Here is a 115,343-nt window from a genome sequence, read left to right as displayed (position 1 = left end):
ACATCACCTCGGCTGAATCCGACAAGTCCGAGGCCGACCAGCGCAACCGTCGCGCGCTGTACGAAAACTGGCGTCTGATCAAGTCGCTGTGGACGGACGACCTGACCGAACATCAGGGCGAATTCTGGAATTTCCCGTCGAATGTCGAGTGGGAGTTCAATCCAACCAAACTCTGGGGTGGTGACAGTCCGGTTGATAGCAACAAGATCCTGCGCAAATCGGGCATCGTGCCTCGTCCGCTGCAAAAGCCGCACCCAAAAGTATATGCGCCGTTCTCGTATTCGATGGAAACTGCCAAGTTCTGGGCTTCGGAAGGGGCCAAGATGGTGTCCTTCGTGACCGCCGACAAAGAAGAATTCATGCCGGTGATTCTTGAGAACTGCCTGAAGGCTGCGCATGAAAACGGGCTGCCTCAAACCACCAACAACGACGTCCTGGCTCTGGGTGCGCATCTGATGATGGGCAAGACTCCGGCCAAGACCAAACAGTACCGCGAAATGTTCGACAACCTGTGGTTCTCGGCCTACGACGCGCCGCCCTATCACGTCCCACTGGGCCGCGTCTGGGACGGCTCGCGTCAACAGGTTCTGGACCAGGTCGGTGAACTGGCCGAGCGCTATCAGATCGACGAATTCTTTGTCTGGCACCACGTGAACTACTTTGGCGACGAGATCGAGCAGGAAGCTCTGATCGAATTTGCCGAAGGCGTCATCAAGCCTCTGAACGGATAAGGGGAAGACCGTGTTCGATCTGCATGAAGTTTATCAGCTGTCGCCCATCGAAGAGATCATTACGGATTGCGAACAAGGCCGTATGGTAATTCTTGTCGACGATGAAAACCGCGAGAATGAGGGCGATCTGGTGATCCCCGCCGCCTGCGCGGATGCGGCCGCGGTAAATTTCATGGCACGCTTTGGTCGGGGTTTGATCTGCATGGCCATTCCGCCCGAACGGGCCGAGCAGTTCAGTCTTGGACCGATGACAGCGTTGAACACGGATCCACATCATACGGCGTTCACCATTTCGGTGGATGCGAAAGAAGGCACGACCACCGGCATTTCCGCCAGCGACCGGGCGCGGACCATTGCACTTTTGGCATCCGACAGCGGCTCTTCGGTCGATCTGGTTTCGCCCGGGCATCTGTTTCCATTGGTGGCGAGACCGCACGGTGTGCTGGAACGCGAAGGCCACACCGAAGCCGCAGTTGATCTGGCCCGCCTGTCCGGGCAGGGGGATGCCGGCGTGATCTGCGAAATCATGAATAATGACGGTGAAATGGCGCGCCTGCCGGATCTGCTGGAATTTGGGGCCCGGCACGGCCTTAAGGTCGGCACAATCGAAGACCTCAAACGGTTTCGCCAGGACCTGCTTTCCAACAAGGCCGCCTGACAGCCAATACCACCTGCGTTTCAAGACACTCATGACCGAGGATATCCAATGACCGCATTTGCCGAGATCGAAACCCTGATGCAGGCGTATATCGAAAACCTGCATGACGGAGACATCAGCAAGACCGACCAGATGTTTCTGCCGGAATGTGATCTTTGCTGCGCCAACGAGGATGGCAGTTATATCCAAATGACGCTGGAGAAATACAAAGAGGTCATCGGCGGTCGCGAAAGCCCGAAATCCAAGGGCTATCCTGTCTATGGGCACACAATCTCGATCGATCAATCAGGGCCGAATACAGCCTTTGTCAAGATCGACTGCGCCGTGCAGCCGCGATACTTCATCGACTACCTGTCGCTGATCCGCACCGGCGAGGGCTGGAAGATTGCGGCCAAGGTCTATTACGTCCAGCGCACCGAAGACTGATCCCCTCTATCTGATCGAGCCCCCGAATGACCGCCCCATATTCCCAACTTTCGGCGCGTGCCATGGTGCAGGCCTTTGCTCGGCTGGAGCTGTCTCCGGTCGAGGTCACGCAGGCAGCGCTGGCCCGTATTGAGTCGGTAAATCCTAGTATCAACGCGATTTACCACGTGGACGCCGAGGGCGCGCTTGAAGCGGCCCGGGCGTCTGAGAAACGTTGGCACGACAACATACCAATGGGGCCGCTGGATGGCGTGCCGACAACAGTCAAGGACGCAATGGATTGCATCGGTATGCCCGCTTATCGCGGCTCGGCGGCGGGTGAGGCATCGGTCAGCACAACCGATCATCCCACGGTAGCACGCATGCGTGAGGCCGGTTCCGTGATCCTGGGCAAGAATACCATGTGCGATTACGGCATTCTTGCAGGTGGAGTGAGCTCAAAGCATGGGGTTACCCGCAATCCATGGGATGTATTGCGCACGACAGGCGCATCATCTTCGGGCGCGTCGGCCAGTGTTGCCGCTGGGATCGAGCCGGTTTCGATTGGGACCGACATCGTGGGATCCATCCGTCTGCCAGCCTCGTATTGCGGCCTGGCCGGGCTGAAGCCCAGCCAGGGGCGAGTGCCCTATTACGTCTGCAACAGCCCGGCGATCACGGCGGGGCCGTTGGCCCGCAATTTTGGCGACGTCGCGCTGCATATGAATGTTCTGACCGGAGAGGATACGCGCGATTTCGCGGCATTGGCACGGGACGGCGCGAACTATGTTTCGCGCCTGACGCGCGGCGACCGCAAAGGCATGTCGGTTCTGGTTATCCCCGAGCTGGGCTTGGGCGAACCGGTGGCGGAAGATGTTCAGGCAGCGCTGGAACGGACGGCACAGGTTTTGCGGGATATGGGCGTTCAGGTCACCTATCTTGAAACCGCGCCGTTCAGCCGAACGGACTGGGAACCCGCCGAGGCGTTCTACAAAATACGTACCCTGTCCGAACTGATGCGCCAACCCGAGGCCGAACGGGGGAAAACGCCCTATATTCGCGACTGGACCAACGGTGCACGCGCATTGTCCGCTGTTGAGCATCAGCGGAATTTCGACCACACGCAGGTGTTGCGCGAACGTGCGTTGGCGCTGATTGACGGCCATGATTTTGTCTTGCTGCCATCGACACCGAACACCGCCTTTGCTGCGGACCTGCCGGGGTCTGACCCCGATAAGCCGTTCGAAAGCTGGGCTAATACCTTCCTGTTCAACCTCACTGAGCAACCGGCATCCAGTATTCCGGTCGGACTAGACCGCAACGGGCTGCCGATCGGTATGCAACTGGTCGGACGCCGCTTTGACGATCTGGGCGTTTTGCAAATGTCGTGGCGGATCGAACGGGACATCGGAGAAATGCCGCCTGCGCCTCTGTGACGGACGCAGATGCAGAAAAACACATTGAGAGGCAAAAAATGAGCGCAGAAAAAACGACGATTCCCGGTCAGATCATGACGATGCCACTGACGGTGACCAGCATTTTCCGTCATGGCATGCGTGCGCATCCCGAGGCGGAGATTGTCTGGCGCAACTCGGACATGGCGATTGATCGCTACAGCTTTGCGGATATGGGGCGACGGACCCAACAACTGGCGCACGCTTTGACCGAACTTGGTGTGGGGCCGGGTGACCGCGTCGCGACGCTGGCCTGGAACAACAATCGGCATCTGGAACTCTATTATGCATTGGCTTGCATCGGTGCGATTTGCCACACGATCAATCCGCGCCTGCATCCCGATCAGATCGCGTTTATTATCAACGACGCCGAAGACACGCAAATGTTCTTCGACACGACTTTTGCGCCGCTGATCGATGCTGTCTCGGCCCGCTGCCCCAGCGTTCAGGCCTGGTTCAGCCTGACTGGCCCGGATCAGGTGCCGCAGATGAAGACCCTGGTCCTTGACTACGAATCTCTGATCGCGGGCAAGCCCGAGGTTTATGACTGGCCCGAACTGGATGAGAACGCGGCCATGGCGCTGTGTTACACATCTGGCACTACAGGCAATCCCAAAGGCGTTTTGTATTCCCATCGTGGGACCGTGCTGCACGCCATGGGCGTGTCTGGCGGCGACTGGCTTGCGCTCAGCTCGCGTGATGCCACTTTGCCCGTGGTGCCGATGTTCCACGCCTGTGCCTGGGGTATTCCCTATGCGGCCCTGATGAACGGCACCAAACTGGTTATGCCCGGACCGGGCATGGATCCGGCCCCGCTGCGCGAACTTATGGACGACGAAGAGGTCACGATGATCTCGGGTGTGCCGACTGTCTGGCTGGGCTTGTTCGAATATCTGGATCAGCAGGGCGCCACGCTAAAAACAGTCAAACGCGCGATGATGGGAGGTTCAGCGGCACCTCTGTCACTGATCGAGCAGATCGAAAAAGGCCACGGTATCGACGTGGTGCATGGCTGGGGTATGACCGAGCTGAGCCCCGTCGGCACGCTTTCGGTGCCCAAATGGGGCGAGGATAAACTGCCAATCGACGACCGTCTTGCGCTGAAGACCAAACAGGGCCGTGCGCTTTATGGGGTCGAGATGCGCATCGTTAATGACGAAGGCGAGTTGCTGCCGCATGACGGCGTTGCCTCGGGTATGTTGCAGGTGCGCGGCCACTGGGTTGCCGAAAGCTATTGGGATGGGGCCGGTGCTGATGCCTTTACCGAGGACGGTTGGTTCATCACCGGTGATGTCGCGGCGATCGACCCGAAAGGCTATCTGCGCCTGACCGACCGAACCAAGGACGTGGTCAAATCGGGCGGCGAGTGGATTTCCTCGATCGATCTGGAAAACATCGCCATGAGCCACCCGGAAATTCTGGAGGCCGCCTGTATCGCCGCCAAACACCGAAAATGGGATGAGCGCCCGCTGATCGTTGCTGTCAGGCGTGAGGGCTCGGATGTCAGCCGCGAGGATGTCCTGACGCTCTACGAGGGTCAGATCGCCAAGTGGTGGACGCCCGACGACGTGGTGTTCCAGGCCGAGCTTCCGCACACCGCGACCGGCAAAGTTTCAAAGCTGCATCTGCGTGAGCAATACGCCGACTACAAGCTGCCCACTGACATCTAATACTTCCTTAAAGGATCAATCTAATGCGTTCTGCTGTAATCGTTTCGACCGCCCGTACTGCAATTGGCAAAGCCTTTCGTGGTGCTTTCAACGACACTCACCCCGCCGTTTATGGTGGCCATGCTGTCGCCGAGGCGGTCAAACGCGCCGGTGTTGACCCGTCTGAAATTGAGGACGTGATCATCGGCAATGCCGTTCCCGAAGGTGCAAACGGCGGCAATCTGGGTCGTCAGGTCGCCATGCGCGCCGGTCTACCCGTGACCGCGTCGGGTCAAACCATCAACCGGTTCTGCTCGTCCGGTCTTGAGGCCCTGACGCGCGCCTGTTCTCGGGTCATGGTGGATGGCTGTGACGTTGTTGTTGGCGGCGGAGCGGAAAGCATTTCACTGGTGATGGGCCGCGATAACACCTATCGCCTGAAAGAGGACTGGATCGCGCAGAATATTCGTGGGTTCTACGATCCGATGATCGCGACCGCCGATACTGTGTCCGAACGCTATGGCATCACCCGCGAGGCGCAGGATGCGTTTGCCCTGCAATCTCAGCAGCGCACCGCCGCGGCGCAGGCTGCGGGCAAGTTCGATGACGAGATAGTGCCAATCACGGTCACCAAGGCAAACAAGAACAAGGAAACCGGCGAGATCACCTATGAAGAGGTCACGCTGTCGCGGGACGAGTGCAACCGTCCTTCGACCACGCTGGAAAGCCTGCAGGGTCTTACCCCAGTGATGGGCGAGGACAAGTGGATCACGGCTGGCAACGCCTCGCAATTGTCCGACGGTGGCTCGGCGCAGGTCGTGATGGAAGAGAAGCTGGCTGAAAAGCGCGGGCTCGAGCCGTTGGGTCGCTACATGGGCTATGTCGTCGCGGGTTGTGAGCCCGATGAGATGGGTATCGGTCCGGTGTTTGCAGTGCCGAAATTGCTGGAACGCAATGGCCTCAAGATGGACGATATCGGCCTGTGGGAATTGAATGAGGCCTTTGCATCGCAAGCCCTGTATTGCCGTGACAAGCTGGGCATCCCGAATGAGATCCTGAACGTCGATGGCGGCGCGATTTCCGTGGGCCACCCCTATGGTATGTCGGGCACGCGTATGGTCGGTCACGCGCTGATCGAGGGTAAGAAACGCGGCGCGAAGTACATCGTTGCCACTATGTGCATCGGCGGCGGCATGGGTGCTGCTGGTCTGTTCGAGGTTCTGTAAATGACTGCGATCAAAAAAGTTGCTGTCATCGGCTCGGGCGTGATGGGGGCAGGCATTGCCGCCCATTTCGCCAATGCAGGTGCCGAAGTCGTTTTGCTGGACATCGTCCCAAAGGATGCCGAAGACCGCTCGATGTTGGCCAAAGGTGCCATTGCACGCATGACCAAGGGCCGCGCGCCGCAACTGGCCGACCCGGCCTATGCGGCCCGGCTGACAGCGGGCAATCTGGATGATGATCTGGATCAGCTTTCGACCTGTGATTGGGTGGTTGAGGTCGTTCTGGAAGACCTCGCCATCAAACACGGGCTCTATGCGAAAATTGCGCCTTACCTGCGCGACGATGCACTGCTGAGCTCGAACACCTCGACCATTCCGCTGGCCGATTTGGTCAACCAAATGGATGACAGCCTGCGCAAGCGGTTCATCATCGTGCATTTCTTCAACCCGCCGCGCTATATGCGCCTGATTGAGCTTGTGACCGGACCGGACACAGATCCGGCTGCTGCGGAACGTGCGCGTGCGTTCAGCGATGAACGCCTCGGCAAAACCGTCGTGCCCTGCAACGACCGCCCCGGTTTCATCGCCAACCGTCTGGGCGGGCTGTGGATGAACGCCGCTGCCCGCGAGGCCGTGGCGCGTGGCATCACAGTTGAAGAGGCTGATACAGTGCTGGCCCGTCCCTTCGGCGTGCCCGGAACGGGTGTATTCGCGTTGATGGACCTGATCGGTATCGACCTGATGGGCAAATCGCGCCTGTCTATGCGCAATCTGCTTGAGGCTGATGATCCGCAGCAATTCCATACCGACAGTCTGGAGCTGTTCGATCAGATGGCCGCCAAGGGTTTGGCCGGTCGCAAGGTCGGTGCGGGTTTCTATCGCAGATCCAAGGACGAAAATGGCAAACCAGTCGCCGAAGCCGTTGATCTGGCAACGCTAGAGTATCGTGCGCAGGCCAAGGGTCCGGAGTCGGCCAAAAGCTTTGGTGTCGACTTTATTGATCAGGCCGGTGATCGGTTGGCTGATTTTGCCTGGGCCGTAATGGGGCCGACTTTGTCTTACGCAGCATACTGCGTGCCCGAGATTACCGCCAACCCGGCGGATATCGATGCAGCGATGGATCTGGGATATAATTGGCGTATGGGCCCATTCAAGCTGATCGACAAGATTGGTGCGGACAAGATTGTGGCTCGCTTGAAGGCCGAGGGTCAGGACGTGCCGCCCTTGCTGGCGCTGGCCGCTGAACGCGGCGGGATTTATTCAGGCCAGGGCCGTGACCGTAAGGTGCTGTTGCCTTCGGGCGAACAGGCGGACGTGCCGCGTGGCCCCGGGGTGATCTTTGCATCTGACCTGACGGATGCTCCGGTGTTCCAGACCGAGGCCGTTGTGCTGCGCGATATGGGTGATGGTGTCGCTCTGCTGACGATCACGGCACCTAATGCGGCTTTGGATGATCAGGTGATGACAGGTGTGAGCGAAGCACTGGACGTTGTAGGCCGAGACTTCAAAGCGATGGTCATCGGGTCGGACGGCAACCACTTTTCTGTGGGCGCGAACCTAAAAAAAGCGCTGGATCGTGCTGATGCGGGGGAATTGGATCTGGTCGAAGGGCAACTAGCCATCGGTCAGGCCACGATGCGCAAGATTAAATACGCGCCGTTCCCGGTTGTCTCGGCCGCCTGTGGTCTGGCCCTTGGTGGCGGCTGCGAAATCCTAATGCACTCGGATCGGGTCATGGCCGCTTTGGAAAGCAATATCGGGTTGGTCGAGGCCAATGTTGGCCTGCTGCCCGCGTGGGGCGGAACCACAGCCCTGTTGCTGCTCAAGGCGGCGGAGTTGGGTGATCCGGTCAAAGGGGCCGAGGCTGCGTTCGATGTGATTTCTGTGGCGCTGATGACCGGCTCTGCCCCGATGGCGCAACACGCGGGCTATCTGCGCGCGACGGACGGCGTTGTCATGAACCGCGACCGCCTTCTGGCCGAGGCCAAGGCGGCGGCTCTGGCGCTGGCTGACGGGTACAAACCCGCGCCAAAGGCCGAGATCACGCTGGATGCCGCCGCTATCAATGCCGCGCTGGAGCCCAAACTGGCCGCACTGGCCGAGGCTATGCCAGACGCGCCCTACACGGTCGAGATTGCGCGTGAAACGGCGCACGTACTGGCCGGGGGTGAGGGCGGCGTTCTGGATGAAGAAGCGCTGCACAGGCTGGAAGCCGAAGGCATGATGCGCCTGATCCGAAAGGATAAGACAATCGAACGAATGCGCCACACCATGACGACCGGCAAGCCGCTCAAAAACTGAGGGATCATAGGTATGGACTATCAACTCCCGCAGCGGGACATTACTTTTCTGTTGGACGAGGTTCTTGACCTCGACAAAACGCTGGCACTGCCTGGGTATGAGCATTGCGACAAAGATACGTTCTTTGCGGTCGTTGACGCGATCAACGGCTTTGTGCGCGACAACCTCGCCACTTGCAACGAAGCCGGCGACAGCCCGGGCGCGCGGCTGGAAAACGGTCAGGTCTATGCCGCCCCCGGGTTTAGTGATGCCTATAAGGTATTCTGCGAAGACGGCTGGAACGCGCTGGCGCTGGAAGAAGAATATGGTGGCCAACAACTGCCCTTCGTCCTGCATGCCGCCCTGCGTGAAGGGATGGCCGGAACCAATCTGGCTTTTGCCCTGATCCACGAACTGAACTTTGGCGTTGTCGAAGCGCTGATGGCCTATGGGTCGGACGAACAAAAGGCGGTCTATTGCCCTCAGCTGACGTCCGGCAACTGGGCCGGAACCATGAACCTGACCGAGCCGCATTGCGGCACCGATCTGGGCCTGATCCGCACCAAGGCCGTGCGAAATGATGACGGATCTTATGCCATCACCGGTAACAAGATCTTCATCACCTGGGGCGACCACGACATGTCGGAAAATGTCGCCCATCTGATCCTCGCACGGGTCGAGGGCGCTCAGCCCGGACCGCGTGGACTGTCACTGTTTTTGGCACCAAAATACATGCTGGATGCGGACAACAACACGACGGACCAGCAAAACACGATCACCATTGCCGGGATCGAGAACAAGATGGGTATCCACGGATCACCCACCTGCGCGATTTCGTTTGAAGACACCAAGGCCTGGATCGTCGGTGACGAGGGTAAAGGCCTGGCCGCGATGTTCGTAATGATGAACGCCGCGCGCCTGTCGGTCGGCTTGCAGGGGTTGGGCGTGGCTGAGGCCGCTGTGCAAACCGCGTCGACATATGCCCACGAACGTCTTCAGGGGCGCGCGGACGGGGAACCGTTGAACCCGAACGGTCCTGCGGATCCGCTGATTGCCCATGCGGACGTACGCCGCCGCCTGCTGACCGCCCAGGGCGAAATGGACGCTGCCCGTGCGCTGGCCTATTTCGGAGCGGGCCTGTTGGACGAAGCTCATCGTGCCGCTACGTCCGAGCAGCGCAAAGTGGCAGACGCGCGCCTTTCGCTACTGACGCCGGTCATCAAGTCCTACCTTTCGGACATGGGATCGCGAATGGCGAATGAGGCTGTGCAGATGCATGGCGGGCATGGGTTCATCAAGGATTACGGCGTCGAACAGCTGGTGCGTGATGTGCGGATCACTGAAATCTACGAAGGTACCAATGCCGTTCAGGCCCGTGATCTGGTTATGCGTAAGGTGCGCGGCGACAATGGCGCCGCCATCAAGGGTCTGGTGGCCGATATGCTGGACGAGGCGGGCAAACTGGGCGACGACGTCTCTGACTTAAAGAATAACTTGCGCGATGCGGCATCCCGGCTTGGGCGCTCGACCGATTGGGTGCTGGGCACGGCGCAAGGTGACGTGCTGTCCGGGGCGTGCGACTATCTGGAAATCGTGGCGTTGAGCGTATCGGCCTGGATGTCCGCCCGGATTGCACGGGTGGCCACCGCTGCAGCAGGTTCTCAATCGCCAGAATACTATGCGGATCGGGTGGATGCAGCGCGCGCCTTTATGGCGCGGGCATTGCCCCGGGCTGTCAGCCACGAATTGATCATGCAGGCCGGTGAACCCGGCGTTGTATGTCGGGCTGATCGCTGTCTGTAACTCCTCCTTCTTCACAGACAGCGGTTCTAAAGGGCGTTCTGGAAACAGGGCGCCCTTTTTGCGTTTCTTGACCCAAATCAAGTTCCGCTGAGAGGTCATAGAATAGTATTTAGTTAACGGTCACTAATTTTAGGTAATACCATGAAATCCCATATCCTTGTGCAACCCTACATGCGTTCAAAGGGCGAAGATGTCGTTTTGCCGGGCTCGGACCCGGATCGGTATGAAACGCTGTTGGAGCGGACAACCGAGCAGATGAAGTTTGCCGACAAAAATGGGTATGCCGGGTTTTGCATGACCGAGCATCACTTTCAGGTGGAAGGAATCGAAACCACGACCAATCCGCTTTTGTGGAACATGCACATCGCTGCAAACACCAAGAATCTGATGGTGGGGCAGGTGGGTATGGCGCTGACGGCGCATCACCCGATGCGTCTGGCCGAGGATCTGGCAATGATCGATCACATGTCCGGTGGCCGATTGTTCTGTGGGTTTGTTCGGGGCAACACGCCGCGCTGGCTGAATACATTGGCGCAGCATCTTGATATCACAACAACTCAATCTGACCGATCCAAGGAAGATGCCCGGAACCGTCGATTGATGGAGGAAAGTTGGGCCGTGGTCAAAAAGGCCTGGACCAACGAAACCTTCAGTCATCATGGCGAGTTTTGGAACATCCCTGCCGACAACATCACATGGCCCTTCCCCCCGACCGCAAAGTATGGCGGCGAAGGTGCGGTGGACGATAATGGCACGTTGCGCAAAATGGGTATTGTTCCGCGCCCGCGTAAGCGGACCGACGGGCGGGATTTTCCACCGCTTTACGTGCCGTTTTCGTGGTCGATGGAGACAGCGAAGTTCTGGGCCAAGGAAGGCGCCAAGCTGGTGTCTTTTGTGTCCAAGGATGAGTTCATGGATATGACGATGCCGATCTATCTGGAAGAAGCGCACCACCATGGCCATACCGATCTGACGGTTGGAAACACTCTGGTTTTGGGCGGGCATTTGACAATCGGATCGACCGACGCGCAGGCCGAACGGCACTATCGCGATTTCGAGGAACTGTTCAATTTCGCCTATAACGCCCCGCCATATCATGTGCCGATGGGGCGGGTCTGGAAAGGCACCGTAGACCAGGTGATTGATCAGGTTGGTGCATTGAAAGAGAAATACGGGACCGAAGAATTCGTCGTCTGGCATCACGTCGGATACTTCACGCAGGATGAAGAGCTTGAGATGCTGGACAACTACGCCAAAGTCATCAAAGCGTTTTCCTGAACCGGGGCAAAAGGGGCCAACAACCCCCAAGCCGCGGTACTAAACTGCGGCTTGGGGAATGCAGGTTTCTATCTGACAGGCGAGGATTGGTTGGCTCTGGTCAATCAACCGCTCAAGGGTAGCCATTCCCGGCGTAGCGCCAACTAGAAGGCCTTGACACAGGCCTTTAAATATCGCTTGTATACTAATGAAAATGTCTGAAGGAAGCACGACGGCCGAACGGTTACTTGGCGTGCTTTTTTTGATCCAAATATGAACCAGAAATCACACGCCAAATGGGGGATCAGATGGCTGACGCACCAAAAGACACGCCGGAACAGGGTCGCACACTAATCCGCAACATCGGTTTGCTTCTGACCGGTGATCTGGACTCGCCTATTGCGGACAGCGATTGCCTTCTCATCGAAGACGGAGTGATTGTGGGCCTCGAGGCCGGCGATGCGGATCGCATCATCGATGCCTCTGGTTGTGCGGTCGCACCGGGCCTGATTGATGGCCATTGCCACCCGGTTTTCGGCGATTGGACCCCACGCCAAAGCCAGATCGGCTGGATCGAAATGAATGTTAACGGCGGCGTCACAAGCTTTATTTCCGCGGGCGAAGTCCATCTGCCCGGTCGCCCCAAGGATGCCGAAGGCGTTAAGGCATTGGCGATGGTGGCACAACGTTGCTATTCAAATTTCCGCCCGTCCGGTGCCAAGGTTTTGGCGGGAGCGCCAGTGCCTGAACTTGATTTTGATCGCGATTTCTATGCGGCAATAAAGGCGGCCGGTATCCGGCATATTGGTGAGATCGGCCTTGGGACAGTAGCCAAAGGCCCGGACGCGGCACGCGTCACTGGCTGGTGTCGGGAATTGGGAATTGAAACTATTATGCATACTGGCGGCCCTTCGATTGCGGGCTCTCACGATGTTCGAGCTGCAGATGTGCTAGAGGCGCAACCGGACGTAGTCAGTCATATCAATGGCGGACCAACCTCAATTTCGCAGGATGAAATCCGAGAGCTTTGCCGTCACGCGAAAGGAGCGCTTGAAGCGGTACACAATGGTAACGAGAAATCGGTACTTGTGACACTGGAAGGCGCTCTGGCCGAAGGTCGCCTTGCCGATTTTCTGATTGGAACAGATGCCCCAGCGGGGTCCGGCGTACAGCCGAACGGAATGCTGCGAATGGCAACTCTGCTGGCCAGTATTGGCGGATTGCCTGCCGAACAGGCGTGGTGCTGTGGCACCGGAAACGTGGCGAAGAGACGGGATCTTGCACAAGGGATCGTGGCACCTGGCCGCCCAGCCGATTTGGTGTTCATGGACCGCCCTGAAGGATCGGACGGTAAGAACGTTTTGGAAGGCATGGCCGTCGGTAACATCCCCGGAGTTGGGGCTGTTATGATCGATGGTAAGATGCGTACCGGACGGTCGCGCTCGACCCCTCCTGCAGCGCGCGTACCTGTACTTTAAAGACACGGGAAACGTAGGTTTGAAGCCTAAGCCCGGCCGCCAGATTGGCGGTCGGGCTTAGGGCTTTACCAACAAAACGAACTTGGATTGTCTGCTTCAATCGCTAGATGACCCTTGACGAGGGTACGTCTTCGGCAGGTTCCGTTTTATCGTATTAGCAAAATTTCAAGCTTTGGGGGGCGCATTTGCGCCCCATTTTGATCGCTTAAAGCGCAGCTTCGCTGCCCAGAACGGTCGTAAATTCGTTCGAGAACGTGCCGCCGTTGCCGTGGGCAATCGCGATATTTACATCGTCGATCTGACGATCGCCGCCGTCGCCCCGGATTTGGGTCGCAGCCTCGATCAGACAGAACAGGCCGTACATGCCGGGGTGTACGCAACTTAACCCGCCGCCATTGGTGTTTACCGGCAGCGAGCCACCCGGTCCGATGTTGCCATCGGCGACAAAGGCCCCGGCCTCACCTTTCTTCACAAAGCCCATGTCCTCGAGGAACAGCAGCGTATTGATGGTGAAGGCGTCATAAAGTTCGACCACATCCACGTCTTTGGTGGTGACGCCGGCCATCTCGAACGCGCGTTTCGAGCTTTCGGTGGCACAGGTAGTGGTCAGCGTGGCGGCCTGACTGATCTCGCGGTGGGAAATGGCATTGCCGCCACCCAGGAAATAGGCAGGTTTTTCCTGATAATCCTTTGCGCGGTCGGCTGAGGTCACGATGATCGCCGCACCGCCATCCGACATCAGGCAGCAATCCAGAACCGCCAGTGGATCAGCAACCATGGGCGAGTTCAGATACTCCTCCATCGTCAGGTCATCCTGCATTGTCGCATCGGGGTTCAGCTGAGCCCATTTCCGGGCCGAGATGGCAACATGGCCGAAATGCTCTTTGGGTACGTTGAACTCGTGCATATAGCGTTGTGCGGTGAAGGCATACCCCGGCACCGGCACCATTGGTTCATAGGCGCGTTCCCATTGCGGGGTTTCGATCAACCCGTTGAGATCGCGCGCGGATTTCGCGTTCGAGCCGTAGCAGATCAGAACGTTCTTACACAAGCCCGCCTGAATCGCCATGGTGGCTTCGACCAGATAGGACATGAAGGACGATCCGCCCACCATGTCCGAGTTCGCCCAGGTTGGTTTGACGCCCAGATACTCGGCGATCGAGAGGGTGGGGAAGAAGTGGTAGAATGTTCCGCCACAGACGCCGTCGATCTCGGACAGGTCCATACCTGCATCGGTCAGCGCGTTTTGCGTGGCTTTGGCGATCAGTTCCATTGGTGAGGTGTTGGGCGTTTTGCCCAGGCCCCAATAGCCTTTGCCAACGATTGCGGATTTGCCGCGAAGTGCATGTGCCATGATTGAATTCCTTATTCCGCGGGCTTGAAGAACACGGCGGCTTCGCCGGATTTTGCGTTGGGTCCGAAGTCGGGGGTCATGACAACGGCCTGTACTTTCATACCGATGGTGATCGCTTCGTTGTCCACGTCCACAATGCGGCTGAACATGCGCGGGCCTTCGTCCAGATCAATCAGCACGTTGTTGATGTCACCACCGTATTTTGCCGGACGCCGGATGATGGTAGAGGCAAAGACAGTGCCGCGGCCCGAGGCTTCGACCCATTCCAGATCGTCTGCTCCGGTGATGGGGGACAGGGCGCGTGGGTAGAAGTTGTATTCACCGGTGGTTTTTGAGCGTTGGATCAGAAATTTTCCAGCGGCCAGACCGGCACGGAATGCCGCGTCGGCCTGTGGGCTGGCTTCGGGAAGAGTAAAGTCAGTCATGTGTCGTCCTTGATGTTCACGCGGCAAAGATCGCCGCAGAATGCGTGGGTTCTGGATTAAGGATGCGGTGCCGCAACAAACCGGCTTCCGGCAGGATGCGCGCCCGGACATGGGCCGCAGTGGCGCGCAACAATTCGGGCTCCGGGGCATTGTCCGCGGCGGCCTCGAGATCCGCCCAGGCGCGACCAAAATATACCAGCCCGGTCAGCCGCATATAGTCCGAGACCGACGGTCCGATATCCGTATAGCTTTGCATGACTTGGGTTGCGGATTTCCAGGCGTCGATCGCATCGGCCAGCTCGACCGAGCTGGGGCCCGTTGAGGCCAAATCGGCAAAAGCTTGCGCCGCCGCGCCGCCATTTGCGCGGATCGCGCGGCGGGCAACTCCGGTCGCCAGAACGCCGTTGGTGCCTTCGTAAATCGCCATGATGCGGCTGTCGCGCATGATCTGTTCAACGCGGTATTCCTTGCAGAATCCATAGCCGCCGTGGATTTGTACCGCATGGCTTGAGGCCGCGTTGACTGCGTCGGTCGCAAAGGCCTTGCAGGTCGGAGTAAGGATATCCAGCAACCCCTGATCGGCGCCCAAATCCATATCCACAAAAGTGCGATAGACCATCGCCCGGCATCCCAGCGTATAGGCGTAGATATCCAGCAACATCCGCTGAACGTCACCGTGTTCGGTGATCAGCGCCGTGCCTTCTGATGTCGTTCCCTGGCGCCGACCTGCGGCATGCAAACGCGAACGCTGAAAGGCCACGTCCATCTGGCCCACGGCCTGCAGGGCCACATCCAGGCGCTCGGCATTCATCATGGTGAACATGGCGGCCAGACCTTGGCCTTCATGGCCCAACAATTCGGCCTTTGCGCCGTCGAACGCCATCTGACAAGTGGGTGATGCATGCATCCCCATCTTTTCTTCGATCCGCACGGTCTGAACCCGGTTACGTGTCCCATCGGGTAACACGGCAGGGCAGGCGAACAGGCTGAGACCCCTGACCCCCGGTGCCGCATCCGGGGTGCGCGCGAGCACCAGATGCAAGACGTTGTCGGTATAGTCGTGGTCACCGCCCGAAATGAAGATTTTTGTTCCGCTGAGCACGTAGTCATCACCATCGGGCGTAGCGGTTGTTTTGATCCGACCCAGATCTGACCCCGCATCCGGTTCGGTCAGGCACATCGATGCCATCCATTCACCGGACACCAGCGGCGGCAACAGCCGCGCCTTTTGATCGTCATTGCCCGAGGCATTCAGAGTTCGAATGCAGCCCTGCGCCAGGCTCAGCACCATCTCATAGGAAATACACGCGCCAGCCAGCATGTCCGCCAGAACCGCGCCCAGAATGTGTGGCAGTTCTTGCCCGCCAAATTCTTCAGGCGCACAAAGGCCCGGCCAACCGGCATCGGCATAGCGTTTATAGGCGGCAACCATGCCTGGTGGCATCCGCACCCGGCCATTTTCCAAACGCGCGCCGTGTTCCTCGCCGATCATGTCTAAAGGGGCAATTTCGGTGTTGATGAAGCGGCCTAAGGCTGGGATTACGGCCTCGGCCAGATCGTCGCTCCAATCTGGCAGCCGCTCGGGCCGACCGATATGCTTGAGGACGAATGCAATCTCGGCTTCAGAGGCGGTGTAGTCGATCATGTGGCGGCCTTTCCTGATACGATCACATCCGCGGCTCCATCATACAAGCCAGTGACCGCGTCAGCCCGAAGCTCTAGCGCAAGGCGTTGATTGATATAGCCTTTGTCGGTGATCTCGTTCTTTTCAACTGACGGGGCGTCGTGTTCGATGCGAACGCGCTTCACGCGTGTGGCGCTGCCGGTTTGCCCGGCATTGTATGCAGCCAGCTTTTCAGTGAGAAAGGCGCGTATTGCCGGATCGTCGGCATAGCCAGCCAAAGTGTCGCCCCGTCCGGTCAGGACTTTGCATTCATCTACGTTCAGGAACAGCAGCGCACCAATTTCGGTCCGGTCATGACCGGTAATGACGGCATCCGAGGCAATCGGGCTGAGGGCCTGCAGCAATGCAACGCGTAAGTTGCCGACGGCGACCCAAGTGCCGGTCATCAGTTTGAAATTCTCAGAGATGCGGCCATCGAATACGATGCCCTTTGATGGGTCATCTGGATCTTGCAGGCGTCCCGCGTCGCCAGTCAGGAAGTACCCTTCCTCGTCAAACGCCTCGGCGGTTTTTTCGGCGTTGTTCAGATAACCTGTTGTCACATGCGGTCCGCGGACCCGCATTTCCAGCTTGCCACCATTGGGCAGAAACTTCAGCTCGGATCCCGGACCCGGCACCCCGATGACTCCTGCCTTTTCGATGGGGAAGTGCACACATGTGGCCATCATCGCCTCGGTCAGGCCCCAGGCGCTTACAAACGGGATTTTCTCGCCCCTTTCCTGCAGGCCCAATTGTTCCAGACCTTCCCAAAGATGGTCGGGTAGCCCCGCACCAGAGAAAAAGATCAGGTCAAGCCGCTTGAAAAAAGCGTTGCGAAAGGCTGTGTCCTCGCGCAGGACCGGCAAAAGCATGTCAAAACCGCGCGGGACGTTGAAGAACAGAGTGGGCGATACGTCGCGCACGTTGCGAATTGTCTTTTCGATTTCACCCGGCACGGGTTTGCCATCATCAACATAGAAGCTGCCGCCGTTGCGCAGCATCATGTTGAAATTGAAATTGCCGCCGAACGTATGGTTCCAGGGCAGCCAATCAACCACGACAGGTGGGGCGCTTTCCAGAAACGGCCAAATCTGCACCACGGCTTCTTGAGTGGCCAACATCATGCGCTGCGTTACGATCACGCCCTTGGGCAACCCGGTCGAGCCGGAAGTGAACAGAATCTTGGCCAGCGTGTCATGGTCAATCACGGCCCGCGCTTGGGCAACCGGTTCGTCAGCTGTGGCTTCCAGGGCGTGTTCAAATGTCAGTGCGCCATCGTCCGACAGCTGTTCGATGCCTTCCGAGGCGAGAAACTCAAAAGCATGGGCAAAGCCCTTGGCATCATCGGCATAGGCCATACCGGGATTGGTGGTCCGGACGATATGGCGCAGTTTGGCCAGCGACTCGTCGAACAGAGAGTAAGGGACAGAAACCGGCACTACCGGAATGCCCACATGCATAGCAGCCAGCATCAGCAGACCGTGCCGGACCGAGTTGCCTGACAGAATCAAAAGCGGGCGATCTCTACCCAGTCCCTTGTTCAGAAGAAACGCAGCTAGTGAGCGGGTTTGCGTCAAAGCCTCGGAATAGGTGACGCTGATCCATTCACCGTCTGGCCCACGTTCGGCCAGAAACAGGCGATCGGGTGCTTCTTCCGCCCAGCGTTCCAGATATTCAGAAACGCACTGTACATCCACATTCAGCGGGTATGGGCTGCGCAAAACAAAGGCGCCATCGCTTAGGTCTTCTCGCAACACCTTTGAAGGCGCGAATTTTTGGATAGGCACAACACCGTCTTCACTTTGCCGGGCTGAAATGCTCATCTTTCCTCTCCCTGTCATCTGGTCGTCATGGACACGACATGATGCATATTTTGAAAATCAGGCTATCCAAAAAATTGTTAGTATGCAAATGTATTATTGATCGTTCACTAAGTTCTGACTTAACGGGTATGATGCATCAGGAAATCGCGCAAGACCGAAGCCTGATTTCGTTGCGTCATGGCGTACGGGGCACACAGGGAGACATGGAATGAGAATCGAAAACGCATCCGCAATCGTGACTGGCGGTGCTTCGGGGTTGGGGTTCGCGACGGCCGAATATCTTGCATCATGCGGGGCGAAAGTGGCCCTGTTCGACTTGCCCGGCGACAAACTGGACGAGGCCGCAAAGCAGATGGGGGCAATTGCCGCGCCTTGCGACGTCACCAAAGAGGCCCAGGTTGCTGCGGCGCTGGACACGGCAACTGCCGCCAATGGTTTGCCCCGTGTTGTCGTCAATTGCGCCGGCGTAACGCATGGCGAGCGGATCGTAGGGCGCAACGGCCCGGCGGCGCTGGACGGGTTCGCCAGAACGGTTCAGATCAACCTGATTGGCACCTTTAATGTCATGCGCCTGGCGGCTGAGCGGATCATGCAAAATGAACCGCTTGAGGATAACGAGCGGGGGATTATCATCAACACCGCGTCGGCGGCGGCCTTTGAGGGGCAGATCGGGCAGGCGGCTTATTCTGCCTCGAAAGGTGGGGTGGCCAGTCTGACCTTGCCTGCGGCGCGGGAGTTTGCGCGCTCGGGCGTTCGGGTCATGGCGATTGCACCGGGTATCTTCTCGACCCCGATGATGGATTTGCTGCCGCAAGAGATTCAGGACAGTCTGGGTGCCAAGGTTCCCTTTCCGTCGCGCCTTGGGCAGCCGGCTGAATTTGCGCGCTTGGCAGGGCACATGATCGAAAACACCATGCTGAACGGTGAATGCGTGCGTCTGGACGGCGCGATCCGTCTGGAACCCAAGTAAGGCTTTGCAATGGAATATACACATATCACCCCAGAGACAGACGGCCCGGTTGGTATCCTGACGCTGGACCGACCTGCCAAGTTCAATGCGATCAATCACGGGCTGCTGTTCGAGATCGAGCATTATTTTGACACCCTTCCCGATGAGATCGGCGCAGTTGTGATCCGCAGTTCCGGTCAGCACTTCTGTGCCGGGCTGGACCTGTTGGAACATTCGATGCGCGACGCCGCAGGGGCGATGCATGAATGTCGCCTATGGCACCGGATTTTTGACAAGATCGAATACGGCCGGGTTCCGGTTGTGGCCGCAATGAACGGCGGTGTGCTGGGCGGCGGGATGGAACTGGCCATGACCGCACATATCCGCGTCTCGCAGCAGGACACATTCTATGAGCTGCCCGAAGGACGCCGCGCGATCTTTGTAGGTGGCGGCGCAACGGTACGTGTTGGCCGGATCATCGGGGCCAGCCGGATGATGGAGATGATGCTGACCGGCCGCCGCTATGGCTCGGACGAAGGGTTGCAACTGGGGCTGGCACATTATGTTGAGCCGGACGGAACCGTGTTCGACAAAGCGATGGAGCTGGCCCGGCGCGTGACCGAGAACGCACCGCTGTCAAACTACATGATGATGCAGGCGATCACGCGCATCAATGACATGTCGGCCAGTGATGGCTTCTTTACCGAAAGCCTGGCTGCGGCGATTGCCCAATCCTCACCCGAAGCGCGGGCCGGGATGGAGGCGTTTCTGAACAAGACAGGAAAGCGGGACAATCAGTAAGCCCCGAGACACGCGGGATCTGGTGTGAGAGCGTTTCACCAGATCCCGGTGTAGGGCGGGGCAGAGCCCCGGTTGGTCAATCGACAAAGGCGCGTTCGACCACAAAAGTTGCAGGTTTGTTGTTCGCGCCCTCTTCCAGACCGAACCCTTCCAGCGCGGCCTTGGTATCCTGCAGCATCGCCATCGAGCCGCAGATCATTCCGCGATCGGTTTCAGGTGAGATTGGCGGCAGGTCCAAATCATCGAACACTTTGCCCGATGCCATAAGATCGGTGATCCGACCTTTGAACGGATAGTCCTCACGCGTGAGGGTGCAATAGTGCCGCAAATTCTGTGCCATCTCGCCTACCAACGGATCGGATTTGAGCGCCGCGACAAGTTCTTTTCCATAGTCCAGTTCGCCCTGTTCCCGGCAGGTATGGGTCAGGATCACTTCGCCGAACTTCTCATAGGTTTCGGGGTCGCGGATCAGCGAGGCAAAAGGCGCAATGCCGGTGCCGGTCGAGAACATCCAAAGCCGTTTGCCCGGCAATAGCGCGTCATTGACCAATGTGCCGGTGGGCTTTTTGCGCATCAAAACCGTGTCGCCTTCGCGGATTTTCTGCAGGTGTTCGGTAAGTGGGCCGCCGGGAACCTTGATCGAATAGAACTCGATCTCTTCGTCCCAACTGGGCGAGGCAATGGAATAGGCGCGGAACACGGGTTTTTCCGCATTCGGCAGACCGATCATCACAAACTCACCCGACCGAAACCGGAAGGACGCTGGACGGGTGATGCGGAATTTGAACAACCGGTCGGTGTAGTGCTTCACCTCGGTCACGGTTTGGGCGAACACGCCCGCCGGAATGGGGAAGCCAGTTTTGGTCGTAGAATCCAGCGACATATTAGTCTCCTATTCTGCCGGGGCATCCGACAAGAGCGCAAGCTTGCCTTCTTTGCCGTTCCAGTCGTCCGCGTCGGGCATCGGGTCTTTCTTTTCGGTGATGACGGGCCGCGCCTCAGCGTATTTGCCGTTTAGTTCGACCCACGTCTCCATCCCGTCCTCAGTGTCCGGGCGGATTGCGTCGGCGGGGCATTCCGGTTCACACACACCGCAGTCGATGCATTCGTCGGGATGGATGACCAGCGTATTTTCCCCTTCGTAGAAGCAATCCACTGGGCAAACTTCCACGCAATCGGTGAATTTGCAGTTGATGCAGTTTTCGGTGACGACGTAAGTCATGGAGTGCCTATTCGTTAGTATACGAATGAGTATTGTGAGAAATACGTGCCTGTCAATACGTTTTTGTACGAATGAAAAATTCCTGTGCCGGACTCTTGACCCAAATGTGAAAAAAGTTAGTGTACTAACGAAAATACGGCGCTTCGGCAGGGTAGTATGACTGACAAGTGGTTTGTCGAAACATCGGACTCATGCTGTTGGAAAAGTTGTAGGATTCGATCCCGGACGCTAGTTGGTCGATCGCAGCAGAGTTTTGAAAGGTTCAACCCATGAGCACCCCCTTGCACGGACTGAAAGTGATCGAACTGGCCCGCATTCTGGCCGGGCCCTGGATCGGGCAGACATTGGCTGATCTGGGGGCGGATGTGCTCAAAGTCGAAAGCCCCGAGGGGGATGATACCCGAAAATGGGGCCCTCCGTTTATCGAACGCGATGGCGATAAGACAGCCGCTTATTTCCACGCGGCCAATCGGGGCAAGGACAGTATCGCATTGGATTTCCGGGATGCGGGTGATCGGGCCAAGTTGCTGGATCTGATCCGCGATGCGGATGTGCTGATCGAAAACTTCAAGGTCGGCGGGTTGAAGAAATTCGGCCTGGATTATGATAGCGTCAAACAGATCAACCCCGGACTTGTTTACGCATCCGTCACTGGGTTCGGTCAGGATGGACCCTATGCCCATCGGGCAGGGTACGATTTTCTTATCCAGGGTATGAGCGGGATCATGGACCTGACGGGCGACCCAGAAGGAGAGCCGCAAAAGATCGGCGTTGCCTTTGCAGATATCTTCACGGGTCTCTACGGGGTGATCGGCATTCAGGCTGCACTTGCAGAACGAGAGCGCTCGGGGCAGGGACAGCACGTGGATCTGAGCCTGCTGGATTGCATGACGGGCGTTCTGGCCAATCAGGCGATGAATTATCTGGCCTCGGGTGCCTGCCCAACGCGACTGGGTAACGCCCATCCCAATATCGTGCCTTATCAGGTGTTTCCGGTGGCGGATGGACACATCATCATCGCCTGCGGAAACGACCGGCAATATGCAAGCCTATGCGAAATACTGGGCCTGCCGGGGTTGATCGACGATACACGGTTCATGTCCAATGCGGACCGTGTGGAAAATCGCGCTGCGTTGACTGAATTGCTGACGAACTCCTGTCTGAAATGGACCAAGGCTGATCTGTTGGCGGCCCTTGAACAACATAGCTTGCCCGGTGGCCCGATCAATTCAGTGCACGAGGCACTAAGCGACCCGCAGATTCAGCATCGCGAGATGCAGATTAACCCGGAAGGCGTGCCCGGTCTGCGCACCCCGATTCGGTTTTCCCGGTCTGAATTGCAGTTGGACAAGGCGTCGGCCAAACGGCCTGCCAAATCATGAGATTTTTCGTAGAATACGGATAAGGTTGCGCTGTTCAGCGGCCGTCAGCGGCTTGAGCGTTTCGTTGGTGATCTGCTGACCGACATCTTTCATCCGCGCGACCATGGCCTCGCCTTCGGGGGATAGCGAAATCAATGTGCGTCGCTTGTCGTCCGGATCGGGTTCGACAACCGCAAATCCCTTTTGACGCAGGCGATCAACGACCCCTTTGATTGTCGCAACATCCATTGCCGCCAGCCGCCCCAACCGGTTTTGAGAGCACTTGCCCAAATCTGCAATACGGATCAGCGCAGCAAACTGCGTTGGCGTCAGGCCGTCCAATGTGTGTGACTGGAAAATCGACGCGTGGCGCTGGTTCGCCAGCCGCAAAAGATAGCCGACCTGCTCGTCAAGCGCATAGCTTTCAATCGATTCCGTCATGACGGCTCCTGCCTGATTCAATTGTTTGTACTATAATAAACAAAGCCTAGTCCTTCCCACAAGACCAAGGTATTAGACGGCAAGATAGGTGTTTGAAATTTCTGGGTTTTCGTCGAGGTCAGCAAAGCTGCCTTCAAACCGCATTTCGCCTTTTTCGATGATATAAGCCCTGTCCGACACGATCCGCGCAAAGTGTAGGTTCTGTTCACTGATCAGCACCGACAGCCCCTCTCGTTTCAGTTCCGCAATCACGCGGGCCATCTGTTCAACAATGACCGGCGCAATCCCTTCTGATGGCTCATCCAACAAGACCAGCTTGGGATTGCCCATCAATGTACGGGCGATGGTCAGCATCTGTTGTTCTCCACCCGAAAGTTGCTTGCCCAGGTTCTTGCGACGCTCAGCCAGATTTGGGAACAGATCGAATAAGTGTTCCTGTGTCCATTCGGGTGCATCTGGACGTGGTTCGCGGCGTCCGACTTCGAGGTTTTCTTCAATGGTCAGATCCCCGAAAATCCGACGGTCTTCGGGGACATAACCCATGCCAAGGCGACAGATCGCATGAGGGGTATTCCCCTGAACCTCGCGTTCGGCATAGCGGATGGTGCCATTGATGTGACGCACCAATCCCATGATGGACTTCATGGTGGTCGATTTGCCCGCGCCGTTCCGGCCCATCAGCGCAACCACCTCGTTTTCGCCGACGCTCAGCGAAACACCGTTGAGGATTTGCGCACGGCCGTACCAGGCCCCAAGGTTTTTGACATCAAGCATGGGCGCTCTCCGCTTCAAAGACTGAGCCACCGCCCAGATATACCTCTTGGACCAATGGGTTGGTGCGGATTTCAGACCCTGTGCCTTCGGCGATCAACTCACCCCGGTTCAGCACCAGAATACGATGGGCATGGGCAAAAACGACGTCCATGTCATGTTCGGTGAACACGACACTCACGCCGCCTTTAGCCACGATTTCCGCGGTCAACGCCATCAGGGCTAGCCGTTCGGACGGTGCCATGCCCGCCGTCGGTTCGTCCATCAGCAGTAGGGCGGGTTCATGCGCCAAGGCAATCGCCAGTTCCAGCCTTTTCAGATCGCCATACGCCAGTTCCGAACATGCCCGCCCGGCTTGATCCTGCATCGAAACAAGTTCCAGCAACGCCATTGCCTCATCCACATACATCCGCGTCGCCCGGGAAAACAGGTCGAACACCCGGCGGTGATGCGAGATCAGCGCCATCTGGACGTTTTCCACAACGGTCATCGACAGGAAGGTCGCCGTAATCTGGAACGTTCGACCAACGCCCATACGCCAAATCTTGCGCGGCGGATGGCCGATCAGGGCCTGACCGCGCAAGGATACCGAGCCTGCATCCGGTTTCAGGTAGCCATTCAGCATGTTGAAACATGTGGTTTTGCCCGCGCCGTTGGGACCGATCAGGGCAAGGAATTCCCCTTCCTTCAGATCGAAATTCACACCCTTCACGGCCTGCACGCCGCCAAAGGATTTAGACAGGTTGCGGACTTCGAGAACGTTGGTCATGCGCGGCCTCCTTTCAGGCCGCGCAGCAGGCGCTGGACACCGCCCGCAATTCCGTCAGGTGCCACTAGGACAACGATTAGAATGATGGCCCCGAAGATGAAACGCCAATAGTCTAACCGCGTGACCCAATCTTCGATCAGGACAAAGGCACCGGCCCCAAGGATCGGACCCGCCAGCGCGTGAATGCCACCCAGAAGAACCATGATCAGACCGTCGATGCTCAGCGCGATGCCGAGGCTGTCAGGAAAGACGCTGCCCTTTGAAAATGCAAAGACGACCCCGGCCAAACCGGCAAAGCCACCCGCCAGCACAAAGCCCATCCATTGATGAAACCGGGTATCGATGCCGATCGATTCAGCCCGGGTTTGGCTGTCGCGTATGCCGCGCAGGATATAGCCGAACGGAGAGAAGGCCACACGACGCAGCGCCCATATTCCGCCAATACAAAGGACGAAGGCGATGTAAAAATAAACCTTGTCAGAGCTGGCCCATTTCGCAGGCCATACACCAAGGATGCCATCATCCCCGCCCGTGAATTCCTGCCATTGGAACGTGACACCCCATAGGATCTGGGCTGCGGCCAGGGTCAACATGGCAAGGTAAACGCCCGACAGCCGAACACAGAACCAGCCGAAGAACAGCGCTGCTATGGCCGCGCAAACCGGGCCGAAAAACATAGCCGAGATCATGCCGAACCCAAGGAATTTGACCACCATCGCGGCACCATAGGCACCAACGCCGAAATAGGCGGCATGTCCGAAACTGACCATGCCGCCGACGCCCATCATGAAATGAAGCGATACGGCAAATAGCGTCGCGACCATCACATCGACCATCAGGACCGAGGTGAAATCTGCAGTGAACAAGGGACTAAGGGCCAAAACCAACAGCGCAGCCATCAGCACCATTGCTGATTTCTGATCCATCAGCGCAAGTGGTTGGTCCGGCTCCTCGGGTGCTCCTTTTTCGCTGCCCGGTTTGCCAAACAGACCATGCGGGCGGAAGATCAGGACAATCGCCATGATAATGAAGGGTAAAACGATTGAGATCTGCGGGAAGATCAGGATGGCAAATGCGTTCAGGACCGAGATCAGAACCGCCGCCACAAACGCGCCGGACACGCTGCCCATACCACCGATGACAACCACAACGAAGGCCTCACCAATGATCGACAGATCCATCTGCAGCGATACCGCCTCGCGCGGGATTTGCAGCGCGCCGCCCAATCCAGCCAGGAATGACCCCAATACGAATGCTGCCGAAAACAACCAGGCTTGGTTGACGCCTAGCGCCCCGACCATCTCGCGGTCTTGGGTCGCGGCACGCACCAGAACACCCCAGCGGGTTTTGTGGAACAGCAGCCAGATGGCCAGCAATACGACCGGCCCGATAGCGATCAAGGCGAGGTCATATTCGGGAATTGGTTCTCCCATAATGCGAACGGCACTATCCAACCCCGGCGCGCGCGGACCCAGCAGGTCCTCTGCGCCCCAGATCGCCAGCGTGCCATCCTGAAAGATCAAAACGACGCCAAACGTTGCGACCAGTTGGAACAACTCGGGCGCGTGGTAAATGCGGCGCAGGATAGTGAGTTCGATGATCAGGCCGATCACCCCGACGATTATTGCCGCCAAAATTACGCCGACCCAAAATCCAAGAATGCTGCCGCTCCAGAGAGTGACCAGTGTGTAAGCGAGATAAGCGCCGACCATATAGAACGAGCCATGCGCAAAATTCACGATCCGCGTGACGCCGAAGATGATCGAAAGCCCGGATGCGATCAGGAAAAGCGAAGAAGCGTTCGCCAATCCAGTCAGTAGCTGTGCAAAATAGAACCCCATCGGGCCACCGTCCCTTGTTCGTGTTCTTTTTGTAGGGCGGGGCAGATATTGCCCCGCCACAGCCGGCTTATTCCGCCGGACGCAAGGCCGCTGCGTCGTCTTCGCTGGGCAAGTAATCAGCCCCGTCGGCGTACGACCAATCGACCATCGATGGTTTGCCGTCGACTGTCCCAGTCTTGCCAACATAGGCGCCCATCGTGGACTGATGGTCAGCCGCGCGGAAGGTAAAGGGGCCGGTTGGGCTGCTGTCGACGGTCAGGCCCTCCATCGCGGCCAAAAGGGCGTCGGTATCTGTGGAGCCGGCTGTTTTCAGCGCTGCAGCGATGGCGAGGATCGAGTTGTAGCCGACGATCGAACCGGTTTTTGGCGCTTCGCCGAACTTCTCGATATATGCATCAGCAAACGCTTTGTGCTCATCCGTAGTGATGTCGGTCGAGGGGTATCCGGTGACGATCCAACCCTCAGGAGCCTCAGCCCCCAGCGGGTCGAGGTATTCCGGTTCTCCAGTCAGCAATGATGCCACGTCGCGATCCTCGAACAGGAACCGCAGCGAACCTTCGCGAACAAATTTGGCCAGATCGCCGCCGAAGGTCACGTTGTAAATCGCATCCGGTTTCGAGGCCTCAAGCGCGCGTACGGTGGAACCCGCGTCGATTTTGAACAGCGGTGGCCATTGTTCTTCGACAAATTCCACATCGGGGCGTAATTTGGTCAGTTCGGATTTGAAGGCCTTCACCGCATCCTGCCCATAGGCGTAGTTCGGCGCGACAGTCGCCCATTTCACGGCATCCAACTTGGCGGCCTGTTCGGCCAGCATCGCGGCCTGCATGTGGGTCGAGGGGCGCAGGCGATAAGTGTATTTGTTGCCTTTGGACCAGACAATCGCGTCGGACAGGGGCTCGGAAGCGATGAACAGGACTTCTTTCTGCTTGGCAAAATCGGAAACCGCCAGACCGATATTGGACAGGAAGGTGCCAAAGATCAGAACTGCACCGTCTTTTGAGACCAGTTCCTCGGCGATCCGAATTGCGGTGGCTGGATCACCGGTATCATCCCGGCTGATCACTTCCAGTTGCTTGCCATCGATCCCGCCTGCGGCATTGATCTGTTCGACCGCCAGTTCCCAACCTTTCTTGTAGGGCTCGGTAAAGGCGGGCAGACGGGTATAGCTGTTCACCTCACCCAAAACGATTGTGTCCTGGGCCAGACTGACCCCAGCCGTCAAACCGGCGAAGGGCAGCGCCGCAAGCGCGCCCAGTACCGTGCGTCTGATCAGATTCATTTCAAATTCCTCCCAATGATCATTGTTCACGGCCAGTTATCCCGGCTTCTTAATGTGTTGTCAGCCCTAAAGAGCGCAGCTGCTACATTCAGCGCAGCCCGTCTTTGCCTTCTGCCTCCTCATTCGTCAGCCCGCCTACACGCGGGAGCGGTCGTCCGCTGTCGGTGACCGCGACTGCCACCATGATCTCATTGGCGCGGGGCGCGTCGTTCAACTGCACTTCGATGCCGTCAAAATGGCTGCGCACATAGGCCGCGTCCTTGTGACCGAGCGGTACGTCCAGTACTTGCCCTGGGCTGCCCATCTTCTTGGAAGAAGGCACCAAGGCGGCGCCCTTTTCGACCTCCTTGCGCAGTGGTGCGCCCAGCTTGGGGTGCAGGATGGCGGCGGCATGTTCCAACTCGCCGTTCTCACCGACCATCGCCGACTTTCCATAGCTTTCAGCCTGTTCCGGCGTGATGTTAAGGGCCTCGACGCAACGACGGCCCAGCAGGGCGCCCAACTCAGCCCCGGTTTCCATCAGCGGGGTCAAATCCTCGACATATTGCCCGGCAAAGGGGTTTTCGATCACGGCCACGGCCACCGCCTTGCGCGTGGCGGGCGAGATCGAGCGCCCTGCCTCGATATGGGTTTCTTCAATATTGACGGCGATTTTTCGGATCTTTGTCATCTTAACCCGTCCTCTCCCTTGATGTCCCAGGCCTCAAGCCCACCCGAGCGCGAATGCACCCGCGGCCCGGTTGTCATGACCAGCGAGAAAGCCAGCTCGCCTGCGCGCGGGGCGTCATTGCAACCCACCTCCATGCTGTCGAAATGGCTGCGCACATATGAGGCGTTGATATGCGTGATCGGCACATCCAGCCGCGCACCCACGCCGCCCACTTTTTTCGATGAAGGCACAATCGCGTTGGCTGTACCCAGCAACTGCCGCATCGCGTAACCACCGGGGGCGTGCCACAGCGCGCCGTGTTCCAGCTCGCCGCCTTCGCCAACCAAGGACCCTTTGCCGTAGCCTTGGACGTTTTCCGGACCGCCCAACATGTCGATCAGTGTTTGCGCCATTTCCAAACCTAAAGGTTTGAGGTCTTCCATAAAGCCCTGAATTTTGGGTTCGTAGCGCCCTGCGAAGGGGTTGGCGATCACGGCCGTCGCAGCGACCCGCACCAGCGGCGTGTCGGACAGTGGTCCGCCTTCGTGATAGATTTCTTCAAGCGAAAACAGCTTTTTTCGCAGTTGAACGTCAGGCATATTGTGGAACCTTCTGTGTGGTTGAGATCACCAATCGGGACGCGCCCGTCTGGCAGGAATGAGAGCCAAGAGACAGATGGGCGGCAGAGATCAAACCACGCCCAAGCATGTTCTCGGCAGTATTCAGGCCGTGTGACAGGGCATCTTGAATATCTTGGGCAGAGAGTTGGCCGACAGAAACCGGAACCGGCAGGTCGCCCAAATCGCTGTCATCGCGCAGTTGATTGGCCGGAAGGCGCCGGATGGCCGGATGCCCGGGCAGATTAACCGCGTTGGCGATCAGAGTCGCTGCCACATCGGCCATTGCTGCGTTGCTGGCCAGCACTGTAACGCTGTCGGCGATGCCAAGGCTCAGACTACGTCCGCCGCGACCCGACGTGGCTATGCCACCAATTTTGTCGCTTGCACGGATTGCAATGCGGCCCAGGTCGCACCCGTCAAGCCCACTCATAGCGACGCTATAGTCCTGACCCGAGCACAGATGCACGGCGATGTCTCCGCCATTGTTGACCGACGCGCGATCCAGGGGCGTGGCCTGTAGCATGGCCGCCAGTACTTCGTCTGCAACGGCTCCGGCAACGGCGGCCATGCGTGTAACAAACACGTTGGAATGAGGGCGCGCAGCCTCATCCATACGGCGCGCTACCCGTCCTTGAGGGCGGGCGCATTCAGCTGTCATGGGCGTTTTCAACAAAGCCAGTTCATCCACTAAGCCTTGCAGCAAGGATTGGAAACGTAACTGGGCAGCTTCAAATGCGATATCGCGCGCCCCATCTGCCTCGACGATCAGGTCGATCGGGCCGTGTTGCAGATGCAATCTGCGGCCACACGGCAATATGGCAGAGATGGGTTGCATCTGACCCTATGCTCCTTTCGCCCAGCGGTAATTGTTCGAAGACATGGGGTCGGGCTGGTTTTCGAACTGATCTACCTTGCGGGTTTCGTCCGAGATGACATCTGCAACTGGCTTGATCTCATCCATGTGCCCCCCCAGCGTGCCATAGTCGCTGACACGCATTGTGAACTCGATGGGGGCGACCAGTGCCGGGGTCGGAACATATCCGAACGATCCTGTGGGCATATCCAGAATGTCCACCATCACGGTGATGCCGCCGCCAGGCCAAACGTAAGCTTCGGCCCCGCCGCAGGATACAAAGGTAAGCGAGTCCTTGACCGATTTCGTGAGCCGCACCGGGTTTTCCGTGACGCCTGCCCGCAGGCTGCCGCCTGCGCCGCCCATGAACAGAACCGAGCAGACCGAAGGTTCGCAGTTTTCGGCAATCAGCTCAGCAGACGCCTTCAGCGCCGGGGGAATTTCGACGGGCTGAGGTTTTAGCTCGGCATCCAGCTCAAAATAGCCATATTGCTCACCCGTGGTGGATACCATCAACAGGCTCATACCTTCACGCGCGACTTTCGGATTGAAATCGCCCAGAATTTTCAACGGATCCTCGATATCCGTACCGCCCCAGCCGGTGCCGGGCTCTGCGACCTGAAAATAGCGACCCGGAGTAGAACGACGGCCATTGATTTTGATCCCCGTGGGTTCGACGTCCAGCAGTTTGCCTGCCTGATGCTCGGACAGAACGCCGGTAATGTGGTCGTCGACCACCACCACCTCATCCACATGTTCAATCCACTGCTTGGCGAACATCCCGATTGTGGCCGAGCCGCAGCCCACCCGCATCAGTTTTTCCTCGACCCCATTGATGATAGGCGCCTTGCCGGCCTGTACAACAACCGTGGTCTCATGACCTTCATCGCCGATCACCATTTCGACGGCCTCGCGATTGCACAGCCGAAGCAGGGCATCGCAGGTGATCCGGCCTTCTTTCTTGGTGCCGCCTGTCAGGTGTTCCACACCGCCCAGCGACAACATCTTGGATCCGTATTCCGAGGTCATGACGTGCCCGACCGGCTCACCATTTACGCGGACAACATCGCGTTCGTGGCCGATATGACGGTCGGTGTCGATCTTCACCTTGACGCCGCAATACGAGAATATCCCCTCGGTCACGACAGTGACCATATCCACGCCCGCCACGTTCTGGCTGACGATGAAGGGCGCGGGTTTGTAGTCGGGATAGGTCGTGCCCGCGCCGACGGCCGTCACAAAGGGCCGTTTTCCCTGCACGATGTCGCCGTCCCAATCTTCGGGGTCCTTACCACCCTTCAGGAACGGGACCAGACGAGTGTCTTCTGCACTTTCGATGATGGTCAGCGCATCCAGTCGGACAAGATCGCCGCCATGGTTGGCATAGCGGTCGCAAGCCCCGATTTTGCCATCTGCGATATAGCACATCACCGGGCAGGCGTCGCAGCGGATTTTTTCCGGTATTGTGCGCTCAGTTGCCATCTGTCAATTCCTTGATTGCTGCGCGCATTTTTGCTGGTGTGGCGGGACCTTGGGTCAGCCGAACGCCGCAGGCGCGCTTGATTGCGTTGAATAGGGCCGGGGCCGTAGGGATCAGCACATGCTCTCCCAAGCCTTTGGCGCCATAGGGGCCGTGGGCATCCTTTTCCTCGATTATCAGTGTTTCGATCGGAGGGATGTCACCAATGGTCGGGACCAGATAGTCATGCAGGTTCTCGGTGCGGCCGGGCAGGTATTCTTCCATCAGCGCCATGCCGAGGCCTTGCGCGATACCGCCCTGTACCTGACCTTCGACCAGCATCGGGTTGATCGCCTTGCCAACGTCATGGGCGGCCACGAATTTGATCGGTTTCACCGTGCCCAGCTTTGTGTCCACCTCGACAACCGCCAGATGCGCAGCATAACCAAACTGAGCATAAGGTATCCCCTGACCGTTTCCGTCCAACGGTTTTGTGGGCGGGTCATAGGTTTCTTCGGCGCGCAGGACGTAACCTTCGGCGTCAGGCTCCAGCACGGCCAGGTCGATAGAGTGATGTTGCCCGTTGTCGTCCACCACAATCGTTCCTGCGCTCAGGGTGATCACGGCGTCAGGCCCGGCGTTCACGCGGGACAGAATCTGCGTCCGCATCGATTCACCCGACAGACGTGAAGCGCTGCCAGAGACATAGGTCTGACGTGAGGCCGAAGTTTTGCCCGCGTCTGGCGTGACATCCGTATCGGCCCCGATGATTTCGATCTGCGCAACCGGGACACCAAGTGCCGTGGCAAAGATCTGCGTGATCACGGTGTTTGCCCCCTGGCCGATATCCATCGCCCCTTGGTGCAAAACCAAACTGCCATCTGACCGGATACCCGATTTGATCGTCGACGGGTTGGGCAACGAAGTGTTGCCGCACCCGTACCAGCCTGCCGCCAGCCCAACACCACGCTTCAAGGTATTGTTTTGTGCGTTGAATGCCCGAACTGCTGCATTTTCTTCGGTCCACGCGGGACGCAGCGCTTCGAGGCAGGCGCGAATGCCGACACCTTGATCGAAAATCTGTCCGCAAACGGTGGGTACACCGTTTTCCAGGGCATTGTTGATGCGGAAATCAAGCGCGTCGATGCCTAGCTTGTCCGCCAACTCATCGAACAGGCATTCCTGCGCGATGGCTGATTGCGGAACGCCAAAGCCGCGGAATGCGCCCGACGGCGGGCAATGCGTATGGATGCCTTTGGCTTCGGCGCGGTAGTCGGCAATTCTGTAGGGACCCGAGGCATGCACGGGGACCCGGTTGGCCACCGTCGGACCCCAGCTGGCATAGGCGCCTGTGTTGAACAGCCCATCAAAAGTCATCCCACTGATTCGACCGTCTTTGGTTGCCCCGATCTTGACCCGCAGGTCGGAAGGGTGGCGTTTGGTGGTGGACTGCATCGACTCGGTTCGGGAATAGGTCAGTCGCACCGGCTTGCCGGTTTTGAGCGCGGCAAGTGCCAGATAAGGCTGCACCGAGATATCGAGTTTTGAGCCGAACCCGCCGCCGACCCCGGTCGGGGCAATACGGATCTGATCGCGCGGCATCCCCAGAATGATCTCCAGCGCGTCTAGGTCCATCACCGGAGCTTGCGTGCAGGCATGGACTTCGACCCGCCCGTTCACGATCTCGGCGAACCCGGCCTCAGGCTCAATATACCCATGTTCGACAAAGCCCGAGCGGAAATGGCCTTCGACCACAACATCTGCGTTGGCCAACGCGGTTTCTGGTGTCCCGCATTTCACGAAACCGGCGCACATAACGTTTCCGTCGCGATCTGGGTGCAGCTGCGCGGCTTGGGGCGTCATTGCGTCAAGTGAATCCAGCACGGCGGGGCGCTCTTCCCACGTTACTGGAAAATCTGCTGGATCGAATGTTGCCAGAACCTCGGGCAAGCCAATGATGGCGGCGACGGCCTCGCCACGGAACCGAGCCTCGGTTTCCGCGAAGACAGGTTGGTCGGCAAAGTCGGGAATAACGCCAAAGTTGTTGCGCCCGGGAATGTCGGCCGCAGTCAGGACTGCTTCGATCCCAGGGGTCTTATTGGCCCAAGTGTCCAGATCGCCAAGTGTAAATCCGGCACGGTGATAGGGGGAACGGATGACATAGATTTCCAACGTACCTGCCGGGGCAACATCATCGCCAAAAAGCTCTGTGCCTGTGACCTTATCGTGCCCATCCACGCGCCAGATGGCGTCGCCCGCGTGCCCCAGTGTTGTTTCTGGAAAAGCAGGCGCACCAGCGGCAACAACCGCGTCGATAATCTTGCGATACCCGGTGCAGCGGCACAAAACGCCGCCTAGGGCATCCTGGACCTGCTCATTGTTTGGCTCAGGTGTTTCGCGCAGCAAAGCGACGGCGGCGGTCATCATGCCGGGTGTGCAGATTCCGCACTGCGCCGCACCGTGGTTCTGAAAGCTGTCTGCCAGACTTTTGGCAATCTGGTCATCCTGCGTCAGCCCGGACACCGTTTCGATGGACCGCCCAGCAGCCTGTTGCGCCGGAACCAGACAGGCGCAAACCGGATCACCATCGACCAGAACGGTGCAAGCACCGCAGTCGCCGGCATTGCATCCGATCTTGACGTCGCGTGCTGACAGCCGCTCGCGCAGCATTTCCGATAGGCGCTCACCCACGCGCGGCACCGTGCTGACAGGGTGGCCGTTCAAGGTGAATTCGGTCGTGAATTCATCAGCGCGTTTATCCATGGTGTTGTCCCGCCTCTGCGATTGCCCGGACACATTGTTCTGCCACCGCGTGCAGTCGAAATGCGGCGTCCCCACGGACGTCATCAATGGGGCTGAGCGGTGCCAAATGCTCTGATGAAACTTCAACCGTTTCTGGGGATTTCCCGATCAAATCGGCTTCGAGCTGTTCCAGCCTTTGCGCCACGGTTGATGCGGCCCCCACAGCGACGCGCGCATAGTTGATCCGGCAGGTTTCATCCAGGCCGATGATGACAGAAGTCATCGTGATCGAGATCACAAGGTAACGCCGCGCGCCAAGTTTTTCGAAATGTCCAACAGTCCCTTTGGGCGGATCGGGCAGGTTGATCGCGGTCACAATCTCATCGTCGAACAGCGCTGTTTTGCGCACGCCAGTGATGAACTCTGACAGCGGAACCTCGCGAAAGCCTCGGGCCGAGCCAAGCTCAACGCTGGCCTCCAGCGTCAGCAGCGGCGGCACGCCGTCAGCGGCAGGCGAGGCATTGCACAGGTTCCCTGCAATCGTGCCGCTGTTTTGGATCTGCAGGCTACCGACTTCCCGCGCAGCCATTTGCAGACCCCTAAATGCGACGGGCAGATCGGCCCGGGCAATGTCTGTCCAGTTTGTTGCGGCTCCGATTCTCCAACGGTCATCCACAAGTTGGATGCCCGAAAGACCATTGATGCGTGTGACGTCCAATATGTCGGTGTGCAGCTCATGACGCTGCCGGGATGGGAAAAAGTCAGTGCCGCCAGCGACAACCGTCAGATCATTGCTGATCAGCAAGTCAAATGCATCATCGAGCGTGTTGGGAGAGAGATACCGCAAAGTGTCTATCCTGATGAGAAATTTCTCGTTAGTACACAAATGATATTACGCGAACAAAAAAAATGTCAACGATTTGTTTGGGTCAGTTTTGTTTAACATAAGCGCCGGCGGGAGATTGGATCACGGATATTCAGTCGATTGATCTTTTCCCTTATTTTCAAAGAGAATTGAGGAAAACTCACATTAGTCGCGATAAAATTGAGCGATATGACAGCGCATTGCTCAATTTGTTTCGCGAACGCCTAGAAGTTCAAAAAATTCATCAGTAATTCGTTGACACACTAACAAACAGCCATGAAGATAGTGATCGATCACTCACCCATGTGTGGATCTTACAACAGGCTGAAACCTACCGCCTGGTGTCAACAGGGAGGAATAAATGAACAAGTTCAATTTGATGATGGCGACCGCACTTGCTGCTGGTCTTGTTGCAGGGGCCGCTGCGGCACAGGAAAAAGTACGAATCGCTTTCATTGATCCGCTATCCGGGCCATTTGCGACGACGGGCACACAAGGCCTGGCGATCTATCGCCACAGCGTCAAAGAGCTGGTGAACGAACCTGGCGGGCTGTTGGATGGGAATGCCGAATTCGAGATGGTGCCTTTCGACAATAAGATCAGCGCAAAGGAATCGCTCATCCAGTTGCAGGTTGCCATGGATCAGGGCATTCGCATCATCGCTCAGGGCGCATCATCCGGTGTGGCGAACGCGCTGACCGAAGCGGTTGCCAAGCACAATCGTCGCAACCCTGATGATCCGGTTATCTTCCTCAACCACTCGGCCGTTGACCCTGCGTTGACCAATGACAAGTGCCAGTTCTGGCATTTCCGCTTTGACGCCAATGCCGACATCAAAATGGACGCTTTGACCGATGACATTGCAGCCAACCCGGATATCAAAAAAGTCTATGTGATCGGTCAGGACTATTCGTTCGGTAAGGCTGTTGCTGCGGCCGCTCAGCGGTTCCTTCAGGAAAAGCGCCCCGATATTGAGATTGTCGGGAACGAGTTGCACCCGATCGGCAAAGTCAAAGACTTCACGCCCTACGCGCGCAAGATTGTTGGTTCGGGCGCAGATGCCGTGATCACCGGTAACTGGGGTGGCGATATGGTCGGCCTGGGCAAGGCGGTCATGGGTGCCGGTTTCGACAAGCCGATCTACACCTACTATGGCGCGACCTCGGGCATCACCGCGGCCTTTGGTGAAGAAGGCGACGGTATCGTCAAGCTGGTCGGAGCAGGTCAGGTCAATCCGGCCCCAACTCCTGAAGCGCAGGAGTTCATCGAAGCCTTCTATGTAAGCTTCCCGGATCTGGACTTCGGTCAGCCTCAGATGGCGAATGTCGCACCGATGCTGGCAGCCGCGATCAACGAAGTTGGCAGCGCCACGGACATCAAGGCGATCGCCTACGCGCTGGAAGGTATGGAATACGACAGTATTGTCACTGGCAAGACCGTGATGCGTGAAAGCGATCACCAGACGATCCAGACTGTGACCGTGCAAGGGCAGACACCTGAGGCTGCGTTCGACTATGACAATTCTGGCCGTGGTATGGTTGCAGAAACGGTTGTCGAACTGGCGTCCAATGACTCGCCCACCACGTGCGAGATGAAACGCCCATAACCCTCTAACCACTCTGGTGGTCCGTCCGAAATCCGGGCGGGCCGTCAGGCTACCACTCAATAAAATGCAGGGAGACACGTAATGGCGCTGTTCCTCGTGAACGTGTTGGATGGATTTGTGACTGGTTTGTTGCTGTTCATGCTATGCAGCGGTCTGACACTGATCTTTTCCATGATGGGCGTTCTGAACTTTGCTCATGCCAGTTTTTACATGCTGGGTGCCTATTTCGCCTATCAGATCAGCCTCGTCACCGGGTTCTGGGTCGGCTTGCTTGTCGCGCCATTGATTGTCGGTTTGATCGGAGCTCTGATCGAGCGATACGGGTTAAGACGCGTTCACAAGTACGGGCATGTGCCGGAGCTTATCTTTACCTTTGGTCTTGCGCTGCTGATTGAAGAAACGATTCAATTCTTCTGGGGCAAGAGCCAGCTTCCCTTCTCGGAACCTGCCGCGCTGGATTTTGCAGCTTTCGCCATCGCTGGAAATGCCTTTCCTGCCTACAAGGTTTTCATGATCGCCGTTGCGATGGGGATATTCCTGACGCTGCTATACATTCTGACCAAGACCCGTATAGGCATGACCATTCAGGCCGCGCTCAGCTATCCCGAAACCGTCCAGAACCTGGGTCATAACGTACCGTTGGTCTTTATGTGCGTGTTTGGCGTAGGAACCGCGATGGCCGGGCTGGCCGGCGTCATCGCTGGTCCGGTTCTGGGCGTATTCCCTGGCATGGCGGTACAGCTTGGTTCAATCGTTTTCGTGACCATTGTGATCGGCGGTTTGGGCTCGCTTTGGGGCGCCTTGGTTGCATCCCTGATTATCGGCTGGCTTCAGACCTTTGCCACTGCCTATGACGTCACGGCCGAGCAGGTGCTGACCGCGATCGGCTTTACCAAGCCGGAGATGATCTGGGATCATCCACTGCAGGATCTGTGGACACTGACGCTGCCTCAGCTTGGTCCGATCTTACCGTACTTGTTGATGATCATCGTTCTTGTTCTGCGCCCGCAAGGTCTTATGGGGAACCGTGAATCATGAGTATCGCTAGTAAGACGCCTTTAACTGCGGGCACTACGCGGCTGATATCGCTATCGAACGTGATGCCCTGGGCCTTTGCCGCTTTGTTCCTGTTGTGCCTGCCGTTTGTGTTCCAGTCCAGTTCGGCGCTGACGATCATGAACCAGATGGCAATCACCATCGTCTTCGCGCTGAGCTACAACATGTTGCTGGGGCAGGGCGGCATGCTGTCCTTTGGTCATGCGGTCTATATGGGTCTTGGCGGGTTCTTCGCCATGCACGTGATGAACATGGTCGAGGACGGGCTGTGGTTGCCATTGCCGTTTCTGCCGATTGTCGGGGGTTTGTTCGGCATGGTCTTCGCCTTCCTGATCGGTAGTTTTTCGACCCGCCGGGCAGGCACTGTATTCGCCATGATCTCGCTTGGTGTCGGAGAGCTGATCGCCGCCTGTTCCGTCATCATCGTCGTGTTCTTTGGCGGCGAAGAAGGCATCTCGGGCGACCGGACCATGGGTCCGCCAGTGTTCGGTTATGAATTCCTTACACAGCAAGAGGTTTATTACCTTACGGTCGTGTGGCTTTTGGTGGCAGCGCTGCTGATGTATCTGTTCTCGCGCACGCCGATCGGGCGGATCGCCAACGCAGTGCGCGACAACGAAGAACGCGCCGAGTTTTTGGGGTATTCTCAGCGCAACGTTCGCTGGATTTCCTTCTGTGCTTCGGGTTTTTTTGCCGGTGTTGCCGGGTCGTTGTTCGCGATCAACTTTGAGATTTTGACCGAGGAAAACCTGAACCTTGCAACGTCAGGCTCAATCCTGCTGATCACCTTCATTGGTGGTGCAGGCTTCTTTGTCGGGCCGATCATCGGGGCGGTCGTGTTCACCCTGCTTCAAACGGTTCTTGGCCTGCATACCGAATTGTGGGCGCTGTATCTGGGCATATTATTCGTGGCCTGTGTGATGTTCTTCCCGTCGGGATTTGCCGGGTTGATCGCGATGCATCGACGCCCACTTGCCCTGGGTAAACTGAATTTGCTGATCAAGCCGTATCTCAAGGTGGCAATCCCTGCGATCACGAGTGTCTTGTCCCTGGCCGCCATTTTGGAAATCCTTTTCCACAAGCGCCACGGATACGGTGGCGATCACGAGATGCACCTCTATGGCATTGCCTTTGTCAGTGGTGGCTATCAGGCCGTAGCGTTCGCAGTAATCATCGCCGCGATCTCGCTATTCCTTGTGTCCCGCGTTTTGCCAGAAATCCGTGAAGCCTGGGACAATGCCAACCATGCGGAGGATCGGGCATGAGCGCTCCTGCTATTGAGCTGAAAAACCTCGAAAAAAGCTTTGGTCTGGCCAAGATCATTCAGGGTGTGAACCTGCAGATCGCCAGGGGTGAACGCCACGCGGTTATTGGGCCAAACGGGGCCGGGAAATCGACCCTGTTCAACCTGATCACCGGGCGGTTCGCGCCGACCTCGGGTGGGGTGTTTCTGCACGGCGAAGATGTCACCGGATTGAAGCCCTTCGAGATCAACCGCCGTGGCCTCAGCCGATCTTTCCAGATCACCAACATATTTCCCAACATGACCGTGTTTGAAAACATTCGGTGTGGGTTGTTGTGGACAATGGGGTATCGCTATTCTTTTTGGCACATGATTGGCCGCCAACAGGACGTGACCGAAAAGGCTGAGGGTATTCTGGCGCAGATCAATCTGAGTTCGCGCCGGAATGAACTGGCTGGCACGCTGGCATATGCCGAACAGCGCGCGCTTGAGATCGGGATCACGATCGCAGGCGGGGCGGATATCATACTGCTGGACGAACCCTGCGCCGGGATGAGCCATTCGGAAACCGACCTGATCGTCGACCTGATCCGCAACGTGACCGAGGATAAGACGCTATTGATTGTTGAACACGACATGGGCGTGATTTTCGATTTGGCGGACAAGATCTCGGTCCTTGTATATGGCGAAGTGATCGAATCCGACACGCCGGACGTAGTGCGCGCATCGGCGAAAGTGAAAGAAGCCTATCTGGGCGCAAGTTTGGAAGAGGAGGCGGTGTAATGCTTCAGGTCACCGACTTGCACGCATATTACGGAAAAAGTCACATTCTTCAGGGGGTGAACCTTGAAGTGGGCGAGGGCGAAATCGTCTCGCTGCTAGGACGCAACGGGGTTGGGCGATCAACCACCTGCAAGGCGATCATGGGCGAGGTCGCGCCTCATGGGTCGATCAAGTTCCGCGGCCAGGAGATCGCTGGCCGCAAGAGCTTTGAAATTGCCAAGGCGGGGATTGGCTACGTACCCGAAAACCGGGATATCTTTCCCGGTCTCACAACGCGCCAAAACCTGATACTGGGGCTGAAGCCGGGCCAAAAGGACGGCGATGGCCGCTGGTGTATCGAGGACATGTTCGAGATGTTTCCCAACCTGCGAAATCGTGCGGATGTGGATGCCTCAGTCATGTCGGGCGGCGAAAAGCAGATGCTGACCATCTGTCGCGCTTTGATGGGCAACCCCGATTTCATTATGATCGATGAGCCGACCGAAGGTCTGGCCCCGAAGATTGTTGAGCAAGTGGGGGATCTGCTGCTGCAGATTGCTGAGCGTGGCGTCTCGATCCTGTTGGTCGAGCAAAAGCTGACCATCGCTTTGCGTGTGACCAACCGGGTTTACGTCATGGGTCACGGGCACATGGTTTACGAAGGCACCCCGCAGGCATTGCGCGAAAATGACGAAATCCGGAAGGAATGGCTGGAGGTCTGAGGCAGTGCCACAGGCACCTTGCCCATAGTAAGCTGCGCTGTCAGCAATACCGCAAAAAGATTGAAGGGAACTTCGTAAATGCGGAGTTCCCTTCTTTTTTGGTGCACCAGATTATTTTTTCAGGAACGGTGCCATTGTCTTAAAGAATTTCTCGCCATAGGGCGGGCGAAGAGCCTTGAAGACACCATCCATGTTGATCTGCTTGAAGATAGCCTTTGCGTGGCTGAACCGTTTGAAACCATGCAGGCCGTGATAAGCGCCCATGCCACTGTTTCCGACACCGCCAAAGGGCAGGGTGTTCTGCGTCGAATGCATGATGGTCTCGTTGATGCACGCTCCGCCGGAAATGGTACTTTCCATCACCTGCTCCTGCTCGGCCGCGTCCTTGGCAAATACGTAAGCCGCCAGAGGGCGCGGACGGGTGTTGGCAAAGCTAATGGCCTGATCCAGCGAGTCGTAAGGCAGGATTGGCAGGATCGGCCCAAAGATTTCATCCTGCATGACGTCCAGCGCCGGATCGGCGTCGACGATCAGTGTCGGAGGCAGAATTTTCTCATTTGTGGCTGAGAGATCTTCATTGGCGGGATTGACCTGAACGACCCTCGCCCCTGCCGAGCGTGCTTGCTCCACAAGGCCCTTGAGCCGATCGAATTGGCGGTCGGTCACAATATGGGTGACATCCGGGTTGCCGGACAGAGTCGGGAAGGCCTCGGCAAGTTTTGCTGCAAGCTGGGTGGCGAATTCTTCCATCTTTGCGCGTGGAACCAAGACATAGTCCGGTGCCAGGCAAACCTGACCCGCATTGAACCCTTTGCCCGCCGCAATCCGGGCGACCGCAAGGTTCATGTCTGCGCTGGGGGCGATGATGGCCGGGTTCTTGCCACCAAGTTCCAGTGTTGTCGGCACCATATGTTCAGCTGCTGCACGAAGGACGTGCGGACCAATGGTGCTGGCGCCGGTAAACAGCAGGTGGTCAAAGGGAAGGGCAGTGAACGCCTGTGCGACGTCGACGCCACCGGTCACAACCACGGCTTCGTGCGGGGCGAAGTCTGCTTCTATCAGCGACTTCAAAAGGTCGGATGTGCGGGGTGTGAACTCTGACGGCTTCAGCATAACCGAGTTGCCTGCCGCAAAGGCTTCGGCCATTGGGCCGATGGCCAGATAGATCGGAAAGTTCCAGGGGCTGACAATTCCAATGACACCCAGGGGTTGATAATGGATGCGACCGCGCGCGCCCAGCAATCCAAGGGGGAACTCGACTTTTGCCTTCTCAGGGCGCATCCAGCGATCAAGGTTGTCCCGCGCGAATTTTAACTGTTTTACCGTGCCAACGATGTCGGCCGCGATCGTTTCATGTTGTGACCGATTGCCAAAATCGGCCGAGATCGCGTCAATCATGGCATCGCGATTATCCAGTACCAGGTCGATTAACCGCGTGATGCGATCCTTGCGTTCAGCCGCGTTTGGCGCGTCATATTCGGCCTGGTGGGCTTTTTGTGTCTCCAAAAGCGTCGCGAGGCTCTCGGCGGGGTTGGGGCTATGCTGGTTCAATACGCGTCTCCTGCGGTTGGTTTTGCGGTGCGCAACCGCCTTCCTGTTGGTCTGTGTGCCCGTTCTGTCCCCTTGGTCACAAGGGTCGGGTTTCGTTTCTTTGCCGCCGGGCTGCGAAGTCTGCGTTGACATTTATCCGGCGATGTGGAAGGTAAGTGATCGTTCACTAATTAGCAAGAGCGCAGTATGACCCTGACCACAGAAGACAGGTTCAAGACCGGCATGCAGTTGCTGGCGGCCTCAACGACCATCATCACTTCAGAATTCGAAGATTCGCGCGCTGGAATGGCGGCGACGGCGGTATGTTCGCTAACGGCCGATCCGCCAGCTTTGTTGGTTTGCATCAACCGAACAGCGCGAACATATGGCGTCGTGATGGACAGCCGAAAGTTTGCCGTAAACCTCATACCTGATGACATGACCGAGGTTGTCGGTGCCTTTTCGTCGAAAATGGACAAGGAACAACAGTTCCAGGCAGCCGGGACATGGATCAAAGGAGATCTGGGTCTGCCTGTTTTGAAAGAGTCCGTCGTGTCCTTTGAATGCGTGGTCGACAACTGGGCAAATACGAAGACACATGCGGTGTTCTTCGGTATGGTGAAAGAAGTTCACCTGAACCCGGAAAAGTCGGCGCTTATTTATGGGCGCAAGGGATTTCACAAACTCACACCGCTGGAAGGCTGATGTAGGGTCAAAGTGAATTTTCAACTGACTTCGCACGCCCCACACCACCAAAAAAACGACAATCACGTAACTTAAGAATTGCCGTGATGATGCCCGGGAGGAGACACCAATGCCGACGCTTGGACAACTGATCGACCGAAACGCAGACCGCTTTGGGGATCAGGATGCTTATGTGGAACTGGATCGCCGTCGCAGTTGGCGCGAGTTGGGCCAGCGAACGGATGCGCTGGCGCATGCGTTGCGGTCGCTGGATGTCCGCAAAGGTGATCGGGTCGGGGTGATCCTGCCTGACTGCATAGAGGTTGCGGAAACCATAGGCGCTTGCGCCAAGGCCGGTGCGATTCGAGTGGGTCTGAACTATCGCCTCGCCCCGCGCGAAATCGGCGCGCTGATTGACGACGCGGGCTTGGATGTTCTGATCGTGCAGGACACGAAAGTTGCAATTGCCCAAGAGGCGTTGACCTTCAGCAAGCGTCAACCGGTGCTGGTGGGTGTCGGTGCCCAGCATGCGCTGGAGCAGGATTATGAAACCTTTATCGCAGCAGCATCTGATCGCGGGGCCTTCACCCATACATCGCATGAGCAATTGATGATCTGCTACACAACCGGTTCAACCGGTTTGCCGAAAGGTGCGATCTATCCTCACGCGTTGATGATCGAGTCGATGGGTGTAATCGCTCTGACGGAAGGAGCGGGTCCGGACGATGTCTGGTTGCACGCGATGCCGGCATCGGGCGTTCCGATCATTCACCTGTTGCGTAACATGTTCCACGGCACCAAATGCGCTATTGTCGGCGAGTGGAATGCTGAAACGGCGCTTAAGCTTATTGACCGTGAGCAGGCGACGATCTGCGTTCTGGTGCCGACAATGCTGAACGACCTGCTGTCTTCCGGCCTGATTACGCAATACAATTGCTCGTCGATCCGGCAGCTGGGGTATGGGTCTGCGCCAATTCCACCCGCGACAGTGCGCGATGCGCTCAAGGCTTTCGGGTGCAAGTTCTTGCAGATGTTTGGCACAACCGAGCTGATGGGCATGGGCATGATGTTGACCGCAACGGATCATGAGCGCGCGTTGAAAGACGGGCACAATTGTCTCGAAAGCGCGGGCCGGCCACTTTTCTACGTGGACGTCCGTGTCGTTGACGAGCAGGGCAATGACCTTCCCAGCGGAGAGGCAGGTGAGCTGCTGATTCACTCGCCTTACGTGATCCCGGGCTATTGGAATCAGGCGGTGGAGTATTCGGAAACCGTCCGCGATGGTTGGCTGCATACCGGGGATATCGCTGTTATCGATGCAGAGGGCTACGTCCATCTCAAGGACCGGGCAAAGTTCCGCATCAAGTCCGGCGGCTATAACGTGTTCCCGGTCGAGGTCGAAAACTGTCTGGCTGAACATGATGCAGTCGACGAAGTCAGTGTGTTCGGCCTGCCGGATCCGAAATGGGGGGATCGGATTCATGCCGTTGTCACCCTGAACTCTGATACGGCTGTTAGTGGCGCAGAACTGCGTGAGTACTGCCGGGGTAAGATTGGCAACTTCAAAATCCCGAAAGATATCGAGATTTGGGACGCATTGCCCAAAGGACCGACCGGCAAAATTCAAAAGCGCGAAATCATCGAGATTTGCAGCCGCGACGATCAAAGCGGTGCGGCTTAAGCACCGTTCCTGACTGAATGCTCATGGTCAGGGGATGAAAGTTCGAAAAACAGTGTGAGGCTTGATCGTTGAAATGCGATCAAGCCTCTTCGTTTCAATGGCCCAACTCAAATGATGCAGGCCATTCGGTTGGGCAAGCGACCCGGTGAAATCTCTGTCGCTTGCCGCGTGTACCTACGCCTCTATGTGCCGCAGAACCGATCTCTGAAAGTAGGTCAGCGGAGATTCCGCCCCAGGACCAGAGGCCATTTTGCCGACCGTGTATTTGGGCGACATCATCGCACGCTGCATTTTCTCGACGACATATACATCTTCAGTCTGGAAGTCTTGCGTTTCCAGCGGATGCACTTTCCAGTGCGAGCTTTTGATCATGCCGGATACTTTGTCATAGCCTGGGATATCCTTGACGGATCCGCGGCTCGACATCCATGATTTTGCGGCCCAGACATAAGCATGCAACCGTGTCACACCGGCGCTTACAGGTTCCATCACAGATATCGAAAAAGACCAGGGGCTTGCCACGATCAGGGTCGTCGGGAACAACATGTAGACGCCGCCATAGCCTTCTTTCTCTGCATGCGGGATCTTCTTCGCGTTCCATTTGTCCATGCGCGTACACACGAAATTCGGAACACGCGAACGCACGGTTTCATTCTCGGTCGAGTACCAAACCTGATTGTCGCCATAGGGGTCCCAGATGTTCTTGTCCTGAGTTGGGCCGCCAAGGGTGTTCTTGTGCAGATAGGCCAGATGGTATCCGTCGATGGCGTTCTCGAAGAACACTTTCCAGTTGCACTGCATTTCATAGGTTACAGGTTCACCGTAAGATATCAGTTCAGGGCTGGTGATGTCGTGCGGCCAGACGACATCTTCCAATCCGCTGAGCCAATCGGACAGGTCCTGATCGGGTTCGGGATTGACAAAGACAATGCCCTTGAACACCGCGACCGAAGCTCTGTGCAGGCCGTTTTCTTTTTTGTTGATGTCCGGGAAACAGGCCTTCTGGTCAGGGATGCCACGCAGCGCGCCATCCAGGCCAAAAGTCCACGAGTGATAGGGGCACACGATCGTTTTGCCTGCATTTCCGCAGCCGCGGTCCAGCAATTCGGTTCCGCGATGGCGACAAATGTTGTGGAACGCCCGCAGTTCGCCGTCGTTCCCGCGGATTACGACCAGGGTAAAGTGCCCTGCCTTGGCCGTCATGTAATCGCCCGCGTTGGCAACCTTTGACTCGACGCCAGCAAACACCCAGCTGCGCGAAAACAGGTTTTTGTTTTCCTGCGCCAACCATTCATCCGATGTGTAGGCTTCAGAAGGCAATTCCTGGGTGGCGACCTCTGGCATTTGGTTCGGCTGTTGCATGAATGTTCTCACAAATGGCTGCTAAGTTTTCATTATTGTCATTGTTGACAGATAACTGTAGATGCGCCATATGTCAATGCAAAGTGATCGTTCACTAAAGTGGAAAAATTGGAAGAAATTGGCCGCAAAAATTGCGATTAATCAAGATTTCATAGGCTCTTGTCCTGAGCCTGATGAAGGGATTGGAAACGCCATGCCGCGCCCGAGCTTAAAACCGCAACGGTCAGAAGAAATCCTTGATGCCTATATGACCTGCGTGGCCCGGTACGGGCTTGATGGTGCCACCCAAGAGCGTGTCGCGACCGAGGCTTGTGTGAAGCGACCATTGCTACGGCACTACCTTGGCAATCGTGACCAGATGATCGCTGCGCTGAATCAGCATGTCGCAGACGCGCTCAACGAGCTGACATTGGAGCTGGACTGTCATCTTACACAGATAGAAACAGGCGATCAGCTCTTGGAAATCCTTTTTGCCGAAGATGAAGAGATCGACCCGCGGCTTGCTGCTGCGTGGCAGGGGTTATCCGCATCAGTCGGGGATCATCCCGAACTTGCCGAGCCGTTGCTGGAAGTCCTGGCACGTTTTGTGGCGGTTCTTGAGAAGTTCCTTGGTCGCGTGTCGCCCGATGCCAGACCAGAACGGGTCAGGGCCGTGGCGCAGGGCATTTCAACGATCTTCCTGTCCCTCGATTCACTGGCCGCACTTGATGCGCCGTCAAATTGGCGTACTGAATTGAAGCGGGCGGTTTCATTGCTGACGGAAACTTTGTAATTGCCAAGTCGGGTCGCATTCGACACCGTCAGCGCGGCAGACCCTCTTCAGTTTGGGCCTGCGTAGACAGCCAGTGACGAAAGCTGCGCAGCGACGGATCGTCCGACTTGGTTTTTGGCCAAACAAGATAGTAGGCGCCCATCATCTCGACCGCGTCCGGAAAGGCTGCGATCAGTTTGCCTGTTGCGAGGTCCTGTTCGATCAAATAATTTGGCAGTAACGCAACGCCGAGACCGTGAACCGCCGCCTGATTGATCGTTGTGTATTGATCGTAAATCGTTCCGGGCAACGCGTCGGGATGGCTTGTCCCCATATGGCTGAACCATTCTTGCCAGGCATGGGGCCGAGTCTGGATGTGCAGCAATGGGAGTTTCAGCAGATCTCGCGGTGATGACGGCGCGCCTTTGGGCAGCAAGGATGGCGCGCAAACCGGCAATACACTTTCCACGCGCAGCAACAGCCGATCCGTGCCGGGCCAATCGGGTTCACCAAAATGCAGCGCCGCGTCGAAGGGTTCAGAGGTAAAACTAAACGGACGCAGGCGTGTCGACATGTTGATGGTTATTTCCGGGTGCATGCGGGCAAATTCCGGCAATCTGGGCACTAGCCACCGCATTCCGAACGTCGGCAAAATCGCAAGGTTCAAGGTGCCACCAATAGGAGCCATGTGCAGCTTTAGCGAGGCCTGAGCGATCTGGTTCAGGCCTTGCCGAACTTCGGCAACATATTCCTGCGCAACTGGCGTCAGCAGCAGGCGCTTGCGATCCCGACGGATCAGATCGACACCTAGCTGGGCTTCCAATGTTTGCAATTGCCGGCTGACGGCACTTTGGGTCAGGGCAAGCTCATCAGCGACCGCAGAAGCCGAGCCTAAGCGATCCAGCGCTTCAAGGGCGCGGAGTGATGAAATTGAGGGGAAGAGGCGGCGTGGCGTTACCATCTATGCGGTCTGCTCATGAATTGCCCCGTTATCTTGCAGTTATTTGCGCTTTGTTCAAACATCTTGTTGATTGTCTGCTTCAGTAATTGGCCGGGCCTTAAGTCCTCGTCACTGCCACTGCTGCGCATCATAGATCCACCCTTCCTTATGCTGTCCGGCCCAATAACCGATCGCAAACAGTTTGGTCATGAATTCGGGGTCGAAGGGTTCCTGCGGCTTTCTTTGAAATTCCTTGGGGATATAGGTGATGTTGGCTTGAAACCCGTCCCGGTTCGCGAGGGTCAGGATGCTTTCGATATTGCCAAGGCTTTGCGAACGGATCAGCATCTCGAACGCGCGGTTAGCCACTGCGGTTGCATTTCCGGGCAATGGATCGAAACTCGGTTCCAGCGTTTTGTTGTGGATTAACCAAATGCGGTTCTTTTGGTTGCTCAGCCCAGCGTCCCGCAATAGCTGACGCATCTGCAAGTCGTATGGATAGGCAAAGATCTCGCGGGTCAGACCGCCATCCACATGCAGTTCTTCGCGTTGAACTTCGCCATTGGTCACCTTGATTGTAACGGGTTGAAACACGACAGGTATCGAGACCGAGGCCAGAATTACGTCCCGGATGAGATCCCGCGCGCCCGGCGTGTCGGTTTGGGCGATCGCCCCGATGTTCCACAGCACCGGACGTTCCGCGTCGATGTTGGTGGTGCCGATCAAAAGCTGGCGGCCCAATCTGTGCTGCTCCGCGATCTCGCGGATCAGATCGTCGGTCAGTTCTTGCTTGATTGCCGCTTTCAGTGGCGTTGCTTTGGTCAGAAAACCGCGCCCAAAGACGGCACCCGAAACGTCTAATCGCACGACATCCCGGGTCGCGGTTTCGGTGTAGAACCGCTTCAGGCGGCTGTCATAATCCGGGCCGAGGAATGCAAAGGGCGCAATTAGCGCGCCGGTGGAGATTCCGGTGACCACATCAAAGGACGGGCGTGTGCCCTTGTCGGTCCAACCATTTAGAACGCCGGCCCCAAAAGCGCCGTGCTGGCCGCCGCCCGATAGCGCAAGAATGTTCAGGCCTTGCCCCCTTGGAACCTGTGCTAGCGTCTTGTGCATTTCCGCATTGAGAGTTGCCAGACGGTCGCGGCTATCATCTTCGAAATACCGGCTGTCCGGGGTTGTGACAACCGGCAGAAAGGTCTCGTAATTTTCGGACGTCGGTGTAAGTGCTGAACGATCATAGCTGCCGGCACAGGCGGTTAACATCAGCAAGAGAACGAAATTGACGTAAATCTTGAGTGAGGGCATCGGTGAATTGTCCGTCTTGAAAGTGGTGCCGCTCTGTATAGTGCCAAACATATTTTGTTGAGTGCCAAATCTCCGCAGGTGCCTAAATCTCGTTGTATCGTTAGGTCTTGTGCGAGATGACACCGATCGAAACGGCAGACATTGCAACAATGCGCTTACTCGTTTCGGCCGATCTTATTCTTTAAATTGTCACCATTGACAGTTGATTGCTGTTTGCCTATTTCGTTTCAAAGCACCGTAAGATCGGGCATGTGTTAAACACTGTTGCTGGGGTCAAAACGTTTAGCTTGCCAACCGTGAAGACGACGGCCCTAGGAGGGGACAGCATGCCACAAATGTACCATGAGTTACCCGCAGAAGCTTATACATCGCAGCAGTGGTTTGACCGTGAACAGCGAGAGATATTCTCAAAAACATGGCGTTTTGCTGGCTTTATGGAAGATTTGCCCGAGCCAGGCCATTATCTTTCGGTTCAGGCGGGATTGAACAACTTGTTCATCGTCATGGGGAGGGATCGCAGGCTGCGGGCCTTCCACAATATCTGCAGACATCGGGGCACCCAATTGATCCGCGCCGTGGGAAAGACCCAAAAAGCGCTGACCTGCCCCTATCACGACTGGACCTATGATCTTGAGGGCAACCTGATCTCAGTCCCGGATGAGCATCGCGAATATAAGTCCGTCGACAAATCCTGCCTTGGCCTGAAACCTGCTTCGGTCGATATCTGGAAAGGTATGTTGTTTGTGCATCCCGACCCGAACGCAGGGTCGATCATGAAATGGTTTGGCGACGTGGACGATAAGGTCGGACCACATGTGCCAGAAGAGCTGGTGGAACACGAGGACACCTCGAACACCTATGAAATCAAGGCCAATTGGAAGATCGTTGTCGAGAATTACATCGACGTCTACCATCTGAGCCACCTTCATTCGAACACCCTACAAATGTATGACCACGCCAATGCGCAATATGGTTGGTACGGGCCGCACTACATCTTTTGGGAGCCGCCGGTCGAAGAGTTCGCCAAAGATCAGAACAAAAAGCTTCAGATGCCGCGGGTCGTTCCCGAAGATCAGAATGGTGCATGGGTGCCGATGCTGTTTCCAGGGGTCGGAATTGGCGCGTCAGAGGACGTATGGAACGTCTTTATCATTACCCCGCTTGCTCCGGACAGGACGCGGATTCTGAACCGGACGCGTGTTGCCAATGCATCGGGCTGGGAGTTTTCGAAACAGGCCACCCGGTCGGCGTCCTTCTGGAACAATTTTGGCATCAAAGGCAAATATGAAGGTGATGATGCGTATGATGAAAACGATCCGATGGCCTCGGGCGATTTCACGCAAGAGGACATCTATGCCTGTGAACAGCAACAGAAATCCTTGACCTCGCCTTATTTCGAAGTTGGTCCAGCCGCCGTTGGGGAAAGCCCCGTGGTTCAACACCAAAGGGTCGTTCGCGATTGGTTGCAAGAAGAATGATCAACCCCGACGACCGGTTGTCGATTGCGACCTTGCTGCGGGTCTTCCGCACAAAAATCGTAACGACCTGGGGTCTGACCCTGGTTGAAACGGGGTTGTTTATCTTCCTTCCCCTGTTGATCGGCTATTCGATCGACGGCCTGTCGAATGGGGACTACACGTCGTTCATCCATTTCGGTGTTGCGATGGCAGCGCTGCTGGTTGTGTCGACGTTGCGGCGTGTTTACGACACGCGGGCCTATGGCACGATCCGCGTCGAATTGGGTAAGGCGCAGGCCAAACGGGATGCGGGGCGCGAGGTCTCGGTGCTAAATGCGCGGGTACTGATGGCCCGCGAGTTGGTTGATTTTCTGGAGAATGAGGCCCCTGAATCGATGGGTGCAGTCGTGCAGGTTCTGGTCTCGGTTGGTATTCTGATGTCCTTTCACGGGGCACTTGCCACCGCCGCAGGGGCCGCTGCTGTGATTATCCTGATCATCTTTACCCTGTTTTCGCGTCGCTTCTTCCGCCTGAATGGGCTGTTGAACCACCAGTCAGAAAGACAGGTGACTGCGTTGCAAAGCATGGATCTGAAAAAGATCGGCCAGCACTTGTTCCGATTGCGCACGCATGAGGTTCGGTTGTCGGATTCCGAGGCACTTGTCTATGCTGCGATTTTTGCTGTCTTGCTCAGCATGCTGGCCTTCAACCTGTGGTTTGCGGCGACGCAAAGCGGGGCGACGGCAGGGCAGATCTTCTCGGTTGTCACCTATTCGTTCGAGTTTGTGCAATCGGTCGTGATTTTACCGATGGTCCTGCAAAGCCTCGCGCGCTTGTCCGAGATCACTGAGCGGATCAACGCACCGGCATCGAAACAGGGTGCCAATGCCTAATACGTTCAATTCAAACACCCGTCCCATATCGGGTATCATCACACATCCTGCCCTTTCGCACGGCACGAATTTCGGAGGCTCAAATGACCAGAGTTTTTCACCCGCTTGAGGTGCTTGAAACGCGTAGTGAGATCGGCGGGCAGGCCAAATCCGTCATGTTCGACGTGCCACCACATCTGGCCCAAGACTTTGCCTGGCGTGCCGGTCAGCACCTGACCCTTCGCTTTTGGATCAAGGGTGAAGAGGTGCGTAGAAGCTATTCGATCTCGTCTTCGCCCGATTCAGGCGATCCGCTGCGTATCACCGTCAAACGGGTGAAAAAGGGGCTTGTCAGCAACCATATCAACGATACGGTTCAAAAGGGTGATGTGATCGACGTCATGCCGCCATTTGGTAGTTTTTGTCTGGATACAGACCCGGAGGAACGGCGCACACACTACTTCTTTGGGGCGGGCAGCGGTATCACCCCATTGTATTCCATGCTTAAGTCTGTGCTATTGGCCGAACCGTGGTCGGTTGCACATCTGGCCTATGGCAATGCGAATGCGGACAGTATCCTGTTCAAAGACAAGTTTGCCGAATACCAGCAGACGTTTCCGGAACGCCTGACGGTGCATCACCTTCTGTCCAAGCCTTCAATGTGGTCCAGTTTCGCCTATTGGCGCAGGGGTGTCATCGACAAGGATGCGATCGAGGCGCTGATCACAGAAAATCCGCCTTATGCCCAGAATGCCCAGTACTACATCTGTGGTCCCGGCGGGATGAACAAAGCGGTCAAAGACGCGCTTATGTCTTTGGATGTGCCCGCCAATCGGATTCACATGGAAAGCTACGGCGGCGCGCAAGAGACCGATGACAGTATCAAGGGCGTTGATGCTGATGTGGACATAACGCTGAACGGTCAGCGACAATCGGTTCAGATGGCATCTGGTCAGACGATCTTACAGGCTGCCCAACAGGCGGGGTTGGAGCCGCCATATTCCTGCCAGTCTGGGGTCTGTGGGGCGTGCCGGTGTAAGGTGAAAAAGGGTTCGGTTCATATGCGGGCACGAACCGCTTTGGATGATAATGAGATCTCGAAAGGTGCCGTGCTGTCCTGCCAGGCGGTTGCCACGACAGACAAGCTTGCGGTTAGTTACGATTAACCCGGCCGTTGGCCAGGCAGTCGCTGTCAGGTTTTTTCTTCCAATGTTTCAGCCAATTTCAGCGCAGCGAAATAGGACGAATAACCCCATGTTTTCGGAGGTTTAAGCGGAATGAAAGCATCCGTGGTGATAAAAAGGTTTATGATTCCGTGCGCGACGATCTCACAGGCTTGTTTGTCGGCTTTTGGGTGTGAGGCAAGAACGATGTCTATCGCGACCTTGTAAAAAGCCTCCATTGATTCCAACAACGGTTTGCGAAGCTCTGGGTAGATCTCAATCGAGTTGACGAGGGCCTGGTAACAAATGTTGATCCGGGGATCCATCTCACCGTCAGAGTTGAACAGAGCCTCGATCAGATTGCGCACATCGGGATGTTCGTCCAGCGCAACGCGCAATGTTTCGGTCTGTTTGCTAAACGTTTCGACGACATGCTCACCTAGCGCCAGGACCATGGCTTTGCGGTTGCCAAGGTGATGGCGGATCAGTGGGCGCTTCAGCCCGGCTTGTGCCGCGATATGTTCAAGTGTGGCGCCTTCGACGCCGTAGCGAACGACGCACGACATAAAGGCATCGAGGACTTCTTTTTTACGTTGATCTTGTACCGAGGGGCGACCCATGCGATTACCCTTACACAGAAACGGAATTTTAGAGATATCTTAGTTGAAATTGACTGTCAAGACTGACAGTCAATTTAAGATTAGAGTGTCTACCACTCTTCAGCGCTTTCTACATTAGTGCCCATCGTTCCAGACGATAATCTAACGCAAGCATTGTTCAAGCGTCCCGGTGGGGCGAAGTGTTTGAGGGCGGTGGGCCTAGGTGAAAAGCCCAAGCCTTTCTCCGCCCGCCACATCCGCAAATCTGTTGAGATTTGGGAACAGAGTGTTCAATGCCGATGGTTGCACACCAAACCAAAGAGACAGGTCAGCATAAAGTTGATCGGTCGAGGTCGTTGGAATCAAAACGCCGTCGCCCACATCAAGCGCGTTGTCGCTGGCCAGGCCAAGCTCGGGGTAGTCCCCCAGAATCTGCCCGCCTTTGACAGCATTGCCCATAACCAGGGTATTGCCGCCCCAACCATGATCCGTACCGTTGCCATTCGACGTCAGCGTCCGGCCGAAATCTGATCCCGTGAACGTCACAACACGATCCGCCAAGCCCATATCGTCAAGCGTTGCCTGAAACGCTCCCAACGCTTCGGACAATACGCGCAGCATACGGGCATGGTTCGCCAACAGTTCATCATGATGGTCCCAGCCAATATAGCGCACAAAAAATGTTTGCTGCTCGTGGCCTAGCCGGTCCGAGGCGGCAATCGTTTTGGCGACCATGCGCAATTGCTGTGCAAGGTCCGAAGACGGGAAGGACCGGGGTATCTTGATCCCGCGGGTCGCTGATTTGAACGTCTCGTGTTTGGACTGCGCGTCGCGGGTCAGGTTCAGATATGTCGCGCGGAAGGGATCGCCGTTTTGATCGGCGTTCATCATTCGGTTGAAACTGTCCAAAAGCAGGTCGTTGAGTGGGCTCTTCTCTTCTTTCACGTATAGACCGACGCTGCCCTTGTCCGTGATTGCATATGGCAAGTCTATCTTGCCGTTTTGCGCAATGTTGTTTCCGGCCAATGAGATGTTCATTCCGATCTCGTGCGCCGACTTTGAGGGCTGCAGGTCATCAGCAAAGAACCCGAACCATCCGTCGTTCACACGCAGATCCGGGCGCGAGGTTTGCCAGTGTTTGAACTGGTCCGCGTGGCTCAGCAGTCCCAGGGGGAGTGCGGCCGAGCCGTCATAGAACTGCTCTTTCCGGACCTGTTCGACCAAAGGCCCAACATTGGCAACAAAAGAGAGGCGCCTTTGATCGAACAGCTCGGCCATCTCGGGCATCGACGGGTGCAGGCCAAAGCTGAGGCCCAACTGATCCTTGGGCGTGTCCAAGTCCAGCAACTCACCTCGCGAAAGGGCAAGATTTGCCCGCGTTTCCGAGTATTGGCCGTGCGCGATTTTGTCATTTGGTACCAGCATGTTGAAGCTGTCATTGCCGCCATCCAACATAACAAAAACAAGCGCCCTGCGGGCGGGCTTGATCATTCCCGACCCAGCCTGCGCCAAACCGGGCAGTGCGGCACCCATCATTGCGCCAGTTGCGGCAACACCGGTCGAGGCCAAAAACTGCCGTCGCGTAAAGGATTTGGTCAGCATGGGCTCAGGCCTCCTGCACGGTGAATTCTGGGGAAACGGCAATTATGAAGGCGATGGTCTGCACCACCCATTCGGGATTGTCCGCATACTGCACATAGGCCTGTTTGATCCTTTTGCGCACTTCGGCATCAGTCCGACCGGTCAATAGAACCGAAATCCGATCTATCAGCTCATCATGACGGCCTCGGTTCTCTGCGATTTTGATCTCTTCGCTCAGATCGAAGCGCAGCGCGTCCTTGGAATTGGCCCATAGTGTATCGGGGTCAAACTCCATCACCATCATCTGCTCGGGACCCGCGCCGATTTGCGTTGAAACCAGCGGCAAGTAGCCGCCAAAGAACCAGTAGTAGATATTGTTGACATAAGCGACCGAGGTCGCGGCCGTGTGCAGCTCAAACTCGGGAGCGCGAAGGCCCATCTTCTGCAATGCGCCATGAGGGGTGAAATCGGGTTTGTAGAAATTGAACACAGTGGGCGCGGACAGTGGATGCATCTGCAGCGCCTCTTGAATGTCATCACCCAGCAGCCACAGCTTGCCGGTCTGGTTATGCGCTCCAAACGCAAGCAGAACCTGCGTGACGCGATGCAGGGGCGATTTTAGCTTTTGGGACTGAACTACTTTTGTCGGGGATTTGTATGCCGAAGGAAGACGTTTAGCGGCAACCTCATTGGTCAATGGGTAGGTCAGGATTGTGCGAACCGCGCTTTTCAGATCTCCGTTTGAGCCAAATGCCTGCGACACCGCTTCGACATAGGCGGGCGAGGGATTGGATGTGACCAGCCGGTTGATCAGATGGGTTGCGATGAACGGCGCGGTCGTAGGGTGGGCAACCAGTTGGTCGATGGTCGAACGAATTTCTTTCGGGCCGGACTGATCGCCGGGCAAGGTCAGACGACCGTTCAGCAGGGATTTTGCGCCGCGGTCGTGAAAGGCTTCTTCCACGATCATCGGTTTGGTCGCGTCAATGAAGGGCACTGTCTTATAGGCCTTTTCGACCCCATCATCGAACTGAACTGGATAACCATTATAGCTGTCTTCCCAGAACGACGTGTTCCACTCGTATTCATAGGCTGCGGGCAGCAAGCCGGTGAAGACCCGAGCCAGTTCCTTGATGTCGCGATTGTCATAGGTCGGGATCGGATCCCCACTGGCATCCAGTTTTTCCGTGCCATCGGGGTTCAGCTCGAACAAGCCAATCGAAAACAGCTGCATGATCTCACGCGCATAGTTTTCATCCGGATGGGTGTTCTTGGCCTCGTTCGCCTTTTGATTGGTCATATGCGACAGGTAGATACCCATCATCGGGTGCATCGACACATCGTACAGAAGGTCTGAATAACTGCCGAACGCGTGCTTATAGAGCAGGTCATAGTAATTCGCCATCCCGATGGCATCCAGCTCCAACGATGACGCGTCCGAGATGACTAGGATCTCGGACAGTGCCTGCGCAACACGCTGGCGCAGCAGATCGTCGCGTTGCGTCAGGGTGTGGTTCCACCAGGCCATGTGGAAATACCATTAATAGGGCAGGGCGGGGTTGTTGCCGTCGCCGTTGATCGCCCATTCGCCATGCGCGCGTTTTAGGCGCTTTCGGAAGCTCTTCCAAATCTTGCGAGTGGACTTTTCGAACGGCCCTTTGTTACCGATCGAGGCGTTCAGTTGATCATCCAACCAGCGTTCCGGGCCGGTCTTGCTAACCTGATGCAGTAACCTCTGATCGGCCCCAAGCGTGGCCTGCATCAAGAATCGACTGGTGTCTTCCAAGGATGACTTCATGGTGGATGGCGGTCCTTTAGATCTGACGACAGTAGCTGGGATTGGCATAAATTGTCATGTGAGACAAAATAAAACTTAGCCCCGCCGTTTCAACCCGAAGAATTCGATATCCGCAAAAAATGCCCCGTTTCCGGGGCAGTTGGGGTCAAATTTGTAAGGTAGCTTTAGTTTGCGTAATTTATTTTCAAACCAAGCGATGAGGTATTGCCATCGTATTCAATCGCCGCGTCTTCGAACGCCGGCAACGATCTGACGCCTGCGCCCTTGGAATATGCCCAACCTTCTTGCGGGATCGGCCCTTTCATCTCGAACTGGCCGTTGTCGTTCTGGTCGTGGTGTATCATGATCGCAAGCTGTCCGGGTTTCTGGTTCTCGAGCGTGCCGGAAACTGTGCTACCTGAGGCGGGGATCTTCGCGTAGCCTACGATTTTCGCCATCTGGCTTTGGTCGAACGCGGTCTTATCGTCAAAGGCCAGGATGTGAATGACGCCTCCGCGTCCAGCATCGACACCAGAGATATCGATTTGTATATCCCCGGCCGCCGCCTGAGATGCTGCAAGAGCCATAAGGCCAGCGATGAATGCAGTTTTGGTCATTGAGTTTCTCCTGAACAGTTAACCGATGTAAATTCCAAACAGACGCCATGCGAGATCCTGCACGACGTAAAGCAGCCCGAAGGCGAACCACATGATCGTGATGGCGTAGAAAAGGGGCGGGTTTTCCTGGCTGTCGATTGTCTCAATCAAAAAGGCCTGGCCTGTCATGAAGGATGAGGCGGCCCACCACATGAACAGCAGCCCCCAGATTGCGTAGATCTGAAACCATGTTGCCAACAGCAAGCATAAGAAGATGATCCAGGAAAAAGGGTGGGATTTGAGGTATTGCATTGAACTTCTCTATCTATTTTCGGGGTTTGTGCCCGCATCAAAGTGGGCACGACGAAGGGATACCTATGCCTCAAAAAACTGCGTGGCTTTGAAGAGGCAGTGTAATTTTCTGGCTTACGCCCATTGCAGATCAGTTGAAGCTCCGTCCACGTGGGCGACCTGCCAGCTGTTTAGTCATGGATTGCCTGAAGCTGGTCGAACTGCGCCTTGTCCAACCGGTAGAACATCAGGGCAACAATCGAGGCCATGTATATGAAGAGGCTAAGGCAGGCATAGTTCCATCCCAGTGCACGGGTGACCTCGGGGGTCAGGTTCGATTGGTCTGGCGCTTCCGGGAAGCCTACATATGCCAGAAACATTCCGGAGATCGCTAACCCGCCAGCCGTGCCCGCCTTAAGCACGAATGTGATGACCGATGTGATGATCCCTTCGTTCTGGAAACCGTTCTGGCTGATACCCAATTCAACGACGTCCGCGGTCATCGACGTCAGCAGAGATGTGGTCCAGACAATCAGGATGATTTGCAGAATGCCGTGAACAAACAGCAACCAGATCAGAAGTTCGGTGCCATTTGCAGGGAAGAACCCGATTTCACGCAGCACGTAAGGGGCGACACCGACAATTGCCGAGAGGATCGACAAGTATATGGCGCTCGATTTTTTGTCGCCGGATCGTGCGATAGGTTTCAGGGTTACGCCCGCTATCAAAGCGCCGATCAGGTTGGCCATCAGGATCAGAGCTATTTGGTCATTGTTTAGCTCCCAAAAGAACGAGGTCAGGTAGGTCCACAAAGCTGCTCCGATCCCGGCGCCCACCGCGAAAACGGCGGAGCTGACAAAGATGGCAAGTAATGCGGGCAGCTTGAACGCTGCGAAAAACTGTCTGAAAAATCCAGAGATGCTGTAGGTTGCCGCATGCGAAATATCCAGCATTCTGTTCTGCCATTTGCGCGTGCCCAATGCGGTGATAGTGATAGCCAGCGCTATGAGGATTGCACCGACAAGGCCTGCTTCCTGATAGCCGGCTTGGTTGAGGATGCCGTAAGGCATCGTGTCGGTCGGAACCAACCAGATCACATACATCGCGATGACCATGATCTGACCGGCAATCCAGGTGACCGAGACCTTGAGGCCAGACAACATGGTTCGTCCACCATAGTCCTTGGTCAACTCTGGCACCATCGCGTTGTGTGGTACGTCAAACAACGTCATCGCCGTCCGCAGAAGGATCGTTGTGATCAGCAGGAACCAGAACAGCTGGGTCTCTGAGGTCAGTGCTGCAGGTGGGTTCCAAATAAACCAGAACAGGAGTGCGACAGGAATGATCGCCGCGTAGATGAACGGGTGACGCTTGCCGGCACGAGAACGCGTGTTATCCGACAGGTAACCGACAACAGGATCGGATACAGCGTCGAACATCAGAGCAATGAAAAGCGCAAAACCCACCGTCTCGGCCGGAAGGCCGATGACCAGATTGTAGTAGATAAGCAGGAAAAAGCTCAGCCCGTTCGACAAGATGCCGTTGGCTATGCCGCCCACCCCATAAAACAGCTGCATGCCGACCGGCGGGCTTTCAGTATTGGTATTCATTTTTCCTCCGGATCTTCTTGCAGCAAGACGGTGAGTGATCGATCACTCAAAGCAGATCACAAGGATCGTTTTTTGTCAAAGGTGTTAGATAAAGGTACCTAACGACCCCGTTTGAGAAGCAAATGACCGCCGAAGCAACAGGCAACAGCCAGCGGCCATTCGCGTAGTGGAGTGTCAATCGCGACCGCGTTCGCAGTCGGGTGCTTGATCAAAAGTTATGTGACAGGCTCACACGTACAGCGGTCCCGGAAACATCCCGGATCTGTAGGGCAGCGTCAGGTTCGTTCACATCGCCAAGCGTACCATATGTGACATCAACCAGAATTCGGGTCTGACCAATCGAGTGCACGGCACCAAGCGTGATACCTTTGCCGCCGCCTTCATAGTCAAAGCCAACAAAACCGCCTTCAGGTTGCGACCGAGATAGAATGCCGTAGAAATACCACTTCGGGTTCAGCAAGTATCCGACGCCAATTTGGTAATCGATCGAGTTTTCCGCGAATTCCGCAAGCGGACCGCCGAGGGCCGGAGACTCCACGCTGACGTCATCCCAGTTCCTCCAGCGGACCGACCCGAAGGCGCCCCAAGGACCGCTGATTGCACTTTGTACGTTCAGGGCGACCGTCTGAGGAGTGGATAGTTGCGTGGTCACGTCAGCTGGAGCAAGAGGTTGCAACTGTTCGACGCCGTCCAGATCGTGTTTGATTTCCGAGTAGTATGTCAGGTCGGCGCGAAACGCGAGCGACGGGATCTCATACGCAGCACCCACGAGGAAGCCAGGATTGAAGTCCCCTTCGGAGTCCAGCGAGTAGCTAAGTGAAGGATTGATCAAGGCACCGCTGAAGTCGTTCAACTTTTCAAAGCGCACCCCAGCAAAGGCACTGAAATTTTCATTGAACTTGTACCGTGCCATAAGCGCGACTTCGGTGCCGCGATACCGGACGTTGGTGCCAGCAGACGGAGCACCCGTACCGGTTGGGTATAGTAGCTTATAGTTGACCGAATTGAACCCGTGGATTGCGACTGCCCATTTGTCGCCTACGTCCTGTTTGTAAGCCAGGGACAGGCCGCTGATGCTGGGTGTGACGTCACCGGTCGGTTGGCCGAATTCAGTGCCTTCGGTTTTTGAATCGGCCCATCCTCCGGTGATCTCGACATATCGGCCCTGCTCAAAAAGGAACCGGTTTGCCGACGGAAACCCCTCGATTCCGCCAGCAAATGCAGGGCCTGAAATCAAGCCTGCGCCCAATGCCAAAGTTGCGATTTTCTTCATTCTTCCCTCCCTTTCCTCGGCTTTGTTTCTTTAATTGTGCCGAGGGGATCTGATATGACCGTGGCGCAAGGGCGCTTCGGCCTGTTGAAAGCGCCGTGGTTTGCGCATGGTCGTGCAACCATCGAATGATGTGTCTTCAAATGATTGCGTTTCTGGCCTGTGGAACTGTTTGCGGTGCAGTAGGGAGGCGCGCAGCGTGTGGCCGTCGCAATTGCATGAGATGCGGGAATGTGGTCTTCCGTCTGAATGCAACGCCGCGCCTCTGAAGCGGGCCGTTTTGCAGCAGGCAATACCAATTGGTTCGGCAAACAAGCCGATTGCGCGTTTTTTCATAGTCCCTGTCGTTTTTTTGCAGCCCAGTCTTAGGCCGGGTTTTTGGTCTGATTATTGCGTTGCGAGTGGCCCCGGGGTGACACCTCCTCGTTGCTTAGATGTTTTGATTGGCGCGTTCCTCTTGGGTCTGCGCAGCGTTGCGGAACAACTGTTCTGCGCGAACCCTACCAACGACCAGAATGTATCGTGGATTGGTCATGGAACTGCCCCTGTTGCTTGCCTGCTGGCTATTTGTTTGTCGGTTCTGACAGTTATTTGTTGCACATAGCTGATATCTTTTCAATACGTTTGTATTGTACGTTTGAATTGGAATATTATTTCGTGGCAAACGTTGTATTTTCAGGGCTTTGATCCAATTCTCACAATCACCAGGGTTCCGCTCACACTTTTGCGGGATTTGCGCTAGGAAAGGCGGATGACGCAAAATTTGACAGAGAATCGGGCCAAACAGCGCGACAGAAACCGAGAACAGAAGCGACGTGAACTTGCCGAGAACGCGATTGCGACAATTGCGCGGGCTGGATACGCCAACACCACCTTGCGGGACATTGCGGCCTCGACCGGCGTATCGCTGGGCAAAATACAGTATTATTTTCCCGAAAAAGAGGGGTTGCTGTTGTATTGCGTAGATCTGTCGGTCGACAAGTTCACGTCACAGCTGAACGAGATTCTGAATGCAGAACTCAACCCTCGCGAGGCACGCAGCGCGTATATCGAGCTGTTTGCCTATTCGATCGTCAACTATGCGCATCTGCACAGGCTTTGGTATGACATCCGCAATCAGGCCATGTTCGATGACCAGCTCAGGCCGCGAGTTGCTGACGTCGAGGCCCGGTTTGTCGCAATTTGTGATGAGCTCGGAAAGAAATTTGCTGTTGATGATGTGCGTGGTGTCGAAATCTATGTGATGCTGGACGGCGCCTATCGGTATTACATCCAGCAAAGCATAGCCGGGATGCCAATAACCGCCGAGGACATCGCGCAGCGCCTAAAACGCATTTTAGGTTACCTGACGGGTGAAAAGTAAGGTGCAGACCAATACTCCGCCATCTTGCTATTCGCTTGCCCGGGCGTATTTTCACTCTGATTTCGCTCGGGTTGCAGACAAGATTTCCCGCTGATTTTCTGCGGCTAACCGAACTCTTGCGTACAATATATTGTCATGACAGAAAATAAAGCAAACGAGGCCGCATTGGCTTTTAAAACTGCCGCAGCAACCGCGTTTGCTGTGCTTACCGCTACTTCAGTTTGGCCCGATAACTTGGCACAGGTATTAGGCTTTCTTTCTGCGTCGCGTTGAGAGAGTGCGAATGATATGGTGACCCTGTTTCAATGGGCAGACTTAGTTGTTTTCAGGATTGCTATCGGATCGAGGGTCCTTATACCGGTTCAGGTCCAGCACGCCTGCCTGAATGGGGTCGCTTGCCAGAAACATGGTCATCACCTGATCGCTGGTTTCCCAGAAACCCGGGCTTGTCCTGCGCAGGCCATAAGTGGCTACTAAATCGAGCCATTCGGCCTGCGACCGCACTGATTTGAGGTCGGTTACAAAGGACGCCAGCTGGGCTTCCTGAAGTCGAAAGTAGAAATTTGGATAACTTCCGATCACCCCTGGCAGGATGGTCAGCACGTCGGCTTGCGGATTCCTGCGATCTTTTTCTTCAAACAGGAACGCCACATTATAATGGGCCTTGTCGTGGAGCAGCGAATAGAGAGACGTGGAACCATTTTCGTTGTCCACCAAAAGCAGGGAAACATCTGACAGATACCTGACCCAATCGCCGGTTTGATCCGCGAGCGCCCGCAAGTCGTCCACAACTTCTGAATTGCCATTCGAACAGTCGGCACCTTTGCATCTGTTGATCGTGTCCTCGAGGGCCCAAAGACCGTTGCCGCGATTTAGAAGTTCCAGAAGGAATTCCTGCTTTGGCTTGTCCGTTCCAAAATCTATGCCAGTCGGAAAACTGTCATCGGCACGACGCCGGTGCCAATAGGTGTGCAGCTCGGCCAGAGCTCCTTGGTACCAGGTTTTATGCATCCTTTGCCTGTCGCCTCGCGGCATGAAGTTCAGGAAAGTGTCCTCACTCTCCATCCGCAACTCATCCATGTATAACCGGGTTGAAAGCTGGTGTTCGAGCCGACCGAAAACATCAAAACCTGTGACCAAGTCGTAATAGATACGTTCGAACACCGGATAATCGATAACCCATGCGGTTTCGGGGATGCCGCCGTGGAACCCGGTCATGGCAGAGGCATTGTCGAAATGCCGGAACACGGTAATCAGCGCCTGGGGATTGGTGCCCTCGCCATCCCAGATTGCGTCATATCCAAACCCGTTTTTGTGCGCCGCGCTGTTGCGATATCGGGCATCCCGGAACTCAAGATACTTAATCTGGTTTTCATGGGACATTCCCTGAATGTCCCCCAAGAACCCTATATCTGCAGTACTCACCGGCAATTCCAGAAAGGCCGCCCCGTCCGCCAAAAAGCTGGGTTCTGTGACGGACAGATCGGCATCCGGATCAAGGAAACTGACCCAGAACCGGTCTTCAATCACGTCAACAGCGGTTTCGCCGTGACAGACCGGTCCGCGGATGAAGCTGCGCACATAAAACAATGCGTCGTCCAAGAGAAACTGATAACGGCTGCGGGCCGGTATGTTGGCAAAGGTGCTGAACGGGTTGCCGCCTTCGTCTTCTCCGTACGCAGGCAACTCGGTGACGGACCACGCCGGATCAAGGAATAGCTGCTGGTATCGCGCCAGACGATCCGGACCAAAACTATAGACCAGATGATCTTTGTGCACGATCGTTTCGTCGAATGCCTGCAGTCGATAATAGAACGGCCCTGCGCCGGGGCTATCGAAGGGACGGCGTGTCGCGATGATCTCAATCTTTGATCCTGGCGGGCTGGCGGACCGCACCAGCTGAAAAAACAGTCTTGGATTGTCGGACGGAAAATGGAGACGCGCCAGAAACAGATGTTCGTATATATATCTGCTCATCAATTGATGGCGCAGGTCGGGCGCGTTCAGAAAGGCCTCCCACTCTGTGATCTGATCCTGAATGTCCTGAGGGATTTGTGGTGTGGCCGATGGCAAGGGCGCACCATTTTTAAGCCATGACATGAGGGTCTGGTATTCTTGTTCACTCAGTGGGGCCGTGGCGTAGGGCATTCCCGCCCTTGGGTTTGCCGTGCTGAAGGCGTCGAATTCCTGTGTTGTAGGGCAGGTCAGGGGGCGATCAATCGACAAACCAAGCTGGGTTGGGACAGGCGCGTTAGCCGTCAATCGAGCTTGCCTGCCGAGCTTAATGGAGCGCTCTAACACCGATCCACCCGCGCCGGTCACCTCGGACGACGGAAGAACGGAAAAGAACCCAAGATCCCGCCACCCAGGGATTGTGTGCGCGTCGATTCCAAGCCGCGTTGGTTGCGCATCTTTTAGTCGTTCGGAGTGGTAAACTGCCTCTTTACTGGCACCGCGCAAAAGGCCGGCAGGGGATGTCAGCTTGAGTTGGCAGGGCGCGTCGTAGCAACTGTGACAGACCACGCAGCGGTGGTTCAGGATATCCTGCACGTCGGCCCAGTCTGCATTTTCCTGCTTGTCGACAATGGTCGCGCCGGGTGCTACTGCATCTGACTGGGCCAAACTTTGGTCAGCAAACGTAAATGCAATCGAAGCCGCTAAAACAAAGGTCAAAAAACGCAAATATTGTAATGTTCGCAGCATAGATGCCCCCGTCTGAATGGTTTGATTTTATTGACCATCACGCAAAGCCCATAGGCCCTAACAGGTTTATACTACTGAATTGATTTCGTTTGTCGCGTTTCCTGAACTTTTACGTTGAGGCATCGTTGGGCGTGTTTGCCGCAGTTTCACATGCGGCAAAGTAGATTTATTGGGAGCTTAGTTCGCCAATAATGTCAGACCGTTGCGCCCTTGATGCGTATGGCCGATCCCACGCTACCGGCGCAAAGGCCAATGCCAATAGCAATCAACAGCTCGAATGTATCGACCGCGGCAAATGAACCATGGGCGAAAACGAAGGTCGCCAACACCCCGACAATGCCCCCCATCAATGCACCCAGCCAAACGCGGCGAGTCATCATTCCAAGGGCCAGCCCAAGGATACCCGGCAGACTGATGACGTTGGCCCCGATTGTTCCCAGAATTTCCAGCATGTCGCGTCCCTTTTTCAGTCTGCCCGAGTACTCAGGAATGATTTGATGTCATCGCCGTCAGCTGCGGCCTGTTGTTGCAACGAACCCTGCGCTTTGCTGGCCAGGGTTTCGGTCACTTCCTGATACCGCTCCTGATAGCCGGGTGGCAGGCTATGGGCGATGCCCTGGTGGCAATCGATACAGGTCATGTTTTCATCAATGGCACGTTGGTGCTCAGAGGCAGCGCGCGTTTCCTGCAACGTGAAATCCATATAGTCGAAGTTGTGGCAATTCCGGCATTCGCGACTGTCGGAGGCCTTCATCTTCTTCCAGACGGCGGTCGCCATGCTCAGACGGTGCTCTTCGTATTTCTCGGGCGTACTGATCGTGCCTGCCAGCTCGTGATAGACGTCCTTGACCGCCATGATCTTGGCTTTGATCTTGTGGTTCCATTCATGCGGCACATGGCAATCAGAACAGATGGCCCGCACACCGGAGTGGTTGTTGTAGTGGATCGTCTCGCGATACTCGCCCAGATTGGTCTCCATCGTATGGCACGAGGTACAGAACTCCTCGGTATTCGTCAGCTCAAGCGTCCAGTGGAAGCCACCCCAGAACAGGATACCAGCTAAAAAGCCTGCAAGGATCAGAAAGCCCGAGCTAAAGGCAACCGCCGGGGTCCAGATCCAGTTCCAGATGCGGCCAATCCACCCACGTTTTTCAGGAGAGTCTGCCATGTTGGTGCCCCTTTCATTCTTGCGTTGGATTAATTGCCCGAGGACGGTTGAAAGACGTTGTCAACCAATGGCGGTGCGTCTGCTTGCGGCACGTGGCATTGGTTGCAGAAATAACGGGTGCCTGCGATGTGATCCAACTCGTTGCCGTCGCGATCCAGATAGTGAGTCATCGACAATGTCGGGGCGTTGCGTTCGCCGGCTTTGGTCCAGTCGTGGCAGGACAGGCACTGATTTGTGCGCGTGTCGATCTGATATTGCTCGACCGAGTGTGGGATCAGCGGCGGTTGTTGGCGATAGTTGCGCTGCATGCGCCCTTCGACGTTCTTGTGGATCTGTTCCAAGGGGATCAGTTCATCCACATCGGCACCCCGCAGGGTTTCTACCTGAGCTGATTGCGCAAGGGCGAATCCGCCCAAAAGCAAAACGGGGATAAGGGCTGTAAGGCCTGTTCGGGTTGGCTTGTTCATCTTGGCACTCCCTCAGATAGGTCTGGCTGCGCGCGGATCGGGCGCGGGAACTGGATCGGTAGGTGCGGCGATCTTGTCGTCGAACCGGTGAGTAAATTTGAAAACGTCGACAGCGCATACGTCGATGCAACGACCGCAGGTGGTGCAGTCAGGGGAAAGGATCAGTGGTGTGGAACCCGACTTACCCTTCAGCGCAGGAGATATGACCTGATTTTCTGGGCAAACGGCATAGCAATCCATGCAATCATCGCAGGCTGCGCGATTTGAGGCGCTGACCTTCAGCAAACCTTTGGCACCAATCAGGCCGTAAAATGCGCCAACCGGGCAGATGTGACCGCACCAGCCGTGGCGCGAAACGAACAGGTCGAACACGAAGATGGCAATGATCATGGCCCACACGAACCCCGCGCCGAAAATCAGCCCGCGATGCAGCATGGTGATCGGGTTGACCAACTCCCAGGCGATCACGCCTGTCATGCCCGAGACGATTAAAACAGTGGCCAGTATCCAAAGGCGGGTGCTGCGCTTGGGTTGCCAGCCTTTGGGCAGGTCCAAACGTCTGTGTAACCAGTTGGCTGCATCGGTGACTGGGTTGATCGGACAAACCCACGAACAATAGACGCGCCCACCAATCAGAGCGTAGGCGACCAGAACGATTACACCCCCGATTAGGGCCGTCCATTCCGGCCAATGCCCAGCGATCACGCTTTGCAGCAGGATAAGCGGGTCGGTCAGCGGCAGCACGCCCAGCGTCAAAGAACCCGCGAGCGTGCCTTGCACGATCCAGATGCCGAACCACGGCCCCAGAAGAAACACAGCCAGAAAGAGCAACTGGCTTGCGCGGCGCAGCAGCAGGTATTTGTGGGCGCGCACCCAACCTTTTTCTTCGATGGCCTCCATTCCGGCCGGCATATGTGTGCGTGCACTCATTGTCCGACCCCCGGCAAATCGTATGCTGGTGCGAACCCGCCCGGTGCGGCAAGGTTGTCGGTGCCCGGTCCGGGCAGTCGGTCCGGCAGATCGATGAGGCCTTCAACAAGGGGACCGCCTTTGGCCTCTTTCTCTTCCCAGCCTTTGCGGTAGTGATCGGCACTGCTGCCGCGGGCCAAGCGCGCAGGCAGGACCTTGATCGCGGCCTCGGGCAGAACACAGCTTTTCTCGCACATGCCGCAGCCTGTGCAGTGGTCCGCATGAACGGTTGGGATAAACAGTGCGTGGTGGCCTGAACGTTCGTTATGGGCCGTTTCCAGCGTGATTGCCTCATCAATCACGGGGCAGACGCGATAGCAGACATCGCAGCGCAGGCCGAGGAAGTTCAGGCAGTTCTCCTGATCGACAAGGACGGCAACGCCCATCTTGGCATCATCAATATTGTAGAGGGCTGGATCCAATGCACCGGTGGGGCAGGCGGCCACGCAAGGGATGTCGTCACACATTTCACAAGGCACATCCCGCGCTGTGAAATAGGGCGTCCCTGTAGCAACCGCATCCACGCCCAATTCCGCCAGTTTCAATGTGTCGTAAGGACAATCCCGCACGCAAAGCCCGCAGCGAATGCATGCAGACAGAAACGCCTCTTCCGGTAGCGCGCCGGGGGGGCGCAACGCTTCGGCCGGTAACGCCCGAGCATCGCGGGCAAGCCAGGCCAACAATGACCCGGCGACCACACAGCCGCCCGACGCACGCGCTGCATCCTGCAGGAAGCGACGCCTTTGCGGCGAAAGAGGTTTACCTTCAAAGGGCATGGGGACGGCCTTTGCCTCGCTTGTCCGTTACGCGCGCTCGACCTTACAGGCGCATTTCTTGTAGTCGGTCTCTTTCGACAGCGGGCAAGTTGCGTCCAGCGTCAGCTTGTTGGTCAGCTGATGCTCGTCGAACCATGGCATAAAGACCAATCCGCGTGGCACCTTATTGCGGCCGCGCGTTTCAACCCGGCTGGTCACCTCGCCCCTGCGGGTGGAGAGTACGATCTCTTGCCCACGGCGCAGACCGCGATCCTTGGCGTCTTCCGGGTGCATGTAGACAACGGCTGACGGAAACGCGCGATGCAGTTCGGGCACGCGGCGGGTCATCGAACCCGAATGCCAGTGTTCCAGCACACGACCGGTGGACAGCCACAGATCGAATTCCTCATCCGGTTCCTCGGCGGCAGGCTCATAAGGGGCAAAGATGATCTTGGCCTTGCCGTCCTCGTAGCCGTAGAACTTAACGTCTGCGCCTTCCGGCACATACGGATCATACCCTTCGCGGAAGCGATAGAGTGTTTCCTTGCCGTCGACGACAGGCCAGCGCATGCCACGGGCCTCGTGATACATCTCGAACGGAGCAAGGTCGTGCGCGTGGCCGCGTCCGAAATCGGCATATTCTTCAAACAGACCTTTCTGAACGTAGAAGCCGAAATGCTCCGCGTCGTCGTTGTGGAACCCTTCCGCCGTTTCCGACAGCGGGAACAGGTCGACCTTACCGTTGGCATAAAGCACGTCATACATGGTCTTGCCGCGATGCTCGGGCATCTTGGCCAGCAGCTCTTCGCCCCAGACCTCTTCGATGGTAAAACGTTTCGCGAATTCCATCAGCTGCCACAGGTCCGACTTGGCCTCACCCGGTGCCTGCACCTGCTGGCGCCAGAATTGCGTACGGCGTTCGGCGTTGCCATAGGCGCCTTCTTTCTCAACCCACATGGCCGTGGGAAGGATCAAGTCGGCCGAAACTGCGGTGACAGTTGGGTAAGGATCCGAGACTGTGATGAAGTTTTCCGGGTTACGGTAACCAGGATAGCCTTCTTCGTTGATGTTGGGCGCGGCTTGCATGTTGTTGTTGCACTGGACCCAATAGGCATTCAGTTCGCCGTCCTTCAGTTTGCGGTGCTGCAACACGGCGTGGAAGCCGGGCTTGGGCGGGATAGTGCCCTCGGGGATGTTCCATGCGGTTTCGCAGATTTCGCGGTGCTTATCACTCGTAACAACCATGTCCGCCGGCAGACGGTGGGCAAAGGTCCCCACCTCACGCGCCGTGCCACAGGCCGACGGTTGACCCGTCAGCGAGAAGGGAGAGTTGCCGGGTTCGGAAATCTTGCCCACCAGCAAGTGCACGTTATACATCAGCGAATTCACCCAGGACCCGCGGGTGTGTTGGTTGAAGCCCATGGTCCACAAGCTCATCACTTTACGGTTCGGGTCGGCATATTGCTGGGCCAGTTTCTCCAGCTTGTCTGCAGGGACGCCAGACAGTTCAGAGGTATATTCCAGCGTGTAGGGCGCGACGGCTTCGGCGTATTCTTCGAAGCTGATCGGATCCATCTTGCCCGAGTTCGGATTTTCGGCTTCTTGCTGCAGCGCGTTGGTGTCGCGCAGGCCATAGCCGATATCGGTGGCGGTTTTGGTGATGTTAACGTGTTTTTTGACGAAGTCTTCGTTTACCGCGCCATTTTGAATGATGTAGTTGGCGATGTAGTTCAGGATCGCCAAATCGGTTTGCGGTTCAAAAACAATGCCGTTGTCCGCCAGTTCGAACGAGCGGTGTTCGAAAGTGGACAGCACATGCACCTCACATCCCGGCTTGGTCAGGCGCGTGTCCGTCAGGCGCGACCACAGGATCGGGTGCATCTCAGCCATGTTCGAGCCCCACAGCACGAAGGTGTCCGCGTGCTCAAAGTCGTCATAACACCCCATCGGCTCATCAATGCCGAAGGTTCGCATAAAACCTACGACGGCCGAGGCCATGCAGTGCCGGGCGTTGGGGTCGATGTTGTTGGACCGGAACCCGGCTTTCATCAGTTTGGAGGCCGCATAGCCTTCCCAAACCGTCCATTGCCCGGAACCAAACATACCGACACTGGTCGGGCCTTTCTTGACCAGCGCTTCTTTCCATTTTGCGGCCATGACATCGAACGCTTCGTCCCAGCTGACCGGCTCGAACTCACCGTTTTTGTCGTATTCGCCGTTGGTCTTGCGCAGCAAAGGCGTGGTCAGTCGATCCTTGCCGTACATAATCTTGGATAGGAAATAGCCCTTGATACAGTTCAACCCTCGGTTCACGGGCGCGTCGGGGTCGCCTTGCGTCGCAACGACGCGACCTTCTTTGGTGCCAACCAGAACAGAGCAGCCTGTACCACAGAACCGACAGGCCGCCTTGTCCCAGCGGATGTCCGGCGCTCCGGCTTGGGCATTGGCTTGACCGGCTGCCAGCGGAATACCAGCGGCAGACGCCGTTGCTGCGGCCGCAGAGGCCTTGAGAAAAGTCCGACGGGATTCAGAATGTGTCATTGCGTGGGCCTCCGGCTGGGGGTTGGGCTTGGGGCATCGGGCTGCGGACGGGCGTCCGCAGGATCCTCGAAATGGTGATAAGTCAGTGTCAGTGAGATGACGCCCGGGATCTGGTGCAGATCCATGATGATCTCGGACGCAAGGCGTGATGGCGTGTCTTCGACAACGACAACAAATCGCCCATCGTCTGTTTCGGCGTGAATTTCGATACCCGGTGTGTCCCTCATCACCCGCGCTGCTGCGCTTGTGTGATCAGGTGCGACATGGGCAAGACAACCGCAGATGTTCATTGAGTAGTTTCCATTTGTGGTTGAGATTGGCGTTTAAGCGCAATGGCATCGGCGGGACATAAACTTGGGCAAATCCCGCACCCATTGCATGTATCAAGGTCAAGCACGGGCTCTGCGCGGCCAGCGGTCATCAGTTTGAAACGGATGGCGCCCTGATCGCAGTTGTCCTGGCAGATGCGGCAACTCACGCCGTTCATGGATAGGCAGGTGTCCGCTGTCAGCGCGGCGCGCCATGGCCAATCTGGCAGACGGTCAATCGATAACGCTTCGGTTGGACAAATCCGGGCGCAGTCACCGCAGAAGGTGCAGGGAGTGTCAGTTGGCTTGAACAGGGGGTATCCGTCTGTCCCGATGACGATCGCATCTTCGGGGCAAGTATCTGCGCAATCACCACATTTGCTGCATGTTTCAACAAAGCACAGCTCAACCGAGCCCGGAGGTCTGGCGATATTGCCGTCCTCTGGTCTAATTTTGGCGCTTAGAAACGCGCGTCGGCTGGTCAATTGTTGCATTGCATGCGACCTGGCTACACTCGATTCCTGTAATCGAGTGTATCGCATACCGTGATCTGTGGGGGTCTTTTTTGATTTAGGTCATTTTGCCCGATTATTATTAGTCATTTGGGAAACTTTAACTTTTGCACCTATGCGACCTTTGGCGATCAGCGCCGAGGTCGAGCGGTTCGGATCAACAGAAGAAAGACAAAAACCGATCCCAGCGATGTCGTGACAATACCAACAGGCAGCTCTTGCGGGGCAAGCAACAGACGACTCAGGATATCCGAACCTGTAAGCAACGCTGCCCCAACAATGGCGGCGGTAGGCACAAGCTGGCTGTGCAATGGCCCTGCGATACCGCGCGCGATGTGGGGAACCATCAAGCCGACAAAACCGATCACGCCCGCAACGGAGACAAACACAGCAGTCGCAAGAGCGGCCACGAAGAACATTCGGAACCGCAAGCCCTGAACGGGCACACCCAGGGTGGCGGCGGTCAAATCACCAGTCAGCAGCGCATCAAGCCAGCGGCTGCGGTACATCGCATAGGCGAGGATCAATACTAAACCGGCGCAGACAAGCGGGAATGTCTCCCACCGGGCAAGACCCAGACCCCCAAGCATCCAGAATATTACCGAATGGGCCGCACGGCTGTCGCCCGCGAAAATGAGATAATTGGTAATGGCTGAAAACAAAAACGAAACTGCAAGCCCTGCAAGGATCAGTTTTTCGGGCGCGCTTGTGCGCAGCCCATGAACTAAAGCCAGCACAATGCCTGATGCGACAAGCCCTCCGAAAAACGCGGCCAGTGGCAGGGTCCAAAAGCCCAGCACATCTCCGGTTACTGTAATGACAAAGACAGCTCCCGCCGCAGCGCCAGAGGACAGTCCGAACAGAAACGGGTCCGCCAGATCGTTGCGTGTGGTGGTTTGCAGGACAACGCCAACGACGCCCAATCCGGCACCGATCACCGCGGCAAACAGCGCGCGTGGTAAGCGCAGGTCAAACACGATGCGGTGGAGCGGAGACATCTCTCCGTCCATCAATCCTGTGCCCAACAAGACACCGGCTAGCGCGTCAGAGGCCGGAATGGATGTGGTTCCGTAGATAGTCGAGGTCAGCAAAAGGGCGGCCAATACAGCCGCCCCCAGCAAGAGTGTAAGGCCAAGACGGCCCATATCAGTTCAGGCCCGGGTGCATGGCTTTGGCCATTTTCGAAATTGCTTCGATATTTGCCGGTCCGGGTGTCAGTTCTTCGTAGCGCAGACCAATCCAGCGTTCGTTCCTGACCGCATCCGTCTGAGACATCACGGGATGGTCCTGCAGGAACTTGAAGGTATCTGCGGCGCCATTTCCAGTTTGATAATCAAGTAAAACCAGGAATTCCGGGTTCGAAGCGGCAACAGCCTCCCACGAGGAACGACCCCAGCTGGTGTCCATATCATGGGTGACGTTCTCGCCGCCAGCGGCAGCAATCATCGCGTCGGGAATGGCAAACTTACCAGCCGTAAACGGGGCATCGGCGGGGCCGTCCAGCAGGAAAACGCGGGGTTTCGGCAGGTCGGCTGTCTGTGTTTCAATTTCGGACAGTTCCTCTTTCCAGCCGGAAACAAGCTTTTCTGCCTTGTCCTCAACGCGCATGACTTTGCCCAAGCGAAGAACGTCGGTGAACAGCAGGTCCATGCTGGCTTCGGGGCGATCCTTATCCAGATGTACGCAGCTTTCGGTCAGGATCATCGTTTTGATGCCAAACGGCGCAAGAGTGTCGGGGGTCACGTCACCGCCCGGCTTCATGCCATAGTACCAGCCCGCAAAGAAAAGGTCGGGTTCGACAGCGACCAGATTTTCTACTGTTGGATACTTGGGCGCAAGTTCCGGGATGTCGCCGCGCAGGGTTTCAAACTCGGGGCTGGTTTTGTACCAGCCGGTGATGCCCGTCAGGCCCACGATCTTGTCCTGCAAACCCAGTGCAAAAGCCATGTCGGTCATGTTCATGTCGTGCACGACCAGCCGCTCGGGTTGAGTTTCAAACACCATCGGCTCGCCGCAATTGTCGACGGTGATCTCGCGCGCTGTTGCGGCACTTGCAATGCCGCTGATCAGTGCAGCGCACCAGAGAGTTTTGTTCATGTTACTTTCCCTAGTTTGAGGTAGTGGTTCTTCGGATATCCAGTGCCGGGATCATGCGGCCTTCATGCTGAAAGCTAAGAAAATCGACACCGAACGTTTCACGGACCCTTTCGGGTGTCAGCACTTCGTGCACTGGGCCGAAACCGGTCAGGCGTGTGGATTTCATCAACGCGACATGGGTCGCGAATTCCGGGATCATGACCAGATCATGGACGATCATGACCACCGTAATGCCCAGCTGAGCCACCAGCGACAGCATGCGTCCCTTGGCGTCCGGGTCCAGATGGTTCGTCGGCTCATCCAAAAACAGCAGCGACGGGTTCTGCGCTAACGCCCTTGCGATATGAGCGCGCTGGCGTTCCCCCCCGGATAATACGGCCATCCGCTTGTCAGCGAGGGCAACCAGTCCGGTAAGCTTCAGGATGCGGTCCAATTCCAAGGCGTGCTCAGCCGCAGATCGATCGGCGCGGATCGGGATTTGCCCAAGGGCCACGTAGTCGCGCAGAAACAAACGCCCGTCCGGCGATTCCTGTTGACTGACCACGGCGATCATTCGGGCGCGGTCCATCGCCGAAAGCTGCCGAAGGCTGCGCCCCTTTACCAAAACGTCCCCCAGCACAATCTCTTCACCGCCGCACAAAAGATTCAGCAGCGTTGTCTTACCCGCACCGTTTGGGCCGGCAATTGCCAGAGTGGCCCCTTCACTCAGTTCGAAATTGATGTTTTGCAGCAGTACGTCGCCGTTCAGGGCGTAATACTCCAGCCCGCGCGCCTCAAGGAAAGCTCCGCAGGTCATGCGCTTGTCTCCAGCTTCAGCCGGGGCAGGCGCGCCAGGGTCTTTTCAAGAAGGGCAGGCGGGCGCTGCGTTGCGTTGGTCCACCCATCCGCGCTGCGATGGTATTGATGTGCAAATTCGGCCAAAGCATCCACGTCCTCAGTCGATTGGATGTCACCGAAAAGGTACTGCGCTTTGTCGAATGCCTGAAACCCGACGGTTGTGGGATGACCGCAACCGGCCATGCAGGAAACGCTTTGGATGTCAAAACTGGATGGAAGCTTGCTTGCAAGCGCAGCGCGCAATGAATCCGCCCGGTCAGAACCCTCGCAGGTCTCGCAAATCAGAAGGAAATGATCAGGACTGATCGACATAGCCCACTCCGCCTGTTGCCAAGCGCGGGCAGAAGGTGCCAATCATGTCATCACGTCTTAGACGTGTCATAAAGCCTCCTTCCAGGACGCCCCGCCCCGGGTTGGTTGAACATCGGATGGTAGGTCTCCTGACTTGCGGGTCGTGGCTTGGCCATCCTTCCCGACCCATTTGGGGTCAGTGGGTACTTGGCGTCGCTCACCGCTTACAGTTGCGGGGGCAGTCACGGACTTGGCGCTTGTTGGCAACCTCACCGTATTCCCTTTTCATCCCTTGGCGAACCATAGGGAACCATCGTGGGTGATGCTTGCCCGAGTTCCGATTTTGGGTCAAGCGATAATACTCAGCGCCCCACGCACAGAGGTCATTTGTCATTTGCCAACGATCTGACTACGCTGCGTCGCAGAAATGTAGGGACAAAGGTGGATATGTTCTGGTTCCGGAAGGGCCGCACATCCAATGTTTAAAACGACGAACACGCATTCGTAAACAAAGCCGGTTGAGATGAAAATTCAAGAAAACAGAACCTATTCTCAACTGAAGGTAGGCGACAAGGCGCAGGTCACCCGATTGTGCACCGTGGACGACTTGTACGCGTTTGCCTCGGCTTCGGGTGACCACAACCCGCTGAATCTGGCGGCCTATGACGGAGATGGAGATGGACACCCCGAGGCTGTCGCGCCCGCCTTGTGGCCCGCGGGTCTGGTGGCTGCAGTCATTGGAAACATCTTACCGGGGGCCGGTACGCAAACACGTCGGGCGGACCTGAGTTTTCATGCTCCGGTTATGGCGGGCGAAGAACTGACCGCCTTTGTGGCTGTTACCGAAAAGCGTGAAGACGGCGACCTGACCTGTTCCGCCGAGGTGCGCCGGGTCGGGGATAACGCATTGATCCTGAGCGGTACCGTACAGGTCACACCACCGTCGCGGCATTTGACCTTCGACTCGGTTGAGATGCCGGGACTGATCGTTCAACGTCACCGGCACTTCGACGCTTTGTTGGAAAAGGCACGTCCTCTGGACCCGATGCCCACAGCGATCGTTGCGCCAGAGGAGCCAAATTCGCTGGGCGGGGCGTTGCTGGCGTTGGAAAACAGCATCATTACGCCGATTTTGGTGGGCGACCCGGACAAAATCACCGCCGCTGCCGCCCAGCTTGGAGCGGATTTGGCCGGAATTGAAATTATCCAAGCCAAAGGCCACGATGTGGCTGCTCGTCGCGCCGTCGATCTGGTCGTCGAAGGCAAGGCCCGGATGCTGATGAAAGGTCACTTGCACACAGATGTCCTTTTACGCGCCGTTCTTCGCCGCGAAAACGGCCTGAGGACCGGGCGACGCTTGTCGCATGTGTTCGTTATGGACGTGCCGGGCATGTCCCGGCCCATCATGGTTACCGATGCGGCGGTGAATATCGCACCGGATCTCGAAACCAAGGCCGATATCGTTCAAAACGCCATCCATCTTGCGCATTCTATTGGCATCGAGATGCCCAAGGTTGGCGTCTTGTCGGCGGTTGAGACCATCAACCCGCATTTACCGTCGTCTGTCGATGCGGCGCTGTTGTCGAAAATGGCCGAGCGTGGACAGATCACCGGCGGGCTGGTCGATGGCCCCTTGGCCATGGACAATGCGGTTGATCTGAACGCCGCGCGGACAAAAGGCATCACCTCACCGGTCGCGGGGGTCGCAGACATTCTGGTTGTTCCGAATATCGAAGCCGGCAACATGGTAGCCAAACAGCTGACATATATCTCGCATGCCGAGGCTGCCGGCGTCGTGATAGGTGCTGCGGCACCGATTATCCTGACATCTCGGGCAGATGATGATGCTTCGCGGCTGGCGTCTTGTGCTGTCGCGGCGCTGCATGCAATTGCGAATGAAGGCAAAATCCATGGCTGAACATGTTTTGGCACTGAATGCCGGGTCGTCCTCGTTGAAATTCGCGCTTTACGAACTGGTCGAGGACCGACGTCCCAGTATGCGCTGGCGCGGTCAGATCGAGCGGTTGGGGGATGCACCACGCTTGTTGGCCCAATCAGCAGGGGGGCGGTCTGTCGACCGTCAGTTGTCTGGAGCCAAAACACATGACGAGGCCATCAATGCGTTTCTTGAACTTACCCGCGAATACCTGCCGGACATTCACGTCCGGGCCGTGGGCCACCGCGTCGTTCACGGCGGACCAGTCTATTCGGAACCTGTCGTGGTGGACGAGCACGTCTTTGATACGCTAAGCGGTTTCATTCCCTTCGCGCCTTTGCACCAACCCTACAGCCTTGCGGGTATCAAGGCGGCCGCGGCAGCCTTTCCGGGTACCACCCAGATTGCGTGCTTCGATACCGCGTTTCACCGGACGCATCCTTGGGTGAATGATACTTTCGCCCTTCCGCAACGTTTTTACGAGAAGGGTGTGCGCAGATACGGGTTTCACGGGCTGAGCTACGACTATGTCTCGCAAAAGCTTAAAGAAATTGCGCCGGGCTTGTACGACGGCCGCGTCGTCATTGCGCACCTGGGAAATGGCGCGTCGATGTGTGCGGTGTCGGGCGGTCGGGCCGTGGCCTCAACCATGGGGTTTTCGGCGCTCGACGGTCTGCCCATGGGCACCCGCAGCGGGCAATTGGACCCGGGGGTCGTGCTTTACATGATGCAGCAAGAAGGGATGGAGGCAGACGAAATCGCCGAGCTTCTTTATCGAAAGTCTGGCTTGCTTGGTCTGTCCGGCATGTCCTCAGACATGCGCACCCTGTTGGCTGCTGACACTCCGGATGCGCGCAAAGCGATTGAGTATTACGTCTTCCGCATCCGTCGGGAACTGGGTGCCTTGTCTGCTGCGCTGGAAGGCATCGACGCTTTGGTCTTTACCGGAGGTATCGGTGAAAATGCCGCCCGTATCCGACAGATGGTCTGCGAAGGGATGCGCTGGATCGGGATTGATATGGACCCGAACCGAAATGCAGACAACGCCACGGTTCTGTCCACTGATTTCAGCCGGGTGCGTATTCTGGCCATTCCCACAAACGAAGAGATGGTGATCGCGCGTGCAGCGGCCAGAATGGCATAATCGCTACTAATTCGTTTTGTTTTTTCCACGCCGCGCGTATCTGAGTAGGACGCCAAGAACCGTGCTGATAATGTCAGGCGACAGCATCCCGATCGGATCGCGTTTGAGACCGACAATCATGTTGCGCGCTTCGGTGACATTGTCCCGGACTTCATCCTCAATGTCGTGCAGCGCCATATCCCGCAACTCGACGGCCGCTGAGGTATCAGTTTCGGCCGTCATGGAATTTGCGACCAATGCGAGGATTACGGCCAGAACAAAGTTCACCCCGGCCACTATGATTGCCGCCAGAGACTTTGACATGGTCTCGGACAGCCAAAAGAACCCGGCGACGTTTAGCATGATAACCGCCAGCCCAACGGCCAACCCGGCAGCGGCATAAAAACCCGTGCGCTTTGCCGCGACGGCCAGTTGCCGTTGTGCAATCAACCGTTCAGCGCGCAGGATGATCGAAATGTTACGTGAAATACGGCTCATAATTCAGACTCCTACCGGGAACGGCCCAGAAGATAGCCAAGCGTGAAAATCCCAAGGGCGAATAGGATCGGCCTTTTATGTGGAAACTCCTCAAGCTCAGTCATGACCTCTTCTAATTGCGTTGACCACTCATCCAAACTTTCGACAATTCCGTCCGTCATCGATTTGTGTGGATCAGCTTGTTTACCGCTGTTCGAATCTGCGACGCCTTCTCGTGCGCTGGACTGTTCGGCCAGCTGACGCCGCAACTCTGCGACTTCGGCTTCTAGCTGTGCTTTGGTTACCATCACTTGGGTCCTTCGATGGTCGCGCAAAAATCAGGCTCGCGACTTTTTCCTTTGTCGAGGGCCATGTTAATTCGATTTTTTGAATTCGGGAAAGGGTGTTATCCCGATGCTACGATCAGCACCCGGCCCGGATGGCGCGTGATCAAGCCGGCGCACGCGCTATCCGTTTATCAATAGTCCGATACCAGCAAAAAATCGGGCTTTGCATTTTCTTCAATCGTTGCAAAGCGCGGAATGGGATCCTCGAACACATTATCGGTCCGGTCATCGTTGACAGTTGACACCTCGCCAATCAGGCAGTCGCCCTGTTCCGCCCAAAATGCATGCCAGATACCCGGCATCAGGGTTACGCTCTGACCGGGTTTCAGCCGCAGCAACTCACCAGGTTGGATGGTGACAGGGCAGTTGTCACTGGGAACAACCACCGGGTTATCCCGATCTATACCGCCGTCCGGGTCCGAGGCATAAATCTCCATGACCAGATCACCGCCGCCCCGGTTGATGATGTCTTCGGCCTTGATGATGTGGCGATGCATTGGCGACAGTTGTTTGTCCCGAGAAACCAAGAGCTTTTCTGCGTAAAGCATCCCGCGACCTTTTTTCAGATCCTGCACATCGCCATTGCGCAGGGTAAATAGGAACAGGCCAAGCTCATCAAACCGGCCTTGGCCGTAATCGGTGATGTCCCACCCAAGCCCGCGGTCACGGATGCCTTGTGCCTGTGCGCTGCGCATTTGTTCCGGCGACCAGTTCGCAAAGGGGGGCAAGACGGCCCCGAACGAGCGAATGAAGGCCTCGGCTTCGGTTTTGATGTCGTTGATATCTGATCTTTTCATCTCGGTCCCTTAGGGGGTCAAAGTTCATGCGCCCAGGGCGGGTTTGCGCCGGCGCGGGAAACGGTGATGGCGGCGACGTCTGCACCTTTGGCCAACGCCGCGCGCAAGACGTCTGGGCCTAACGTCCGGAGATTGGCCTTGGTCAATCGACCTGCACGGTCCAACTCAGCCAGAACGCCAGCGTTGAACGTGTCACCAGCACCCACCGTATCGACCACCTCGACCGCTTTGACAGGCACCGAAGTTTCGGACCCGTCCGCCAGATATCCCGACGCCCCATCACTGCCGCGTGTTACGATAACCACGGAAGGTCCTGCTTGCAGGAGTAGTGGGACTTTCTCGGCCAGTGTTTCAGGCCCTGGAACGATCCAGTCCAGATCTTCGTCCGAGACTTTCACGATATCAGATTGAGCGATCATACGGTTCAATCGCGTACGATACCGTAATTGATCCTTAATAAACCCGGGTCGGATGTTTGGGTCCAGCATGACCGCCCTATCTGATCCGTGACGTTCCAGCAGGGCCGCGTAGGCGTCCGCGCACGGCTCACATGCCAGGCTGATCCCACCAAAATACAAAGCGGATACAGCAGGCAGCTGTTTTGGCATGTCCTCAGGCATCAACATGCGCCCAGCCGAGTTTTCGTCGACAAAGCTGTAGGTGGCATGGCCGTCCACTAGCTGCACAAAGGCCAGTGTCGTGGGGCGATCCGATTGGATCACATGGCTTGCCTCCACATGGCTGGCTTGCAGCGCGTCTGCCAGTTGCTGTCCGAACATATCTGTCGATAAGCCTGTCAACAGACCCGCCGGCGCGCCCAGCCGACCCAAAGCAATGGCTGTGTTGAAGACAGCACCACCGGAATGGGGCACGAAACCGCGCGAACCAGAGACGGTCGGCTCGGCGATCATGTCGATCAGGGCTTCACCGCAGCACAAAATCATGCCGTGGTCCTTTCTGTAACAGGTTCAGGCGGCCAGTTTACCGCGCGAGCGCACTTTTACAGAAATTGTTAGCGCCAACAATGCCAAATTCATCCTGCTCGGACACATACAGGTTCATTGAACGCCGCAAGTCACTGAACCGCCCACCGGCGTTAAAGGCATCCCGGAACGCATCCTTGAACAGCCACCGGTTTTTCTCGGCGACGCCACCCACAAGGAAAACACCTCCTGTCGGCATGTAGGCGACAGCCAGATCGCCCATAATAGCCCCAAGGTGGGTTTTGAACATATGCGCAGTTTTGACCGCAATCGGGTCGGATTCCGCCAGCGCGTCCTGCAGTATATCCTTGGCGCTGCGCCTTGGAGCATCGGTCTGTCCAGCGGCCATGCTGGCGGCTTGGTACAGAATGGGAAGGCCGGTTCCGCTGAGGAACATTTCCGCTTCGAGCACTAGGCTGTCATCAAAGAAGCATTCGGGCGCGATATGGCGTGCCGCTTTGAAGACTTCGACCTCATCCTCGTGGCGTGGGGATAGCCCGATATGGCCTCCTTCACCCGACGCGGTATGGTATCGCCCTTGGGAATACAGCAATGCGCCGACGCCAAGGCCAGTGCCGGGGCCCACAACCAGCCGCGTTCCGGCCGGTGGTGTCTCAGCCCCTTGCAGGACCTCGACATGGTCACCGGTGATTTCGGCGACCGACCAGGCAGCAGCGGTGAAGTCGTTGATAACAAAGGTATGCTGCGCGCCGGTTGCCTTGCTGATGTCGCGTTCGGACAAATCAAGATGCGCATTTGTCAGGCGGATTATCCCGTCTTTGACCGGACCTGCTCCGGCCGCGACGACGGCGCGTGGATCGGTGCCAATCTCGTCGCGCAGGCTGTGAAACGCATCCAGAAGCTCTGGCAACGACCCGGTTGGGTGTTTCCGAAGGTCAGTCAGCTCTCCGTTCGAGATGACACCCAGTCGTGTGTTTGTGCCGCCAATATCCGCAACAAGATTCCAATGCTCATGCATGGTTCCGGCAGGTTGAGCCATTGGCAGGGAAACAGACCCACCGGATAACGCGGATTTTAACGCCTTGTAAGAGGCTTTGGGCGTCCGTTCGAGCGTATCGAAATCGACATCGACCAACCCGAACCGTTTTTCATAACCAAAAGACCATTCGTAGTTGTCCAGCAGCGACCAGACGAAATAGCCTTTGACCGGAACGCCTTCGTTCAGCGCTTTTTGAACAGCGCCAAAGTGCTGGTTGAGGTAGTCAATGCGATCGTCATCTTGCTTTCGTTCCGGGCTCGCCATGCCGTTTTCGGTGACAAAAATCGGCAAGTCGCCGGTATAATCGCGCACCGTACGGGTCAGAAAGCGCGTCAGGGCATCGGGTTCAATCTCCCACCCCATCTGTGTTTTGGGAAGCGGGCCGGGTACTTCTTCCAGGCTTGGCCATGCGGTATCGGCAGGCGCGATCAGTTTGCGGGTATAGTAGTTCAGACCGCACCAATCGACGGGTGCACCAATGGTGTCAAAGTCGTCTTGCCAGCCGGATGGAAGATGAGGTTCCAACCCGTCTAGAACGTTTTGCGGATAGGCTTTTTTGAACACACCACCTAGGAAAAACCGGTTGTATATCCCGTCATAAAGGTCCGCAGCCTTACCCGAATCAGGGCTGTCATCAGCGGGCTCGGCCCATTCCAGATTGAACACAGCGCCAAGGTTGGACATGCCGAGGCCACGCATCGCCTCAATGGCGCGGCCATGAGCCAGCAGAACATGGTGCATCGCGCGAGCCGTGGCGCGGATGTCGCGCATTCCAGGCGCGTGATGTCCTTCAAAATGGCTCAGCCAGCTGACACACCACGGCTCATTGATTGGCGCTACACTGTACATGCGGTCGCCGATGCGGCCCATGATGACCTCGGCAAAGTCGGCAAACCAGCTTGCGATATCCCGGTTACGCCAGCCGCCCAGATCAGCAAGCGGAGAAGGCAATTCCCAATGATAAAGGGTCGCACAGGGCCGAATGCCGCGTTCCAACAAGGCGTCGGCAAGTCGGTCGTAATAATCTAGACCTGCCTGATTTACCGGGCCACGCCCTTCAGGCAAAACGCGCGCCCAGCTTGTCGAGAACCGGTAGCAATCAAAACCCGCGTCCCGCACCAGATCGAAATCCTGTGGAAAACGGTTCAGGTGGTCACAGGCCAGATCTCCATTCTCGTTTCGCACCACGTTTCCGGGTGAAGCGGCAAAGCTATCCCAATGGGTTTTCCCCGCGCCACCCTGTGCGTGGCCTTCTATTTGATAAGCCGAGGTTGCGACACCAAAGAGAAAATCTTTGGGGAAGTCCGAGCGTGTATATTTCATTTTTCAGAACCTGTTTGGGGCGGGGCCGGTTGAGCCGCCAACTACCAGTTCGGCCTCCAGCAATCTAGTTTTCACCGGGTCTTCCGGAGATTTGATGCGTTCGATCAGCATTTCAGCCGCCATTTCTCCGGCCCTACGTACAGACGATCTTGTAGCGGTGAAAATCGGTACGTCCTGACCGTTCTTGAGGTAAGATAAGTCGTCGTCATGGGCGATAACCGAGACATCCTTGCCCATCTTCAACCCCGCTTCGTTGAGCGCGCGACGCACTCCGATAGCGGAAATCATAGAGGCTGTCAGGATGGCCGTAGGAGGGTCATCCAGACGAAGCATGTCGCGGGTTTCATGGTGGCCATAAACCTCGGTCATCTCGGCGCTGCGCATCAATTCCGGGTCGGGGGACAGGCCTGACTCATGCAGGGCTTCAAGATATCCGTCGCGGCGACGTTGAGCGAAATCCATATCCTCAAGCCCGTTGATCAGGGCAATGCGGCGATGCCCCAGATCAATCAGAAACCGGGTGGCGCGCAGGAACGAACTTTTGTTGTTCACGTCGATCCAGTCATAGGGCACGTCCACCCCGGTCGATCTGCCATGAACGATAAAGGGCACGCCCATTCTGGTCAGGACCTCGATCCGGTGTTCGTTGACTTTGGGGCCTTGCAAAACAATACCATCGACCGCGCCACGCTGGAAAAGACTGCGATAGGCTTCCTCGATCGAGGTGTCATCTGCATTTGTGAACATCATGTCATATCCATGATCCGAATACTTGCGTGCAGCACCGGCGACAAAATCACCAAAAATCGGGTTTACCATTTCATGCTGGGATGAGGAGGGAATCACGTGCCCAATCACCATCGAGCGGCCTGTTGCCAATCCCTTGGCCCGGCTGTTCGGCCGGTAGCCATGCTTGGCAGCGGCGGCTTGGACGCGCAGGCGCGTGTCCTCGTTCACCTCGGGGTAGCCATTCAGCGCGCGGCTGACAGTGGTTTGAGATAAACCAAGGATTTCTGAGAGCTGCTTTAGATTCATCTTCGCCTCAAAGCGCCTTCAAATTTGATCATTTGCAGATTTGCAGGCGCTTCCCGCCCGACTGTCACATCTTGCTGACACTGCCCTGAATATTTATAATATGGGCATCAGTAAACAGATTATTGACAAAATTTGAATGTTAGCGGATAAAGTGCGTCATCCAAAGCGCTTTGAAAAAGAGTCTCAAAAGCGCGAGCAAAGTTGGGAGGAAACTTCATGAAACACTCGCTTTATGCGGGCGCGGCCACGTTCGCCCTGATGGCGGGCGCAGCGTATGCCGACAAGGTCACCGTGTTCGGCCCGTGGCTGGGGCCTGATCAGGAAAATGTCGAAAAGGTTTTGGACGGCTTTGCCGCAGCGACCGGGCATGAGTACAGCTATGTCGGCTCGGACAGCTTTGAGCAGCAGATCAGAATTGATGCCGAAGCCGGATCGGCGCCCAACGTAGCAGTGTTTCCCCAACCCGGTCTGGCATCAGATATGGCCAAGGCGGGATTCCTGACGCCCCTGAGTGAAGGAACTGCGGATTGGATTCGCGACAACTATGCGGCCGGCCAGTCGTGGGTGGATCTGGGAACCTATCAGGGCCCGGACGGGCAGGACCATCTGTATGGGTTTTTCTACAAGGTCGACGTGAAATCGCTGGTTTGGTTTGTGCCGGAGAACTTCGAAGACGCCGGCTATGAAATCCCGACCACAATGGAAGAACTGAAGGCGCTGACCGATCAGATCGTTGCAGATGGTGAAACGCCATGGTGCATCGGGCTGGGGTCCGGCGGAGCGACCGGTTGGCCAGCGACTGACTGGGTTGAAGACATGATGCTGCGCACGTTGCCGCCCGAAGATTATGACGCCTGGGTCGCCAACGAATTGAAATTTAACGATCCTAAGGTTGTCGCCGCGATTGAAGAATTCGGAGCGTTTGCGCGCAACGATGATTACGTGGCCGGCGGAGCCGGTGCGGTCGCGACAACTGACTTCCGCGACAGCCCGAAGGGTATGTTCAGCTCGCCTCCGCAGTGTTACATGCACCGTCAGGCCTCGTTCATTCCCGCCTTCTTCCCCGAAGGTACGGTTGTGGGCGAGGATGCTGACTTCTTCTACTTCCCGGCCTATGAAGGCAAAGACCTCGGCAGCCCGGTCCTTGGGGCCGGCACAGTTTGGGCCATTACCAATGACAGCCCGGGCGCGCATGCGCTGATGAAATACCTGGAAACGCCCGAGGCGCATGAAGCCTGGATGGCTCTGACCGGGTTCCTGACGCCGCACAAAGGCGTCGATACCTCGGTCTTCTCAGACCCAACGCTGAAGAAGATGAACGACATTCTTCTGGGGGCCACCACCTTCCGGTTTGACGGTTCCGACCTGATGCCGGGCGGCGTGGGTGCAGGCACCTTCTGGACTGGAATGGTCGACTATACGGGCGGAACACCTGCCCAGGACGTCGCCGACGAAATCCAGTCCTCATGGGACGCGCTGGACTAAAGCGTCTGAGATTGGGCAACCCGCTCTGTCGGGTTGCCCGAACCCATCGTCGCAAGGGAGAGCGGCATGCACCCGGCATTTCAAGGCCTGCTGACCATCGCCATCGGCGTGTCAGGTTGCGTGGGCTATTTCTATCTATCCAATCAGTTTCTGGACAGAGTTCTTTTCCCGCCTCGGGGGCCGAATGCTGGCCGCAATATCAACCGCGCGAACATGATCCGGCCTTGGTTGTTTCTGTTCCCAGCGCTGGCTGCTTTGGGCTTGTATCTGGCCTATCCGGTTGTCGAAACCCTGCGCCTGTCACTGACTGATCGTGTCCCGGGCGGCGGCTACAAATGGGTCGGGCTGGACAACTATATCCAGATGGCCAAGGAGCCCAAGTTTTGGGAAGCGATGCGCAACAACATGTTCTGGCTGATCATTGTGCCAGCAATGTCGACGGCCTTTGGCCTGTTGGTGGCACAGCTGACTGACCGCATTCGTTGGGGCAATCTCGCCAAGTCGCTGATCTTTATGCCAATGGCGATCTCGTTCGTGGGGGCATCGGTTATCTGGAAGCTGGTCTATGACACTCGTCCGGCTGAACAAGATCAGATTGGCATGCTCAATGCGCTCTATATTTTCTTTGGCGGAACCGAGCCGCAGACGTGGCTGACGATACCGTTCTGGAACAGCTTTTTGCTGATGGTTGTCCTCATCTGGATCCAAACCGGTTTTGCCATGGTTATCCTATCGGCCGCTCTGCGCGGAATCCCCGAGGAAACGATTGAGGCCGCAATTCTTGATGGGGCCAATCCGTTTCAGATATTCTTTCGGATCAAGGTGCCGCAGATCAAAACCACTATCCTTGTCGTCTGGACCACGATTACGATCACCGTCCTCAAGGTCTTTGACATCGTTTTTGCAATGACCAATGGCCAGTGGGAAACGCAGGTCTTGGCCAACTACATGTATGACAAGCTGTTCCGCGCCAACGACTGGGGCGTCGGGTCGGCTTCGGCCATGGTGATCATGCTCTTAGTGGCTCCGATCCTTGTCTGGAATGTGCGCAATGCGCGGAAAGAGATGGAGTAGGGTCATGAGCGAAATCGCAGGAACCAAACCCGCCCTTCGCTGGGTCGTCCATGCCTCGGTCCTCTTTCTGGTGGTGCTGTGGGTCGTGCCAACTCTGGGCCTTTTGATCTCGTCTTTTCGGACAGCGGATCAAATCGCAACCAGCGGTTGGTGGCGGTCGCTATTCCCGTCCGAACAAAACCTGACCCTGCGCAGCGCGGCCCCGGAAACCCAGGTTCTGGAAAACGGGATCTACGTGATCGAAGGCAATCTGTTTGATGAAGGAACTAAAGCGACAATCTCAAAATGGGGGATCAGCTCTCGCGCGATTGATGCCTTTGCCCCCGGCGAAACAGCTGAGCTGCGAAAGGGCGGCACAATCACCGTAGATGCCGCAGGGAATTACCGCATGGAGAACCCGGGCGAGTTCACCGGCAGCCGCGGATCGCGTGTTTTTGTAACTGCAGAATTGCCGCCTGAGTTTACCTTAGACAATTATCACAAGGTTCTTCTGGCAGAAGACAGCACCGACAGTATGGGACGCGCATTTTTCAACACGTTGACCGTGACGATACCGGCAACGATCATTCCGATTCTCGTGGCGGCTTTTGCAGCCTACGCGCTGGCCTGGATGGATTTCCCCGGGCGCGCGTTGCTTATTGCGGCTGTCGTTGGCCTGCTTGTTGTCCCGCTGCAACTGGCCCTGATCCCGTTGCTGAAATTCCACCTGAATATCGGGATTGGCAAAGGATATCTGGGGGTTTGGATGGCGCATACCGGGTTCGGGTTGCCGCTGGCGATCTATCTTCTGCGTAACTACATGGCCGGCCTGCCCCGCGACCTGATCGAAAACGCGCGGGTCGATGGCGCGACCGAGTTTCAGATTTTTACCAAATTGATCTTGCCGCTCAGCTTTCCAGCGCTGGCGTCTTTTGCGATCTTCCAGTTTCTCTGGACGTGGAATGACTTGCTGGTCGCTAAGGTGTTCCTGATCGACGCATCCGGACAGACCACCGTCATGACCAACCGCATCGTCGAGCTTTTAGGCACGCGCGGTGGGAATTGGGAAATCCTTGCCACAGCGGCCTTTGTTTCGATCATTGTCCCGCTGATTGTTTTCTTCGCAATGCAAAAATATCTGGTCCGCGGTCTGTTGGCCGGGTCCGTCAAGTAGAGGCGTCTGATGAACGTGCAGAACACCGTAGAACTACATAAAGCAACCAAAGCGTCCGCCGATTGGTGGCGGGGCGGAGTGATATACCAGATCTATCCGCGCAGCTTTCAAGACAGCAACGGCGATGGAATTGGAGATCTCAGGGGTATCACCCAAAGGCTTGGTTACATCGCTTCGCTTGGCGTCGATGCCATCTGGATCTCGCCATTTTTCAAATCGCCGATGAAGGATTTTGGATACGATGTCAGCGACTATCGTGATGTTGATCCGATGTTTGGCACCATGGAGGACTTTGAGTATCTCTTGGATCAGGCGCATTCAGTTGGGCTGAAGGTGATGATCGACCTCGTGCTGTCGCACACGTCTGATCAGCACCTTTGGTTCAAGGAGAGCCGATCCAATCGCGGAAATGCTAAGTCCGACTGGTATGTTTGGGCTGATCCCAAGCCCGACGGCACGCCGCCAAACAACTGGCTGTCGATTTTTGGTGGGTCCGCATGGCAGTGGGATTCCCGACGCCTACAATATTATCTGCACAACTTCCTGACGTCGCAGCCGGATCTGAACTTCCATTGCCCGGACGTGCAGGATGCATTGCTGGATGTTGCACGGTTCTGGCTGGACTTGGGCGTGGATGGTTTCCGTCTGGACACGATCAACTTCTACTTCCATGACAAACAACTGCGCGACAATCCTAGCCTGCCGATGGATCAGCGCAATGCCTCGATCGCGCCGATGGTGAACCCCTATAACCATCAGGATCACCTTCATTCCAAAAGCCAGCCGGAAAACATCGCCTTCCTCGAGCGGTTGCGTGCACTAACGGACGAATACGAAGGCCGTGCTTGTTTGGGCGAGGTTGGCGACGCTCAGCGCGGTCTTGAGATCATGGGTGAGTATACCAGTGGCGATAAGCGCATGCATATGTGTTATGCTTTTGAGTTTCTCGAAAAACGCGCTTTGAGCGCCGCGTACGCCAAGCAGGTGTTTGATCAGTTGGAAGAAAAGGCTGGCGATGCATGGCCTTGCTGGGCTTTCTCGAACCACGATGTTCAGCGCCACGCGTCGCGGTGGGGGCTGGACGACGCAGCCATCCGTCAACATGCAGTGCTGATGATGTGCCTGCGTGGGTCAGCATGCTTGTACCAAGGCGAAGAACTTGGCCTGCCCGAGGCGGATGTTCCATTTGAACATCTGCAGGACCCTTACGGCATAGAATTCTGGCCGGAGTTCAAGGGCCGTGATGGCTGCCGCACTCCGATGGTTTGGGCTGCGCAGGACGAACAGTCTGGGTTCAGTACTGGAGCCCCCTGGTTGCCCGTCAGCCAAACGCAGGCCGAGCGTGCGGTTGACCGGTTAGAGCAAGAGCCAAATTCGACGTTGCACCATTATCGCCGTGCCATCGCGTTGCGCCACGCGCATTCCGCATTGATGTCTGGCCAGCAGCGCGAGATGGCGCAGTCTGGACCGATCCTGACCTTCTTGCGAGAGGACAATGCCCAACAGATATTCTGCGCATTCAATTTGGGATCTGACAGCGCGGAAATCACACTGCCCGACGGTAACTGGCAGGCAATCGGGCAAGAGTTGGGCGGCGTCGGAGGGGCGGGGACCATCACCCTCGGTGCGGCCCAATTCTGTTTGATGGCTCGGGTGCAGGGGTAAGTTATGTCTGAACTCAATCTCACGGATGTTGCCAAAACGTATGGCAATGTCGATGTCTTAAAGAACATTAACCTCGACATCGAACGCGGTGAATTGATTGTATTTGTCGGGCCTTCGGGTTGCGGTAAATCCACGTTGCTGCGTATGATTGCGGGGCTAGAAAAGATCACTGGCGGAACGCTTGAGATCGAAGGCCAGGTGATGAACGATGTGCCGCCCGCGCAACGGGGCATTGCGATGGTTTTCCAAAGCTATGCCCTGTATCCGCACATGACAGTGCGCGAGAATATGGCCTTTGCATTGAAAATTGCCAAAATGCCATCGGACGAGGTCGACGCAGCAGTTGACCGCGCAGCTCGTATCCTACAGTTGGAACCGTTTCTGGACCGACTTCCCAAGGCCCTTTCCGGTGGTCAGCGGCAACGGGTTGCAATCGGCCGGGCGATCGTGCGTGACCCCAAAGTCTATCTGTTTGATGAGCCTCTTTCCAATCTTGATGCGGCGCTTCGCGTCGCGACTCGCATCGAAATCGCACGCCTGAAAGAGGCGATGCCCGACAGCACGATGGTCTATGTCACCCACGATCAGGTCGAGGCGATGACATTGGCCACCCGGATTGTCGTCCTGGCCAACAAGGGGATCGCACAGGTTGGCACCCCTCTCGAACTGTATGAAACGCCTGACAATGAGTTTGTCGCGCAATTTATTGGCTCACCTGCAATGAACCTTTTGCCGGGGGTCATCACGCAGACTGGTGAGCGCACCGTCGTAAAACTGGATGGTGGTGGGACCGCGGTGACCAGCATCCCAACCGATGCAGCTGACGAGGGTAAACAGGTGAATATCGGAGTGCGTCCCGAAGACTTTCACCCCGTTGAAAGCAATCCGATTATGGAAGGGATTGTGGACTTTACCGAAGCCCTTGGCGAGGTCACGCTGTTGTATTTTGCGGCAAAAGACGGGGAGGACGCCACAATCGCAAAACTGCCGGGCGTCCAAAAAAACATGCGGGGTCAAACGGTTGCCGTTTCGGCAGATCCGGGCAAGGTTCACCTTTTTCACCAAGGTCTGTCTATGAGAAAATAACTGTAACCCATACCTGATGGATCGAAGGGTGCTATGCAGTACGCGAATGTCCCTTTTCATACGGCTTGGAACGTTGTCTGGGCCCCACGGCAGCAAGTCCCGGGATCTGTGTGCGTTGCCAAAAGCATGCTGTTTACGACTGTTTTTGGCGTGATTTCTTTCGGCCTGGCATAACAGAACCCGCTTTTCCCCTATTTGATTGCGGCCCAAAATCTGGTCCCGAGCCGGACGGGCAACTGTGTCAATTTCTTAAGAAACGTTGCAGAAATAGGCTACTTCGGTCTCAATATGTGACTGCGGTCCTAGGGGGTAACTAGCCATATTTGCTAGATTAAATCGCAATCTGGACATGCGAAATTCCCAATCCGTCACTTTTGGCCTGACAATGCCCCCGCAAAGTTCTAGCGTGGCACCCATAATAACAAAACAACACAGTCCAATAACGGGAGAACTAAAAATATGGCTGAACGGAAAACCGTTTCCAGACGCTCGGTCCTGAAAGGCGCGGGCGCAGCAGCACTGGCAGCACCGCTTTACAGCAAAAGCGCGCTGGCATCTTCGGGTGAAATCAACATTTTGATGTGGTCGGACTATCTGCCGCCCGCATTCCTGCAAGAGTTTGAAACTCTGACCGGAATCAAGGTGAACTATACCGGTATCGGGTCGAACGAAGAAATCATCAACAAGATGAAGGCCACCAAAGGCCAAGGCTTTGACATCGTATCGCCGACGAACAACCGCTCGCTGCAGTGGGGGCCGCTGGAACTGTTGCAGCCCTTCGACATGAACAAGGTTCCGATTGATCTGGTGAACCCTGCGATGGCGCAGATCGGCACCGACGCCTGGAACTTTGCTGACAGCGGCGTGCACTGGCTGCCGCATATCTGGGGTACCGAGGGCATTGCCTACCGCACCGACCTGTGGCTGCCCGAGGGCGACGCCCCGTCCTATGGGGACGTCTGGTCCGAAGCAAACGCAGGTAAGACCATGGGTCGCGCACACTCGATGATGCTGGGCGCGGGTCTGTATATGGAAGCCTCCGGAGAGATGGAGCCTGGCTCTGTCTGGGCCGCGTACGGCGACGAAGACACCATGCGCAAGGTCTGGGGTCAGATCACCGACTGGTGCGTCGAGCGGAAGAACCGGATCAAGCTGATCTGGAACGACGCTGACACCCAGAAAAACGGCCTGTTGAACGAAGGCGTTATTGTCGGCCAGACTTGGGATGGTCCGCCGCTGGCGCTGAAATCAGCTGGTGAGCCGGTGCACTATCAGGCTCCGGTCGAAGGTGCGATGGCATGGGTCGACGGTTTGTCGATGCCGACCGGTGCGCAGAACATCGACCAGGTTTATGCCTTCATCGATTTTGCCTATCAGGCCAAGCCTGCTGGTGTCGCCATCGATAGCCACGGCTACAACTCGCCAGTTCTGGGTGCCGACCAATATGCGGGCGACACCTACAAGAAGAACTTCGCCGAGGCCTATCCGGGCGACTCACTGGCAAACCTGAACCCATGGCCTGCTGAGGCTCCGTGGTATGCCGAAACTCGGACCGAGTTCGTCAACAAGTTCAAAAGCGCCTGATTGCTTTGACAAGGTGCCCTCCGCCACTGTGCGGAGGGCTATCAACCCGCATGCCACAACGGCGTGACGGACGCTATTTCGGTGCGGTCACGGACCGTACCTGACGGAGATACCAAAAATGAGTGCAGGGGTCGGTGTAGATCTTGAGAACCTGTGGATCCGCTTCGGTGATTTTGTTGCCGTGAGGGATGCAAACGTGAACATCAACGGGGGCGACTTCTTTTCATTTCTCGGTCCCTCGGGGTGCGGCAAAACAACGATCCTGCGAGCAGTTTCGGGCTTTCTTGAACCAAGCGAAGGCAAAGTTCTGATCGGTGGCAAAGATATGCGGGGCATCGGCCCGAACAAACGCCCGACCGCCCTTATTTTTCAGAACCTCGCGTTGTTCCCGCTGATGAAAGTGTGGGAAAATATCACCTTCTCATTGGAGATCAGTGGCGCAAGCGCAAAAGAGCGCCGAAAGCGTGCCGATGAGCTGCTGGACATGATCGCACTGCCCGACCAGGGTGACAAATTGCCAAGCGAGTTGTCCGGTGGTCAGCGCCAACGGGTTGCCATCGCCCGCGCGCTATGTGCAGAACCGGATGTACTTTTGCTGGATGAACCGTTGTCCGCGCTGGACCTCAAACTGCGCCAGCATATGCGCACCGAGCTGCGAGAGATTCAAAAGCGCGTCGGCATCACCTTCATCTATATCACCCACGACCAGGGTGAAGCCCTGACCATGTCAGACAATATTGCGGTCATGCGAGCTGGTGTGATCGATCAAATCGCTGATGGCAAGACCATTTATAATGATCCCAACACTGCATTCGCGGCCTCTTTCGTAGGTGAAAACAACGTATTCCGCGGCAAAATTAAACAGATTATGGGGAACGAAGCGCTGATTTCAACGAACCGGTCTGGTGAATTGGTTGCACGCATCTCGACCGCCAACCAAGGAAAGCTGGCAGTGGGTGATGACGCCATGATGTTCATTCGCCCCGAGGCTTTTGCGATCGCCTCCGATGGTGCGTCAGGCGATCACTTTGTCACCGCGCGGGTGAACCACGAAGAATTCGAAGGTAACGTCTTCAACATCTTCACCGAAGGTGACGGCGGTAAAGAGATCAAGGTGTCCTTGCCAAACCTCGGCCAATCCTTCGATGACCACACAGGCCAAAACATCACGTTGGAATATGAGACCCGCAATGCGGTTCTGGTTCCGGCGGGTGAATTGGCCGCGGAATAAGGGGCCCGACTATGCCAGGCTTCCTGAAAGAATTCTTTAACCGAAACGGCATCGGCATGGGCGCCGCAATATTGGGTCTTGTCCTGTTCTGGACCATTGGCCTGATCATTCTGCCCCAGCTGTCGATGCTGGATTTTTCCTTCCGTCCGAACCTGCCACCGCCCGAGATTGGCGGGCCCAAGGACGTCTATACGCTGGAGAACTACAAGTACCTGATCTATGGCCCCGAAGGCGGTAGTCAGTCCTATAATGCCGTCGACCTGAGGGTCTTTTTCCGCACACTGCTGGCCGCAGTCTGTGTGACGATCTTCAATCTGATCCTCTGCTATCCGATTGCCTATTACCTGGGTCAGTCCAAAGGCAACCACATTCGCATTTTCGCGATCATGCTGATCATCCCATACTGGATCAACGAGATTTTGCGTGCCTTTGCCCTGCGGATCATCTTTGGTGAGACCGGTGTTTTGAATACCCTGTTCGTGGGGCTGGGCATCTGGGATACGCCGTTTGACTTTATTCGCAATGACATCGCGCTCTATGCCGGTCTGGGTTATGCCTACATCCTGCTGATGATCTTCCCAATGTACAACGTGATCGAAAGTCTGGACAAAAACCAGATCGAGGCCGCGCGTGATCTTGGTGCGCCATGGTGGCGGATTCACTGGCGTGTGGTCATTCCTTACGCCAAGCCAGGCATCAGCTCGGGCTGTACCATGGTGTTCATGCTAAGCGCCGGTGCGCTGGCCGCGCCGCAAATCCTGGGCGGACCGTCCAGTCTGTGGTTCACGCAGCTGATTTACCAGCAATTCAACGACAACAATGACTGGCCGCAAGGTGCCGCCTACGCCATCGTTCTTCTGGTGACATGTATCCTGTTCGTGCTGGCGATGATGCGCCTGTTCAAGGTGAACATGGGGGATATCGGGAAATGAATAATTCCTTCCTTCGTGTAAGCATCTGGGTCTATCTGGTCATCTTCTTCCTGTACCTGCTGGGCCCGCTGGTGATCATGTCGGTCACCGCCTTCAATTCGTCGGCCTTCCCACGGATGACGCCGTGGGAGTGTCTGACCTTCCAGTGGTTCGGCGAGCTGTTTCAGGATCAGCGCATTCTGAACGGTATCAAGAACTCGCTGATCATTGGCGCCGGAACGGTAGTTCTGTCGGTGGCGATGGGTCTGGCCGGTGCGCTGATGCTGACCCAGATCTGGCCCAAGTTGCGGGCGACCTACTATACGATCATAATCGCTCCGATCCTGATCCCGGGTGTTGTTCTGGGCATCTCGACTTTGGTGTTCTGGGATCGGATCAACCGGATGCTGGGACTGGGTGCAGATAGCTTCCTGTCCAACGGTATCTTCCTGACGGTAATCGGCCAATCTACCTTCATTGCAAGCTATTGCATGCTGGTTCTTGTGGCGCGCCTGCAGCGTTACGATGTGGCATTGACCGAAGCGGCACTGGACCTTGGTGCAACGCATGCTCAGGCTTTCCGCAAGATCCTGTTGCCCTTCATGCGTCCTGCGATCGCGTCGGCTGCTGTGCTGGCATTCCTCGCTTCGTTCGAGAACTACAACACGACCACTTTCACCTTTGGTGAATACCCGACGCTTACGATCGAACTGGCCCAAAAGGTGCGCTACGGCATTACACCCGCCATTTCGGCTCTGGCCTTCATCATCGTGGCGTTGACAGTGTTCTTTGCCTTGTTGAACGAAGCCAAGCTGAAGCGTCAGGAACTGGTGGCCGCAGCCCGCAAGAGCGCCACAGTTGAGGAGCTGGCCGGCAAGATTAAGCTGCCCAGCTTCTTTGCTGGCAACATGGCGGCTGTCCTGCTGGTTGTGTTTGCGGTTGCGACGATCACTGTCGTTGGCACCGCAACGGCCTACAACCCCGGCCAATGCATCGCCAATGTGAAAGAGCAGAAACGCCTGGAAGCCGAACAACGCATTCAAGAGTTGCGCAAGCAGCGCGAAGAACAGCGTAAGAAGCGCGAGGCCGAAGAAGCCGATCAAGGTGGTGCGCAGCAATCCACACCGAAACCATCCAACAACAGTGGTTTTGGCAATGTCTTCGCGCCGAATACTCTGGGTGGTGATGCCGAGGAGGAGAGTTCAGATACTGAAACTCCGCCTTCAAACAACGGTGGCTTTGGGGGGGTGTTCGATCCCAACAGCCTGCAGACTGACCAGTAGGTTCCGAAGTTAAATCCTAAACGTGCGCCCGGAGAGGCTATTCCTCTTCGGGCGCGTCTTTCTGCGTGACAGCAACGTCACAGGCGTCAACGACGTCACCGTTCCATGCGACCGGTTGCGCATTGTAATTTATTAGGAAAACATGCGTGGCCGTCTCGCGACGGCGCAACCCCTTGGGCATCGGATGAAGGGCAACGTCGGTTTTGCGCGCGGCCATTTCAACAACCCGGTCCCATAATGTGTCATCCGGGAAACCTGCCAGATACCAAAGACGATTTTCACCCAAAAGCGCAGGGGTGCCATCTGCAAATGTCAGCAAATTGGGGGCAGTACCCGAAACCCTGTCGATCCAATGTTGCGCCGCACCGCCGCCATCGACGCCACGGCGGATGTTGGGCGGCAGGGTCTCGACCAGATCGACGTCGCATTTCAGACCGTTCAGACCGGGTCGTTCCCGGGGAATCTGGAAATCATGTGTGATCGCCCCGCTGCGTGGACCTAGGATGAGCAGATCACAGGCCTCCGCCAATTGACGTTCCAAATTGTCGCTCATGGTGGCTATCCCAGGAGCAAGGATGAACTTGTAGCCAACGCGCGGAATGTTGGTTGAGGACACGAAGTCCACAGACAAGCCCGCCCGCCGCAAAGCGCGATACGCCGAGAAAACCAGACGGAAATAGTCAAATCCCGCGCCTTGGGGCTGTGTCGACCAAGCCCAATCCGAGGCGTAGTCGAACAGGATGGCCACCTGGGCCCGTGTTTGCACAACGTTGCCGATTTCTGACAACGCGTCCGAAGTCTGCTTTGCCTCGGTCAGGGCCGGGGCAGGGCGGTTGTTGGGTGTCAGCAGCCCCGCATGCATTTGCTCTTGCGCAAACGGCGCCTGCCGCCAGCGGAAATAGCTGACAACCTCTGCACCATGCGCCACTGCCTCTAGGGACCACAGCTTAACCATTCCGGGTAGTGGTGCCGGATTGTACGGGGCCCAATTCACCGGGCCGGGTTGCTGCTCCATCACCCACCAACGCCCGCGGCCGACCGCGCGATACAGGTCATGATGAAAAGCCTGCATGTCTGGATCGCCCTGCTGAAGAAAGGCGGTTTTGTGGGCTTCATCCGCCTCAAGCCGATCAGAGAGGAAACCGATTGGATAGCTGTCCCATGTGGCGATATCCAAATCTTCGCCAACCTTGAAATGATCGAAATCCAGCACTCGGCCCATATAGTTGTGCAACAAAGGTGCATCGGTCAAAGCGCGCAGTACATCTGCCTGGGCTTTGTTATACGCAACGACCTGATCCGAACTGAAACGCCGGAACGCCAGAACATGCGCCGGGTTGGGTTCGGTTACTGTCAGATTGGGCAGATCAATCTGGTCGAAATCGCGATACTCCATCGCCCAGAATATGTTGCCCCATGCCTCGTTTAGCGCGTCAATTTTGCCGTATTGATCCTTTAGCCAAAGCCGAAAGGCATGCAGAGCGGCGAGGCCATAGCTGACGGTCGTATCGTGGCAGCCATATTCATTGTCGATTTGCCAAGCAGCAATATTCGGGTTTCGTCCATAGCGCTCGCCCATGATCCGGGCAATGCGGACGGATTCTTGGACATAACCCGGATGGCTAAAACAATAATGCCTGCGCGAGCCGAATTTGCGGGGGTTTCCTTGCGCATCCACTGCCAGCATGTCGGGATATTTCTCAAGCATCCAACGCGGAGGTGTCGCAGTGGGTGTCCCCAGCACAACCTTGAGCCCAGCCGCCCCAAGCGTTTCGATTGCACGGTCCAGCCAATCCAACTGCAGATCGCCTGGAACCGGCTCCATTCGGCTCCAGGCAAACTCACCGATCCGGACCCAGCTTATGCCAGTTTCAACCATTCGAGCCGCGTCTTCGGCCCACATGGCCTCGGGCCAATGTTCCGGGTAATAGCAAACACCAAGTTCTGGTTTCATAGAAGGACTCTGTGTTCTGCCTGGCCTGTGCCCGCGTCCAATGCGCCAAAGGTCATGCCATTGGTTGGTTGTGTTTCAACAGTGTCTGCGTCCAACCCCTGACGGGCAGTGGTGCAAAACAGCGTCGTCAGATCGTCGCCGCCAAAGGCAGGGCAAGATGTATGTGCGGCCTGAAACGAGACCGCATGCCGAAACCGTCCGTTCGGGTCGTAGCAGGCGACACGGTTTGCCCCCCATTGGGCGATCCAGATATTGCCTTCTGCGTCGACCACAGCGCCATCGGGATAAAGGTCATCAGCGCTCAGGTCGAGAAACACCGTGCTATTGCCTTCGGGCCAGCCCGTGTCAGGCTCCAGCGAGCAGCGCCTGACCTGTTGTGTGACTGTATCGGTGTAATAGACGCAGGACCTGTCTGAGGAAAAACAGATCGCGTTCGAGATTGTGACCTCGGGCACAAGCAGGCGCAGCTCACCCTGCCAGTACCGATAGATCGCGCCAGCCTGCTTTTCAGCGTTCTTTCCCATCGTCCCGATCCAGAACCCGCCCCACGGGTCTGCGCGCCCGTCATTGGAGCGGGTGACCGGGTTGTTCGCCTCAAGCGAGACGATCAGGTCTTTTTGACCACTGTTCAAACCAAACCGCCACAGACCGGTTTCCGAGGCCATCATTATTGTATCCCGGTCCACCCAACCTGCCGCTGAGACATGTTCCGAAAACTGCCAGCCGTGTTGCTCGCCCGCTGTCTGCGTCATCAGACGTTTGTTGATGATGTCGAACCAGAACAGTTGCTTGCGTTCAGGATGCCACAGAGGCCCTTCGCCTAGCTCACATGGACGGTCGTCAAAAACAAAGCTCATCCAGCTGCCTCGTCATAGGCAGCGACGATCCGCTTGGCCTGACCGGCAATTTCCGCGACGGACATCCCCGGTTTGAACAGGGCCGATCCGATGCCAAACCCGTCTGCCCCAGCCTTGATCCATTCGGCGAAGTTCTCAGGTCCAGCGCCACCAACGGCATAGACCAAAGTACCCGATGGCAATACGGGTCGCAGTGCGGCCAAACCACTTGGCCCGGCGGTGACACCCGGGAACAATTTCAATCCCGTCGCGCCAGCCTTAAGCGCAGCAAACGCCTCGGTCGGGGTATAGACGCCCGGCCAGCTTTGCATGTTTAGTGCGACAGAACGCACAATAACCTCGGCGTCATAATTCGGGGAAACGATCAGCTTACCGCCAACTTGTGCAACGGCTTCGACCTGTTCGGGGGTCAGAACCGTGCCAGCGCCGATCAGAGCTTGATCGCCGAATGAGCTGGCCAACGATTCAATGCTGTTCAGCGGGTCAGGCGAATTCAACGGCACCTCGATCTTGTCGATACCGGATTCGATCACGGCATGGCCTACATTGACGGCTTCTGCTGGTTGCAAGCCACGCAAAATGGCGATGATGGGTCGGCTCATGCGGTTTGCCTCGTTAGTTTGCGGGCCTGCGACAGGCCTGCCAATGTACATTGGGTTGCACTAGCGGTGTCCACGAAAGCACCCTGCAGTTGCAACGCGCCCGCATAGATTTGGGAAATCCCTTCAGCGCCGATGATTGCCAGCTGCTGCCCCAACCAATAGGGGCGTGTTGCGCCCAGTTCAGCCCCGATCAAGAGCCCGGATAATTTTGCCCGGGCTGTCCCCTTGTCCTGATCGTGCAACAAATCCGCCGCCCGCAGTCCAAACAGACGTGCAGCCAATTGTTCGGGTTTTGACAACGTGTCTGCCGTAGCTTCTGCAAAGGCATCGGCGTCCCAGCCGTCACCGACCGAATGCTTGAGCACTGATTGCTCGGAGAGAAGCTCAAACATCTCACCTGTCATGAACGTTCGAAAGCTCACGACTTCTCCAGCGCTGATCTGAACCCATTTTGAATGCGTCCCGGGCAGGCAGATAACCCCGTCCCAGTTCGGGCGGGTTGCCAGAAAGCCAGATATTTGAGTTTCCTCACCGCGCATAACGTCCGGCGGTGCGTTCTGCTTCAGCCCAGGCACCACGAATGCGCGTATCCGGGCATCGGTACCGGGTACCCGTATAGGCGCATCCGGCAGCGGTGCTGACGGGACGGCCGAGTAGGGTGCTTCGACCCAGCCTTGCCGCGCACCGACCATGCCGCAGGCCACAACGTCGACAGGTTCAGGACCCAGCCAGTCGGCGATCAGGTCAAGCAAGGCAGATTGAAACGCATCTCTGCTCAGCCGGGCCATTCCCCGATCAGACTGGGATTGCGCCAGTACGGTGTCGCCTTGCATGGCCCAGGCCCGCAGTTGGGATGTTCCCCAGTCGACAGCTATCCACTCTGCATTCATGGCTTTACCCCGTTACTACAACGCCGCCATCGACGGCAATGCACTGTCCGGTCATCGCGCGGCTGGCATCCGAGGCCAGGAACAATGTCGGTGCGATCATGTCATCGGGCGTCAGGTGTTCTTTTAGGCACTGGCGCTCCAAATGCGCCGCCAGGTCTTCGGGCGTGGCCCACATATCAAGTTGCTTTTGCGTCAATACCCATCCGGGAGCCAGCGCATTGATACGAATTTTTTGCGGCCCCAATTCGCGTGCCAAAGATCGCGTCATCCCGGTAATCCCGGCATTCGACGTCGTATAGATAGGGTACCCCGCATTCCCCATCATGTAGCTAATTGAGCTGAAGTTGACGATTGATCCGCCTTTGCCAGCCATTTGGCGCGCGGCCTCCTGACAGGCGAAATAGTAGGCCTTGAGATTCACCTCGATCATCCAATCCCAGAAGTCGGGGGTGGTTTCGTCAAGCGAGTGGCGTTTGTCATTGGCTGCGTTGTTGACCAACACATCCAAAGGTCCGTGTGCCTCGGCAGCCTTTTGCATTGTGGCGTGCAGCAATCCGGTATCCGTCATGTCGCCCTGCATGAACAGCGGCGCGCGGCCATGTTTGTCGCGCATTTCCTCAACGAATGCGCTGGCGTCCGAGCGGCCGATAAAGGCAACGTTTGCGCCCTGGGCCAAAAAACCGTCTGTCAGGGCGGCCCCGACACCAGAGCCGCCGCCGGTAATATAGACCGAGGCGCCGTTTAGATCGTGAAAAGTGGCTGGATGGTCCATCAGTGGCTCTCTCTGGTCACAAGGCGGGTGTCTTTGCCGACGAGGAAGTCTAGGTCCGCGCCCTGATCGGCTTGCAGCACGTGGTCGACATAGAGTTTCGCATAACCGCGCGTGTAGTGCGGATCATCCGGTTGCCACGCGGCGCGGCGGGTTTCCAGCTCCTCAGCGGCGACAAGCAACTCCAATTCCCCGTTGCTGGCAGAAACCCGGATACGGTCCCCGGTGTTGACGAGTGCCAGCGTACCGCCTGCCTGTGCCTCGGGGCTGACATGCAGGATGACGGTGCCATAGGCGGTGCCGGACATGCGGGCGTCGGATATGCGGATCATGTCGCGGACGCCTTCCTTCACCAGTTTGGCCGGGATCGGCATGTTGCCGACCTCGGGCATGCCGGGATAGCCCTTTGGGCCGCAACCCTTCAGGACCAGAATGGTTTCAGACGTTACTGGCAGATCATCCCGGTCAATATTTGCTTTCAAGTCTTCGATGCTCTCAAAAACGTAGGCCTCGGCTTCTGTTTCCAGTAGCGCATCCGTCGCGGCCGAGGGTTTCACAATGGCCCCGTTGGGCGCGAGGTTACCGCGCAGCACGCGCAGACCAGCGGCGGGTTTCACCGGATCGTCGAAGGGGCGGATGACGTCGGGGTTAAAGCATTCTGCCCCTTCAAAATGCGCCGAGATATCTTTGTTCAGAACGGTTTTTGCAGGGCGCAGGAAGGGTTTCAACTCGTTCAGAACCACGGGCACACCGCCTGCGTAGCAGAAATCTTCCATCAGGTATTTCCCTGAAGGCATGCAGTTCACCAGTAGCGGGATTTCCGACCCGATTTCAAAGTCTTTCAGCGTCAGGTCTACGCCCACGCGGCCCGCCAGCGCGAGTAAATGCACCACTGCATTGGTCGAGCCGCCAACGGCTGCATTGGCCAGAATGGCATTTTCGAACGCTTCCTTGGTCAGGATGTCCGACGGTTTTAAATCTTCGTCCACCATCTCCACAATCCGTTTGCCTGTCAGATGCGCCAGCGCCATCCGGCGGGCATCAACTGCTGGTAGGGCGGCGTTGGTTGGGAGGGACATGCCCATTGCTTCGACCAACGATGCCATGGTCGAGGCCGTGCCCATGGTCATGCAGACCCCGGCGCTGCGTGACATGCCGGACTCGGCGTTCATGAAATCCTTCAGTGTCATCTCACCCGCGCGCACAGCTTCTGAGAATTTCCAAACATCCGTGCCCGAACCAATGTCTTTTCCCTGGTACTTCCCATTCAACATCGGGCCAGAGCTGACCACGATAGAGGGCAGATCTACCGAAGCGGCCCCCATCAGCTGCCCCGGCGTGGTCTTATCGCAACCACCCAACAGGACTACGCCGTCGATGCCATAGGCGCGAATAGATTCCTCGACATCCATTGCCAGCAGGTTGCGGAACAGCATGGCGGTGGGCTTCATTTGGGTCTCGCCCAGCGACATGACGGGAAATTCGACCGGAAACCCTCCAGCCTCCCACACGCCGCGTTTGACACCCTCGGCCAGATCACGCAGGCCCGAGTTGCAGGGTGTGAGTTCCGACCACGTGTTGCAGATGCCAATGATCGGACGACCATCGAAGGCGTGATCAGGAAAGCCTTGGTTCTTCATCCACGATCTGTGGATAAAGCCATCCTTGTCCAGCTTGCCATACCAATGCTGAGAGCGGCGTTTTTTTGTCATTATTTTCAGCCTTTCAAAATTGGGATCAGGCCGCCTTGGCGGGTTTGCACCAGTCTGGCAACCAATCGGCATGTGCCACCAACAGGTCACTAACCAAGCTGCGGATCTGACGCAGGTCCAGTTCAGCGGCCGTATGCGGGTCCATCATAGCGGCGTGGTAAATGTATTCTGGGTTCTGCTCAACCAATGCCCGCACAGTCAGTTCCTGCACGTTGATCTGGCTGCGCATCAGCGCGATCAGCTGGGGCGGAATATCTGTTACGACCGAAGGTTGGACACCGTTAGTGTCGACAAGGCAAGGTGTTTCGACAGCCGCGCCAAGGGGGAGTTGAGGGATCTGTCCAGTATTGGGCAGGTTCCCATACGCCACGTAGGGCGTATCAGTCACGATCGCATTCATCAGGTCGGCGGCGAACTCATGGCTTCGGATCACTTCAATATCACGCCCGTCAGTCAGGGTCTTTGCCTGTTCTTTCCAACTGGCGATCTGTTCCTCGCAACGGGTTGGGTATTCATCCAGAGGGATGCTGAACTGCTCAATCAGGTCCTGGCGGCCATCTTTGATGAACCATGGAACGTATTCCGCCAAGTGTTCTGAACTTTCCGTGCAGAAATAGCCCAGATGTTCCATCACCTCATACCGCACCTTGTTGGGGCAACGTGGCATCAAAAGCGGTGGTTTGGGAATTTGCCCGCCGGCATACCCTTGCCGCAATGCCGGGTAGAGGTCGCGCCCGTCATGCTCTAGCCTCAGGAAAAAGGCCACGTGGTTCACGCCTGCCACCTTGTAGCGGAACTCGTCCTTGGGCAGGTCCAGATCGTGAGCAAGTTCTTCAACGGTGTTTTGGACAGAGTGACACAGGCCGACATGTTTCAGCGCCGGGAAACGTTCTGCCAGGGCCCATGTGTTGATCGCCATCGGGTTCACGTATTGCAGCAGCGTTGCGTTTGGGCAGAGCTGCATCATGTCTCGTGCAACGTCCCACAACACAGGAACCGTGCGCAGGCCTCGCATGATGCCGCCGACGCCCAGGGTGTCAGCGATGGTCTGGCGCAGGCCGTATTGTTTGGGGATCTCGAAATCCGTCACCGTGCAGGGTTTGTAGCCGCCGACCTGGAAGGCGGTGATGACGAAATCGGCGCCTTCAAGCGCGGCGCGCCGGTCGGTATGCTTTGAGACAGATGCCCCTGTTCCGACAGAGCGGATCATCGCCCTGGCGACGGCCTCGCTTTCGGCAAGGCGCACGGGATCGATGTCCATCAGCGCAAAATGGCTGTCGGCCAGTGCAGGTGTCAGCAGGGCGTCGCCCACGATATTCTGCATGAAGATCGTGGAGCCTGCCCCGATAAAGGTGATCTTGGTCATGTGGCAAACCTTTGGTTTGACGTTATTTTACGGCACCGAGGGTCAAACCCGCGATGAAGTGTTTCTGCATGAGGAAGAACATGGCCACCGGCGGCAGAGCCGCGACGATGGAACCGGCACTCATTAGTTGATAGGCCGCCCGAAATTGGGCGTTAAAACTGGTTATACCTGCTGTCACGGGTTGGCTTTCCGCACCCTGTGTCAGGACAACAGCCCAGAAGTAGTCGTTCCAGATGAAGGTGAAAATCAACACACTGAGGGCCGCGATCGCCGGTTTCATCAGCGGTAGGACCACGTACCAGAAAATGCGCCATTCACTGATGCCTTCAACGCGAGCCGCCTCGATCAGTTCGAAGGGCAGGGCGCGGATAAAGTTGCGCATGAACAATGTGCAAAAGCCCGTTTGGAAAGCAATGTGGAACAAAACGAGGCCGGTTTTGGTGTTGTAGAGACCCAGTTCTAGAGTAAGATCTCGCACAGGAACCATTAGGATCTGAAATGGTACGAAATTCCCGGCAACAAACATGAAAAAGATCCAGATGTTTGAGCGGAATTTATAGATCCCCAGTGCAAACCCGGTCATGCAACTAAGCGCAACGGCACCGATCACTGTTGGAATGGTGATCATGAACGAGTTCAGCAAATAGCGTGGCATGTCCGAGTTGAAGAATACCTGCCCATAGTTGTAGGCACCCTCAAAGCTGGACGGCATCCCCCAGTAGTTCGCATTGGTAAAGTCGGCTGCCGGCTTGACCGAGAACAGCGCTACCGCCAGCAGGGGGCCGAGCCACAGCAGCAGTGCCAGGGGCAGCATCGCCTGGTAGGTGATCTGAGCCCCGCGGGGTTGTTTTTCGATGGGTTTGGGAAACATCTTAATGCCCCCTTTCTTCGCGGTACATCGACCACAGGAAATAGGCGATGAAGCACAGCATGATCAGGAACAGGATCACCGCGATGGCGGCGCCATATCCCATGCGGAAGCCGTATTCAGACAGCGCGACTTCGAACATGTAATAGGCCAGCACACGGGATGAACCGAACGGGCCACCTTGGGTCATGATTGAGATCAGATCGAAAGACCGAAGCGCGCCGATGATGGTGACAACGAAAGCAATGAAGGTGGCGGGGCGTAGTTGAGGCAGTATGATATGCCACAGCATCCGCCCGCCTTTTGCACCGTCCAGACGTCCGGCCTCGATCTGTTCAGGATCCACAGCGTTCAGGCCAGTGAGATACAGGATCATGCAGTAGGCTGTTTGCGGCCAGAGTCCGGCAAAGATGATGCCGTAGGTGACGAAACGCTCATCCCCTAGAACATTCAGCGGGCCGAAGCCGAAGAAGCCTAGGAATTCGTTCAACAGGCCGAAAGTCGGATCATAGAACCACGTGAAAACGAGTCCGACGACGACCTGAGAGATGACAAAGGGGAAGAAAAACAGCGACTTATAGAGCCGAATGCCCCAGACGGTTTGATTCAGGAACAGAGCAATGAACAGACCAGCTGGGATTGCCAGCAGGTACATGATCAACCAGATCAGGTTGTTCTTCAGTGATATGTAAAACGCGTCGCGATCGGCCAATTCCCAATACAGGTCTTCGTAGTTGCGAAAACCCACATATTCCGCTGCGCCAAGCCCATCCCATTCGTACAAAGACAAGTTGAAGGATTGGAATACCGGAATGATCACATAGACCATGAAGAACAGCAGACCCGGAGCCAGAAAGAGCCAGGGCGCTATGCGCTGTTGATTTCTGTGGAACCAGCTTTCTTGTTCAGGGACATCGACGGCTGACATGTGCTCACTCGGTTTTGGATCAAAGGAGTAAGCCGGGTATGCACCCGCCTTACACAAGAAGTGGTGCAGGCCGGGCAAAAGCCCGACCCGACCGGTTTAGTTTTCGTAGATACGCTGACGTGCGCGTTCCAGTTTGGACAGGATACGGTCAGCATTATCCGGCTTGACCATAAATTCCTGGAACCCTTCCATCGACACCTTCGCCATTTCCGCAGGTGCGTCACGATCCCAGAACTGGGCGACGCCGCCGGGGCTGTTGGCGGACAGCATCTCAAAGCCTTGCTGCAGGAACTTGTCTTCATCGACGGACGATTGGGCGTTCACAGGCAGCTGGCCCAGGTTTGCGCCGTTGTTGATCTGAGTTTGCTCGTCTGCGGAAACGGCAAAGCGCAGAAACTCACGCGCGGCTTCTTTATTCGATGCGTTGGCCGGGATGTGAAAGGTATCGGTTGGCGCATCTTCCGCCAATTCTACATCCGGGTTGATAGAAACGAACTGATAGAAGTCCAATTGGTCGTCGGTCAATCCCGCTTCGCGCAGCGGAGCAACAGCAAAGTTACCCATCAGGTACGCGGCGGCTTCGCCGTTCACCATGAAGGGCAGGGCCTCTTGCCAGCTATAGGTTTGATGGTTGTCGACGAAAGCGCCCATGTCGATCAGCTGTTTCCAGTTGGCGAAGGTTTGTTTGACCCGGTCGTCCTCCCAGCTGATTTCGCCATTGGCAAGCTGGTTGTGGAAGTCGAACCCGTTGGTGCGCATGTTGAGATAGTCGAACCAACCGCCAGCGGTCCACAGGAACTTGGTGCCGATGGTATAGCAGGCACGACCGGAATCGACGATCTTCTGGCAGTTTGCCAGCTCTTCTTCCCAGGTTGTGGGTTCGGTCAGGCCTAACTCGTCAAAGATGTCTTTGCGATAGTAAACACCCCACTGATAGTATGTGTAGGGCACACCCCACTGCTTGCCGTCAATGGTCATCGCACCTTTGGTCGACGCCAGATTTTCGGCGATCTCAGGTTCGGCCCACAAATCCGATACATCTTCGAACAGGCCCGCCTCGACGTAGGGCTTCATGCGGTTCGCCGCATACCACGTCGCCACGTCCGGCGTATCCGCAGTTAGAAAGTTACGGATCTGAGTTTTGTACGCCTCGCGGTCGATCACGGTGGTTTCGATTTCCAGACCCGGATGCTGTTCCGCGAATCGATCGATCATCGCCTCCATCGTCGCGCGTGGCGCCGGGTTGGAGGTATCGAGAAAGATTCGCAGCTCGCCGGTCAGTTCGGCGGCAACAGGTGCCGCAAGTGCGACACTGGCTGCCAAAGCGGCGGCAGTGCGCTTGTACATGGAATGCATGGTTTCCTCCCTTAGCTTCCATTTTATGTCTTTAAGGTTCCAAATAATGAAACCGTGTTTTATATATTGAAAACTACACATCGACTCGGTTAGTCTTGTCAAGACCCTCGTGTCGATTGCGATGGGTTAATGGGAGGAGAACAGGCACCCGTGGCTGGTGACGGAACAATAGGAAAAGCATGTGATGTGCTGGATCAGGTGGCTGCGTTCGCGCGCCCGGTCCGATTCGCAGAGCTGTTGGAAAGCAGCAATTTCCCCAAGGCGACCCTGTATCGGTTCCTGCAAACGCTGACCAATCAGGGAATGCTGTCGTATGATCCGGACCGACAGACATATACGCCAGGGTTGCGATTGGTTCGGCTGGCTCATGCAGCGTGGACACAAAGCTCGCTCGCGCCGATTGCGCGACCGTTTCTGGATGCATTGAGCCGGGAAACCGGGGAAACGGTGCATTTGGCACAGCTTGATTCAAATCAGGTGCTGTACGTGGATAAACGCAACGCAGCCCAGCCGATTGAGATGTATTCGCAGGCTGGCAAGGTCGGTCCGGCCTATTGCACAGGCGTGGGTAAAGCCATGATGGCGTTTCTGGATGAGGCCGCGCTGGACCGCGCCGCGTCTCAGCAAAGCTACCACCGCTTTACCGACAAAACACTGACATCCGAGGCGGCGTTGCGCGCCGATCTCGACCTGATCCGCAGTCGTGGCTACGCCGTCGATGACGAAGAGCATGAGCCCGGCATCATCTGCATTGCCTGTCCAATCCTCACCTCGGGCGGGCGGATGTTAGGGGCGATTTCCGTGACCGGATCGACCGAACGGATGAATTTCGACCAATTGGAAACCTGGGTTCCCCGTGTTCGCCGTGTGGCCGAACAAATCGGAGCCGAAGCACAGGCCTGGCGGTTCCCCGAGACCCGCCCGAGCTCCGAAACAAACAGGATGCAAGCGACATGACAGGTGTGACTCTGAACCAGGCGATCAAGCGGTATGGCGAGACGCAGGTTATTCACGGCATTGATCTGGAGATCGAAGATGGAGAGTTCTGTGTCTTCGTCGGCCCTTCGGGCTGTGGTAAATCCACTTTGCTGCGGATGATAGCGGGCCTTGAGGAAACGACCGAAGGGCAAGTCCATATCGGCGCACGCGACGTGACCCATATGGATCCGGCCAAGCGCGGCGTGGCCATGGTGTTCCAGACCTATGCCCTTTATCCGCACATGACCGTGGCCGAGAACATGGGCTTTGGATTGCGCATGAATGGTGTACCCAAGTCCGAGATCAACAAGAAAGTGCAAGACGCCTCGAACATCCTCAAGTTGGATCAATACCTTAAGCGCAAGCCCAAGGCCTTGTCCGGCGGGCAACGCCAGCGTGTCGCCATCGGGCGTGCCATCGTGCGGGGCCCTGAGGTGTTTTTGTTCGACGAACCTCTGTCCAACCTTGATGCGGAGCTGCGCGTAGAAATGCGGGTCGAGATTGCGCGACTGCACAATGAAATTGGCGCGACCATGATCTATGTGACCCACGATCAGGTCGAAGCGATGACAATGGCCGACAAGATCGTGGTGCTGCGCGATGGCCGGATCGAGCAGGTCGGCGCTCCAATGGACTTGTATCGGGACCCGGACAATCGGTTTGTAGCGGGGTTCATCGGATCGCCTGCAATGAACTTCCTTGACGGCGATATTATCGATGGGAAGGTCTCGCACCCGGCCCTTAGTGAACCGTTGGATGTGCCTGTAAACGTACCGGCTGGGATGAACAAAGTGACTCTTGGTATACGTCCGGAGCACATCACAGTGGACCGGGCAGGCGACACTTGCACGGTTGATCTGACCGAAGCGCTTGGCGGCGTGAGCTATACGTATTTGCTGACGCCCAATGGCGATAAGTTGATTGTCGAGGAACGAGAAGATCAGCGCAGCAAGCAAGGTGAGCGCATCGGGCTGTCAGTGCGGCCGGAACGCGCGATGCTATTTGATCCCGAAACAGGTCACCGCCTTCGCTGAAAAATCCATTTTGTAATTTGAGCGCGCCCGATCATCGATCCGGCGCGTTTTCAATTTTTCTGGATTTTGTATCCAATATCCGTTATGGCGATTCCAAAAGCGTGTGTAACCGCCCAGCCATCGAGGAATTTACCAATGTCGACCAATGTGTTCACCGGCACGATGCCCGCTCTGATGACACCATGCAAACCCGACCGGACGCCTGACTTTGATGCCTTGGTGCACAAAGGAAAGCAGATGATCGGGGCGGGTATGTCCGCGGTGGTCTACTGCGGTTCGATGGGGGATTGGCCCTTGTTGACAGATGCGCAGCGGATGGAAGGCGTCGAGCGTTTGGTCGATGGGGGTTTGCCCGTTGTGGTCGGGACCGGCGCCATCAACACCAAGTCCGCCGTAGCCCATGCAGCCCATGCGCAAAAGGTAGGCGCCGTTGGCCTGATGGTCATTCCACGCGTTCTGTCTCGCGGCAGTTCACCTACCGCACAGAAGAACCACTTCAAAGCGATCTTGACAGCCGCCCCCGATGTTCCGGCAATCATTTACAACAGTCCGTATTATGGCTTTGCTACGCGGGCCGATCTGTTCTTTGCTCTGCGCGCGGAACATTCAAACCTGATCGGATTCAAGGAGTTCGGTGGCAAAGACGACCTGCGCTATGCGGCTGAAAACATCACCAGTCAGGATGATCAGGTCACCCTAATGGTTGGTGTTGATACCGAGGTTTACCACGGTATCGTAAATTGCGGTGCAACCGGATCGATCACGGGAATAGGCACAGCCTTGCCGCGCGAAGCATTGCTGCTGGCCGCCCTGTCCAAAAAGGCGGCGCAAGGCCATGCCGAGGCCCGCCAACGTGCGCAGGAACTCACAGAGGCGATTCAAGTGCTTTCCAGCTTTGACGAAGGCCCGGATTTGGTGCTGTACTACAAGCACTTGCTGGTCCTGAACGGGGAGCAGGAATACCGTCTGCACTTTAACGAAACGGATGAACTGACCGATGCACAGCGTAATTATTGCGAGCAGCAATATGATCTGTTCCAAACATGGTTCGCCGATTGGTCGAGGCAGGGTGGGGTGATCGCTGAATGCATGTGATCGACAGTCACACAGGCGGTGAACCGACGCGCGTCATTCTGGATGGCGCGCCGGGACTTGGATCCGGGTCTTTGACTGAGCGGGCAAGTCGCCTGGCGACCGAACATGAGGCGTTCTATCGCTCGGTCATGTTAGAGCCGCGCGGTCAGCCAGCCATGGTCGCTGCGTTACTGGTCGAGCCGGTTGATCCGACATGCGTGACCGGTGTGATCTATTTCGATGTCGACGCCGTTTTGGGCATGTGTGGGCACGGAACCATCGGTTTGGCGGTCACATTGGCTCATCTGGGACGAATCGACGTGGGCCAACACCGGATCGAAACGCCCGCCGGTGTGGTGACGGTCCAGCTGCACGATGCAAACACCGTTACCGTGACCAACATTGAAAGCCGTAGGATTCATCAGGCCGTTACACTGGATGTCGCGGGTTTCGGCCAGATTACAGGCGACGTGGCATATGGCGGAAACTGGTTCTTTATCGTTGACCCCAGCCCGATCCCCGTCGAGCCCGTGAACATTCGTAACCTAACGGACATGTCGATCGCCATCCGCGAAGCCTCGATCGCGCAAGGGGCTGGTGGAGAAAATGGCGAACCGATTGACCATGTCATCTTACAGGAATCTTCACCGGACCCGGCGGTACACAGTCGCAATTTCGTTCTGTGCCCCGATGACAATTACGACCGCTCACCATGTGGAACGGGCAGTTCGGCTCGGCTGGCCTGTCTGGCGGCCGACGGCCGTTTGGCGCCGAGTCAGGAGATCATCCAGCAAAGCGTGATTGGCAGTTCCTATCAATTGTCTTACCAGCCCGGGCCAAACGGGGGTGTTATCCCCTCGATCACTGGGCAGGCCTTTATCATGGCTGAGGCCACGTTGTTGTTCGACGAACACGATCCTTTCAAAGCCGGGATCGAAACATGACCCCACAAGTCGTTGTCATCGGTGCCGGAGTAATTGGGATTACGACCGCGCTCGAACTGCAACGACGCGGCCATTCCGTCCTTGTATTGGACCGTAAGGGCATCGCGGCCGAAACATCAGCCGGCAACGCCGGTGCCTTTGCCTTTTCTGAGGTCGAACCACTAGCCACGCCCGGCATCATGCGAAAAGCTCCAAAGTGGTTGTTGGATCCGTTGGGCCCACTGTCTATCCCGCCGGCCTACGCCTTGAAAATTGCACCGTGGATGTACCGGTTTTGGCGGGCCAGTCGACCGGATCGCTATGAAAACTTACTCGGCGCACAAGCCAGTTTGATGGCGTTATCCAAAACTGCGCTTGATCAGCTGATACCAAACGTCGACGCCGAATACTTGTTGCAACGCGATGGGCAGATGCAGTTGTATGAAGGCGAGGCTGAATATCGCGCCAGTTTGCCGACATGGAACTTGCGACGCGAACACGGGATCGAATTTGAACTGCTTGAAAGCCCGGCCGCGATTGCTGAGATGCAGCCGGGCCTCAGCCCTCGGTTCACCCATGCGGGGTTTACACCGAACTGGCTGAACACTGTTGATCCGAAGCGATGGGTCGAACATCTTGCTGAGGTTTTTCAGGGTCGCGGCGGTCAGATCGAACGGAAAGATATCCGAATGCTGTTACCGCTGGAAAATGGTGTGCGCCTCGCATGCGCGAACGGAACAATTGATGCGGCCAAAGTGGTGATTGCCGCGGGTGCCTGGTCTCATCACATAGCGCAAACATTGGGCGATCGCATCCCACTGGAAACCGAGCGTGGATACAATACGACTTTGCCGGAGGGCGCATTTGATTTGCGTATGCACCTAACATTCTCGCGCCACGGCTTTGTTGCCAGCAAGATCAACGGCGGCGTGCGCGTAGGGGGGGCTGTCGAACTGGGTGGATTGACCTCGCCGCCAAACTACAAGCGCGCCGATATTTTGTTGGAAAAGGCGGCGGCGTTCCTGCCTGGACTAAAAACAGAAGGTGGCACGCAATGGATGGGGTTTCGTCCATCCTTGCCAGACAGCATTCCGGTGATTGGCGCGTCTCGTAGATCGGTGGATGTCATTTACGCCTTTGGGCACGGGCACTTGGGCTTGACCCAATCTGCGGGAACTGCGGAACTCGTCGGGGCGCTGGTCGATGGGCAAGACCCACCAATATCATTGTCGCCTTACGCCGCCACCCGGTTTTGAGGAGGGGATATGCGCAGTATCAAGACCATTCATGTCGTGTCGGCCCATGCCGAAGGCGAGGTCGGCGATGTTGTCGTTGGCGGCGTCTCACCGCCGCCGGGTGACACGATCTGGGAACAACGAACGCATATTGCCAACGATCAGACGCTAAGAAACTTTGTACTGAACGAACCGAGAGGCGGTGTATTTCGGCACGTCAATCTTCTGGTTCCGCCCAAACACCCGGATGCCGACGCCGCTTTTATCATCATGGAGCCCGAGGACACTCCACCCATGTCCGGCTCAAACTCAATCTGTGTTGCGACGGTTTTGCTGGATAGCGGGATCATCCCGATCCAAGAGCCTGAAACCAATCTGACGCTCGAAGCGCCCGGAGGCCTGGTTCGCGTGCGCGCTGAATGCCGAGACGGTAAGGCAGAACGGATCCACGTGCAAAACCTTCCCAGTTTTGCGGGTAAGCTCTCTGTCCCGTTAGAGGTTCCGGGTTTGGGCACGCTGACTGTTGATACGGCTTTTGGAGGCGACAGTTTCGTGGTTGTAGATGCCGCTAAGCTGGGGTTTGACATAACCCAAGACGAAGCCTGTGAAATCGCCCGGATCGGCGTTTCAATTACGAATGCCGCCAACGCGCAATTAGGGTTCTCGCATCCCGAGAACCCGGATTGGCCCCACATTTCCTTTTGCGCTTTTTGTGGCCCGCTTGAAAAAACCCCGACTGGTTGGCGCGGTAAATCTGCTGTTGCCATCCAGCCCGGAAAGGTTGACCGCTCGCCCACTGGCACAGCGGTATCTGCGCGCATGGCACTAATGGCGGCCAAAGGGCAGATGACGGTCGGGCAAACCTTTGAGGCCGTCTCGATCATCGGCTCGCGCTTTACCGGGCGAATTGTTCGGGAAACGCAGGTTGGCGCCCAACCCGCTATCATCCCAGAAATCAGCGGGCGCGGCTGGATCACCGGAACCCATCAGCACATGCTTGACCCAGACGATCCCTGGCCGGGTGGGTATCGGTTGAGTGACACTTGGGGCGTTTGATCAACTTCTGCGATTGCGCTTGTGTCTTTTCCGTTTCATTACGCAAATTTGGCGACCCGTTTCCTTGAGTATAGGTTCTGGATTGCCACTTTAAGGTGAGTGCTTTGAACAGATTGGAGGTGTAATGCACATTCGTCTTGCCGCCCTGGCTATTGTGATCGCCACGTTGTTGCTGTCCTTCAATTCACCATCAAAATCTGGACCAAACTACACGCAGCTGGCCCAGTCATGCCTTGGCAACAAAGGCGGCATGGCAAATGTGGTTGCGGCCTGCACAACTTTGATGAATGGCGTGGATGTTACCCCAAAAAACCGGAGCACGCTGCTGAGATCTCGTGGTTGGGCGTACTACAGCGGCAAACAGTACGAAAAGGCAATTTCGGACTATAGCAGTGCTTTGGCTCTCGCTCTCGACGACCCACATTCAACTTTGTGGCGTGCTATTGCCTATCACGCGACGGGCGATGTCCAATCTGCTGAAACAGCGTATGAAAAAGCTCTGTCGCTTGCCCCAAGCAGCACTGAGGCATTGTTTCACAAGGCCCAGTTCGACAGGGATCAAGGAAACACATCTGCCGCTATTCATGGTTTTGAGAAGGTTCTGGATCTCGACCCGAGTCATGCGGGGAGCGGGAACCTCGGTTCCACGCGAGGCGGACGCTGGTTCTGTTGAGCATTTGGACACCGCAATTGAAGATCACGTGAACCAAATTGCAAACGAAGGCGGGTTCAAGGCGTTTTGGACCGGCAAAAAGCTGGATCAATAACTACCCGCAAAATTACTGATCAATAGTTATACCCATGGTCCAATCCGTAAATCTGACTACCCGTGGCAATATGCGCGCGCTTTAGATGATTGATCCCAGGCCCTTCCTGATTTATGGGAGGCCCTGTCAAATCAGAGTCACCGTCGGGGCGGTAGGAGAAACGCGCCCCACCTACGCCACGCAAAAGTGGAACACTCTTGGATCGCACGTCCCGAAAGGTTTAAAAAAGGTAAAAGAATATGGCAGATAACTCGAACTTCGACATATTGTATACCATTGTAGACGAAGCGCCCGAACTGGCCAGCGCCTCGTTTCTGCCCATCATTCGCAAGTTTGCTGGTGCCGCAGGTGTCAGTGTTGGCACCAAGGACATTTCATTGGCCGGTCGTATTCTCTCGACCTTTCCGGAAAAACTGACTGATGCACAGCGCATCACCGACGATTTGGCCGCATTGGGCGAGCTGGTGAAAACGCCCGACGCCAACGTGATCAAACTGCCAAACATCTCGGCATCGGTCCCGCAACTGGTGGCGGCCGTCGAGGAACTCCAGTCACAAGGCTATGACATCCCGAGCTACCCCGAAGAGCCGTCGACCGATGAGGAAAAGGCGATCCGTGCGCGTTACGACGCTATCAAGGGCTCGGCCGTGAACCCGGTTCTGCGCGAAGGTAACTCGGATCGTCGCGCGGCGCGTGCGGTGAAGAACTATGCTCAGAAGAACCCGCATTCGATGGGGGAGTGGGCGTCGGACAGCAAAACCAAAGTGTCGTCGATGTCTGGCAATGATTTCTATGCCAACGAGAAGTCCGCCACCATTACCGCCGCTCAGGCCGGTGATGCCAAGATCGAATTTGTCGGCAAAGACGGCAGCGTCACTGTCCTGAAAGACGCCTGGCCACTGGCCGAGGGCACCGTTGCAGACGCCACATTCATGTCCGTCAAGGCGCTGTCATCCTTCCTGACAGATGCGATTGAGGACACAAAGAAAGACGGCACGATGTTCTCGCTGCACATGAAAGCCACGATGATGAAGGTCTCGGACCCAATCATTTTTGGTTACGCCGTCAAAGCGTGGTTGGCTCCGGTGTTCGAGAAATTTGGAGCAGAGCTGGACGCATTGGGAGTGAACCCAAACTCGGGTCTTGGCGATTTGCGGGAACGTGTTCAGGACAATGCCGAAATCATGGCGGCAATTGACGCGATCAAGGCTGACCGGCCGTCCATGTACATGGTCGATTCAGACAAGGGCATCACAAACCTTCACGTGCCCTCGGACGTGATCATCGATGCCTCGATGCCTGCCGTAATCCGTGCAGGCGGCAAAGGCTGGGACGAGGCCGGTGCCAAGGGCGACACCAACTGTGTGATCCCTGACCGCTGCTATGCATCGGTTTATGATGAGAGCATTAACTTTTTCAAAGCCAATGGCGCGCTGAACCCAGCCACTGTCGGTGCTGTCGCCAACGTCGGCCTGATGGCGCAAAAAGCGGAAGAATACGGTTCGCACCCGACGACGTTCCAAGCGCCGGCCGACGGCACCATCCGTATCGTTCTGGCCAATGGCGAAAGGCTGCATTCACACGACGTTGAAAAGGGCGACATTTGGCGTGCCTGCACTGTGAAGAAAGCTCCGATCGAAAACTGGATCCAGTTGGCCATGGACCGTCAGCGCCTGACCGGATCCGAAGCGATCTTCTGGCTGGACGCAAACCGCGCTCACGATGCGGAATTGATCAAATACGTCAAACCGGCGCTTGAGGCGGCTGGGGTTGCCGACAAGTTCCTGATTATGGCTCCGCGCGAGGCGACCCGCCAGTCGTTGGAAACCATCACGGCAGGTAAGGACAGCATCGCAATCACGGGCAACGTTTTGCGCGACTACCTGACTGACCTGTTCCCGATTCTGGAACTGGGCACGTCGGCCAAGATGCTGTCGATTGTAAAGCTGATGAATGGCGGTGGTCTGTTCGAAACTGGTGCGGGTGGGTCCGCTCCGAAACACGTGCAGCAATTGGTCGAGGAAAACCACCTGCGCTGGGACTCGATGGGTGAATTCTGTGCTTTGGGTGAATCGCTGAACTTCCTGGCCGACAACAAAGGCAACGCCAAAGCGGGTGTTTTAGGTGCTGCGGCCGAAGCGGCCACGCAAGGCATCCTGGACAACAATAAATCGCCCAGCCGTAAAGTTGGACAGCCGGACAACCGCGACAGCCACTACTGGTTCGCGCGTTATTGGGCCGAAGCCCTTGCCGCGCAGTCCGATGATGCTGAATTGGCAGCAGAATTTGCGCCGATTGCAAAAGAGCTGGCGGACAACGAAGGCAAGATCCTGTCTGAATTGGCGACCGTTCAAGGTGCTGCGGCGGACCTCGGTGGATATTACCACACCGATCCTGCGAAGACCGCAGCGGTAATGCGCCCCAGCGCAACACTGAACGCGATCATCGGCTGATAAACAGTACCCACGCTTTGCGGCGTGGGTATTTTTGGATTGATGAGATCAATAGAAAAAAGGGGCGACCCCCAAAGTCGACCCTTTTTTGAGTGAGTGGTCAGGCCGAAGCCTCACCGGTGCAGTTGATTTCATGTTAACCAATCCACAATTCTTGGAAATTAGGGGATTCCCGTAATCTTCGAGTTTTAAGGTCCAAACTTCTCATAAATTCCGATAAAAAATGAAAAAGGGCCGGTCAGAAGACCGGCCCAAGGCGTTCGGATTTCCGAATTATCAGTTGGAAGCTGCCATCAGTTTTTCGTTGTGTTCACGCAACGTGTCCGAG

At 56.5% G+C, this 115,343-nt stretch carries 103 protein-coding genes, 1 pseudogene and 1 riboswitch (2 of these 105 running past the window's edge); of the genes and pseudogenes, 44 read left to right on the top strand and 60 right to left on the bottom strand.

Features of this window, described 5'->3' with window-relative positions:
• The 10 genes from AC2FGC_RS09400 to AC2FGC_RS09355 form a co-directional block, all read left to right on the top strand.
• A protein-coding gene (locus AC2FGC_RS09400; RefSeq protein ID WP_496724771.1) for an LLM class flavin-dependent oxidoreductase crosses the window boundary here: on the top strand, positions 1-731 show its 3' portion. The gene continues 403 nt to the left of window position 1, outside the view; 731 of the gene's 1,134 nt are visible here — the last part of the coding sequence; its start codon lies off the left edge, out of view; it ends in the stop codon at positions 729-731.
• A gap of 10 nt (positions 732-741) precedes the next feature.
• Positions 742-1,389 carry a 3,4-dihydroxy-2-butanone-4-phosphate synthase gene (gene ribB / locus AC2FGC_RS09395; protein WP_496724883.1) on the top strand — a complete coding sequence of 216 codons (648 nt, stop codon included), beginning with the start codon at positions 742-744 and terminating at the stop codon, positions 1,387-1,389.
• A gap of 48 nt (positions 1,390-1,437) precedes the next feature.
• Positions 1,438-1,815, top strand: coding sequence for a nuclear transport factor 2 family protein (locus AC2FGC_RS09390; RefSeq protein WP_496724882.1), 378 nt, complete (start codon positions 1,438-1,440; stop codon positions 1,813-1,815).
• Positions 1,816-1,841: 26 nt separating this feature from the next.
• Complete coding sequence (locus tag AC2FGC_RS09385) at positions 1,842-3,230, top strand: amidase family protein (RefSeq protein ID WP_496782156.1); 1,389 nt, start codon at positions 1,842-1,844, stop codon at positions 3,228-3,230.
• Between the two features lie 38 nt (positions 3,231-3,268).
• The gene (locus AC2FGC_RS09380) at positions 3,269-4,918 is read left to right on the top strand and encodes a long-chain-fatty-acid--CoA ligase (protein WP_496782155.1); all 1,650 of its coding nucleotides are present in this window, start codon (positions 3,269-3,271) and stop codon (positions 4,916-4,918) included.
• A gap of 23 nt (positions 4,919-4,941) precedes the next feature.
• Positions 4,942-6,123, top strand: a complete 1,182-nt coding sequence (locus tag AC2FGC_RS09375) for an acetyl-CoA C-acyltransferase (protein ID WP_496724876.1) — start codon at positions 4,942-4,944, stop codon at positions 6,121-6,123.
• Positions 6,124-8,421, top strand: coding sequence for a 3-hydroxyacyl-CoA dehydrogenase/enoyl-CoA hydratase family protein (locus AC2FGC_RS09370; RefSeq protein WP_496782153.1), 2,298 nt, complete (start codon positions 6,124-6,126; stop codon positions 8,419-8,421).
• A gap of 12 nt (positions 8,422-8,433) precedes the next feature.
• Positions 8,434-10,203 (top strand): acyl-CoA dehydrogenase family protein, encoded by a 1,770-nt coding sequence (locus AC2FGC_RS09365; protein WP_496724872.1) that lies wholly within the window; start codon positions 8,434-8,436, stop codon positions 10,201-10,203.
• A 141-nt stretch (positions 10,204-10,344) separates the two neighbouring features.
• Positions 10,345-11,481: an LLM class flavin-dependent oxidoreductase gene (locus AC2FGC_RS09360; protein WP_496782151.1), complete on the top strand. Its 1,137-nt coding sequence runs from the start codon at positions 10,345-10,347 to the stop codon at positions 11,479-11,481.
• A 287-nt stretch (positions 11,482-11,768) separates the two neighbouring features.
• The gene (locus tag AC2FGC_RS09355) at positions 11,769-12,938 is read left to right on the top strand and encodes an amidohydrolase family protein (RefSeq protein ID WP_496782149.1); all 1,170 of its coding nucleotides are present in this window, start codon (positions 11,769-11,771) and stop codon (positions 12,936-12,938) included.
• A gap of 205 nt (positions 12,939-13,143) precedes the next feature.
• On the opposite strand, the gene AC2FGC_RS09350 is transcribed toward AC2FGC_RS09355, so the two are convergent.
• The 4 genes from AC2FGC_RS09350 to AC2FGC_RS09335 are packed head-to-tail and all read right to left on the bottom strand — an operon-like array spanning position 13,144 to position 18,203.
• Positions 13,144-14,292, bottom strand: coding sequence for an acetyl-CoA acetyltransferase (locus AC2FGC_RS09350; protein ID WP_496782147.1), 1,149 nt, complete (start codon positions 14,290-14,292; stop codon positions 13,144-13,146).
• An 11-nt stretch (positions 14,293-14,303) separates the two neighbouring features.
• On the bottom strand, positions 14,304-14,717 hold the full coding sequence (locus AC2FGC_RS09345) for a Zn-ribbon domain-containing OB-fold protein (RefSeq protein ID WP_496724864.1): 414 nt from the start codon (positions 14,715-14,717) through the stop codon (positions 14,304-14,306).
• 16 nt (positions 14,718-14,733) lie between these two features.
• On the bottom strand, positions 14,734-16,362 hold the full coding sequence (locus tag AC2FGC_RS09340) for an acyl-CoA dehydrogenase family protein (RefSeq protein ID WP_496782145.1): 1,629 nt from the start codon (positions 16,360-16,362) through the stop codon (positions 14,734-14,736).
• Positions 16,359-18,203 (bottom strand): feruloyl-CoA synthase, encoded by a 1,845-nt coding sequence (locus AC2FGC_RS09335; protein WP_496766256.1) that lies wholly within the window; start codon positions 18,201-18,203, stop codon positions 16,359-16,361. The genes AC2FGC_RS09340 and AC2FGC_RS09335 overlap by 4 nt, the downstream gene beginning before the upstream one ends.
• A 208-nt stretch (positions 18,204-18,411) precedes the next feature.
• On the opposite strand from AC2FGC_RS09335, the gene AC2FGC_RS09330 reads away from it, so the two are divergent.
• The gene (locus AC2FGC_RS09330) at positions 18,412-19,173 is read left to right on the top strand and encodes an SDR family NAD(P)-dependent oxidoreductase (protein WP_496766258.1); all 762 of its coding nucleotides are present in this window, start codon (positions 18,412-18,414) and stop codon (positions 19,171-19,173) included.
• A gap of 9 nt (positions 19,174-19,182) precedes the next feature.
• Entirely contained in the window at positions 19,183-19,953 is a 771-nt protein-coding gene (locus AC2FGC_RS09325; RefSeq protein ID WP_496782143.1) for a crotonase/enoyl-CoA hydratase family protein, read from the top strand.
• 76 nt (positions 19,954-20,029) lie between these two features.
• Here AC2FGC_RS09325 and AC2FGC_RS09320 read toward each other — a convergent pair whose 3' ends face one another.
• A complete protein-coding gene (locus AC2FGC_RS09320) occupies positions 20,030-20,836 on the bottom strand; it encodes a ferredoxin--NADP reductase (protein ID WP_496724854.1) in 807 nt (268 codons plus the stop codon).
• 9 nt (positions 20,837-20,845) lie between these two features.
• Positions 20,846-21,175 (bottom strand): ferredoxin FdxA, encoded by a 330-nt coding sequence (gene fdxA, locus AC2FGC_RS09315; RefSeq protein WP_496782141.1) that lies wholly within the window; start codon positions 21,173-21,175, stop codon positions 20,846-20,848.
• Positions 21,176-21,444: 269 nt separating this feature from the next.
• On the opposite strand from fdxA, the gene AC2FGC_RS09310 reads away from it, so the two are divergent.
• A complete protein-coding gene (locus AC2FGC_RS09310; protein ID WP_496782139.1) occupies positions 21,445-22,557 on the top strand; it encodes a CaiB/BaiF CoA transferase family protein in 1,113 nt (370 codons plus the stop codon).
• Here the strand turns inward: AC2FGC_RS09310 and AC2FGC_RS09305 are convergent.
• The 11 genes from AC2FGC_RS09305 to AC2FGC_RS09255 all read right to left on the bottom strand — a co-directional run bounded on the left by AC2FGC_RS09305 (position 22,552) and on the right by AC2FGC_RS09255 (position 34,810).
• On the bottom strand, positions 22,552-22,977 hold the full coding sequence (locus AC2FGC_RS09305; RefSeq protein ID WP_108859585.1) for a MarR family winged helix-turn-helix transcriptional regulator: 426 nt from the start codon (positions 22,975-22,977) through the stop codon (positions 22,552-22,554). The genes AC2FGC_RS09310 and AC2FGC_RS09305 overlap by 6 nt on opposite strands.
• 72 nt (positions 22,978-23,049) lie before the next feature.
• Positions 23,050-23,751 (bottom strand): ABC transporter ATP-binding protein, encoded by a 702-nt coding sequence (locus AC2FGC_RS09300; protein ID WP_496724852.1) that lies wholly within the window; start codon positions 23,749-23,751, stop codon positions 23,050-23,052.
• Positions 23,744-24,517 carry an ABC transporter ATP-binding protein gene (locus tag AC2FGC_RS09295; RefSeq protein WP_496724850.1) on the bottom strand — a complete coding sequence of 258 codons (774 nt, stop codon included), beginning with the start codon at positions 24,515-24,517 and terminating at the stop codon, positions 23,744-23,746. The genes AC2FGC_RS09300 and AC2FGC_RS09295 overlap by 8 nt, the downstream gene beginning before the upstream one ends.
• Entirely contained in the window at positions 24,514-26,358 is a 1,845-nt protein-coding gene (locus AC2FGC_RS09290; RefSeq protein WP_496724848.1) for an ABC transporter permease, read from the bottom strand. Before AC2FGC_RS09290 ends, AC2FGC_RS09295 begins: the two co-directional genes overlap by 4 nt.
• Positions 26,359-26,425: 67 nt before the next feature.
• On the bottom strand, positions 26,426-27,640 hold the full coding sequence (locus tag AC2FGC_RS09285) for an ABC transporter substrate-binding protein (protein ID WP_496724846.1): 1,215 nt from the start codon (positions 27,638-27,640) through the stop codon (positions 26,426-26,428).
• A gap of 88 nt (positions 27,641-27,728) precedes the next feature.
• On the bottom strand, positions 27,729-28,310 hold the full coding sequence (locus AC2FGC_RS09280) for an amino acid synthesis family protein (RefSeq protein ID WP_496724844.1): 582 nt from the start codon (positions 28,308-28,310) through the stop codon (positions 27,729-27,731).
• Entirely contained in the window at positions 28,307-28,888 is a 582-nt protein-coding gene (locus AC2FGC_RS09275; RefSeq protein WP_496724842.1) for an amino acid synthesis family protein, read from the bottom strand. Before AC2FGC_RS09275 ends, AC2FGC_RS09280 begins: the two co-directional genes overlap by 4 nt.
• Positions 28,881-29,744 (bottom strand): UPF0280 family protein, encoded by an 864-nt coding sequence (locus tag AC2FGC_RS09270; RefSeq protein WP_496724840.1) that lies wholly within the window; start codon positions 29,742-29,744, stop codon positions 28,881-28,883. The genes AC2FGC_RS09275 and AC2FGC_RS09270 overlap by 8 nt, the downstream gene beginning before the upstream one ends.
• Before the next feature lie 6 nt (positions 29,745-29,750).
• Entirely contained in the window at positions 29,751-31,244 is a 1,494-nt protein-coding gene (locus tag AC2FGC_RS09265) for a 6-hydroxynicotinate reductase (RefSeq protein ID WP_496724838.1), read from the bottom strand.
• On the bottom strand, positions 31,234-33,984 hold the full coding sequence (locus AC2FGC_RS09260; protein WP_496724836.1) for a molybdopterin-dependent oxidoreductase: 2,751 nt from the start codon (positions 33,982-33,984) through the stop codon (positions 31,234-31,236). Before AC2FGC_RS09260 ends, AC2FGC_RS09265 begins: the two co-directional genes overlap by 11 nt.
• Positions 33,977-34,810: an FAD binding domain-containing protein gene (locus AC2FGC_RS09255; RefSeq protein ID WP_496724834.1), complete on the bottom strand. Its 834-nt coding sequence runs from the start codon at positions 34,808-34,810 to the stop codon at positions 33,977-33,979. Before AC2FGC_RS09255 ends, AC2FGC_RS09260 begins: the two co-directional genes overlap by 8 nt.
• Positions 34,811-35,189: 379 nt before the next feature.
• Between AC2FGC_RS09255 and AC2FGC_RS09250 the strand changes: the two genes are divergently transcribed.
• The 5 genes from AC2FGC_RS09250 (at position 35,190) to AC2FGC_RS09230 (ending at position 40,217) form a co-directional block, all read left to right on the top strand.
• Positions 35,190-36,434, top strand: a complete 1,245-nt coding sequence (locus tag AC2FGC_RS09250; protein WP_496724833.1) for a branched-chain amino acid ABC transporter substrate-binding protein — start codon at positions 35,190-35,192, stop codon at positions 36,432-36,434.
• A gap of 81 nt (positions 36,435-36,515) precedes the next feature.
• Positions 36,516-37,472, top strand: coding sequence for a branched-chain amino acid ABC transporter permease (locus AC2FGC_RS09245; protein WP_496724831.1), 957 nt, complete (start codon positions 36,516-36,518; stop codon positions 37,470-37,472).
• Positions 37,469-38,755: a branched-chain amino acid ABC transporter permease gene (locus AC2FGC_RS09240; RefSeq protein WP_496782136.1), complete on the top strand. Its 1,287-nt coding sequence runs from the start codon at positions 37,469-37,471 to the stop codon at positions 38,753-38,755. Before AC2FGC_RS09245 ends, AC2FGC_RS09240 begins: the two co-directional genes overlap by 4 nt.
• Complete coding sequence (locus AC2FGC_RS09235; RefSeq protein ID WP_496724827.1) at positions 38,752-39,516, top strand: ABC transporter ATP-binding protein; 765 nt, start codon at positions 38,752-38,754, stop codon at positions 39,514-39,516. The genes AC2FGC_RS09240 and AC2FGC_RS09235 overlap by 4 nt, the downstream gene beginning before the upstream one ends.
• Complete coding sequence (locus AC2FGC_RS09230) at positions 39,516-40,217, top strand: ABC transporter ATP-binding protein (protein ID WP_496724825.1); 702 nt, start codon at positions 39,516-39,518, stop codon at positions 40,215-40,217. Before AC2FGC_RS09235 ends, AC2FGC_RS09230 begins: the two co-directional genes overlap by 1 nt.
• A gap of 111 nt (positions 40,218-40,328) precedes the next feature.
• Here AC2FGC_RS09230 and AC2FGC_RS09225 read toward each other — a convergent pair whose 3' ends face one another.
• A complete protein-coding gene (locus AC2FGC_RS09225; RefSeq protein ID WP_496724823.1) occupies positions 40,329-41,768 on the bottom strand; it encodes a coniferyl aldehyde dehydrogenase in 1,440 nt (479 codons plus the stop codon).
• Positions 41,769-41,954: 186 nt separating this feature from the next.
• On the opposite strand from AC2FGC_RS09225, the gene AC2FGC_RS09220 reads away from it, so the two are divergent.
• Both AC2FGC_RS09220 and AC2FGC_RS09215 read left to right on the top strand, forming a co-directional pair.
• The gene (locus tag AC2FGC_RS09220) at positions 41,955-42,452 is read left to right on the top strand and encodes a flavin reductase family protein (RefSeq protein ID WP_109311127.1); all 498 of its coding nucleotides are present in this window, start codon (positions 41,955-41,957) and stop codon (positions 42,450-42,452) included.
• Between the two features lie 109 nt (positions 42,453-42,561).
• The gene (locus tag AC2FGC_RS09215) at positions 42,562-44,112 is read left to right on the top strand and encodes a class I adenylate-forming enzyme family protein (RefSeq protein WP_496782134.1); all 1,551 of its coding nucleotides are present in this window, start codon (positions 42,562-42,564) and stop codon (positions 44,110-44,112) included.
• Positions 44,113-44,286: 174 nt separating this feature from the next.
• On the opposite strand, the gene AC2FGC_RS09210 is transcribed toward AC2FGC_RS09215, so the two are convergent.
• Positions 44,287-45,474, bottom strand: coding sequence for an aromatic ring-hydroxylating oxygenase subunit alpha (locus tag AC2FGC_RS09210; RefSeq protein WP_496724819.1), 1,188 nt, complete (start codon positions 45,472-45,474; stop codon positions 44,287-44,289).
• A 193-nt stretch (positions 45,475-45,667) separates the two neighbouring features.
• Here AC2FGC_RS09210 and AC2FGC_RS09205 point away from each other — a divergent pair, with 193 nt between their 5' ends.
• Positions 45,668-46,246 (top strand): TetR/AcrR family transcriptional regulator, encoded by a 579-nt coding sequence (locus AC2FGC_RS09205; protein WP_496782132.1) that lies wholly within the window; start codon positions 45,668-45,670, stop codon positions 46,244-46,246.
• 28 nt (positions 46,247-46,274) lie between these two features.
• Here AC2FGC_RS09205 and AC2FGC_RS09200 read toward each other — a convergent pair whose 3' ends face one another.
• A complete protein-coding gene (locus tag AC2FGC_RS09200) occupies positions 46,275-47,186 on the bottom strand; it encodes a LysR family transcriptional regulator (RefSeq protein WP_496724815.1) in 912 nt (303 codons plus the stop codon).
• Between the two features lie 108 nt (positions 47,187-47,294).
• Positions 47,295-48,473 carry a patatin-like phospholipase family protein gene (locus AC2FGC_RS09195; protein ID WP_496782130.1) on the bottom strand — a complete coding sequence of 393 codons (1,179 nt, stop codon included), beginning with the start codon at positions 48,471-48,473 and terminating at the stop codon, positions 47,295-47,297.
• A 326-nt stretch (positions 48,474-48,799) separates the two neighbouring features.
• Between AC2FGC_RS09195 and AC2FGC_RS09190 the strand changes: the two genes are divergently transcribed.
• The 3 genes from AC2FGC_RS09190 to AC2FGC_RS09180 all read left to right on the top strand — a co-directional run bounded on the left by AC2FGC_RS09190 (position 48,800) and on the right by AC2FGC_RS09180 (position 51,968).
• On the top strand, positions 48,800-49,951 hold the full coding sequence (locus AC2FGC_RS09190; RefSeq protein ID WP_496724811.1) for an aromatic ring-hydroxylating oxygenase subunit alpha: 1,152 nt from the start codon (positions 48,800-48,802) through the stop codon (positions 49,949-49,951).
• Entirely contained in the window at positions 49,948-50,823 is an 876-nt protein-coding gene (locus AC2FGC_RS09185) for an ABC transporter six-transmembrane domain-containing protein (protein WP_496724809.1), read from the top strand. The genes AC2FGC_RS09190 and AC2FGC_RS09185 overlap by 4 nt, the downstream gene beginning before the upstream one ends.
• Before the next feature lie 83 nt (positions 50,824-50,906).
• Positions 50,907-51,968: a 2Fe-2S iron-sulfur cluster-binding protein gene (locus tag AC2FGC_RS09180; protein ID WP_496782128.1), complete on the top strand. Its 1,062-nt coding sequence runs from the start codon at positions 50,907-50,909 to the stop codon at positions 51,966-51,968.
• Between the two features lie 26 nt (positions 51,969-51,994).
• Here AC2FGC_RS09180 and AC2FGC_RS09175 read toward each other — a convergent pair whose 3' ends face one another.
• From AC2FGC_RS09175 to AC2FGC_RS09140, 8 genes are all read right to left on the bottom strand, one after another.
• A complete protein-coding gene (locus AC2FGC_RS09175) occupies positions 51,995-52,585 on the bottom strand; it encodes a TetR/AcrR family transcriptional regulator (RefSeq protein ID WP_496782126.1) in 591 nt (196 codons plus the stop codon).
• A gap of 198 nt (positions 52,586-52,783) precedes the next feature.
• Positions 52,784-54,166, bottom strand: coding sequence for a DUF1501 domain-containing protein (locus tag AC2FGC_RS09170; protein ID WP_496782124.1), 1,383 nt, complete (start codon positions 54,164-54,166; stop codon positions 52,784-52,786).
• A 4-nt stretch (positions 54,167-54,170) separates the two neighbouring features.
• A complete protein-coding gene (locus AC2FGC_RS09165) occupies positions 54,171-55,673 on the bottom strand; it encodes a DUF1800 family protein (RefSeq protein ID WP_496782123.1) in 1,503 nt (500 codons plus the stop codon).
• 12 nt (positions 55,674-55,685) lie between these two features.
• Positions 55,686-55,943 carry a hypothetical protein gene (locus tag AC2FGC_RS09160; RefSeq protein ID WP_496782121.1) on the bottom strand — a complete coding sequence of 86 codons (258 nt, stop codon included), beginning with the start codon at positions 55,941-55,943 and terminating at the stop codon, positions 55,686-55,688.
• Positions 55,944-56,107: 164 nt separating this feature from the next.
• Complete coding sequence (locus AC2FGC_RS09155) at positions 56,108-56,539, bottom strand: DUF2141 domain-containing protein (RefSeq protein WP_496782119.1); 432 nt, start codon at positions 56,537-56,539, stop codon at positions 56,108-56,110.
• A gap of 18 nt (positions 56,540-56,557) precedes the next feature.
• Entirely contained in the window at positions 56,558-56,830 is a 273-nt protein-coding gene (locus AC2FGC_RS09150) for a hypothetical protein (RefSeq protein ID WP_496734766.1), read from the bottom strand.
• 170 nt (positions 56,831-57,000) lie between these two features.
• Positions 57,001-58,419 carry an MFS transporter gene (locus AC2FGC_RS09145; protein ID WP_496782117.1) on the bottom strand — a complete coding sequence of 473 codons (1,419 nt, stop codon included), beginning with the start codon at positions 58,417-58,419 and terminating at the stop codon, positions 57,001-57,003.
• Positions 58,420-58,627: 208 nt separating this feature from the next.
• Positions 58,628-59,692 (bottom strand): hypothetical protein, encoded by a 1,065-nt coding sequence (locus AC2FGC_RS09140; protein WP_496724795.1) that lies wholly within the window; start codon positions 59,690-59,692, stop codon positions 58,628-58,630.
• 748 nt (positions 59,693-60,440) lie between these two features.
• On the opposite strand from AC2FGC_RS09140, the gene AC2FGC_RS09135 reads away from it, so the two are divergent.
• Positions 60,441-61,052: a TetR/AcrR family transcriptional regulator gene (locus AC2FGC_RS09135; protein WP_496724793.1), complete on the top strand. Its 612-nt coding sequence runs from the start codon at positions 60,441-60,443 to the stop codon at positions 61,050-61,052.
• A gap of 315 nt (positions 61,053-61,367) precedes the next feature.
• Here AC2FGC_RS09135 and AC2FGC_RS09130 read toward each other — a convergent pair whose 3' ends face one another.
• From AC2FGC_RS09130 to AC2FGC_RS09070, 13 genes are all read right to left on the bottom strand, one after another.
• Positions 61,368-63,755: a fatty acid cis/trans isomerase gene (locus AC2FGC_RS09130; protein ID WP_496782115.1), complete on the bottom strand. Its 2,388-nt coding sequence runs from the start codon at positions 63,753-63,755 to the stop codon at positions 61,368-61,370.
• A 194-nt stretch (positions 63,756-63,949) separates the two neighbouring features.
• Positions 63,950-64,207, bottom strand: a complete 258-nt coding sequence (locus AC2FGC_RS09125; RefSeq protein WP_108859619.1) for a hypothetical protein — start codon at positions 64,205-64,207, stop codon at positions 63,950-63,952.
• A gap of 14 nt (positions 64,208-64,221) precedes the next feature.
• Positions 64,222-64,923 (bottom strand): NapC/NirT family cytochrome c, encoded by a 702-nt coding sequence (locus tag AC2FGC_RS09120; RefSeq protein ID WP_058272027.1) that lies wholly within the window; start codon positions 64,921-64,923, stop codon positions 64,222-64,224.
• 29 nt (positions 64,924-64,952) lie between these two features.
• Positions 64,953-65,390: a nitrate reductase cytochrome c-type subunit gene (locus tag AC2FGC_RS09115; RefSeq protein ID WP_058272026.1), complete on the bottom strand. Its 438-nt coding sequence runs from the start codon at positions 65,388-65,390 to the stop codon at positions 64,953-64,955.
• A 12-nt stretch (positions 65,391-65,402) separates the two neighbouring features.
• On the bottom strand, positions 65,403-66,320 hold the full coding sequence (gene napH, locus AC2FGC_RS09110) for a quinol dehydrogenase ferredoxin subunit NapH (protein WP_496724788.1): 918 nt from the start codon (positions 66,318-66,320) through the stop codon (positions 65,403-65,405).
• Positions 66,317-67,135: a ferredoxin-type protein NapG gene (gene napG, locus AC2FGC_RS09105; RefSeq protein WP_496724786.1), complete on the bottom strand. Its 819-nt coding sequence runs from the start codon at positions 67,133-67,135 to the stop codon at positions 66,317-66,319. Before napG ends, napH begins: the two co-directional genes overlap by 4 nt.
• A gap of 27 nt (positions 67,136-67,162) precedes the next feature.
• Complete coding sequence (napA, locus tag AC2FGC_RS09100) at positions 67,163-69,655, bottom strand: nitrate reductase catalytic subunit NapA (protein ID WP_496724784.1); 2,493 nt, start codon at positions 69,653-69,655, stop codon at positions 67,163-67,165.
• The gene (locus tag AC2FGC_RS09095) at positions 69,652-69,945 is read right to left on the bottom strand and encodes a chaperone NapD (protein ID WP_496724782.1); all 294 of its coding nucleotides are present in this window, start codon (positions 69,943-69,945) and stop codon (positions 69,652-69,654) included. Before AC2FGC_RS09095 ends, napA begins: the two co-directional genes overlap by 4 nt.
• Positions 69,942-70,457: a ferredoxin-type protein NapF gene (locus AC2FGC_RS09090; protein WP_496724780.1), complete on the bottom strand. Its 516-nt coding sequence runs from the start codon at positions 70,455-70,457 to the stop codon at positions 69,942-69,944. Before AC2FGC_RS09090 ends, AC2FGC_RS09095 begins: the two co-directional genes overlap by 4 nt.
• A gap of 149 nt (positions 70,458-70,606) precedes the next feature.
• Entirely contained in the window at positions 70,607-71,620 is a 1,014-nt protein-coding gene (locus tag AC2FGC_RS09085) for a FecCD family ABC transporter permease (RefSeq protein ID WP_496724778.1), read from the bottom strand.
• Position 71,621: 1 nt separating this feature from the next.
• Entirely contained in the window at positions 71,622-72,572 is a 951-nt protein-coding gene (locus AC2FGC_RS09080; RefSeq protein ID WP_496724776.1) for an ABC transporter substrate-binding protein, read from the bottom strand.
• Positions 72,573-72,582: 10 nt separating this feature from the next.
• Complete coding sequence (locus tag AC2FGC_RS09075; RefSeq protein WP_496724774.1) at positions 72,583-73,368, bottom strand: ABC transporter ATP-binding protein; 786 nt, start codon at positions 73,366-73,368, stop codon at positions 72,583-72,585.
• Positions 73,365-73,721 (bottom strand): DUF1636 family protein, encoded by a 357-nt coding sequence (locus AC2FGC_RS09070; protein ID WP_496724772.1) that lies wholly within the window; start codon positions 73,719-73,721, stop codon positions 73,365-73,367. The genes AC2FGC_RS09075 and AC2FGC_RS09070 overlap by 4 nt, the downstream gene beginning before the upstream one ends.
• Positions 73,722-73,822: 101 nt before the next feature.
• Positions 73,823-74,030: riboswitch (cobalamin riboswitch) on the bottom strand.
• A 193-nt stretch (positions 74,031-74,223) separates the two neighbouring features.
• Here AC2FGC_RS09070 and AC2FGC_RS09065 point away from each other — a divergent pair.
• Together AC2FGC_RS09065 and AC2FGC_RS09060 are read left to right on the top strand one after the other, a co-directional pair.
• A complete protein-coding gene (locus tag AC2FGC_RS09065; protein ID WP_496724770.1) occupies positions 74,224-75,618 on the top strand; it encodes a bifunctional enoyl-CoA hydratase/phosphate acetyltransferase in 1,395 nt (464 codons plus the stop codon).
• Positions 75,611-76,780 carry an acetate/propionate family kinase gene (locus AC2FGC_RS09060; protein ID WP_496724768.1) on the top strand — a complete coding sequence of 390 codons (1,170 nt, stop codon included), beginning with the start codon at positions 75,611-75,613 and terminating at the stop codon, positions 76,778-76,780. Before AC2FGC_RS09065 ends, AC2FGC_RS09060 begins: the two co-directional genes overlap by 8 nt.
• A 6-nt stretch (positions 76,781-76,786) precedes the next feature.
• Here AC2FGC_RS09060 and AC2FGC_RS09055 read toward each other — a convergent pair whose 3' ends face one another.
• From AC2FGC_RS09055 to AC2FGC_RS09025, 7 genes and pseudogenes are all read right to left on the bottom strand, one after another.
• Complete coding sequence (locus AC2FGC_RS09055) at positions 76,787-77,257, bottom strand: phage holin family protein (RefSeq protein WP_496724766.1); 471 nt, start codon at positions 77,255-77,257, stop codon at positions 76,787-76,789.
• A gap of 11 nt (positions 77,258-77,268) precedes the next feature.
• Positions 77,269-77,544, bottom strand: a complete 276-nt coding sequence (locus AC2FGC_RS09050; protein WP_496782113.1) for a hypothetical protein — start codon at positions 77,542-77,544, stop codon at positions 77,269-77,271.
• A 170-nt stretch (positions 77,545-77,714) separates the two neighbouring features.
• Entirely contained in the window at positions 77,715-78,380 is a 666-nt protein-coding gene (locus AC2FGC_RS09045; protein WP_496782111.1) for a D-lyxose/D-mannose family sugar isomerase, read from the bottom strand.
• 17 nt (positions 78,381-78,397) lie between these two features.
• Entirely contained in the window at positions 78,398-79,324 is a 927-nt protein-coding gene (locus AC2FGC_RS09040; protein ID WP_282169576.1) for a carbohydrate kinase family protein, read from the bottom strand.
• 37 nt (positions 79,325-79,361) lie between these two features.
• On the bottom strand, positions 79,362-80,342 hold the full coding sequence (locus tag AC2FGC_RS09035; protein WP_496782195.1) for a glucokinase: 981 nt from the start codon (positions 80,340-80,342) through the stop codon (positions 79,362-79,364).
• Positions 80,343-80,384: 42 nt separating this feature from the next.
• A pseudogene (locus tag AC2FGC_RS09030) lies at positions 80,385-81,686 on the bottom strand (GH1 family beta-glucosidase); the annotation flags it as partial.
• A 3-nt stretch (positions 81,687-81,689) separates the two neighbouring features.
• Positions 81,690-82,721: a LacI family DNA-binding transcriptional regulator gene (locus tag AC2FGC_RS09025; protein ID WP_496782109.1), complete on the bottom strand. Its 1,032-nt coding sequence runs from the start codon at positions 82,719-82,721 to the stop codon at positions 81,690-81,692.
• A 216-nt stretch (positions 82,722-82,937) separates the two neighbouring features.
• Here AC2FGC_RS09025 and AC2FGC_RS09020 point away from each other — a divergent pair, with 216 nt between their 5' ends.
• The 9 genes from AC2FGC_RS09020 (at position 82,938) to AC2FGC_RS08980 (ending at position 94,193) form a co-directional block, all read left to right on the top strand.
• Positions 82,938-84,206 carry an ABC transporter substrate-binding protein gene (locus AC2FGC_RS09020; protein WP_058276650.1) on the top strand — a complete coding sequence of 423 codons (1,269 nt, stop codon included), beginning with the start codon at positions 82,938-82,940 and terminating at the stop codon, positions 84,204-84,206.
• 66 nt (positions 84,207-84,272) lie between these two features.
• Entirely contained in the window at positions 84,273-85,280 is a 1,008-nt protein-coding gene (locus AC2FGC_RS09015; RefSeq protein WP_170418733.1) for a carbohydrate ABC transporter permease, read from the top strand.
• 4 nt (positions 85,281-85,284) lie between these two features.
• Complete coding sequence (locus AC2FGC_RS09010; protein WP_496782107.1) at positions 85,285-86,433, top strand: carbohydrate ABC transporter permease; 1,149 nt, start codon at positions 85,285-85,287, stop codon at positions 86,431-86,433.
• A 9-nt stretch (positions 86,434-86,442) separates the two neighbouring features.
• The gene (locus AC2FGC_RS09005; protein WP_496782105.1) at positions 86,443-88,098 is read left to right on the top strand and encodes an alpha-glucosidase; all 1,656 of its coding nucleotides are present in this window, start codon (positions 86,443-86,445) and stop codon (positions 88,096-88,098) included.
• Positions 88,099-88,101: 3 nt separating this feature from the next.
• A complete protein-coding gene (locus AC2FGC_RS09000; protein ID WP_496782103.1) occupies positions 88,102-89,184 on the top strand; it encodes an ABC transporter ATP-binding protein in 1,083 nt (360 codons plus the stop codon).
• Between the two features lie 459 nt (positions 89,185-89,643).
• Positions 89,644-90,768, top strand: a complete 1,125-nt coding sequence (locus AC2FGC_RS08995) for an extracellular solute-binding protein (protein ID WP_109311092.1) — start codon at positions 89,644-89,646, stop codon at positions 90,766-90,768.
• A 118-nt stretch (positions 90,769-90,886) separates the two neighbouring features.
• On the top strand, positions 90,887-91,999 hold the full coding sequence (locus AC2FGC_RS08990; RefSeq protein WP_058272004.1) for an ABC transporter ATP-binding protein: 1,113 nt from the start codon (positions 90,887-90,889) through the stop codon (positions 91,997-91,999).
• A gap of 11 nt (positions 92,000-92,010) precedes the next feature.
• The gene (locus AC2FGC_RS08985) at positions 92,011-92,931 is read left to right on the top strand and encodes an ABC transporter permease (protein WP_058272003.1); all 921 of its coding nucleotides are present in this window, start codon (positions 92,011-92,013) and stop codon (positions 92,929-92,931) included.
• Complete coding sequence (locus tag AC2FGC_RS08980; protein WP_496724750.1) at positions 92,928-94,193, top strand: ABC transporter permease; 1,266 nt, start codon at positions 92,928-92,930, stop codon at positions 94,191-94,193. The genes AC2FGC_RS08985 and AC2FGC_RS08980 overlap by 4 nt, the downstream gene beginning before the upstream one ends.
• Before the next feature lie 37 nt (positions 94,194-94,230).
• Here AC2FGC_RS08980 and AC2FGC_RS08975 read toward each other — a convergent pair whose 3' ends face one another.
• From AC2FGC_RS08975 to AC2FGC_RS08930, 10 genes are all read right to left on the bottom strand, one after another.
• The gene (locus tag AC2FGC_RS08975; protein WP_496724748.1) at positions 94,231-96,147 is read right to left on the bottom strand and encodes a beta-galactosidase; all 1,917 of its coding nucleotides are present in this window, start codon (positions 96,145-96,147) and stop codon (positions 94,231-94,233) included.
• Positions 96,144-97,004 (bottom strand): SMP-30/gluconolactonase/LRE family protein, encoded by an 861-nt coding sequence (locus tag AC2FGC_RS08970; RefSeq protein WP_496724745.1) that lies wholly within the window; start codon positions 97,002-97,004, stop codon positions 96,144-96,146. The genes AC2FGC_RS08975 and AC2FGC_RS08970 overlap by 4 nt, the downstream gene beginning before the upstream one ends.
• On the bottom strand, positions 97,001-97,606 hold the full coding sequence (locus tag AC2FGC_RS08965; RefSeq protein WP_496724743.1) for a 2-dehydro-3-deoxy-6-phosphogalactonate aldolase: 606 nt from the start codon (positions 97,604-97,606) through the stop codon (positions 97,001-97,003). Before AC2FGC_RS08965 ends, AC2FGC_RS08970 begins: the two co-directional genes overlap by 4 nt.
• The gene (locus tag AC2FGC_RS08960; protein ID WP_496724741.1) at positions 97,603-98,496 is read right to left on the bottom strand and encodes a 2-dehydro-3-deoxygalactonokinase; all 894 of its coding nucleotides are present in this window, start codon (positions 98,494-98,496) and stop codon (positions 97,603-97,605) included. The genes AC2FGC_RS08965 and AC2FGC_RS08960 overlap by 4 nt, the downstream gene beginning before the upstream one ends.
• A 4-nt stretch (positions 98,497-98,500) precedes the next feature.
• The gene (locus AC2FGC_RS08955; protein WP_496724739.1) at positions 98,501-99,268 is read right to left on the bottom strand and encodes an SDR family NAD(P)-dependent oxidoreductase; all 768 of its coding nucleotides are present in this window, start codon (positions 99,266-99,268) and stop codon (positions 98,501-98,503) included.
• A complete protein-coding gene (locus AC2FGC_RS08950; RefSeq protein ID WP_496724737.1) occupies positions 99,268-100,977 on the bottom strand; it encodes an IlvD/Edd family dehydratase in 1,710 nt (569 codons plus the stop codon). Before AC2FGC_RS08950 ends, AC2FGC_RS08955 begins: the two co-directional genes overlap by 1 nt.
• Positions 100,978-101,002: 25 nt before the next feature.
• Positions 101,003-102,343, bottom strand: a complete 1,341-nt coding sequence (locus AC2FGC_RS08945; protein WP_496782101.1) for an alpha-glucosidase/alpha-galactosidase — start codon at positions 102,341-102,343, stop codon at positions 101,003-101,005.
• Positions 102,344-102,365: 22 nt separating this feature from the next.
• Positions 102,366-103,214 (bottom strand): carbohydrate ABC transporter permease, encoded by an 849-nt coding sequence (locus AC2FGC_RS08940; RefSeq protein ID WP_058271994.1) that lies wholly within the window; start codon positions 103,212-103,214, stop codon positions 102,366-102,368.
• 1 nt (position 103,215) lies between these two features.
• A complete protein-coding gene (locus AC2FGC_RS08935; RefSeq protein ID WP_058271993.1) occupies positions 103,216-104,139 on the bottom strand; it encodes a carbohydrate ABC transporter permease in 924 nt (307 codons plus the stop codon).
• A 96-nt stretch (positions 104,140-104,235) separates the two neighbouring features.
• Positions 104,236-105,495, bottom strand: a complete 1,260-nt coding sequence (locus tag AC2FGC_RS08930; RefSeq protein ID WP_058271992.1) for an ABC transporter substrate-binding protein — start codon at positions 105,493-105,495, stop codon at positions 104,236-104,238.
• Between the two features lie 150 nt (positions 105,496-105,645).
• Between AC2FGC_RS08930 and AC2FGC_RS08925 the strand changes: the two genes are divergently transcribed.
• The 8 genes from AC2FGC_RS08925 (at position 105,646) to AC2FGC_RS08890 (ending at position 115,015) form a co-directional block, all read left to right on the top strand.
• The gene (locus tag AC2FGC_RS08925) at positions 105,646-106,452 is read left to right on the top strand and encodes an IclR family transcriptional regulator (RefSeq protein ID WP_496725212.1); all 807 of its coding nucleotides are present in this window, start codon (positions 105,646-105,648) and stop codon (positions 106,450-106,452) included.
• The gene (locus tag AC2FGC_RS08920) at positions 106,449-107,507 is read left to right on the top strand and encodes an ABC transporter ATP-binding protein (protein WP_496724733.1); all 1,059 of its coding nucleotides are present in this window, start codon (positions 106,449-106,451) and stop codon (positions 107,505-107,507) included. Before AC2FGC_RS08925 ends, AC2FGC_RS08920 begins: the two co-directional genes overlap by 4 nt.
• 135 nt (positions 107,508-107,642) lie before the next feature.
• Entirely contained in the window at positions 107,643-108,602 is a 960-nt protein-coding gene (locus tag AC2FGC_RS08915) for a dihydrodipicolinate synthase family protein (protein ID WP_496724731.1), read from the top strand.
• Positions 108,593-109,525: a 4-hydroxyproline epimerase gene (locus AC2FGC_RS08910; RefSeq protein ID WP_496782099.1), complete on the top strand. Its 933-nt coding sequence runs from the start codon at positions 108,593-108,595 to the stop codon at positions 109,523-109,525. Before AC2FGC_RS08915 ends, AC2FGC_RS08910 begins: the two co-directional genes overlap by 10 nt.
• Positions 109,522-110,760, top strand: a complete 1,239-nt coding sequence (locus tag AC2FGC_RS08905) for an NAD(P)/FAD-dependent oxidoreductase (protein ID WP_496782097.1) — start codon at positions 109,522-109,524, stop codon at positions 110,758-110,760. The genes AC2FGC_RS08910 and AC2FGC_RS08905 overlap by 4 nt, the downstream gene beginning before the upstream one ends.
• 9 nt (positions 110,761-110,769) lie before the next feature.
• Complete coding sequence (locus tag AC2FGC_RS08900) at positions 110,770-111,795, top strand: trans-3-hydroxy-L-proline dehydratase (protein ID WP_496724725.1); 1,026 nt, start codon at positions 110,770-110,772, stop codon at positions 111,793-111,795.
• A 124-nt stretch (positions 111,796-111,919) separates the two neighbouring features.
• A complete protein-coding gene (locus tag AC2FGC_RS08895) occupies positions 111,920-112,468 on the top strand; it encodes a tetratricopeptide repeat protein (protein ID WP_496724723.1) in 549 nt (182 codons plus the stop codon).
• A gap of 333 nt (positions 112,469-112,801) precedes the next feature.
• Positions 112,802-115,015 (top strand): NADP-dependent isocitrate dehydrogenase, encoded by a 2,214-nt coding sequence (locus AC2FGC_RS08890; RefSeq protein ID WP_496724721.1) that lies wholly within the window; start codon positions 112,802-112,804, stop codon positions 115,013-115,015.
• 276 nt (positions 115,016-115,291) lie between these two features.
• Here AC2FGC_RS08890 and AC2FGC_RS08885 read toward each other — a convergent pair whose 3' ends face one another.
• Positions 115,292-115,343, bottom strand: the 3' end of a protein-coding gene (locus AC2FGC_RS08885) for a peptidoglycan-binding protein LysM (protein WP_496724719.1). It continues 1,058 nt past the right edge of the window; 52 of the gene's 1,110 nt are visible here — the last part of the coding sequence; its start codon lies off the right edge, out of view — the gene reads right to left on this strand; the stop codon is at positions 115,292-115,294.

The organism is Ruegeria sp. CDSC054 (assembly GCF_059610645.1).
The sequence above is the reverse complement of the archived record's forward strand: the minus strand, read 5'-3'. Positions and strand labels throughout refer to the sequence as shown.

Coding starts and splice junctions, on each gene's coding strand:
- AC2FGC_RS09390 (WP_496724882.1), top strand. CDS start 1,438: ATGACCGCATTTGCCGAGATCGAAACCCTGATGCAGGCGTATATCGAA.
- AC2FGC_RS09385 (WP_496782156.1), top strand. CDS start 1,842: ATGACCGCCCCATATTCCCAACTTTCGGCGCGTGCCATGGTGCAGGCC.
- AC2FGC_RS09380 (WP_496782155.1), top strand. CDS start 3,269: ATGAGCGCAGAAAAAACGACGATTCCCGGTCAGATCATGACGATGCCA.
- AC2FGC_RS09375 (WP_496724876.1), top strand. CDS start 4,942: ATGCGTTCTGCTGTAATCGTTTCGACCGCCCGTACTGCAATTGGCAAA.
- AC2FGC_RS09370 (WP_496782153.1), top strand. CDS start 6,124: ATGACTGCGATCAAAAAAGTTGCTGTCATCGGCTCGGGCGTGATGGGG.
- AC2FGC_RS09365 (WP_496724872.1), top strand. CDS start 8,434: ATGGACTATCAACTCCCGCAGCGGGACATTACTTTTCTGTTGGACGAG.
- AC2FGC_RS09360 (WP_496782151.1), top strand. CDS start 10,345: ATGAAATCCCATATCCTTGTGCAACCCTACATGCGTTCAAAGGGCGAA.
- AC2FGC_RS09355 (WP_496782149.1), top strand. CDS start 11,769: ATGGCTGACGCACCAAAAGACACGCCGGAACAGGGTCGCACACTAATC.
- AC2FGC_RS09350 (WP_496782147.1), bottom strand. CDS start 14,292: ATGGCACATGCACTTCGCGGCAAATCCGCAATCGTTGGCAAAGGCTAT.
- AC2FGC_RS09345 (WP_496724864.1), bottom strand. CDS start 14,717: ATGACTGACTTTACTCTTCCCGAAGCCAGCCCACAGGCCGACGCGGCA.
- AC2FGC_RS09340 (WP_496782145.1), bottom strand. CDS start 16,362: ATGATCGACTACACCGCCTCTGAAGCCGAGATTGCATTCGTCCTCAAG.
- AC2FGC_RS09335 (WP_496766256.1), bottom strand. CDS start 18,203: ATGAGCATTTCAGCCCGGCAAAGTGAAGACGGTGTTGTGCCTATCCAA.
- AC2FGC_RS09330 (WP_496766258.1), top strand. CDS start 18,412: ATGAGAATCGAAAACGCATCCGCAATCGTGACTGGCGGTGCTTCGGGG.
- AC2FGC_RS09325 (WP_496782143.1), top strand. CDS start 19,183: ATGGAATATACACATATCACCCCAGAGACAGACGGCCCGGTTGGTATC.
- AC2FGC_RS09320 (WP_496724854.1), bottom strand. CDS start 20,836: ATGTCGCTGGATTCTACGACCAAAACTGGCTTCCCCATTCCGGCGGGC.
- fdxA (WP_496782141.1), bottom strand. CDS start 21,175: ATGACTTACGTCGTCACCGAAAACTGCATCAACTGCAAATTCACCGAT.
- AC2FGC_RS09310 (WP_496782139.1), top strand. CDS start 21,445: ATGAGCACCCCCTTGCACGGACTGAAAGTGATCGAACTGGCCCGCATT.
- AC2FGC_RS09305 (WP_108859585.1), bottom strand. CDS start 22,977: ATGACGGAATCGATTGAAAGCTATGCGCTTGACGAGCAGGTCGGCTAT.
- AC2FGC_RS09300 (WP_496724852.1), bottom strand. CDS start 23,751: ATGCTTGATGTCAAAAACCTTGGGGCCTGGTACGGCCGTGCGCAAATC.
- AC2FGC_RS09295 (WP_496724850.1), bottom strand. CDS start 24,517: ATGACCAACGTTCTCGAAGTCCGCAACCTGTCTAAATCCTTTGGCGGC.
- AC2FGC_RS09290 (WP_496724848.1), bottom strand. CDS start 26,358: ATGGGGTTCTATTTTGCACAGCTACTGACTGGATTGGCGAACGCTTCT.
- AC2FGC_RS09285 (WP_496724846.1), bottom strand. CDS start 27,640: ATGAATCTGATCAGACGCACGGTACTGGGCGCGCTTGCGGCGCTGCCC.
- AC2FGC_RS09280 (WP_496724844.1), bottom strand. CDS start 28,310: ATGACAAAGATCCGAAAAATCGCCGTCAATATTGAAGAAACCCATATC.
- AC2FGC_RS09275 (WP_496724842.1), bottom strand. CDS start 28,888: ATGCCTGACGTTCAACTGCGAAAAAAGCTGTTTTCGCTTGAAGAAATC.
- AC2FGC_RS09270 (WP_496724840.1), bottom strand. CDS start 29,744: ATGCAACCCATCTCTGCCATATTGCCGTGTGGCCGCAGATTGCATCTG.
- AC2FGC_RS09265 (WP_496724838.1), bottom strand. CDS start 31,244: ATGGCAACTGAGCGCACAATACCGGAAAAAATCCGCTGCGACGCCTGC.
- AC2FGC_RS09260 (WP_496724836.1), bottom strand. CDS start 33,984: ATGGATAAACGCGCTGATGAATTCACGACCGAATTCACCTTGAACGGC.
- AC2FGC_RS09250 (WP_496724833.1), top strand. CDS start 35,190: ATGAACAAGTTCAATTTGATGATGGCGACCGCACTTGCTGCTGGTCTT.
- AC2FGC_RS09245 (WP_496724831.1), top strand. CDS start 36,516: ATGGCGCTGTTCCTCGTGAACGTGTTGGATGGATTTGTGACTGGTTTG.
- AC2FGC_RS09240 (WP_496782136.1), top strand. CDS start 37,469: ATGAGTATCGCTAGTAAGACGCCTTTAACTGCGGGCACTACGCGGCTG.
- AC2FGC_RS09235 (WP_496724827.1), top strand. CDS start 38,752: ATGAGCGCTCCTGCTATTGAGCTGAAAAACCTCGAAAAAAGCTTTGGT.
- AC2FGC_RS09230 (WP_496724825.1), top strand. CDS start 39,516: ATGCTTCAGGTCACCGACTTGCACGCATATTACGGAAAAAGTCACATT.
- AC2FGC_RS09220 (WP_109311127.1), top strand. CDS start 41,955: ATGACCCTGACCACAGAAGACAGGTTCAAGACCGGCATGCAGTTGCTG.
- AC2FGC_RS09215 (WP_496782134.1), top strand. CDS start 42,562: ATGCCGACGCTTGGACAACTGATCGACCGAAACGCAGACCGCTTTGGG.
- AC2FGC_RS09210 (WP_496724819.1), bottom strand. CDS start 45,474: ATGCAACAGCCGAACCAAATGCCAGAGGTCGCCACCCAGGAATTGCCT.
- AC2FGC_RS09205 (WP_496782132.1), top strand. CDS start 45,668: ATGCCGCGCCCGAGCTTAAAACCGCAACGGTCAGAAGAAATCCTTGAT.
- AC2FGC_RS09200 (WP_496724815.1), bottom strand. CDS start 47,186: ATGGTAACGCCACGCCGCCTCTTCCCCTCAATTTCATCACTCCGCGCC.
- AC2FGC_RS09195 (WP_496782130.1), bottom strand. CDS start 48,473: ATGCCCTCACTCAAGATTTACGTCAATTTCGTTCTCTTGCTGATGTTA.
- AC2FGC_RS09190 (WP_496724811.1), top strand. CDS start 48,800: ATGCCACAAATGTACCATGAGTTACCCGCAGAAGCTTATACATCGCAG.
- AC2FGC_RS09185 (WP_496724809.1), top strand. CDS start 49,948: ATGATCAACCCCGACGACCGGTTGTCGATTGCGACCTTGCTGCGGGTC.
- AC2FGC_RS09180 (WP_496782128.1), top strand. CDS start 50,907: ATGACCAGAGTTTTTCACCCGCTTGAGGTGCTTGAAACGCGTAGTGAG.
- AC2FGC_RS09175 (WP_496782126.1), bottom strand. CDS start 52,585: ATGGGTCGCCCCTCGGTACAAGATCAACGTAAAAAAGAAGTCCTCGAT.
- AC2FGC_RS09170 (WP_496782124.1), bottom strand. CDS start 54,166: ATGCTGACCAAATCCTTTACGCGACGGCAGTTTTTGGCCTCGACCGGT.
- AC2FGC_RS09165 (WP_496782123.1), bottom strand. CDS start 55,673: ATGGCCTGGTGGAACCACACCCTGACGCAACGCGACGATCTGCTGCGC.
- AC2FGC_RS09160 (WP_496782121.1), bottom strand. CDS start 55,943: ATGAAGTCATCCTTGGAAGACACCAGTCGATTCTTGATGCAGGCCACG.
- AC2FGC_RS09155 (WP_496782119.1), bottom strand. CDS start 56,539: ATGACCAAAACTGCATTCATCGCTGGCCTTATGGCTCTTGCAGCATCT.
- AC2FGC_RS09150 (WP_496734766.1), bottom strand. CDS start 56,830: ATGCAATACCTCAAATCCCACCCTTTTTCCTGGATCATCTTCTTATGC.
- AC2FGC_RS09145 (WP_496782117.1), bottom strand. CDS start 58,419: ATGAATACCAATACTGAAAGCCCGCCGGTCGGCATGCAGCTGTTTTAT.
- AC2FGC_RS09140 (WP_496724795.1), bottom strand. CDS start 59,692: ATGAAGAAAATCGCAACTTTGGCATTGGGCGCAGGCTTGATTTCAGGC.
- AC2FGC_RS09135 (WP_496724793.1), top strand. CDS start 60,441: ATGACGCAAAATTTGACAGAGAATCGGGCCAAACAGCGCGACAGAAAC.
- AC2FGC_RS09130 (WP_496782115.1), bottom strand. CDS start 63,755: ATGCTGCGAACATTACAATATTTGCGTTTTTTGACCTTTGTTTTAGCG.
- AC2FGC_RS09125 (WP_108859619.1), bottom strand. CDS start 64,207: ATGCTGGAAATTCTGGGAACAATCGGGGCCAACGTCATCAGTCTGCCG.
- AC2FGC_RS09120 (WP_058272027.1), bottom strand. CDS start 64,923: ATGGCAGACTCTCCTGAAAAACGTGGGTGGATTGGCCGCATCTGGAAC.
- AC2FGC_RS09115 (WP_058272026.1), bottom strand. CDS start 65,390: ATGAACAAGCCAACCCGAACAGGCCTTACAGCCCTTATCCCCGTTTTG.
- napH (WP_496724788.1), bottom strand. CDS start 66,320: ATGAGTGCACGCACACATATGCCGGCCGGAATGGAGGCCATCGAAGAA.
- napG (WP_496724786.1), bottom strand. CDS start 67,135: ATGCCCTTTGAAGGTAAACCTCTTTCGCCGCAAAGGCGTCGCTTCCTG.
- napA (WP_496724784.1), bottom strand. CDS start 69,655: ATGACACATTCTGAATCCCGTCGGACTTTTCTCAAGGCCTCTGCGGCC.
- AC2FGC_RS09095 (WP_496724782.1), bottom strand. CDS start 69,945: ATGAACATCTGCGGTTGTCTTGCCCATGTCGCACCTGATCACACAAGC.
- AC2FGC_RS09090 (WP_496724780.1), bottom strand. CDS start 70,457: ATGCAACAATTGACCAGCCGACGCGCGTTTCTAAGCGCCAAAATTAGA.
- AC2FGC_RS09085 (WP_496724778.1), bottom strand. CDS start 71,620: ATGGGCCGTCTTGGCCTTACACTCTTGCTGGGGGCGGCTGTATTGGCC.
- AC2FGC_RS09080 (WP_496724776.1), bottom strand. CDS start 72,572: ATGAACAAAACTCTCTGGTGCGCTGCACTGATCAGCGGCATTGCAAGT.
- AC2FGC_RS09075 (WP_496724774.1), bottom strand. CDS start 73,368: ATGACCTGCGGAGCTTTCCTTGAGGCGCGCGGGCTGGAGTATTACGCC.
- AC2FGC_RS09070 (WP_496724772.1), bottom strand. CDS start 73,721: ATGTCGATCAGTCCTGATCATTTCCTTCTGATTTGCGAGACCTGCGAG.
- AC2FGC_RS09065 (WP_496724770.1), top strand. CDS start 74,224: ATGAAAATTCAAGAAAACAGAACCTATTCTCAACTGAAGGTAGGCGAC.
- AC2FGC_RS09060 (WP_496724768.1), top strand. CDS start 75,611: ATGGCTGAACATGTTTTGGCACTGAATGCCGGGTCGTCCTCGTTGAAA.
- AC2FGC_RS09055 (WP_496724766.1), bottom strand. CDS start 77,257: ATGAGCCGTATTTCACGTAACATTTCGATCATCCTGCGCGCTGAACGG.
- AC2FGC_RS09050 (WP_496782113.1), bottom strand. CDS start 77,544: ATGGTAACCAAAGCACAGCTAGAAGCCGAAGTCGCAGAGTTGCGGCGT.
- AC2FGC_RS09045 (WP_496782111.1), bottom strand. CDS start 78,380: ATGAAAAGATCAGATATCAACGACATCAAAACCGAAGCCGAGGCCTTC.
- AC2FGC_RS09040 (WP_282169576.1), bottom strand. CDS start 79,324: ATGATTTTGTGCTGCGGTGAAGCCCTGATCGACATGATCGCCGAGCCG.
- AC2FGC_RS09035 (WP_496782195.1), bottom strand. CDS start 80,342: ATGCATGAGCATTGGAATCTTGTTGCGGATATTGGCGGCACAAACACA.
- AC2FGC_RS09025 (WP_496782109.1), bottom strand. CDS start 82,721: ATGAATCTAAAGCAGCTCTCAGAAATCCTTGGTTTATCTCAAACCACT.
- AC2FGC_RS09020 (WP_058276650.1), top strand. CDS start 82,938: ATGAAACACTCGCTTTATGCGGGCGCGGCCACGTTCGCCCTGATGGCG.
- AC2FGC_RS09015 (WP_170418733.1), top strand. CDS start 84,273: ATGCACCCGGCATTTCAAGGCCTGCTGACCATCGCCATCGGCGTGTCA.
- AC2FGC_RS09010 (WP_496782107.1), top strand. CDS start 85,285: ATGAGCGAAATCGCAGGAACCAAACCCGCCCTTCGCTGGGTCGTCCAT.
- AC2FGC_RS09005 (WP_496782105.1), top strand. CDS start 86,443: ATGAACGTGCAGAACACCGTAGAACTACATAAAGCAACCAAAGCGTCC.
- AC2FGC_RS09000 (WP_496782103.1), top strand. CDS start 88,102: ATGTCTGAACTCAATCTCACGGATGTTGCCAAAACGTATGGCAATGTC.
- AC2FGC_RS08995 (WP_109311092.1), top strand. CDS start 89,644: ATGGCTGAACGGAAAACCGTTTCCAGACGCTCGGTCCTGAAAGGCGCG.
- AC2FGC_RS08990 (WP_058272004.1), top strand. CDS start 90,887: ATGAGTGCAGGGGTCGGTGTAGATCTTGAGAACCTGTGGATCCGCTTC.
- AC2FGC_RS08985 (WP_058272003.1), top strand. CDS start 92,011: ATGCCAGGCTTCCTGAAAGAATTCTTTAACCGAAACGGCATCGGCATG.
- AC2FGC_RS08980 (WP_496724750.1), top strand. CDS start 92,928: ATGAATAATTCCTTCCTTCGTGTAAGCATCTGGGTCTATCTGGTCATC.
- AC2FGC_RS08975 (WP_496724748.1), bottom strand. CDS start 96,147: ATGAAACCAGAACTTGGTGTTTGCTATTACCCGGAACATTGGCCCGAG.
- AC2FGC_RS08970 (WP_496724745.1), bottom strand. CDS start 97,004: ATGAGCTTTGTTTTTGACGACCGTCCATGTGAGCTAGGCGAAGGGCCT.
- AC2FGC_RS08965 (WP_496724743.1), bottom strand. CDS start 97,606: ATGAGCCGACCCATCATCGCCATTTTGCGTGGCTTGCAACCAGCAGAA.
- AC2FGC_RS08960 (WP_496724741.1), bottom strand. CDS start 98,496: ATGAATGCAGAGTGGATAGCTGTCGACTGGGGAACATCCCAACTGCGG.
- AC2FGC_RS08955 (WP_496724739.1), bottom strand. CDS start 99,268: ATGGACCATCCAGCCACTTTTCACGATCTAAACGGCGCCTCGGTCTAT.
- AC2FGC_RS08950 (WP_496724737.1), bottom strand. CDS start 100,977: ATGACAAAAAAACGCCGCTCTCAGCATTGGTATGGCAAGCTGGACAAG.
- AC2FGC_RS08945 (WP_496782101.1), bottom strand. CDS start 102,343: ATGACCAAGATCACCTTTATCGGGGCAGGCTCCACGATCTTCATGCAG.
- AC2FGC_RS08940 (WP_058271994.1), bottom strand. CDS start 103,214: ATGTTTCCCAAACCCATCGAAAAACAACCCCGCGGGGCTCAGATCACC.
- AC2FGC_RS08935 (WP_058271993.1), bottom strand. CDS start 104,139: ATGTCAGCCGTCGATGTCCCTGAACAAGAAAGCTGGTTCCACAGAAAT.
- AC2FGC_RS08930 (WP_058271992.1), bottom strand. CDS start 105,495: ATGCATTCCATGTACAAGCGCACTGCCGCCGCTTTGGCAGCCAGTGTC.
- AC2FGC_RS08920 (WP_496724733.1), top strand. CDS start 106,449: ATGACAGGTGTGACTCTGAACCAGGCGATCAAGCGGTATGGCGAGACG.
- AC2FGC_RS08915 (WP_496724731.1), top strand. CDS start 107,643: ATGTCGACCAATGTGTTCACCGGCACGATGCCCGCTCTGATGACACCA.
- AC2FGC_RS08910 (WP_496782099.1), top strand. CDS start 108,593: ATGCATGTGATCGACAGTCACACAGGCGGTGAACCGACGCGCGTCATT.
- AC2FGC_RS08905 (WP_496782097.1), top strand. CDS start 109,522: ATGACCCCACAAGTCGTTGTCATCGGTGCCGGAGTAATTGGGATTACG.
- AC2FGC_RS08900 (WP_496724725.1), top strand. CDS start 110,770: ATGCGCAGTATCAAGACCATTCATGTCGTGTCGGCCCATGCCGAAGGC.
- AC2FGC_RS08895 (WP_496724723.1), top strand. CDS start 111,920: ATGCACATTCGTCTTGCCGCCCTGGCTATTGTGATCGCCACGTTGTTG.
- AC2FGC_RS08890 (WP_496724721.1), top strand. CDS start 112,802: ATGGCAGATAACTCGAACTTCGACATATTGTATACCATTGTAGACGAA.